Annotated in this window: 93 protein-coding genes, 1 other RNA gene and 1 riboswitch (1 of these 95 running past the window's edge); of the genes, 20 read left to right on the forward strand and 74 right to left on the reverse strand. The window is 41.3% G+C overall.

Annotated features, from left to right (window positions below; translation table 11 throughout):
• The 25 genes from tnpA to pseG form a co-directional block, all read right to left on the reverse strand.
• Positions 1-325 (reverse strand): IS200/IS605 family transposase (tnpA, locus tag G636_RS0101570; protein ID WP_026506589.1); only part of this gene is annotated, 325 nt, incomplete at its 3' end.
• A gap of 76 nt (positions 326-401) precedes the next feature.
• Entirely contained in the window at positions 402-1,793 is a 1,392-nt protein-coding gene (locus G636_RS0101575) for an MFS transporter (protein ID WP_035778505.1), read from the reverse strand.
• Positions 1,794-1,978: 185 nt separating this feature from the next.
• A complete protein-coding gene (locus G636_RS0101580) occupies positions 1,979-2,683 on the reverse strand; it encodes a hypothetical protein (protein WP_026506591.1) in 705 nt (234 codons plus the stop codon).
• A 90-nt stretch (positions 2,684-2,773) separates the two neighbouring features.
• Entirely contained in the window at positions 2,774-3,097 is a 324-nt protein-coding gene (locus G636_RS0101585) for a hypothetical protein (RefSeq protein WP_155832287.1), read from the reverse strand.
• Between the two features lie 35 nt (positions 3,098-3,132).
• On the reverse strand, positions 3,133-4,071 hold the full coding sequence (locus G636_RS0101590; protein ID WP_026506593.1) for a hypothetical protein: 939 nt from the start codon (positions 4,069-4,071) through the stop codon (positions 3,133-3,135).
• A gap of 387 nt (positions 4,072-4,458) precedes the next feature.
• Positions 4,459-4,914, reverse strand: a complete 456-nt coding sequence (locus G636_RS0101595; RefSeq protein WP_026506594.1) for a GNAT family N-acetyltransferase — start codon at positions 4,912-4,914, stop codon at positions 4,459-4,461.
• 34 nt (positions 4,915-4,948) lie between these two features.
• Entirely contained in the window at positions 4,949-5,326 is a 378-nt protein-coding gene (locus tag G636_RS0101600) for a hypothetical protein (RefSeq protein WP_026506595.1), read from the reverse strand.
• A gap of 68 nt (positions 5,327-5,394) precedes the next feature.
• The gene (locus G636_RS0101605; protein ID WP_026506596.1) at positions 5,395-5,883 is read right to left on the reverse strand and encodes a hypothetical protein; all 489 of its coding nucleotides are present in this window, start codon (positions 5,881-5,883) and stop codon (positions 5,395-5,397) included.
• Positions 5,884-5,998: 115 nt separating this feature from the next.
• Positions 5,999-6,400 (reverse strand): hypothetical protein, encoded by a 402-nt coding sequence (locus G636_RS0101610; RefSeq protein WP_196803004.1) that lies wholly within the window; start codon positions 6,398-6,400, stop codon positions 5,999-6,001.
• Positions 6,400-6,966, reverse strand: a complete 567-nt coding sequence (locus G636_RS0101615) for an imm11 family protein (protein WP_026506598.1) — start codon at positions 6,964-6,966, stop codon at positions 6,400-6,402. Before G636_RS0101615 ends, G636_RS0101610 begins: the two co-directional genes overlap by 1 nt.
• 11 nt (positions 6,967-6,977) lie before the next feature.
• Positions 6,978-7,775, reverse strand: a complete 798-nt coding sequence (locus G636_RS19205) for a polymorphic toxin-type HINT domain-containing protein (protein ID WP_051226385.1) — start codon at positions 7,773-7,775, stop codon at positions 6,978-6,980.
• A gap of 140 nt (positions 7,776-7,915) precedes the next feature.
• Positions 7,916-9,046, reverse strand: coding sequence for an immunity 26/phosphotriesterase HocA family protein (locus G636_RS0101625; protein WP_081668218.1), 1,131 nt, complete (start codon positions 9,044-9,046; stop codon positions 7,916-7,918).
• A gap of 83 nt (positions 9,047-9,129) precedes the next feature.
• Positions 9,130-17,721, reverse strand: a complete 8,592-nt coding sequence (locus G636_RS0101630) for a polymorphic toxin-type HINT domain-containing protein (RefSeq protein ID WP_026506600.1) — start codon at positions 17,719-17,721, stop codon at positions 9,130-9,132.
• Positions 17,722-17,743: 22 nt separating this feature from the next.
• Positions 17,744-19,384 carry an Ig-like domain-containing protein gene (locus tag G636_RS19210; RefSeq protein WP_026506601.1) on the reverse strand — a complete coding sequence of 547 codons (1,641 nt, stop codon included), beginning with the start codon at positions 19,382-19,384 and terminating at the stop codon, positions 17,744-17,746.
• 167 nt (positions 19,385-19,551) lie between these two features.
• A complete protein-coding gene (locus tag G636_RS20965; protein WP_256379601.1) occupies positions 19,552-19,680 on the reverse strand; it encodes a hypothetical protein in 129 nt (42 codons plus the stop codon).
• Between the two features lie 63 nt (positions 19,681-19,743).
• Positions 19,744-20,916, reverse strand: a complete 1,173-nt coding sequence (locus G636_RS0101640) for a SpoIIE family protein phosphatase (RefSeq protein WP_026506602.1) — start codon at positions 20,914-20,916, stop codon at positions 19,744-19,746.
• Positions 20,909-22,585 (reverse strand): [Fe-Fe] hydrogenase large subunit C-terminal domain-containing protein, encoded by a 1,677-nt coding sequence (locus tag G636_RS0101645; protein ID WP_026506603.1) that lies wholly within the window; start codon positions 22,583-22,585, stop codon positions 20,909-20,911. Before G636_RS0101645 ends, G636_RS0101640 begins: the two co-directional genes overlap by 8 nt.
• Before the next feature lie 8 nt (positions 22,586-22,593).
• Complete coding sequence (locus tag G636_RS0101650) at positions 22,594-22,833, reverse strand: (2Fe-2S) ferredoxin domain-containing protein (RefSeq protein WP_026506604.1); 240 nt, start codon at positions 22,831-22,833, stop codon at positions 22,594-22,596.
• A gap of 247 nt (positions 22,834-23,080) precedes the next feature.
• Positions 23,081-24,214, reverse strand: a complete 1,134-nt coding sequence (locus tag G636_RS0101655) for an aldo/keto reductase (protein ID WP_035778507.1) — start codon at positions 24,212-24,214, stop codon at positions 23,081-23,083.
• 97 nt (positions 24,215-24,311) lie between these two features.
• Positions 24,312-25,223: an ABC transporter ATP-binding protein gene (locus G636_RS0101660; RefSeq protein ID WP_330363876.1), complete on the reverse strand. Its 912-nt coding sequence runs from the start codon at positions 25,221-25,223 to the stop codon at positions 24,312-24,314.
• 60 nt (positions 25,224-25,283) lie between these two features.
• A complete protein-coding gene (locus G636_RS16840) occupies positions 25,284-26,327 on the reverse strand; it encodes a FecCD family ABC transporter permease (protein ID WP_035778509.1) in 1,044 nt (347 codons plus the stop codon).
• A 22-nt stretch (positions 26,328-26,349) separates the two neighbouring features.
• A complete protein-coding gene (locus G636_RS0101670; RefSeq protein WP_026506607.1) occupies positions 26,350-27,369 on the reverse strand; it encodes a FecCD family ABC transporter permease in 1,020 nt (339 codons plus the stop codon).
• 97 nt (positions 27,370-27,466) lie between these two features.
• Positions 27,467-28,606 carry an iron-siderophore ABC transporter substrate-binding protein gene (locus G636_RS0101675; protein WP_081668219.1) on the reverse strand — a complete coding sequence of 380 codons (1,140 nt, stop codon included), beginning with the start codon at positions 28,604-28,606 and terminating at the stop codon, positions 27,467-27,469.
• Positions 28,607-29,027: 421 nt separating this feature from the next.
• Positions 29,028-29,831 carry an HAD family hydrolase gene (locus G636_RS0101680; protein ID WP_026506609.1) on the reverse strand — a complete coding sequence of 268 codons (804 nt, stop codon included), beginning with the start codon at positions 29,829-29,831 and terminating at the stop codon, positions 29,028-29,030.
• The gene (gene pseG, locus G636_RS0101685; protein ID WP_026506610.1) at positions 29,828-30,847 is read right to left on the reverse strand and encodes a UDP-2,4-diacetamido-2,4,6-trideoxy-beta-L-altropyranose hydrolase; all 1,020 of its coding nucleotides are present in this window, start codon (positions 30,845-30,847) and stop codon (positions 29,828-29,830) included. The genes G636_RS0101680 and pseG overlap by 4 nt, the downstream gene beginning before the upstream one ends.
• Before the next feature lie 396 nt (positions 30,848-31,243).
• Here pseG and G636_RS16845 point away from each other — a divergent pair, with 396 nt between their 5' ends.
• Positions 31,244-32,638, forward strand: a complete 1,395-nt coding sequence (locus tag G636_RS16845) for an MFS transporter (RefSeq protein ID WP_081668220.1) — start codon at positions 31,244-31,246, stop codon at positions 32,636-32,638.
• A 14-nt stretch (positions 32,639-32,652) separates the two neighbouring features.
• On the opposite strand, the gene G636_RS0101695 is transcribed toward G636_RS16845, so the two are convergent.
• Positions 32,653-35,088, reverse strand: coding sequence for a hypothetical protein (locus G636_RS0101695; RefSeq protein WP_196803005.1), 2,436 nt, complete (start codon positions 35,086-35,088; stop codon positions 32,653-32,655).
• A 70-nt stretch (positions 35,089-35,158) separates the two neighbouring features.
• Complete coding sequence (pseI, locus tag G636_RS0101700; RefSeq protein ID WP_026506612.1) at positions 35,159-36,205, reverse strand: pseudaminic acid synthase; 1,047 nt, start codon at positions 36,203-36,205, stop codon at positions 35,159-35,161.
• A 134-nt stretch (positions 36,206-36,339) separates the two neighbouring features.
• Between pseI and G636_RS0101705 the strand changes: the two genes are divergently transcribed.
• The 4 genes from G636_RS0101705 to G636_RS0101720 all read left to right on the forward strand — a co-directional run bounded on the left by G636_RS0101705 (position 36,340) and on the right by G636_RS0101720 (position 40,395).
• Positions 36,340-37,296 (forward strand): AEC family transporter, encoded by a 957-nt coding sequence (locus G636_RS0101705; protein ID WP_026506613.1) that lies wholly within the window; start codon positions 36,340-36,342, stop codon positions 37,294-37,296.
• Positions 37,297-37,438: 142 nt separating this feature from the next.
• Complete coding sequence (locus G636_RS0101710) at positions 37,439-38,482, forward strand: ABC transporter substrate-binding protein (protein ID WP_026506614.1); 1,044 nt, start codon at positions 37,439-37,441, stop codon at positions 38,480-38,482.
• A gap of 137 nt (positions 38,483-38,619) precedes the next feature.
• A complete protein-coding gene (locus G636_RS0101715; protein ID WP_155832288.1) occupies positions 38,620-39,579 on the forward strand; it encodes an ABC transporter permease in 960 nt (319 codons plus the stop codon).
• Positions 39,580-39,594: 15 nt separating this feature from the next.
• Positions 39,595-40,395, forward strand: coding sequence for an ABC transporter ATP-binding protein (locus tag G636_RS0101720; RefSeq protein WP_026506616.1), 801 nt, complete (start codon positions 39,595-39,597; stop codon positions 40,393-40,395).
• 245 nt (positions 40,396-40,640) lie between these two features.
• Here G636_RS0101720 and G636_RS0101725 read toward each other — a convergent pair whose 3' ends face one another.
• The 3 genes from G636_RS0101725 to G636_RS0101735 all read right to left on the reverse strand — a co-directional run bounded on the left by G636_RS0101725 (position 40,641) and on the right by G636_RS0101735 (position 42,864).
• Complete coding sequence (locus G636_RS0101725; RefSeq protein ID WP_026506617.1) at positions 40,641-41,090, reverse strand: Hsp20/alpha crystallin family protein; 450 nt, start codon at positions 41,088-41,090, stop codon at positions 40,641-40,643.
• A 284-nt stretch (positions 41,091-41,374) separates the two neighbouring features.
• Complete coding sequence (locus G636_RS0101730; RefSeq protein ID WP_026506618.1) at positions 41,375-42,649, reverse strand: type II toxin-antitoxin system HipA family toxin; 1,275 nt, start codon at positions 42,647-42,649, stop codon at positions 41,375-41,377.
• Positions 42,646-42,864 (reverse strand): helix-turn-helix domain-containing protein, encoded by a 219-nt coding sequence (locus G636_RS0101735; RefSeq protein WP_026506619.1) that lies wholly within the window; start codon positions 42,862-42,864, stop codon positions 42,646-42,648. The genes G636_RS0101730 and G636_RS0101735 overlap by 4 nt, the downstream gene beginning before the upstream one ends.
• Before the next feature lie 269 nt (positions 42,865-43,133).
• On the opposite strand from G636_RS0101735, the gene dtd reads away from it, so the two are divergent.
• Positions 43,134-43,580 carry a D-aminoacyl-tRNA deacylase gene (dtd, locus tag G636_RS0101740; RefSeq protein WP_026506620.1) on the forward strand — a complete coding sequence of 149 codons (447 nt, stop codon included), beginning with the start codon at positions 43,134-43,136 and terminating at the stop codon, positions 43,578-43,580.
• 12 nt (positions 43,581-43,592) lie between these two features.
• On the opposite strand, the gene G636_RS16850 is transcribed toward dtd, so the two are convergent.
• The 5 genes from G636_RS16850 to G636_RS0101765 form a co-directional block, all read right to left on the reverse strand.
• On the reverse strand, positions 43,593-45,719 hold the full coding sequence (locus tag G636_RS16850) for a DEAD/DEAH box helicase (protein WP_196803006.1): 2,127 nt from the start codon (positions 45,717-45,719) through the stop codon (positions 43,593-43,595).
• A gap of 106 nt (positions 45,720-45,825) precedes the next feature.
• Complete coding sequence (locus G636_RS0101750) at positions 45,826-47,142, reverse strand: sugar phosphate nucleotidyltransferase (protein ID WP_026506621.1); 1,317 nt, start codon at positions 47,140-47,142, stop codon at positions 45,826-45,828.
• Between the two features lie 54 nt (positions 47,143-47,196).
• Positions 47,197-48,453 (reverse strand): nucleotide sugar dehydrogenase, encoded by a 1,257-nt coding sequence (locus tag G636_RS0101755; protein ID WP_026506622.1) that lies wholly within the window; start codon positions 48,451-48,453, stop codon positions 47,197-47,199.
• A complete protein-coding gene (locus G636_RS0101760) occupies positions 48,450-48,959 on the reverse strand; it encodes a VanZ family protein (protein WP_196803007.1) in 510 nt (169 codons plus the stop codon). Before G636_RS0101760 ends, G636_RS0101755 begins: the two co-directional genes overlap by 4 nt.
• 2 nt (positions 48,960-48,961) lie before the next feature.
• Complete coding sequence (locus G636_RS0101765) at positions 48,962-49,846, reverse strand: sensor histidine kinase (RefSeq protein WP_026506624.1); 885 nt, start codon at positions 49,844-49,846, stop codon at positions 48,962-48,964.
• A gap of 236 nt (positions 49,847-50,082) precedes the next feature.
• Between G636_RS0101765 and G636_RS20160 the strand changes: the two genes are divergently transcribed.
• Positions 50,083-50,241, forward strand: coding sequence for a hypothetical protein (locus tag G636_RS20160; RefSeq protein ID WP_155832289.1), 159 nt, complete (start codon positions 50,083-50,085; stop codon positions 50,239-50,241).
• Between the two features lie 228 nt (positions 50,242-50,469).
• Here G636_RS20160 and G636_RS0101775 read toward each other — a convergent pair whose 3' ends face one another.
• From G636_RS0101775 to G636_RS0101790, 4 genes are all read right to left on the reverse strand, one after another.
• Complete coding sequence (locus G636_RS0101775) at positions 50,470-54,381, reverse strand: InlB B-repeat-containing protein (RefSeq protein WP_026506625.1); 3,912 nt, start codon at positions 54,379-54,381, stop codon at positions 50,470-50,472.
• Between the two features lie 282 nt (positions 54,382-54,663).
• A complete protein-coding gene (locus G636_RS0101780) occupies positions 54,664-55,356 on the reverse strand; it encodes a response regulator transcription factor (protein WP_026506626.1) in 693 nt (230 codons plus the stop codon).
• A 17-nt stretch (positions 55,357-55,373) separates the two neighbouring features.
• Entirely contained in the window at positions 55,374-55,823 is a 450-nt protein-coding gene (locus tag G636_RS16855) for a lasso peptide biosynthesis B2 protein (RefSeq protein ID WP_081668221.1), read from the reverse strand.
• Positions 55,824-55,923: 100 nt separating this feature from the next.
• Positions 55,924-57,090 (reverse strand): nucleotidyltransferase domain-containing protein, encoded by a 1,167-nt coding sequence (locus tag G636_RS0101790; protein WP_026506627.1) that lies wholly within the window; start codon positions 57,088-57,090, stop codon positions 55,924-55,926.
• A gap of 161 nt (positions 57,091-57,251) precedes the next feature.
• Between G636_RS0101790 and G636_RS0101795 the strand changes: the two genes are divergently transcribed.
• From G636_RS0101795 to G636_RS16860, 4 genes are all read left to right on the forward strand, one after another.
• Positions 57,252-57,518: a lasso peptide biosynthesis PqqD family chaperone gene (locus G636_RS0101795; RefSeq protein WP_026506628.1), complete on the forward strand. Its 267-nt coding sequence runs from the start codon at positions 57,252-57,254 to the stop codon at positions 57,516-57,518.
• Between the two features lie 107 nt (positions 57,519-57,625).
• On the forward strand, positions 57,626-58,504 hold the full coding sequence (locus G636_RS0101800) for a hypothetical protein (RefSeq protein ID WP_026506629.1): 879 nt from the start codon (positions 57,626-57,628) through the stop codon (positions 58,502-58,504).
• A 125-nt stretch (positions 58,505-58,629) separates the two neighbouring features.
• Positions 58,630-58,815: a hypothetical protein gene (locus tag G636_RS0101805; RefSeq protein ID WP_026506630.1), complete on the forward strand. Its 186-nt coding sequence runs from the start codon at positions 58,630-58,632 to the stop codon at positions 58,813-58,815.
• A 203-nt stretch (positions 58,816-59,018) separates the two neighbouring features.
• The gene (locus tag G636_RS16860; protein WP_051226388.1) at positions 59,019-60,749 is read left to right on the forward strand and encodes an ABC transporter ATP-binding protein; all 1,731 of its coding nucleotides are present in this window, start codon (positions 59,019-59,021) and stop codon (positions 60,747-60,749) included.
• Positions 60,750-60,922: 173 nt separating this feature from the next.
• Here the strand turns inward: G636_RS16860 and G636_RS16865 are convergent, their stop codons facing one another.
• Complete coding sequence (locus G636_RS16865; RefSeq protein ID WP_051226389.1) at positions 60,923-61,930, reverse strand: glycosyltransferase family 2 protein; 1,008 nt, start codon at positions 61,928-61,930, stop codon at positions 60,923-60,925.
• Between the two features lie 187 nt (positions 61,931-62,117).
• Here G636_RS16865 and G636_RS19215 point away from each other — a divergent pair, with 187 nt between their 5' ends.
• Positions 62,118-65,873: an InlB B-repeat-containing protein gene (locus G636_RS19215; protein ID WP_026506631.1), complete on the forward strand. Its 3,756-nt coding sequence runs from the start codon at positions 62,118-62,120 to the stop codon at positions 65,871-65,873.
• An 87-nt stretch (positions 65,874-65,960) separates the two neighbouring features.
• On the opposite strand, the gene G636_RS0101825 is transcribed toward G636_RS19215, so the two are convergent.
• Together G636_RS0101825 and G636_RS0101830 are read right to left on the reverse strand one after the other, a co-directional pair.
• Positions 65,961-66,911, reverse strand: a complete 951-nt coding sequence (locus G636_RS0101825) for a glycosyltransferase family 2 protein (RefSeq protein ID WP_026506632.1) — start codon at positions 66,909-66,911, stop codon at positions 65,961-65,963.
• 55 nt (positions 66,912-66,966) lie between these two features.
• Complete coding sequence (locus G636_RS0101830) at positions 66,967-67,830, reverse strand: ChbG/HpnK family deacetylase (protein ID WP_026506633.1); 864 nt, start codon at positions 67,828-67,830, stop codon at positions 66,967-66,969.
• A 225-nt stretch (positions 67,831-68,055) separates the two neighbouring features.
• Here G636_RS0101830 and G636_RS16875 point away from each other — a divergent pair, with 225 nt between their 5' ends.
• A complete protein-coding gene (locus tag G636_RS16875) occupies positions 68,056-69,276 on the forward strand; it encodes a polysaccharide pyruvyl transferase family protein (protein WP_051226390.1) in 1,221 nt (406 codons plus the stop codon).
• 455 nt (positions 69,277-69,731) lie between these two features.
• On the opposite strand, the gene G636_RS0101840 is transcribed toward G636_RS16875, so the two are convergent.
• From G636_RS0101840 to G636_RS0101855, 4 genes are all read right to left on the reverse strand, one after another.
• Entirely contained in the window at positions 69,732-70,868 is a 1,137-nt protein-coding gene (locus G636_RS0101840) for a glycosyltransferase family 92 protein (RefSeq protein WP_026506634.1), read from the reverse strand.
• Between the two features lie 385 nt (positions 70,869-71,253).
• Positions 71,254-72,636, reverse strand: coding sequence for a hypothetical protein (locus G636_RS0101845; RefSeq protein WP_026506635.1), 1,383 nt, complete (start codon positions 72,634-72,636; stop codon positions 71,254-71,256).
• A 257-nt stretch (positions 72,637-72,893) separates the two neighbouring features.
• Positions 72,894-74,420, reverse strand: a complete 1,527-nt coding sequence (locus G636_RS0101850) for a lipopolysaccharide biosynthesis protein (RefSeq protein ID WP_026506636.1) — start codon at positions 74,418-74,420, stop codon at positions 72,894-72,896.
• Between the two features lie 565 nt (positions 74,421-74,985).
• Positions 74,986-76,425: an IS110 family transposase gene (locus tag G636_RS0101855; protein ID WP_081668222.1), complete on the reverse strand. Its 1,440-nt coding sequence runs from the start codon at positions 76,423-76,425 to the stop codon at positions 74,986-74,988.
• Between the two features lie 342 nt (positions 76,426-76,767).
• Here G636_RS0101855 and G636_RS21135 point away from each other — a divergent pair, with 342 nt between their 5' ends.
• The gene (locus G636_RS21135; protein ID WP_051226391.1) at positions 76,768-76,980 is read left to right on the forward strand and encodes an IS110 family transposase; all 213 of its coding nucleotides are present in this window, start codon (positions 76,768-76,770) and stop codon (positions 76,978-76,980) included.
• Positions 76,981-77,352: 372 nt separating this feature from the next.
• Positions 77,353-78,519 carry a Coenzyme F420 hydrogenase/dehydrogenase, beta subunit C-terminal domain gene (locus G636_RS0101865; protein ID WP_026506638.1) on the forward strand — a complete coding sequence of 389 codons (1,167 nt, stop codon included), beginning with the start codon at positions 77,353-77,355 and terminating at the stop codon, positions 78,517-78,519.
• Between the two features lie 122 nt (positions 78,520-78,641).
• Here G636_RS0101865 and pssE read toward each other — a convergent pair whose 3' ends face one another.
• The 6 genes from pssE to G636_RS0101895 form a co-directional block, all read right to left on the reverse strand.
• Positions 78,642-79,181: a PssE/Cps14G family polysaccharide biosynthesis glycosyltransferase gene (pssE, locus tag G636_RS16885; protein ID WP_081668223.1), complete on the reverse strand. Its 540-nt coding sequence runs from the start codon at positions 79,179-79,181 to the stop codon at positions 78,642-78,644.
• A gap of 24 nt (positions 79,182-79,205) precedes the next feature.
• Positions 79,206-79,709 carry a PssD/Cps14F family polysaccharide biosynthesis glycosyltransferase gene (gene pssD, locus G636_RS0101875; RefSeq protein ID WP_051226392.1) on the reverse strand — a complete coding sequence of 168 codons (504 nt, stop codon included), beginning with the start codon at positions 79,707-79,709 and terminating at the stop codon, positions 79,206-79,208.
• Between the two features lie 314 nt (positions 79,710-80,023).
• Complete coding sequence (locus G636_RS0101880; protein WP_026506640.1) at positions 80,024-80,962, reverse strand: glycosyltransferase; 939 nt, start codon at positions 80,960-80,962, stop codon at positions 80,024-80,026.
• Positions 80,952-83,471 carry a CotH kinase family protein gene (locus G636_RS0101885; RefSeq protein ID WP_026506641.1) on the reverse strand — a complete coding sequence of 840 codons (2,520 nt, stop codon included), beginning with the start codon at positions 83,469-83,471 and terminating at the stop codon, positions 80,952-80,954. Before G636_RS0101885 ends, G636_RS0101880 begins: the two co-directional genes overlap by 11 nt.
• Before the next feature lie 61 nt (positions 83,472-83,532).
• Complete coding sequence (locus tag G636_RS0101890) at positions 83,533-84,945, reverse strand: polysaccharide biosynthesis tyrosine autokinase (protein WP_026506642.1); 1,413 nt, start codon at positions 84,943-84,945, stop codon at positions 83,533-83,535.
• 62 nt (positions 84,946-85,007) lie between these two features.
• Positions 85,008-86,330: a hypothetical protein gene (locus tag G636_RS0101895; protein WP_026506643.1), complete on the reverse strand. Its 1,323-nt coding sequence runs from the start codon at positions 86,328-86,330 to the stop codon at positions 85,008-85,010.
• 369 nt (positions 86,331-86,699) lie between these two features.
• Positions 86,700-86,775: riboswitch (cyclic di-GMP riboswitch) on the forward strand.
• A gap of 132 nt (positions 86,776-86,907) precedes the next feature.
• On the opposite strand from G636_RS0101895, the gene G636_RS0101900 reads away from it, so the two are divergent.
• The gene (locus G636_RS0101900) at positions 86,908-87,267 is read left to right on the forward strand and encodes a hypothetical protein (RefSeq protein ID WP_026506644.1); all 360 of its coding nucleotides are present in this window, start codon (positions 86,908-86,910) and stop codon (positions 87,265-87,267) included.
• A 136-nt stretch (positions 87,268-87,403) separates the two neighbouring features.
• Here the strand turns inward: G636_RS0101900 and G636_RS20170 are convergent, their stop codons facing one another.
• The 9 genes from G636_RS20170 to G636_RS0101950 all read right to left on the reverse strand — a co-directional run bounded on the left by G636_RS20170 (position 87,404) and on the right by G636_RS0101950 (position 97,227).
• The gene (locus tag G636_RS20170; protein WP_155832292.1) at positions 87,404-87,580 is read right to left on the reverse strand and encodes a hypothetical protein; all 177 of its coding nucleotides are present in this window, start codon (positions 87,578-87,580) and stop codon (positions 87,404-87,406) included.
• Between the two features lie 71 nt (positions 87,581-87,651).
• A complete protein-coding gene (locus G636_RS0101910) occupies positions 87,652-88,569 on the reverse strand; it encodes a hypothetical protein (RefSeq protein ID WP_026506645.1) in 918 nt (305 codons plus the stop codon).
• Positions 88,559-90,361, reverse strand: coding sequence for an asparagine synthase-related protein (locus G636_RS0101915; RefSeq protein WP_026506646.1), 1,803 nt, complete (start codon positions 90,359-90,361; stop codon positions 88,559-88,561). The genes G636_RS0101910 and G636_RS0101915 overlap by 11 nt, the downstream gene beginning before the upstream one ends.
• A 165-nt stretch (positions 90,362-90,526) precedes the next feature.
• The gene (gene glgD, locus G636_RS0101920) at positions 90,527-91,645 is read right to left on the reverse strand and encodes a glucose-1-phosphate adenylyltransferase subunit GlgD (protein WP_026506647.1); all 1,119 of its coding nucleotides are present in this window, start codon (positions 91,643-91,645) and stop codon (positions 90,527-90,529) included.
• 5 nt (positions 91,646-91,650) lie between these two features.
• Complete coding sequence (locus G636_RS0101925) at positions 91,651-92,793, reverse strand: glucose-1-phosphate adenylyltransferase (protein WP_026506648.1); 1,143 nt, start codon at positions 92,791-92,793, stop codon at positions 91,651-91,653.
• A 409-nt stretch (positions 92,794-93,202) separates the two neighbouring features.
• Entirely contained in the window at positions 93,203-94,051 is an 849-nt protein-coding gene (locus G636_RS19220) for a glycosyltransferase family 32 protein (protein WP_051226393.1), read from the reverse strand.
• A gap of 69 nt (positions 94,052-94,120) precedes the next feature.
• Positions 94,121-95,083 (reverse strand): alpha-1,2-fucosyltransferase, encoded by a 963-nt coding sequence (locus G636_RS0101935; protein WP_026506649.1) that lies wholly within the window; start codon positions 95,081-95,083, stop codon positions 94,121-94,123.
• Positions 95,084-95,380: 297 nt separating this feature from the next.
• The gene (locus G636_RS16895) at positions 95,381-95,617 is read right to left on the reverse strand and encodes a hypothetical protein (protein WP_155832293.1); all 237 of its coding nucleotides are present in this window, start codon (positions 95,615-95,617) and stop codon (positions 95,381-95,383) included.
• Between the two features lie 491 nt (positions 95,618-96,108).
• The gene (locus G636_RS0101950; protein ID WP_026506650.1) at positions 96,109-97,227 is read right to left on the reverse strand and encodes a hypothetical protein; all 1,119 of its coding nucleotides are present in this window, start codon (positions 97,225-97,227) and stop codon (positions 96,109-96,111) included.
• 203 nt (positions 97,228-97,430) lie between these two features.
• Between G636_RS0101950 and G636_RS20445 the strand changes: the two genes are divergently transcribed.
• Positions 97,431-97,628 carry a hypothetical protein gene (locus G636_RS20445; protein ID WP_196803008.1) on the forward strand — a complete coding sequence of 66 codons (198 nt, stop codon included), beginning with the start codon at positions 97,431-97,433 and terminating at the stop codon, positions 97,626-97,628.
• A gap of 44 nt (positions 97,629-97,672) precedes the next feature.
• Here the strand turns inward: G636_RS20445 and G636_RS16910 are convergent, their stop codons facing one another.
• Positions 97,673-98,704, reverse strand: coding sequence for a hypothetical protein (locus G636_RS16910; RefSeq protein ID WP_051226394.1), 1,032 nt, complete (start codon positions 98,702-98,704; stop codon positions 97,673-97,675).
• A 109-nt stretch (positions 98,705-98,813) separates the two neighbouring features.
• Between G636_RS16910 and G636_RS0101965 the strand changes: the two genes are divergently transcribed.
• The 3 genes from G636_RS0101965 (at position 98,814) to G636_RS0101975 (ending at position 99,923) form a co-directional block, all read left to right on the forward strand.
• Positions 98,814-99,152 (forward strand): helix-turn-helix domain-containing protein, encoded by a 339-nt coding sequence (locus tag G636_RS0101965; RefSeq protein ID WP_026506651.1) that lies wholly within the window; start codon positions 98,814-98,816, stop codon positions 99,150-99,152.
• A gap of 106 nt (positions 99,153-99,258) precedes the next feature.
• Entirely contained in the window at positions 99,259-99,624 is a 366-nt protein-coding gene (locus tag G636_RS0101970) for a type II toxin-antitoxin system RelE/ParE family toxin (RefSeq protein WP_026506652.1), read from the forward strand.
• Positions 99,621-99,923 carry a helix-turn-helix domain-containing protein gene (locus tag G636_RS0101975; protein ID WP_026506653.1) on the forward strand — a complete coding sequence of 101 codons (303 nt, stop codon included), beginning with the start codon at positions 99,621-99,623 and terminating at the stop codon, positions 99,921-99,923. Before G636_RS0101970 ends, G636_RS0101975 begins: the two co-directional genes overlap by 4 nt.
• A 113-nt stretch (positions 99,924-100,036) precedes the next feature.
• Here G636_RS0101975 and G636_RS0101980 read toward each other — a convergent pair whose 3' ends face one another.
• The 12 genes from G636_RS0101980 to G636_RS0102035 all read right to left on the reverse strand — a co-directional run.
• A complete protein-coding gene (locus G636_RS0101980) occupies positions 100,037-101,689 on the reverse strand; it encodes an amylo-alpha-1,6-glucosidase (protein ID WP_026506654.1) in 1,653 nt (550 codons plus the stop codon).
• An 82-nt stretch (positions 101,690-101,771) separates the two neighbouring features.
• The gene (locus G636_RS0101985) at positions 101,772-102,920 is read right to left on the reverse strand and encodes a GntR family transcriptional regulator (RefSeq protein WP_026506655.1); all 1,149 of its coding nucleotides are present in this window, start codon (positions 102,918-102,920) and stop codon (positions 101,772-101,774) included.
• A 370-nt stretch (positions 102,921-103,290) separates the two neighbouring features.
• Positions 103,291-104,619, reverse strand: a complete 1,329-nt coding sequence (locus G636_RS0101995; protein WP_026506657.1) for an ABC transporter substrate-binding protein — start codon at positions 104,617-104,619, stop codon at positions 103,291-103,293.
• Positions 104,620-104,777: 158 nt separating this feature from the next.
• Positions 104,778-105,641, reverse strand: a complete 864-nt coding sequence (locus G636_RS16915; protein ID WP_051226395.1) for a carbohydrate ABC transporter permease — start codon at positions 105,639-105,641, stop codon at positions 104,778-104,780.
• A 13-nt stretch (positions 105,642-105,654) separates the two neighbouring features.
• Entirely contained in the window at positions 105,655-106,593 is a 939-nt protein-coding gene (locus G636_RS16920) for a carbohydrate ABC transporter permease (RefSeq protein WP_051226396.1), read from the reverse strand.
• Positions 106,594-107,117: 524 nt separating this feature from the next.
• Entirely contained in the window at positions 107,118-108,395 is a 1,278-nt protein-coding gene (locus G636_RS0102010) for a glycoside hydrolase family 125 protein (protein WP_155832295.1), read from the reverse strand.
• Between the two features lie 31 nt (positions 108,396-108,426).
• Positions 108,427-109,527 carry a glycoside hydrolase family 76 protein gene (locus G636_RS16925; protein WP_051226397.1) on the reverse strand — a complete coding sequence of 367 codons (1,101 nt, stop codon included), beginning with the start codon at positions 109,525-109,527 and terminating at the stop codon, positions 108,427-108,429.
• A 514-nt stretch (positions 109,528-110,041) separates the two neighbouring features.
• Positions 110,042-110,420, reverse strand: a transfer-messenger RNA (tmRNA) gene (gene ssrA / locus G636_RS19850).
• Between the two features lie 78 nt (positions 110,421-110,498).
• Entirely contained in the window at positions 110,499-110,963 is a 465-nt protein-coding gene (gene smpB, locus G636_RS0102020; RefSeq protein WP_026506659.1) for an SsrA-binding protein SmpB, read from the reverse strand.
• Positions 110,964-111,003: 40 nt separating this feature from the next.
• Entirely contained in the window at positions 111,004-113,154 is a 2,151-nt protein-coding gene (gene rnr / locus G636_RS0102025; RefSeq protein WP_051226420.1) for a ribonuclease R, read from the reverse strand.
• 369 nt (positions 113,155-113,523) lie between these two features.
• Complete coding sequence (secG, locus tag G636_RS0102030; RefSeq protein ID WP_026506661.1) at positions 113,524-113,781, reverse strand: preprotein translocase subunit SecG; 258 nt, start codon at positions 113,779-113,781, stop codon at positions 113,524-113,526.
• A 210-nt stretch (positions 113,782-113,991) separates the two neighbouring features.
• On the reverse strand, positions 113,992-115,343 hold the 3' portion of the coding sequence (locus G636_RS0102035) for a M3 family oligoendopeptidase (RefSeq protein WP_026506662.1). 325 nt of this gene lie beyond the right edge of the window; 1,352 of the gene's 1,677 nt are visible here — the last part of the coding sequence; its start codon lies off the right edge, out of view; its stop codon occupies positions 113,992-113,994.

Consider the following 115,343-nt stretch of genomic DNA (forward strand, 5'->3'; position numbering starts at 1 on the left):
TCCACAATTCCCCTTTCCATAGTTTGGATTTTATTTCAGGGAACTGTTCAAAAAGCTTTCTTCCTGTAATGCCCTTAAGGTACTTTACAATAGTTGTGACCGATAACTTTGGTGGTGCAGTAACAAAGCAGTGGACATGATCCATTTCGCCACATTCAAAAAGCTGAACAGTGAACCCCTTCTCATCAGCAATTTGATTGATAAGCTGTTTTAGATACGTTTCAACTTCATTATTGAGTATCTTACGCCGATATTTGACAGACCATACCACATGGTAGTTGATATTGCACACAGAAGTGCGGTAATGTATTAGATTTTCTTTCATACACATAGTATAGCACAAATACAAGAAAAAGCAAACATACATTCGTTGTATGCTTGTTTTTTCTTTTGACCTTTTTTTATAGCGCTTTCATCTCGGCAATTGAATTACCGAGGATTCCCGCTTGATGTCCTAAACCTGCTGATACTTTCTCATCTTTTATTCCAAGTGAACCTTCCTCAATCTCCATCTGTGGCTTTACAAAGACTAAGATTGCAAGAATAGCTATCGCAAAAATTACGCATAAAACAAGAATTACTTCTGTGCTGATCTTAGTTATGACTGCGCTTAAAAGAAGTGATCCCACAGGCATACATGCTGTTCCGCAAGCGCCCATTACTGCTGCTGCTCTTGCAATATATTTGGGATCAGCATTTTTCATAAACTGGATGTTGATCGTACCGCCTATAATTGAAGCTGCCACCATCATGATAAAAAATGATGCTGCTACGTCCACATAACAAGCAATATTATTTCCAACAAAGACTCCGCCGAGGGCAATACCAAGCATTCCTGCTCCGAGAAGTGATGTTCCAAGCATGATCATCTTAAGCGGAGATAGTTTCTGTGAAAGAATAGGTACAAGTGCGGATCCGGCAATACCTCCGATTGCAGCAAATACACCTGCAATACTAAGGATTTCTCCGCCCATCTTGAATATCTCTCCGGCAATTGGTGCCTGAAGTGCATTTATAGGAATGAGCATGAAGTTAAGGGCAACTGCAAGTAAGCCATAATTGCAGATAACTCGTGAACTTGCCACATATCTAAATCCATCCAGAAAGAATTCAATTTTACTCTGTTCTTTGTTCTCTGTTTCTCCAGCCTCGGATGTTGTCTTGGATGCTTCATTCCGTGCTACTTCGGTAACTTTTGCTCTCCCAGCCTTCATTGCACTGATAAGCACCGCTGCAACTGCAAAAGTTACTACATCAATCATCATTGCTGCAAAAACGCCTGCAGTTGCAATGATCACGCCGGCAGCACCTGTACCTGCCAGTGATGCCGCACCCCCAAGCATGGAATTAAGACTCATTCCGCAGGTCATATGCTCTTTCTTGACCACCTGGATTGTAAATGCTGAAGTTGCAGGAAGATTAAAGGATTCCACTGTCGTGATGACCAAAGTGAAGATTGCCATAACCAGTGCATTCACCAGGCCTGCTCTATATAGAAGTGCAAACAATGTAATAATTACTGCCCTAAGAAGATGTGTTGCTATAATCACATGCTTCTTGTTCATCTTCTCAACAATAGCTCCGGCAAAAGGCTGTACCACCACGTTTGGAAGTGTATTAAGTGCAAAAACTATTGCTGACCATGCTGCGCTGTGTGTGATCTGATAAACCAGCCATGTAAAAGCGATTGCATCTACAGAATCGCCAAATCGGTTGATAACCGTAGCAAAAATCAGCTTTCTATATTCACGTTCCTTAAAGATTTCCCCATACATTTTCTTGTTCTGTTCCATATCTGAAGCCTCCATACTTGTTTTCATGACTTCATTCTACATGGAACTTACACAAATCATAATACACTTATTGTACTAGTTATAAAAGAAAAACTTTCCATTACGGAAAGTTTTTCTTTTGCCCACTGGTATGAGGTAAGTGATATATTTAACTGTAAGTTAAAGTGTGTGATAGTACTATTGCATCATCCCAACAAACTTGAATTATCAACATGTTTTCTTATTATTTCTGTAATCTCCTTGGATAGCATAATTGTCTCTTCTTCAACGTCCTCTTTTACCGGAATAAAGTAATTACTATCTGGAATAACAAAATCAAATGCCTCCAAGAAATCTTCAGATGGAAGCTTGCCAGTAATTGTCTTTGTAAGGACCATTGAAACAAGGTAGTCGCCAACAGCTGAGGCATGTTCTCCGTCTCTAAAGTACAGATCTGATTCAAGGCATGCAAGGTCCTTCATAGTTGCACTCCACACTTCTCCGATTGGAGCAAGCAACACGTCCTGACTTTTTGCAAGATTCTGATATCTGCGGTTCATTTCAACTTGATTCTCTGGTTTTTTCTTCTCTGCCCAAGTTTCGAAGATGACTGGTTTAGTGCCGGCAATTTTACACAATTCTATGATCTTACTGGCGTTTGTTATAGTATCCTGCTCATCTCCCATTGGATGAGCCTGTTCCTGAATTACGCAATAGTCGTAACCGCCATGCAGTATATTAAATCGCTCAGAGAAGTACTCTTCTTCCATATGCCATTTTAGGGATCTCCCAGAATACGCCAACATAGTGACCAGGCAAGGCTGACCAGTGGCACTCTCAATCATCCGTCTTGTGAGCTCCGGCATGTCATTCATATATGTGTGGCTGTTTCCGATAAAAAGTACCTTCATTGTCTCCTCCGCTAGTAAATTATTCAGTAACCGTCCTTAAGATCAGTCTTTCCGTTTCTATCCTTCTTTCCATAATTTCTATCTCCCTGTCTACTTTTTTCTTACGCACCATATGACATTTTTAGCCGATCCATCGCCGGATTCTTTTCTGTATCCACCATACACATTTACGATCTCATAGCCCGTCAGTTCCAGCAGATACTTCATTTCCTGACGATATGTCTGGCGCATTTTCAGCGGACGTACTCTTTCATCTATGACATTGCCATAGTCGTCCAGCGTTTCAAACTTCCAGTTGCCGCTCATGATCTGCGTATAAGGATCATAGGAGATCGCATTATACAATTTCTCGCATTTTCCGTCCTTATTCACATATTCCAAGCGGAAGGAATAATCCGTATCCTTCGTGTTCATTTGCTGAGCCTGAAAAACAGGGTGCGGATCAAAGGTTAATTGCACCTGCTCAAAGATGAACCTCCTCTGTAGGTGTCACCATATTCTTCCTCTTTCCACGTCTCATAATATTCCAGCACATCTTTATCGCTTTCAGCGGTCTTTAATGTATATTGGATCCCGGCTGATGTTTCAGCCTGCACAATATATTTCCCGGGCGAAGTTTCCTCCAAGTAAGAAATTTCATCTGCATGGTCCACAATAAAGTCAGCATCTTTCATATGTCCGTAGTTTATCTGAAGACCCTCAAACTGAACATAGTATTCCGGCTGTAATTCCCCATCCATCTCATATCCTATGGAAGCTGTCTGCCATGTACCTGAAAGCACGTCTTTCTGATTCTCCGAAGCCATGTCTTTTCTTTCCATGTTAAATTCCATATGCCCGGTATCATATCCGCAGTCAATGGGAACGGTCTTGTTCTCAATACTATTATCTGACTGGACCGGATAAGTAAAGTAAAGTCTGTCACCTTCCCACTCAAACTCCGGCTTATCTTCTGCCTTTGCTGTATAAGCCCAGGCCTCATATGAATAATTGACATTATCCTGTGTTCCGTCTATGGTATCATTCAGGATTATTCCATAGCAACCTGCTTCTTTACTGATGATACCCAGTGCCTTATATCTTCCTGTTGGATCCAGCGCCAGGGAAACAACAGCATCTGTTTCTCCCATAAGGTCAATTGCAGTCCCCCATTCCTGATCATCTGATCCGCATTCTCCAAGTATCCTGTCAATCACCATATAGTATTCATCACCATCAATCGGATCCGAATATCTGAACCCTTCGCTGCCGGAAGAAGGTGCTAGATAAATTGAAGTCGGTCCATCTGCGCCACCTATTATCGTAATGTTATCATCTTTCTTTTCCCCACATCCTGATGCGCTCACCACAAGAGCTAACATCAAGACGGTAACTACTGCCTTTTTCATATACTTATTACTCCTCAATCTAGTCCTAATAAAAGCTTTTTTCTCCGTATTATATTTTTTGGTAACACAAAAAGGAGACTGGACCAATATCCAATCTCCTAATTCACAAATATATATTCAGAAATATAACTATTACATTATCTGTCTGATACATTACCTTCTGTCAACCCCCGGGAAGCTATATTACAAACACTATCGTATAATATACAAATAGTAATATCAAATGAGTTAAACTCGCAAACGCTTCGCTTTTTGCTCGTTATAAAATCACTGCTGACGCAGTTCTACGGGTACGGGGCTTATAACCCCGCACCCGTAATCAAGATATTCCCACCACCTAAAGGTGGTGGGTTATCTTGATTATTTTATATATTCCGATATAGCTTGCTATCCTTTTGTTAATACCATACACTCTGTCGAATTAGTAAATCCCATTTTTTCATATAGTGGTCTTCCCAATGTAGTAGCATCGAGACTAATCTCTGTAGCACCTTTTTCCCACGTCTTCTCAATCAGCAATTCAACCATTTTACGGGCAATCCCCTTACGACGATATTTGCTTTTTGTATAGACATTCATCAGATGAGCTCGCTTCCCCGTGGGATGTTCAAATGTAGGCATTATCCTAATAAAACTCATTGATGCACAACCGATAACCACATCATCATCCATAGCAAGAACAGTCAGATGGTCTCCATTTAAAAAGTAATCACGACTCTCATTTATTATTTCTTCAGAGTACTTGTAATCTTCAGGCAGATCATTGACGACCTTAAGCATTTCAAGACGACTGCTCATCAGTTCATTTATATTATCTTTTGTTGTAATTTTAATATCTATCATTTTTTCCTACTATTCATCTTCTTTTTGAATTAATTCACGCCGTCTTTTCAGCTCTAGCTCCAGCATATCTTTCTTTAATTGTCTTCACAAAATACCTGTTATATGCAAAGGCCTTAAAATGAAAGGATCCTCCCTGCCATTTAAATCTGAGATTCGCAAGGACAGGAATATCATTACCCTTAATCTCTTCCATCTCAGACATAGGAATATCATACAACAGATCCTTGATCCTGCCATTTATGCCCGCATATTCTGCATCCCATATAAGGAATCTATCCTTATTGATTCCGAAACATACAAGGCCATATGCTCCATCCGGAAGCCTCACAGCATCAGCATAGCTGAACTTCCTGTCATCGTCCAGCATTCCCTTACCATAAAGCTCTTCTACCTGTTCCTTAACACTACTCATTGTTTTCCTCCAGATTTCATAGATAATATATATCCTCATGATAAAAAGAATCTCTTATCATAAAAGAATCACTCTGTAACTGCCTCACAGTAAGTAAATGACTCCACAACTTTCCCTATTTCATAGACTTTGATATCAACAGTTTTCTCGCCGTTACTACTGTATCTTTTTTGGATATCATCTAAATATTTCGATAATGTAAAGAAGAATACAGACTCTGCCCCAGTCGCAGTTTTTGCTGCTTCTTTTTCATGAACAACAAGCTCATAAACAAGGTTGCCTTCCCGGCCTCTATATGTTGAAATCGGAATCATATCTATTCCCAATGACAAAGAAGGTAATGCAGATAAAAGCTCAGCTTTCTTGTCTTCAGCAGCCTGTTTTGATGCAAACATTCCTATTGTTTCCGTATGATCCCCAAGTTTGCTATACAGTCTTGAAAGTCTGAATTCATTTCCGTTAGAAAAATGTTTTTTTACCCTTCTGAACACGACTATTACCACAAATGCACTTATAAGCCATGTATTATTTGTGATTAACTCTGCTATAGTATTCATTTGATGTCTCTCCACTATGTCCTTATATTCAATCTTTCTAGATAAATCTATAGCCAATAATATGAGAGGCCTTTTATTCTGCCCCTCATATTATTGCCAAATTATCACAACAAATTTATTTCATATACAATATTTCGATATCACCATCTACAAAGCCTGTTCCAACGGCCGTTAATCCCTTTAAAGAACTGGCATATTTTCCTTTCTCGAGATATTCCTTGATAATTCCAATCACGTTCCCAAGAACAGCTTCCCATTCTTCATCTGACTCCATTGTAAACAGGTTCTCTCGAGAGCCAAAGTCGGTAATTTCATCACATGCCCAATCCTCATCTTCTTCATCAAATGATCCTGTGCCCACTATTTCGATCGACCAGTTATTTCCTGTTTCTTCGTAGATATTAAAGTTAACAGCAACAACCTCTTGCGGAATCCCTTTCTCTAAATAGCCATTTAACCATTCTTCAAATAGCATATACATCAAACCAAACCTCCTTTTGTTTCTTTGTGTTTTCATCAAATTACATCAATTTTTTTAAACGAAAAGCCTGTTAGTTTTTCTTGCTCTATAATACTTTTTATCTTTTCAGAACAAAACATTGCAACAGAATGTTCTTTTAGTCTAAATAAATCGTAATTCTGGATTATATTCTCATTTAGAACATATTTCCATATAGCATATATTTTTTTATCACCATCCTTTAATACACCATAACCAGATTTTTCAAAGTTAATTGCTCCCTCCAATACATGAAGAATATTAACAATATACCCCATTGTATTGGAACCATCTTTACCATTTCTTATAACAATCGGCAAAAACTGTACCCCTGTATATAACTCTTGCTTTAGCACGTGATAACACCTTGATGAAATAATAAACCAATCACGTTTATTATTAATAAAATCAGTAATAATGTTCCCCTCGCCAGGATCATATGTGTATATAAGTTTTCCTTTTTTCGGTATATACGTTCCTCTATGAAAATCATGCAAATCATATAATGACTGATCACTCAATTCCGTACAAAAAATAGCATCTTTACTTCTTGAATATGAATAATCCATATCATAATAAATCATAGCTGATCCCCTTATTTAGGTGTGTACATGATTCCAGGAGTATTTTTAACTATTGTCTTCAAATTTTCAAACAGCCTCAAAAACTCGTCTATATTTCCTGCAGCTTCTGCATCAATCAGTTTCAAATGCCTAAGCATAAAATTATGATAAAAATCTGTATGTCTTCCAATATGATTTGTCATCGCTTCAATATTCCATGATGCATCATTCAAATCCAAACCATATTTATCTGTAATCTCCATAAATTTTGATGTGAATTTTTTGCTCTTATTGCTAAGAAAATGATGATCCTGGGTATCTAATTTTGTCTTGGAAGCACACATATTATGCACCAGCACATTTGTGCTGCCCACAAAATACGTGTGGTAGTTATCAACAGCAAAGTTGTAGACGGGGACTGCATCTCTAAGGTGCTGCCAGCGCTTGTTTAGAAGGTGGATCTCATTACCTTCGTTGTCAACAAGTGTTGTGCCTACGGTAAGCTTTTCTGCAGTAACAAAGCCCGTGTCCTTTACATAGAAGGGATGAGCAGGAGTTGTTACTATCTCCTCTGTTTCAGCCTTCTTGCCATCTTTGCTGTCCTTGCTAATGGTCAGATGTATGAGGTCATTAGTATCATTCTCATAGGTCTCCCATACCATCTGGTAAGTAACATCACCTGTTTCTGGATCTTCTGACAGGACCAGGTCACCGGGACTGATGTCCTCTATGGGCACCATGCCGTCTATAGTCGCCACAAGGGTCTCTGCTACAAAGCAGTGCTTCGACGTCATGCCTCCCGTGATAAATCCTGTTATGGCTCCTGACATAAAGCCGTCACATGCACCGTCTACCGCTGCTTGCTTTGTCTTTTCAAGGTCACCTCCGCTGGTAACAAAGGTGATACCTGCATTAACTGCAGCTCCCGATACCGCACCTGTGACCGTACACGCTACACAGTATTAGATTATCAAGAACAGTTAAGTGCTATAATATCTTCCTTAGTCAATCCAAATGTATTCAAAACCTCATCCAAATCTTTTTGGTTTACAGGATCCCTAAGATCTATTTTATATGAATTCTTTCTTTTATTATCCCAAAAAGGTTCGTTGGAATCCATCCTGATACACGAAGCAATTACAGACATATTAACAGTAGGCTCAAACCCAATAGTATTATTAATATATTTGCTAGTATCTACCACCGCTTTTGACAGATCACATTCTCTGTATACTTTTCCACAGGAAAAACATATTTTATCTCTATCAATTGCCGATAGGTTTCTTCCGTACATTATAGGATATTCATTTGTGGACTGCGATGATAAGTTGCCAATAATATCAAAATCACCATAATACAGAACATTATCCATAATATATTCAGACGGACACTCTTTGTATTTTACAATTTGTTCCGGAGTAAGGAATGCATTTTCTGTTATAATACGAAAAATCGATACACAGAGAGGCTTACCCATCAATATATCCCAAAACTCACCTCCGCTCTTCTTCCACCTGAAAACATCTAATAATACCCTTCCATATCCATACATTCTTCTGTTATATCGAAAGCGAAAAAAATCTCCTTCTTTGTATCTATGATGACTTCTGGATTCGTTTCCCCAAACAGCTATTTCATCTAAATCGTGTTTAGTCGTTTCTGTGACCCATTTATCTACAAACTCTTCCGGAACGTATCTAATACCATCTCTTTCACTACTGTAATATGTTTTTTGCGAATCATAGTTTCCTATACAGATATCCGCAAGTCCGTTTTCGAGTATATTACATCGAAAATATATGCCTTTGGGTTTACACATGAATATATTATTATGATTTAGTTTTCTGATTTTTGCCTTGGATGAAGCGGGCTCTATCGTTGTATAAGTCTCGTTTGTACGCATGACGAGAGAACCTTCATAGTAATTGCCGTTATCATAAATTGAAATCACCTTTTTCAAAACATTCTTATCAAAAAACAGATAATCAATTCCCAAAGCTCCCTCTTTACGTGAAACAATAGGGATTTCTATTTTCGTCCAGGCATCATCTATTATCTCAAGTCCAAAATATTTTCTGTAATTATTTTTGATCATCATCATTTACACTCCACAAAATGTAGGTGTTTCTATACAAATGAAACATGTATATAACACCTACAATCAATGAAAATAAAGTAGTATTTTTATTTCGATTTAGCAATATATTTAGCAGCCCATTCCATTGCTTGATAATAGTATTTATTATCTGGCGAGATACTATTAATTATATTGCGTAAATTTGGCCCCTCTGGCATTTCTATAAAGAATTGTTCTATTGCTCTTGCTTGATTCCTTGTCAATTTAGGAAATCTTACTTTGAGTTCATTAAATGGTTTTCCACTTCGTAAGTGTTGATATAATCTGTTTTGTATAGGTTGTTTGGTTATTCCTGTATAAGTCGCGTTACCACCTTCCATCCCGTGATACACCGAATTATTTGCCTCACCTTTATTCAACCAAGTATTAAATTCTTCTTCGCTAGCACAAAAATTATGCACCAGCACATTTGTGCTGCCCACAAAATACGTGTGGTAGTTATCAACCGCAAAGTTGTAGACGGGAACTGCATCTCTAAGGTGCTGCCAGCGCTTATTCTGAAGGTGGATCTCATTACCTTCGTTATCTACAAGAGTCGTACCAACTTCCAGCTTTTCAGCTGTAACAAAGCCTGTATCCTTTACATAGAAGGGATGAGCAGGAGTTGTTACTATCTCCTCTGTTTCAGCCTTCTTGCCATCTTTGCTGTCCTTACTGATAGTCAGGTGTATGAGGTCATTTGTATCATTCTCATAGATCTCCCATACCATCTGGTAGGTGACATCACCTGTTTTGGGGTCTTCTGACAGGACCAGGTCACCTGGACTGATGTCCTCTATGGGCACCATGCCGTCTATGGTTGCCACCAGGGTGCCTGCTACAAAGCAGTGCTTCGACGTCATGCCTCCCGTGATAAATCCCGTTATAGCTCCTGACATAAAGCCGTCACATGCACCGTCTACCGCAGCTTGCTTAGTTTTTTCCAGGTCGCCTCCGCTGGTAACAAAGGTGATACCTGCATTAACTGCAGCTCCGGATACTGCACCTGATGCTGCTCCTGCAATAGAGCCTTCAAGAGCTCCCATTGCGAAGCATGCAAGGCCTCCCGTCGCACCTGCTGTAGCTACTGTCAGTACTGCAGCCACTCCGATCACAGCAAGTCCTACTGCTACCTTCTGTTTATTGGTAAGTGTAGGCCAGCATCCTGTAGCATCGATCTTATTTACAGGATCATTGTCACAGTATGCATAGAGATTGTAGCCTGTTACATCATCTGATACTCCTGCTATCTGACTATCAGCACTGATAAACCTATGGGTTTCAGGATCATAATACCTGGCATTCAGGTAATAGAAACCCGTCTCAGAATCATAGTAATAGCTTCTGTAACGGAGAGGATTCCTATTCAGGATATTGTCAGTATCTGTCACTTTAGAATTAGGAGTGATCGATACAATATTTCCCCAGAGGTCATACTCATAATTGCCTACAAGCTTAGAATCTGAGCAGCGGTATATTCCAATGATATCTCCCTGACCATTTCTGGTATAGAAGTATCTGTTCTCCTTGGAATATTTACCGTTTGCATCCTTGGTCTTATAGCCGATCTCTGTTACTATGCCGTCTGAATCATAGTAGAAGTTTATCCTGTCACTATCAGTCTCTTCAGCGATCAGCATACCATTATTGTAGAAGTATACTGTCCGCTTACCAGTTTCTGCGCCCTTATCCTTTACTTCCTTGCTCAGGCGGACACCGTCTGTGTAGTAGGAATAGCTGATATCCTTGTCGGTATCAGAGATACTGGTCAGGCTGTCGTTGACAGCATTCCAGGACATAGCCTTGCCCATATAATTTATGGGATTGCCACATACGTCATAGGTGATCTCTTTGCCGTTAAAGGACTTTAGCTGATCCTTCCATACGCTGTCGTATGTATAGCTGTTGGTTGTTTCTTCACCTTCAAAAATGTTATACTTGGTTTCTTTGAGAATATTTCCGCCTTCGTCATATTCATAGGAAAGTTCAATCCTTGTTCCATCAGCATAATGCTCTCTGGCTCTCCACACTTCGCCAAAAGCATTATACTCATAGACACGTCCTATTTCAGGATACAGGAAGTACCCATCCTCACGAGGATTTGCCTTTGGCTTCTTGGCAGACTGGTCAATGACACATATATTCCCTCTGTCATCATAATCATATACAAAGGTAGATTCAGTATTATAATTACCGCTTGTACCCGTCCCCAGCTTATTTACATAGCTGCGCACCTTAGTCTGAGTACCCTTATAGGACTTGCTGCTCGCCTTACCTCCGGTATAGGCTATTATGTTAAGGAGCTTTGCATCATCTTTCGCCGAAGATGTAGGAGCATATATTGTCTTGGTATTACGCCTTAGATCATCATACTTGTAGTCCTTAAAGCTGCCTGCCGGAAGCTGAGCCTTGGTGATATTTCCATCCTTGGCATAGCTATAATTATATTTCGCAAGCTTATCCGCATCACCTTCCTTATATTCAAGAGCTATCTGCTGAGCAAGGCCCATAGTATTGTAGGTATACTGCATACGGCTTGAGTAATCAAAGCCGTAGGTATTTCCTTCCACCCTGGTGCGGCTGATCTTGCCAGCCAGGTTGTAGTCATACTCAGTATCTATACCACATAATCCGTCAGTAAACGAAGCTACCCTGCCATCATTATAGTATTTATAGCTGTCTGTAAACTTCTCACCGTCAGCAGTCTCTATGATCTGATCTGTGATATTGCCATACTCATCATAATCCATATATGACCTTGTACCGTCAGCATAGCTTGTGGACTTCAGGCTGCCATTATTAGGATTATAATCACTCTTCTCTACCACAGTTCCGGCAACTGACTTAGTAATTATATTACCAAAATCATCATAAGTATAGCTGTATTCAAAGCCGTTATGATTTATACTCTTAAGGTCTTCCAGAGCACCATATTCATATGATACAGACCTTGATTCTTCATTTGACTTCCTTGTAACACCTGATATATTGTCTGATTCATCGTACTCATATACCAGCTCATTACTGGTCTGCAACGGTGCTTCCGGATTGGTGATTATATATTTTATAACATCATTCGCAATAGGGTATGTTTTTTCAGAGCCCAAAAACTCATATCTGTTTTTCGATTCTCTAACAAAGATAATGTGTCCCGCATTATATACAGGCTCTTTACTTTCCAGCATCAGTCCCGACTTTTCATCGTAACTATAGCTGGTTACACTGCCTGCAGTATCTATTGTGCTCTTTAGATAATTACCATTATCCGTATAGGTATTTCTGGTATATAACTGCAGTGGTGTATCTTTAGCATTGCCATTTTCGTCCTTAGTAATCTCCTTATTTATTCTCTGCGCCACCACATTTCCGTATTTATCATAGGTCAGATGAGTATTTGGGCCATAGTTTTTAGCCACCTTACTGTTTTTACCTGCCTTATTATACGAATATGTTTCAGTAACACCTCCGGGAGATGTAACAGTCTTTACCCTGTTATAGGAATCATATGTAGTAGATGTGCTATTCTCTATGCTCGCTTTGGAAATAGCATGACCTTCTTTATCATATTTCTTGGTACCTACATTCACCCTGGACAGCTGGAGGCCGTCAATATAGAGGTCTCCTGCATTCTTATTAAAGGATATTGTGAGCTTTGTATCTTTCCACTGGTGAGCCGGCATTATCATGGAGAAGTACTTCCAGCCGCTGCTATATTCATTTATTTTGAGCTTACTGGATAAAGTATCATGAACTGCACTTACCGACAGCTCACGTCCTTTTCTCACAGGTGTGCTGGTCGTCCTGATCCATCCGGAGAGGACATAAGAGCTTGTAGCATCTCCAAGCTGAAGTGTAGTAGTAAGAGTCTTATCTTTACCGGGAATGCCGTTTATATGGTAGCTCCTGCCGCCATCTATTCCTTCTCCTACTATTCCATCAGGAAGAGCCTGATCTCCTGTCCTCTTCCAGCTATAAGGAAGGCCTTCACTTGCAAGCTCGAAATCACCATCCTCCAGGATGTTATAATCATTTGCCACATCACCTTTTTCAAGCTGTACACAGTCATAGACGATATTATGGGAGACGTCAGTGCCGTCGGAAAATACTTCCAGAGCTACTGTCACATCCTGCTTTAGAGGATTATCAAAGGTAAGCTTTATCCTATCCCAGCCATCATTAAACTGGCTCAGTGTCTTATCCGTTATCTCTTCGCTCTTATACTCATTTCCAGCTGCATCTGTTACCTTGATATAAGCCTTGGTCCCTGTAGCCTTAGGATTATATACATAGGCTGAGAGGGTATAAGTCCCTGCTTCCAGATCCTTCTTTAGTTGTCTTACGCCTCCTGTCTTATTCTTTAGATTTTTGAGAGCAAATACTGCTGATCTTGCTCCAATATAGGGAGTTGTTTTGCCGTATTTACTTACAGCATTAGCAGTAGAGCTTCCGTCAGTGATATATGCTTCCCAGCTCTTGTCATCATTTTCAAAGCTGTGGTTCTGAAGAAGGTTAAATGTCTGCCTGCCGGTGACCGCATAATCTTTGATCTTATATCTAAGGCCGTTATCCTCTTCCGAAGTAGAATCAGCAGCAGGCGCAGATGATGCCACAGTTGTAGAGTGATCATGTGCCACTGTTCCCTTTTCCAGATGGATGGTATCAAAATAGCACTTGGTACCATTTTCCGCATACAGTCCCAGACTTATTTCCTGCTGAGTTTTCAGTTCAAAGCTGCCATATACCCTGACCCATTTACCGTCATCTGCGGAGGATTTGTACTCTATCTTTTTGGTGTCATAGTCATTATCATAGGCAAAGGCTGTAAACTTTGCATTTTTCTCATCACTTACAACCTTTATCCTAAAGGAAACGGCATAGGTGCCTGCATCCAGTTTTAGCTTCTGCCTCACCAGCACAAAGTCATCTTCAGGAGCGGACAATTTTAAGCTTTTAGAATAGAGATACTTATCCTGACCGGTGATCTCTGCTCTTGATTTATCTTCTGTTATGATCTCCCAAGAATCCATGTCTGATTCAAAATCAGGATTCTTTATAAGGTTTTCATATTTGGCTGTAGCCTGATCGTCATAGTCAGTCCTTGCAGTATTCACCACACCATTATCAGCGTAGGTCTGTGACTGTGCTCCAAGGACTTCCACAGAATCAGCACGTTTTGAATATTTGGTGATGAGTCTTCCCTTTTCATCAAAGACATAGGTATTTAGGATATCATCAGAATTCCCAAATATATCATCCTGTCCTGAGAAACGAAATACGTTACAATCATTATCACCGTATTCTATGGTATAAGTCTGACCCTTATTATCTCCTGACCATTCACTGACCTTTGACACTCTGTCATCAGCATAATCAAAGGAAAGCTTATAGCCGCTGTCATCCTGCATAGCTGTCAGGTTATCATCTTCATCATATGTATAAAGAGCACTCTTGCCATTTGCAAAGACTATACTTGTAAGTCTGCCTTTGTCATCATAGCTGTATGTATTTACAGCATCATCCCTTGTGGGATCAGATATAGTGCTTACTCTGCCTTCAGCATCATAGCTAACCACAGACTTAAGACCTACAGCATCCATCACAGATACAATTCGCTCATCATGCAGGTCTATACCGGATGCAGTACTACGAGCACTCTTAAGAACCTTAAGCTCTGAGCTGGTGGTTTTTGTAAGAGTATCCATGTCGTAGGAATTACTAAAGAGCTTATTTAGTTTTTCCCTAACCTGGTATACCTTTTGGCCAACCCTGTAATCAGACCTTGCATAAGGATCAGAGAGCAGTTCGTTCATCAGCTCCTGGATTCTGTTTACATTTTCAGTCTTTTTAGTTTCTATTTGCTCATTAGTACTCTTGATCTTTGTATAATCATATATTGCCTGTAGACAGCTGACTGCTTCGTTATATTTGTCTATAGGATACTTGTCCCCAGTGTTTTCATGTCCAATAGTCAGGTTATTAGCTACAGTAACGATTGTTTTGTCATTTTTGTCTTTGGCATTCTTACCATTTTCAAAATGATTAGAGTCAGAGATCCTGGCAAGACGACCTGCCTTATCAAAATACTTGACCTTGCTGGCGCTCTTATCTATAAGCTTTAGAGGATATTTGCTCTTTAGCTTCTTGTCAGTAACAGGAACTATATATAGCTTAAGGCCGTCTTCATCCGCTGCAGCAGGATAAAGTACAGAATCCTTAGGGGTTTTGCTTGCGGTCGTCTTTTCCCCGTTCTCTATATATGTTACACTTTTCGCCTTGAAATAATGCTTAGTGCCGTCTTCGTCTGTATAGAGATAAGGATAGGTATTAACATCTACAAGACCGGTTGGTATCTCTATACGCTCATCATAGCTCAAATGCCAGGCATCCTCCGGTGCAAAGCCTGCATTATATACATGCTGGATATTAAAGGGCATCCTTAGGCCGTTTGTACTCACGTCTGTATTAACTACAGTAAGTGCACCTGAATAGTCATTTATATAACCTATACCGGATGTTCCGGCAGCCACCTTATGATTTTCAAAATAGGATTCCAGACCTGTGAAGTTCTTAAAGCTTATCTTCAGATAAGGCTTACCCTTATCAGCAGAAAGTCTTACTGTTTCCTTGGATTTCCAGTTAGAATTTTCATCATAGGCCATGACGCCTATTCCGTAGTTAGGGCATTTGCCACTGTACCACTGCCTTGCCAGCCTGGTGATATTAAAGTATCCACCGGGAACATCATAATCTATAAGGTTCTTCTTGGCTTCATCAGGATCAAGAGGCATTGGCTGGCTATCCCAGCTATTGATAGTACAATTATCTCCATCCTTATATATCCAGTCCTCATCCAGTCTGACTATAGCCAGATATTTATCAGAACTAGAGCTGCCTGTTCCGCTGAGGTCAAGCTGAGCATCTGTTACTACACAGCCTTTCTCGATATCAGGAAGCTCAAATTTGATAAAGGATCTGTAGATAGCGCCATTTTCATTTCCCACATAAAGAGATTTATTTTTGGCGCCTTTGTTGTTTATACAGCCGCTATCGATAGCAAGATTATTTTTTACCCTTTTGATAATAGGATCGATTGATACCGGATAAGATGCGGCCGAGAGCCAGTTGTTATCTGCAGTAATGGTCAGATAGAAGTAGTCTCCATCAGCATTTTCTGTAACGCCGTCTATGGATGCACCTGAGGAAGTGCTATTTCTATCATCTATTTTATTGTCAGATACAGTCGATGAAGACTCTTCATTACTATCTTCCAGACTATTGTCCGAAACTGTACGGCTGCCACCGTTTATTTCACCTGTAATATCATCTGATTCGTCATACTTTCCAACGTCAGCTGCCTCTGCTATGCTATACCATACATCAACAGACTCTTTACCTTTTGCATCTGTCATAAACGGAGCGGGGAAATAATAGACCACTTCTCCAGATTCTTCATCATATAGCTCTACTTCATTAGAAGAAAGGAGCCTGGCCTTAAGGCCCTTAAGCGCTATCTTAAAAGAAAAGCTGTTACCACTTTCCTTATTGTCCAGGATAATGTTTTCTTTTACACCGGTGCCAGTTGGAGCATACTCAAGCTTTACTCCGTTTTCATATCCATCATAAGTAATAGTGGACCTCTTGATGATATGTCCGTATTCTTCTAAGGCTTCCTGATCATAGTCTTCATCCTCTACACTGACATCAAGGTCTGAAGGGATATAATCATCGTCATAGTAATAGTCATAATCATCATTATCGTCGTAGTCTGCATGATCTTCGTCGTCAGGATCGTTTTCAAATGATCCGTCTTCACTGTCATCCTCGTCAGGATCATAATCCTCATCAGAAGATCCGTATTCACTGTCATCATCATCGTTATACGATTCTTCTTCGCTGTCCGTATCTTCGTCTGATGATCCATCTTCACTGTCATTATCTTCGAGTAATCCGTCTTCATCATCAGATGCAGGATCATCGAAAGCTAGTTCATCATTACTTTGAAAAACTACTGCGCTATCAGCTTCAAACTTATGATCAAGCTCTGAATAATCTGATTCCAACACATCATCTTTTTCATCAATAGTATTGTCATCTTTATCAGTTTCTGCCCTATCTTCATCGTTATTAGCTTTTACCTCTTCTGATATCTTATCAAAATCATCAGAATCACGAGTTATCAATCCTCTTTCAAGGTACTCCCAACCAATCTCATATTCATCCTCTTCAAAGTGGACTTTTCCCTGGCTTTCCTCATTATCAGTAAATGTTACATGATAGCTGTTATCAGCGTTCTCATAGCCTTCGTCTGTTTCCACAAGAGAATTATCTATCTCTACGAAGCTGCCATCTTCACTTTCATAGTGGACAGGTTCGGAATAAACGACGATACTTTTTGAATCATCGCTCATCTGATATTCTTTGATATATTCATCCCTGCCCTCAACTATCTCACTGACTATGCTTGCTTTTTCGCTCTCACCTACTGAGAGGTTTTCTTCCTCATCTTCTGGAGCAGTCCCATTAGTTACAGCAGCTGCCTCATTATTACTAGCAGTAGCATCTCCACCGCTTCCTGCAGCATAGGCGTTTGTATGAACTGCCCCTGTTAAAACAACGAGAGTCAGTATCATACTTAAGATTCTGTTTGCTCTTTTTCCCATTATCTTGTCCTCATTCTGATAATCAGTTATAAACCTTCAGATTCCATTTTCTGGTAAAACCTGAGCCATCCTTTGCCTTTACAGTTAAATACAGATTTTTGTCCGTACATTTAGCTTTTGGGATTATTGTGATATATCCGTTTTCATAGCTTACATCAAGGTACTTAGTCAGACTGGATGTAACCTTCAGATCCGGTGTAACACATTTATTTAATGCATTACCACCATCCGGCTCGTTATAAATGACAGGTAAAACTTGAGGGCCATTTGATAAATAGAATTTAAAACTGTATGAGTTTTTTTCAGACTCATACGCCTTGGAGTACGGCATAAAGCCAACTGAGATGTTCTTGATGCTGCACACACCTATAAGTTCTATAGATGCACTTGCTCCGCTCCCATCTATTGCCTTAGCAGTTATCGTTACAGGTGTATAGGAATCTGCTTTCATTGTTACTACGCCATTTTTCACTGTCGCAACTGTACTATTACTGGAAGACCAGCTAACTTTTTTAGCAGAGTCCGTAACCTTCCCGAACGCCTGAAGAACTGTCTTTGACAGTTCGAGTGTCTTTCCCTTGGCGACATATTTTGTCCTGCCTGATGGAATAGATATTTTAATTCCAGATACAGGATTTACCACATTTACATAAAAAGATGTACTATAATCTGCCTTATTATCTGAATTACGTGCGCCATCTATTGCTTTTACAGTTATCTTTACTTTACCATCGCCATTTCCTGTAGTTCGAATATTACCGTCCTCGTCTACTGTCACAATTTTTGTATTTGCACTTGTGATCACGTAGGGCCGTTTATTATAATCTCCTTTATTATCTAAAACTGCCTTCACATCCACTTTTGCTGTTGTTCTCGCGTTAAAATTACCTTCACATTTAAAAAGCTTGATTGTATTGCCATTAATTTTGGATCCACCCTTATATATCTCTAAAGAAGATACATATGAAGGATTAATTGTTACAATCATATCCGCCTTAATACTACTATCAGTTTTCGAAACCGCAGTAACTGTGCATTCAGTCAAAGTGCAATTTGATTTAACTGACAATACCCCGCCTGAACTAATGGTAAGATACTTATTCGACGGTGATACAGACCAATTAACATTTTTAGTCTTATTCCCGTTTGCATAGTATGCCTCGTAAGTTCTGCTCTTACCTTTACCAATAACATCGCTTCCTTTAACAGAGATTGTGTTTTGTGTTTCAACAGCAGTACCCTGTCCGCCGAAGAGATCAGTCCTATTTCCGTAATCATAAAAGTCGTATAAACTTTCATTATCATCTAGAGAATATTCATCGCTCACATCGAATTCATCCGTTTCTTCCGAATCTTCTTCCTCTTCGTAATCTTCACTATCTTCGACTTCTTCCATGTCATCTTCTTCGCTGGATTCTCCTTCTTCCAACTCCTCTGTTTCTTCCAGGTCTTCTGTTTCTTCGATAGCTTCGGTATCTTCTAATTCATCATCATCTATCGATTCATTTGTATCCTCTAAATCCTCGGCTTCATCCTCTACATATTCATCTGACGGGACCGATAAAGCACTTGTCGCCCCCTGTACCTCACTCGCTAACGCTCCGTTTGCCAATGTCGCAAATATCGACACTGCAAGCATTAGTCCCAATAATTTTCTTTTCATACTCTGTCCTCCTAGTAGAATTGTTTGTAGTCCTGAAGGCCCGATAGAATCAGCTCAATCTACATTTCCAGACATGCCCCGTTAATGCTTCTTATTTCCCCTCAAAAATAAGCACGCAAAAAAGAGACCTAAAACACACCCCATCAAATACTGATGAGATCAGTGTATTAAGTCTCTTCTAAATCCCAATAATATAAGACAGAAAGAATTACAAGAATATGCTGTCTGTCTGTCTGTCTGTCTGTCTGTCTGTCTGTCTGTCTGTCAACGATGTCTGAAGCATTACTATCTGTCAACCCCCAAAATATGTTACATCAATTATCGTATAGTATCAAAATAGTAATGTCAAATATAAATACTTAGAAATAAATAGTCTGTACCCTCTTTCCCATTTCTTTGAGGTACTTTGACAGCTCCTCTACCAGGTTCATCTTGATAGAGAAATTAATGGGCAGATCAGGGTTCTGATGAGCAGGATTGATGGCTCTTCCAACGAAGAAGTTGATATCAGTGGCTTCTTCAAAGAGGATCCTGCATATCAGAGAAGCGCCGTCAGTGCTACAGGCCCAGTCCTCGTATTTCTCATTAAGATTCACATAATCCCCAGCATATTCCACCACCCTGTTCATGGTGATGACGCCTTCGGTTACCAGGTCTACGCCGTCTATCTCGGCAATGGGCGGGATATCGCTGTTGCCATAGTCAAGCTTTGGCACCAGGGGCCTTTTTAAAAAGCCGGCAACAATAGACGCAGTGGTACCGCCGCTTACTATATGTTTGCCCTTCTTTGAGAAAAAGAGATTCATCATCCTGTTACAATCGTCCTTGTTGCTGGGAGGACCAAAGAGGATGTTAACCGGCTCGCGCTTTATGACCTTGACCACACAGGCAGTTGCATCATCACCCGGTTCTTCGCCGTATAGCTTATTCACCTCATCTATGAGCATGGTGGCCAGAGTCTTGGCAGTGAATTTGCCATTTGACATCATCTTCATATAATCAGCTATATCATCCATCTGCCAGCCAAAGTTGTATTTATTGCCAATCCCCGCATGAGGGCAGCCATCACTGACAGCCAGGATCAGATCTCCCTCCTCTATACGGATATTGGTCTTGTATACCCTCTTACCCTCCATGTTCATCTCGATCCTGGGATAATCCATGATCTCGCCATCTCTGATATATATTACCATAGGATTATCATATTGCATGATCTCAACATTTCTATTTTCGATGATCCTGATAATGGTAAAAGTGGAATAAGCCACATCCCTCTCTGAACAGACAGGAAGTGTGGCAGTAATGGTGGAGACGCAGTCCTCTATGGACATACCTTCAGCCATCATAGTGGATATGATCCTGGAAGTGAGGGTAGAGAGGATGCTGGCTTTGACACCGCTCCCAAGTCCATCTGCCAGTACTATTACTCTGGACTCATCACCCTGTTCCACGATCTCCACATGATCACCGCAGAGGGTCTCACCTACATGATTGATACTTCTGTAACCGATATCTGCATACAGATCATTCATCCGATATTGACTCCTTTAGCTTGGACAGTGCTATCTTGGTCTCTGCCGCAGTTTCACCCAGCAGATATGCTATCTCCTGTACGATACGCATCTGCTTGTCTACCACTTTATCAGCTACTTCTACAGTCTCGCGGCTGATCTCCTCTTTCCTTAGATGCTCTTTTTCTTCCTTGGTCACATCAGTAATAATACAGATCAGCATCTTGCTGTCCTGATCCTGAACTATGGTCTCCTCAACATATTTGCCGTATTCAGCCAGATATGTCCTTTCAGAGAAATGTATCTTGTCATCTGTCTGCACCTTAAAGAAAGGCGTAGGATCCAGAACCCTGACAATAGGTTCGCCTATGATATCGCTGGCATAGGGTATATTCAGGATCTTGCAGGCAGACTGGTTGATCTGCTGCACTTCCAATGTGTCATTTAGTACTATCAGGCCGTTTGGCGTATTCTTTACTATGGTATCAGAGAAGCTCTCTGCCTTGTCCTTGAGGAATGGCAGGCACATGGAAATATCAGCTTTACCCTGATATATGGCAATAGCCTTTTCGCGGCAGGTATTATATCCGCAGGAGCCGCAATTGAGCTCGTCCGAAGGCTTGTTCTTGCCCATCTTCTTTAGGATATCCGCTATCTCAAAGTCATTTGGCATTTCTGCTGTCTGTCTGATAGGCAGCATCTCTTTTCTCACTTCACTGATAGCTGTATGAGGTACGTCAAAATCATCTCTGCCTGCATACATGGTCACTGCGCGATAATCACTGATGGGATTCCTGCGGTTCTTCTCCATCACAGGTCCGTTGATACAGCTTCCTGCGCAGGAAGACATTTCAATAAAGCACTTGTGAACTTTGCCCTCCTGGATATCCTTAAGAGCAGCGATACAGTTCTCTACTCCGTCGATAGCAAGATATGTATAATCAGGAGCAGTCTTTTCCATGGTGTTTAGGATACCGCCTGATGTAGGAAACAGCCTTGCACGGCTCTCCTTCTCGCTATCCATCTCAGGCTCAAGTTCTATCCCTTCAGCCTTCAGCCAGCCTGTCAGCTCCTCAAAGGTCAGCACCACATCCACATATCCGCCATAGCTGGCAGCCTCGTCCTTTTTGGATACGCAAGGTCCAATAAAGACAGTCTTGACAGACGGGTCTTCTTTTTTGATCAGCATGGAATGAGCCTGCATGGGAGACAGTACATCAGCCAGATATGGCAGGCAATCAGGATAATACTTCTGTATCAGGAGATTTACAGAGTGACAGCAGGAGGATATCACTATATCCCTATCCTCTTCCACGAGGATCCTGTCATACTCTTTCTTGACAACAGTTGCTCCAACGGAGGTCTCTGATGCATCAGCAAAGCCCAGCTTCATCAGAGCCTTTCTCAGGGATGCAATACCGCAGCCCGGATAGTTGGCTATAAAGGAAGGTGCCACACTGGCGATCACGCGCTCGCCGCCCCTTATCAGAGTCTGGACCTTTTCTGTGTCATCCACTATCCTCTTGGCATTCTGAGGACATACCACAAAGCATGTACCGCAGAGGATACATTCATTGTCAATGATATGTGCTTGATTGGCTGAGAACCTGATGGATTTCACAGGACAGCTTCTGATACATTTATAGCAGTTCTTACAATTGGACTTCTTAAGCGTCAGACAACTGGACATATTCCCTCCTAACATTTGGCCCTGATCTCTTTTTCAAAGAATAGCGCTGCATTTTCAGGTGATACCGAATGGAAGACATCATCAACCATTACGCTCACGCCCTCCTTGCAGTGTCCCAGACACAGAGTGCCACTAAGCTCCACTTTATTCTCCAGACCGTTATCCTTTATAAGCTGCTGAAGGCTCTCCACCACAGCCTTTGAACCCTTGATATGACAAGAGGATCCTATACATATTGTTACTTTCATATTAAATTGCCCCCGATCAGACTGTTAAAGTTTTGACATGCCTGACCATTCTAACATATTTTGGTGTACAGGGGTACACTTCTGCTGTGAGCGCATAAATGGATTACTGTGAAAAATAACCGCTTCTATGAACTATATCGTCAAAAAGATTATTATTGCTTACTCCAAAGGTGCCCACGCACTCACCATAAAAAATCGCCCCCAGCCATGCCGGAAGCGATTTTTTAATATGCACTTCTATGTCGTATTAGAACATAACTTCCGCGATTTCCTGAAGCTTCTCGATAATGCCTATCCTCTGAGGACATGCGCCTTCGCACTGACCACAGCTTATGCAATCTGAAGCCTTGCCTGCTCCGGATACAGCTTCAGCATAGGCAGCCTTGGCTTCATCCAGCTTGTTCCTATCAGAGAGATATCTGTTATATGCCTTAAAGATATCAGGGATCGGGATCTGCATGGGACAACCCTTGGTGCAGTAGCGGCATGCTGTACAAGGTACAAAATCTGTTGCACCCAGTATCTTTCTGACCTTCTCAATGATTTCCATCTCAGCATCATCAAGGGGCTTGAATCCCTTCATGTATGAGAGGTTATCCTGCATCTGTTCCAAATTGGACATACCAGAGAGTACAGTAAGGGTACCCTTCTGTGAAGCTGCGAATCTTACAGCCCAGGAGGCAATAGAGCTCTCCGGAGCATGATCCTTCATGAGCTTCTGAGCATCAGAGGGAAGATTTACCAGGTTGCCGCCCTTTACAGGCTCCATGATGGTAAAAGGTACGCCATGGGCATTGGCTATCTCAATATTCTTCCTTGCTGCTACGCTGGGATTATCCATATCAGCATAGTTGATCTGCAGCTGGATAAAATCCACGTCAGGATGCTCTGTGAGAAGCTTTTCAAGGAGCTCAGGTGAACCATGGAAAGAGAAGCCGTAGTGTCTGATCTTGCCCTCGGCCTTCAGCTCTTTGACATATTCCCAGATATGATACTCTTCATATTTCTGATAGTTATTATCCTGAAGAGCATGAAGCAGATAGAAATCAAAATATCCTGCTCCTGTCCTTGCAAGAGAGGTATTGAACTGCTCTTTGGCCGAAGCTTCATCATGAGCTACCATAGCATTGAGCTTGGTTGTCAAATAAAAGGAATCTCTGGGATGTCTCTTAACCAGAGCCTCCCCGGCAGCCAGCTCGCTTCTGCCATCGTCATATACATATGCTGTGTCAAAATATTTCATTCCTGCTTCCAAAAACAGATCTACCATCTTGGAAGTCTGCTCAATATCAATTGTCTTGCCATCTTCAAGCTTTGGAAGCCTCATGAGACCAAAGCCCAGCTTTGGCATTGCATCTACAAAACTATTATCCAGCGCCATACTCATCCTCCTTCAGAGCATTAATTAGCTGATCACATATATGATAACTATAATTTCCTACACTGGATAATTGTAACACAAAAAAGGCTGCTAATGCTTAGAACCTGCTCACAGGTACTATGAAAGGAGAACCGGATACCGGGTCGCTTGTGACCACGCAGTCCAGCTTAAATACCTCTTTTATAAGCTCAGCATTTATCACTTCCTCTGGAGATCCCTCAGAAATAAGCTTTCCTTCTTTAAGGGCAAAGAGATGATCTGCATAACGCGCTGAAAGATTGATATCATGAAGGACCATTACGATAGTAGTGCCCTTTTTGATATTAAGCTCTTTTAACAGGTCCAGGATCTGGATCTGATAAGTGATATCAAGATAAGTAGTAGGCTCATCCAAAAAGAGGATATCCGTCCTCTGGGCAAGAGCCATAGCTATCCATACTCTCTGCCTCTGACCGCCGGAGAGCTCATCCACATTTCTGTCTGCAAACTCCGTAACACCCATGAGCTCCATGGCTTCGTCCACGGCCTCATAGTCTTCCTTTTGCATCCCCTTAAAGGCTTCAAGATAAGGATACCTTCCTCTGGCTACAAGGTCAGCTACCTTGATGCCTTCGGGAACTGTAGGTGACTGAGGAAGCAGTCCTATAACTCTTGCCAGTTCCTTGCCCGGCATGCATTTATAGTTTTTGCCATCCAGATATACTCCGCCGTCCATAGGAGATATGAGCCTGCAAAAGGACTTTAGAAGCGTACTCTTGCCGCAGCCATTGGGGCCAAGGATCACACTGATCTTATGAGCAGGGATCTGAAGGTTCATATTCTCCAGGATCGCCTTATGATCATAGCCTGCTTTCAGGCTTCTGGCATCAAGATAATGATCTCTTCCATAGGAAGATGACTTATCTGCTGCAGGCTCTTTGCCCGGCATTCCTTTAGCGGTCATATTCTTTTCTATATCAGTATTTATATCTCTTTTAACATCCATTCTCATAACCAATCCGATATCCATATTTTTAGCTCTGTTGCCGCAAGGCTCTATCAGCTCACCGGCAGAATACATATCATTTGATCAGCGTCCTTTGCTCATCTTCACCAGAAGATATATGAGATAAGGCGCTCCTATGATGCCTGTGATCACCCCCGCAGGATACCTGGTCTCAAAGGCAAACTGACCTATCAGGTCGCTGACCAGTACCAGTACTACACCCACAAGACCTGACGGGATGATGCCAACGCCTCCTGTCTTTAACAGCCTGCTGCTGATAGGACCTGCCATAAATGCAACAAAGGACAGGGGGCCTGTCACCGCAGTAGCAGCTGCGCAGAGCATTACAGCAGACATGATAAGGAGGAACCTGGATATGCCCGGATCAGCTCCCAGGGTAACAGGAAGCTCCTCTCCCAGCTCCAGTATCTGCAGCCTTCTGGACATGCACAATATGACAATCATGAAGAAGAAGACCAGGGCTGCCAGGACTGCTGCGTCCTTCATCTTGCTGCCATTAAGGCTTCCGGACAGCCACCTGAGAGCTTCAGCAACGTCATAATCCGAGGACTTTAATATAATATAATTGATCATGGCCTGGAGCATAGCCTGAGCGCCTATTCCTGTAAGGATCATCCTCTTAACTGCCGCTCTTCCCCTGCCGGATATAAATATGATCCCAAGGGCTGTGAACACTGCACCTGCCATTGCTATAACTGATACCAATGGCCCGTCAAGGCCCAGCATCATGATAGAGAATACCGCACCGGCTCCTGCTCCTGAACTGATCCCCATTACATCAGGACTGGCAAGGGGATTACGCATTATCTTCTGGAAGGTATTGCCGGCCACTCCAAAAGCCAGACCTGCAAGGCTGCCTGTGATCAGCCTGGGAAGGCGCAATGTCCTGATAGCATAGCTGGCACCTTTGACTTTATCCCCTGAGAGCACCTTGATTACTGTAAACGGCGAATAGTTCCTGTCTCCTATCATAAGAAGAAGTGCCCATAATAGCATTACCAGGATAGCGAGTATAGCTATGACCAGATATTCTTTTTGTTTATTTTTGCAGCGGCATCTATATGCATAACCGCCTGTATCCGTTGTTTTTTCTCTAACTCTATGCATCTTTGTTACCAAAATATGATGATCAATTGCTCATTCTGCTGTGCCTTATGATCATGATGAATACAGGTGCTCCTATAAAGGCTGTTACAATGCCCACCTCCATCTCGGAGGGCCTTGCTATCACTCGTCCTACAATATCTGCAATGAGCAGCAGGCAGGCGCCATATACAGCAGACAGCGGGATCAGCTTTTTCATATCACTTCCGCAAAAAATCCTGACCATATGAGGTACCATGAGACCCACAAATCCAATAGGCCCTGTCACTGATGTGACAGCTCCGCATAATAAGACTGCGCAGAGGGAGGCAAGGATCCTGGTCCTTTTGACATTTACCCCAAGTCCTGTTGCCAGTTCATCTCCAAGAGCAAGTACATTTAAAGATGGTATGAGCAGCAGAGCCATGCATAGTCCTATAAAAAGCAAAGGAGCCACAAGCCCCACACTCTGCCAGGACCCGCCGCCTATACTGCCTGTCTGCCAGAATCTGAATACCTGCATAACATTGGTCCTGGGCAGCATCACAGTACTGATCAGACTGGAGCAGGCTATGCTCACACATGCTCCCGCAAGAGCAAGCCGTATAGGATCAGATGAAGACGACACCCCTGCAGATGCTATCTCAGTTATGCCAAATACTATAAATGCAGCTATCATGGCACCCAGCAGGGCAAAAAAGATATATTGACCGGGCCTTGATATACCAAGAAAGGCAATGGCAGATACCACAGCAAGGGAAGCTCCGGTATTTACTCCCAGTATGGAAGGGTCTGCTATGGGATTACGTGTCACAGACTGCATAAGACTGCCTGAGATTCCAAGCGCAGCTCCTGAGAGGAGGCCTATCACTGTCCTTAATAACCTCTTTTGAAGGATAGGCATATATAAGGGATCTGCATCTCCTCCGGATATCACCGTTATGAGATCCCGAAGGGGTATATATCTGGAGCCTACCATAATAGAGAAAATTAGCGCTATGACCAGAATAACAGCCCCGAGGGCTGTTATTAATGGTGTTTCTATATTTCTTTTTTTAGACTTCACTTACGTTCTTTATCCTCAAAGTTATGACAAATACCAGATATTATCGCATACAGCTATTAATCATCCTGATCAAGACAACTTTTGAACCAAAAGCATATTATTCAGCTGCAGCTACAGCTGTGTTTATCTTCTCCAGATACTCGTCAATAGTAGCAGGAATGGAAAGAGGTGTAGGTGTGCAGGAAGCTGCGATAAGCTCTGAATTATTGGAGAGGAATACTACTGAGCCTCTCTCAACAGCAGGGATCCTGCTCATAAGTGGGTCTGCCCTGAGCACATCAAGTGTATCCTCTTCGCCCCACGCAACCAGTACGTCCAGATCATCCAATACGTCAATATTCTCAGCACTTACAGTCATAAAGAAGAAGGAGCCATCATCCAGATCTCTGATATTATCAGGGAGCTCAAGCCCCAAATCCTCAAGATAAGCAGCTCTGGGATCCTTGGGCATATATACATAGAACGAACCAAGGTTACTGGTGTCAAAATAGCAATATGCTCCGGTCTTGCCCTCTATGTCAGGATAAGCAGCTTTCTTGCTGTCGATCATAGCTTCAAGATCTTCTACCAGCTTATCAGCTTCTGCTTCCAGGCCAAGGGCTCTGCCGCCCTCTCTGGTCATATCCTGCCAGCTTGTAGCCCATGCCTCCTTGCTGTAAGGAACTGTTGGAGCTATCTCTGACAATGCCTCATAATCCTCCTGGCTGATACCTGAGTATACTGCAAGGATCAGATCAGGCTCTGCATTGTTGATAGCTTCCAGATCAAGACCGTCTGTATCATCCATTACATTAGCTTCTGTAACGCCAAGCTCTGCAAAAGCATTGTTGGTCCAGCTAAAGAGTCCATTATCTTCAGTAAGACCGTAAGTAGCCTTGGACACACCCACAGGTGCAACTCCAAGAGCAAGAGGCACATCAAGATTGCCCCAACCAATGGTCACTACCTTACGAGGCTCCTCTTCTATTACTGTCTCGCCAAGGGCATGAGACACAGTTATAGGAAACGTTCCCTGCTCATCAGCACTATCATCCCCTGCTGCAGTTTCTTCTGAACCAGTCTCACCATCATCACTTGCAAGCTCTTCTACGCTATCAGATGTTCTTTCTTCTATTACAGCTGAAGATGATTCCATATCTTCTGCCGGCTCAGCTGCTGAAGAACACGCAGTCAGGGCCGCAGCCAGGATAGTTGTTATCACCGCCAGGGATAAAGTCTTGTTTGTAAATCTTCTCATTATGATCCTCCACCAAATAAAAGCAAATAATTAATTAATGTGAACGTTAGTTGTTAATATCTATTCTACATTAGTTATACCTAACTCACATTAAAAGAATCTATCACAGCAAATCTTTTCAGTCAAGTGTAAATATATAAAATAATCAAGATAACCCACCACCTTTAGGTGGTGGGAGTATCTTGATTACGGGTGCGGGGTTATAATCCCCGTACCCGTAGAACTGCGTCAGCAGTGATTTTATAACGAGCAAAAAGCGAAGCGTTTGCGAGTTTACCTAAAAAAACAGCCAACATGGCTGTTTTTTTAGGTAGGGATATATGCAGAAGCCATCAAATGAGGTAGGTGTCAAAAGTTCCTTTTGACACCTTATGACTAACGGATTGTTCCGTTTCTTCGAAACTCTCACAATCCTACGTCATCAAATGCTTATTTGATCAAAATCCTGTATATATGGAATCTCCTTCACTGAATCAGCTGATTTCTCACCAGGATCAGGATTCCATCCTGTTATTTGGTCAAGATCAAACATGCTTCCTCTAAACTCAGTTAAACGATATCCTTTATTTTCTGCCAGTTTCGCTGCTGCATTTAATTTATCAGAAGACAGGTTACCTGTATAGAACAGGGCTCTCATACCGCATTCCATGGAAGCAAGAACGTCAAGACGCAGATTATCGCCGATCATAAGACTAGTTGATGCATCTGCAGCATCAAAGCCCAGGATGTACTCAAAGAACTGCCTCTGAGGCTTCTCAAATACCGCCTCTTCACTGGTGACCAGAGAATCAAAATAGTCTGAAAGTCCCAGGACCCTTATCTTCTCAAACTGCACATAAGAGGTCATATTGGTGGCAAGGCCTATATGGTAGCCATTTTCATGAAGAGATTTTAGAAGGGTATCTATACCATGGCCTGGACTTATGCTGTCTATCAGTGTCTTCCAGTAAAGATGGCCCAGTTCCCCCGCTCCGGGTATCACCTTCTGCCCCAGCTCTTCTAATATCAGCTTATACCTGATAGTCCTGGAATGCATGCCTGAATTGGGATAGGGAGCTTCCTTCTCCTGCCTGTACATGTATTCATTATATTTATCTACCCAGTACTCTTTTGATGCTCCATATTTCTCAGAAGCATATCCGGCTACTGTATTCACCGCCAGGTCAGAAGCAGTATCAAAATCATATAGTGTATTATCAAGATCAAAATAAATATTCTTTATCATAATATCGCTCTTGCTATCCTCTCACTACCCTTGCCGTCCACATACTTTTGCATTTTCATGCTCAGCTTTTTTCTAAGTAAGACATCCTCGGACAGGCCCCGGATCATCTTGAGGAGACCTTCGGCAAAAGCCCCCGGATCATTCCTGCAGTCTCCTGCATAGAGCATGATATCCTTCTTTTGAAACTCCATGGCATTGATCTTCTGATTGTCAGCAAGGATATATGTAATAGTGGGAGTACCACAGCTGCAGAGTTCGTACAGGGTGCTGCCTGCTGCAGATACTGCTATATCTGCCTTTTTCATAAGAGACGGCATATCACTGACCCCTGTTAGGATCTCTATATTATCACAGCTGCGGCTGTATTCCTCCAATAGCTCCAGATCGGGATTATAAGCTCCTGCCAGTATCATGAACTTAGTCCCCGGCATATAGTCTTTTTTCTCACTGATAGCCTTTACCAGGAGACCTGCAGTTCCCAAAGGGTCTCCGCCTCCTGTAGATATCAGCACTTTACCCGCTCTAAAGCTTATCTCCTTTGGCGGCATCCCTGCAAACTCACTTCTAAGAGGGGCATAAGTCGGTCCCAGAAGGGCAGAGCCATTTGGCTTTAAGAGGAAAGTCACATCCTTCTTTTCAGCACCAACAGCATAATCCACCAGCATGTCACAGGCTTCCCTGAAGGGATAGTTGTATTCCATTACGCAGAGCCTGACTATAGAAGCCATTTTCTTCACATATTCTTTGTCTGCATAATAATGGTCCAGTATCAGCATATCAGGCGAGTCCTTTACCAGCAGCTCCTTCATTCGATCTTCCTCTATGCTCAGATCATCCCATTTACTATCAAGGCAGATCATTTCGTACTTGCCTGCTACGAGCCTTTCGCTGTCATGATCAGCAGTGACAAACTTAACTTTCTCTCCTTTTGCAGATAGTGCTCCTGCAATGGACAGACATCTCATGATGTGACCACTCCCGAGAGTCTTATTGGCATCTGCTCTGATATATATCATCTCAACCTCCGTGACAGCATTATTAACAGGCTATCAATAACTAATGATCAAGAAAGTATGATAGTATGATATCATAATGAGGTAGATGTCAAAAGTTCCTTTTGACACCTTATGACTAACGGATTGTTCCGTTTCTTCGAAACTCTCACAATCCTAAAACATTCGCAAATCCGCACTACGTGCTACTTTGCTCATGTTTTGCGGGTCATAAATTCATATTCGATTTCGAGCAAGCTCGAATCGAAATGACTTTTGACCCTTACGTCATCATAATATCATATTAATAGATTATCGTCTTAATGATATTGTAGCTGATAAAGGCATAAACTACTGCAGCTGCGCCTGATGAATACTTGATAACCAGCCGGCAATGACTGTTATGGGGGGGAGAAAATCATGCAGGGAACTGATGAAAGACTGAAATTCAGAAGCGGTCAGACTGTCAGGATCGGCTTCGCCTTTTTATCTATATGCGCCTTCTGGCAATTGTACAATACTGTAATACCACTTATCCTGACCAATACTTTCCATATCAATGAGACCTTCAGCGGTGTGATCATGGCCATGGATAATATCCTGGGTATCTTTCTGCTCCCCTTCTTTGGTTCACTATCTGATAAGACAAAGACTGCCATCGGACGCAGAAAACCCTATATTCTGTTTGGCACCATCTCTGCGGTGATACTGATGCTCCTGATACCTGTACTTGATGATCGTTATGCCGCATCTCCCTCAAGGAGTACCCTGATCGCATTTATAGCCCTTCTGGGCGTCCTGCTTTTGGTCATGGGCGTATATCGTTCACCCGCAGTAGCTCTGATGCCTGATTGCACCCCAAAGAGTCTCAGGAGTCAGGGTAATGCAGTGATCAATCTCATGGGCGCCATTGGCGGCATCATATATCTGATCATCTCTTCTGTCCTCTATTCCAAATCAAGGACAGAAGGCCTTAGCCATGTAGACTACGGCCTGATATTTGTGATAGTGGCTGTGATCATGGTACTATCACTTCTTATCATCATGCTCACTGTAGATGAGATCAGGCTGAGTAAGGAAGCAGAGGAGATAGAACAATTATTTGAAGAGAAGCTGTTAAATCCGGAAAATACTAATGCTATCAGCGATAATTCATCCGGAAGCATTGCATCTTCTGACACAGCAAAGGCTGGCTCAGCTGTTCCGGATGATAACGCAGGTAATGACAACTCCGACAGTGTTAGAAAATCCCTTGTTTTCTTATTGATCTCTGTATCACTTTGGTTCATCTCCTACAACGGCATCGAGACATGGTTTACCACCTATGCCAATCATATGTGGAAAATGAGCCTTGGCCAGGCAAATCTCTGCCTCACCATAGCCACTGCGGGAGCTATAGTATCCTACATTCCCATTGGCAATCTGGCAGCCAGATTCGGCAGAAAAGCCGTTATTAATTTTGGAATACTGGATATGACGGGATGCTTTCTCTTTTGCTTTGTATATACCTATCTGGTAGGCAGCTTTAGCCCCGTCCTCTTTGCCCTCTTTGTACTCATAGGCGTAGGATGGGCATCCATCAATGTCAATTCTCTGCCCATGGTGGTAGAGATGTGCAGCGAGCAGGATATCGGTAAGTTCACAGGCTACTACTACACCTTCTCTATGGCCGCGCAGATAGCCACTCCTATAGCCGCAGGCTTTCTCATGAATAGACTGGGCTATAACACACTCTTCCCCTACTGCACCATCTTTATGTTTGCTGCTTACATCACCATGAAAATGGTCAGACACGGAGACGTGAAGCTGGGATAAACAGATATTTCATTTCAATATACATATTCACTGATACCATCAAAAATATCTGCTGCAGGCACGCCTCCTATGCTATCCGGAGCTGAATAGGAATCGGGGTAGACTCTCACAATATCCCCGTCATCAAATAAGAGATCCAGGTAAGCTCCAAGATCAGGCACTATCCTGTATACATAGCAGATATCCCCCTTCACAGCCGTCTTTGTATTACCGGTAAAATAGTCTCCGTTTTCATCCAGAAGGTCCGCTTCCAGATCCCTTTTTAATGTCAGTCTGTTGACCGCCGTCGGGATGTAATAGGGCGTATCTGCTATAGGTTCATAAGCCGAATAAGCACTATAGGTCCTGTATGCATAGACAGCATCAATGCAATAGGGAGTGCTGCCAAGGATCATATAATAGGGATCACACAAGAGGCTGTTCTTGCCGCTGTTCTCACCCTCAAAAGGGAAGAAAGCCATATCACTGACATTGGAATAAGAATCACCAAAAGCCACTACCTCATTGACCTCAGCTCCCGTCAGGTCAAAAATAGCAAGTCTGTCCTCTCCTGCGCCATAGTTTCCAAATAGGTATAGCTTATAGGAAGAGTCAGCTGCTATAAGATAAGCCTGTCTCAAGAAATAATCATTGCCTTCTTCAAAGGTCTGTATCTTTCTGCTGCGGCCATCTATATTAACGGCGATTTCCCTGCAGCAGCCATCCTCTCTTTGGACCAGAGACAAGGATATGAGCTCTGAGTCACTGTCGTTGTCAAGATCAGCCAGTATACCCTCCCCTGCTTCTATCGGGCTGATATAATCAGCCGCGCTTCTACTGTACTGAGGCTTTATAGCAGACCCTGCTTCATCAAATGACAGCATTATAGGATAACTATTCTGCACTCCCCTTAGATAAAGTGTCACACCGCCATTATCCAGTGACCAGGGAATACCTGTGAGATCCGTAAGCGAAGTATCTATCAGAGACGATATCTGCTTTGCTGAAGGTGACGATCCGTAATGAGTATCCACGCTATTTTTTACAGCTTTGATAAACTCATCTTCATCAGCAATGATATCTGTCAGTGCCAGTTGCTGCCCACTTGCCGCATCAAAGGTCACGCCATATTCCATCATTGATGTCAGCTCATAATACTCGCTGTACTTTTGGATCATCTTGATAGAAAAGGCCAGTTCATCTCCCCTTGTCACCACAGCTTCAGTAGTCCTGTCAGCAAGCTTGTAAGCCTTGTTGCCAAGCTCCTCATACTCGCGCTCTTTTGTCTTAAAAAATTTGTCCTTCTGATAATCATGGCTGGCACTATAATCCCTAAAATACTCATCCAGAGCCTCGCTAAGCTTTGGAAATGAATCATAGTCCTTGTCAGATAATGTTACTACGGGGTAAGAATAATAGGCCAGAAAATCCTCATCTTTGGAAAAGAGTCTGTCCTCTTTGACCTCCAGATAAGGATGAAGATACAGATTGGAGCCGCCATAATAACCGGCATCTGTAAATTCCACTACGTCACCGGAAGGATACAATCCTCCTGTAAGAAGGTCATAATCTTCCTCGCTGATATACTCAGCTCCCCGTCCCTGCATCTCCTTTATAAAGGCGTCTTCCATGGCAGCCACATCACCATCTTCTGCCCTCTGACCGGCGCAAAAGCTGGTCTTACCATTTATAGTCACCGTGCTGACCATGATCTCTGAATCGTCAGTGATAGTATGCTCCACTTCTGATGTATCAGCCCCGGGAATATAATAAGGCATAGAGTTTGCAAAGCTTCCCCAGAAGGTATTCATATCAGCAGTTTCCACAACAGTTCCATCAGCCTGCACCTGATATATACTGCTGCCATGCGCTCCCGCGCCATTACTGCCGCTTATAACAATAGAGCCGTCCTTGTAAAGCGCAGCATCAGATCTGTAGCCATATTCATAGCTGTAATTAATACTAAGCGGAGCACCACCGCTCTTATTCTCGTAGTTAATAAAAAAGACGCTGGATAAAAATGAAGGATCATTGCTTTCAAATAGCAGTACCAGAGTGCTATTCCCGTCCGAGTCAAAATCCTCTATAGAATACTTTACAGTGCTGCCGGTCATATTGTACTCAGCAGCTGCTGCTCTTAATCTGTCAAGATTGTAGATACCCTCCGGAAAGCCCCCATAACCGTCCTCATCAGGAATAAAGAAAGCTCCGGTCTCAGCTTCAAGCCTTCCTTCAAGGAAAGCCATATAAGCAGACTCTGCATCCGCAAAGGACACAGGAGCTATTTCATCAGCTTCATCATTTTCAGACTCATTTATTATCATCTCTTCTTCTGATGAGTCTTCATTTGACGAAAGCTCTTCTGATGATGATTTGTCATCTACATCATTGACTTTTGTTTCGTTATCATCGAAAACTTTGTCAGATTGGTCTGTGACTTTTTTACATCCATCAAGATTTATAATAATCATCAATCCTAGCAATGTAAGTGACAAAAAACGCTTCTTCATCCTAGTCCTTTCATTCAAACAAAAAAACAATTCATGAGTTGTTTGCGAACATCCCAAAATCCAGTGGTGTTCCCCTCTTGATATCCACCAGAGCCTTACTTCCAAGCAGTATATCATAATACTTTGGAGGCAGGCCATAACCGGGACGGATACTCCTGACATTTTCCCTGGTCAGGGTCTCGCCCGCCTTGATATCCTTTACTGCAAACAGGGACCTTCTAAAGGCAAGGCTCTCCATTTCCTGCTTGCTTGGGCCATAGCTTACTCTGCCCAGTGCCTTCTCAGCCTGTCGCACATCACTTACCATCTGGGCAAACTCTGTAGGATTCATGGAAAAGGCACTATCAGGAGTCTCAATCTCCCTTCCCAGGCAGAAATGCTTCTCTATTATACTGCCGCCCAATGCCACAGCTGTCACAGGTCCTATGGAACCCATGGAATGATCGGACAATCCCACAGGCACCGAGAACACTTCCGCCATATTGGCCATAGTCCTGAGATTCATCTCGTCGGTAATAGCAGGATATGCGCTGGCACAGCGAAGGAGGGCTATATTGTCATTGCCCTGGCTCCTTACAGCATTCACTGCCTCCTCTATCTCGCCTATAGTAGCCATGCCGGTACTCATGATCATGGGCTTACCTGTTCTGGCCACATACTTGAGGAGGGGTATATCCACCAGTTCAAAGGAAGCTATCTTATAAAAGGTCACTCCCAGGTCTTCCAAAAAGTCTACCGAGCTAAAATCAAAGGGTGTGGAAAAGAAATCTATTCCCACTTTGGCAGCTTCGTCCATTATAGCCTTGTGCCACTCCCAAGGGGTAGTAGCTTTTTCATACAAATGATATAGATTCTCGCCGTTCCAGCTCTTCCCTTTTATATAAAAATAATCATTATCACAATCAATGGTCAGCGTATCGGGGGTATATGTCTGGATCTTGATACAATCGGCTCCTGCACGTGCTGCTTCATCCACTATCTTAAGAGCCAGATCAAGCCTGCCGGCATGATTGCCGGACATCTCTGCTATGATATAAGCACTGTTTCCGGGGCCTATCTCCCTGTTATTTATCTTCATGCAAACTCCTTCCCATTTATCTATCTGCAGTTTTTTTGATTTTAAACCTATACTACATCTTATCACACTAAAGTCTTAAAAAGTGATATCATATTCGCGAATGAAATACTTACTCAAATAAAGGATAGCAGACCATGAATTCACATTTACTCTTCGCACTTAATACCACGCTCCCTATGTTCTTTCTCATGATGCTTGGATATCACCTCAAGCACAAAGGCAAGATTTCTGATTCATTCTTAAAGGATGCCAATAAACTGGTCTTTAAAGTAGCGCTCCCCGTACAACTCTTTAACAGCATGTCCACCTGTAATATCAGAGCCAATTTCGATGGCAGATATATACTCTTCTGCGCTATTTTCACACTGATCAGTATAATAGTTCTCTGGGTATCTGCAAGGATCTTTCTTAAGGACAAGACTCTCGTAGGAGAATTCGTCCAGGCTTCCTACAGGTCATCTGCAGCAATCCTAGGCGCAGCATATATAGAACTGATCTACGGACATGCTACGGCAGCAGGTCTTATGATCATAGGCGCAGTGCCTATTTATAATATCTTTGCAGTGACCATACTCATGTTGGAATCTCCCGCTCGTACAGGCCAGATGGATTATAAGAATACTATCAAAACTACTATTATTAATATAGCAAAGAATCCTATAATAATAGGCATCTTTCTTGGTAGTATATGGGACCTGTCAGGCCTGTCCATGCCTGATGTATTCGCATCCACTCTTTCCTATGTGGCCAAGCTCACCACACCCCTTGCTCTTATATGTATAGGTGGAGGACTTAATCTGCAGCTTCGTGGCAGCAACCTAAGGACAGCTCTGTCTGCCACCTTTGTAAAGCTCATGCTCCTGCCAATGCTGGGCATGCCCATGGCTATCCTTATGGGATTTAGAGAAGAAAAGCTCCTGTCCGTACTTATCATGCTGGGTAGTATCACTACGCCCACAGCTTATATCATGGCCAAGGAGACAGGTCATGAAGGTTCCCTTACCGCAGCTATCTGCGCACTTACCACCCTGATCTGCTCATTCACACTTACCTTCTGGCTCTTTGTGATAAAGAGCATGGGGTATATATAAGACATTCTTGACTTTTTTTCACATTAAAACCTTGCGTTTTTATCCTTCGAAGTATAAAATAAAAAAATGATTTTAACAACCAAAAGCGTTAAAGCGTTGAAGTGCAAAAAATGATATTGTATCTTCAACTAAGGAGGAGAATATGAAAAAGATATCACTTATGAAGAAGCTGGCTGCTGTCAGCATGTCAGCTGCCCTTGCTGCGTCACTTGCAGCATGTACCCCCACTCCTGCTGCACAGCAGCAGAGCTCCAATGAAACTGCTAACGAGGCTACTGATGATGCTGCTACGCCTTCTACAGATAAGAAATATACCGTAGGTATCTGCCAGCTGGTTCAGCATGAGGCTCTGGACGCTGCTACCACTGGTTTTAAGGATGTACTCCTTGATGAATTCGGAGAGAATGTATCCTTTGATGAACAGAATGCAGCAGGCGACAGCGCACAGTGCGTTACTATCTGCACAGGCTTTGCAGCTAATGGCGTAGACCTGATCCTGGGCAATGCCACACCCGCTCTTCAGGCTGCTGCATCTTCCACTTCTGAGATCCCTGTACTTGGTACTTCCATCACAGAGTACGGCGTTGCCCTTTCAATTGATGATTTCTCAGGCACAGTAGGCGGCAATATTTCCGGTACATCAGACCTTGCTCCTCTTGATCAGCAGGCTGATATGATCACTGAGCTTGTCCCTGATGCACAGAATGTGGGCATACTCTACTGCTCAGCTGAGGCCAATTCTGTATATCAGTCCAATACAGTACAGTCCGCTCTTGAAGCTAAAGGCCTGAATGTTACTGTATATACCTTCTCTGATTCCAATGACGTAGCTTCCGTTACAGAGAGCGCATGCTCAGAGAATGATGTTCTCTATATCCCTACTGATAACACCGCTGCTTCATGTACTGAAGCCATCAACAATGTAGCACTTCCTGCAGGCGTGCCCATCGTATGCGGCGAGGAAGGCCTGTGCAAAGGCTGCGGTATCGCTACTCTGTCCATCGACTATTACGAACTGGGACGTACTACAGGAGCTATGGCTGTTAAGATCCTGAAGGGAGAGTCAAATATCTCCGACATGCCTGTTGAGTATTACACAAATCCTGTAAAGAAATACAATGCAGACATCTGTTCTCAGCTGGGCATCAAAGTTCCTGAAGGCTATGAAGCTATCAGCAACGACTGATCAATTGATCCCCGGATTATTAAATCATTGGGTCATTTGAACTTTATCCATTAGCAATTGATCTTTTGACTTTTATAGATGATCGAAGTTTTTTCGATCATCTATATGTTTTTTATTCTATCGTTTAGAGGTTTTATATGGCACTGATATCTTACTTTGAATCATTGACTTTATCAGGATTCCTTAACTGTTTCCCCAGCGGAGCCGCTCAGGGTCTTATCTGGGGCATAATGGCTCTTGGTGTTTATATCACCTTCAGGATCCTCAATATCGCAGACCTTTCTGTTGACGGTACTTTTACAACAGGAGGCGCTATAGCTGTCATGATGATCATGGCTGGCTTCAATCCTTTCGTTGCTTGTATTTCAGCAACTCTTGCAGGTATGCTGGCAGGCTTTGTAACAGGTCTCTTGCATACCATGTTTGGTATCCCCGCTATTCTTGCAGGAATCCTCACCCAGTATGCTCTCTGGTCCATCAATCTGGCCATCATGGGCATGAAGGCAAATCAGGCTATCAGCGTAGACAGATTCCAGCTGATACTCTCTTCCAGGTATGTCAATCTGGCACTTGGAACAGGCCTTGTGATCACTATGATACTTATCGCACTGCTCTATCTCTACTTTGGTACTGAGCAGGGTTCGGCTATCAGAGCTACAGGCTGCAATGCCCAGATGGCCAAAGCCAATGGCATCAGCATTAACAAAATGACAGTACTGGGCCTTTCTCTTTCCAATGGTATAGTAGCCTTCTCCGGCAGCCTTATGGCTCAGTTCCAGGGCTACGCTGATATCAATATGGGCAGAGGCTCCATCGTCATCGGTCTGGCCGCTGTTATCATCGGTGAAGTCCTTGGTGATGCCTTATTTGGCAAAAAGATGAACTTTGCACTCAGACTCACCTTTATTGCATCCGGCGGCGTTATCTATTACATCCTTGTTAAACTGGTATTGTGGCTCAAGCTTGATACTAACTATCTCAAGCTCCTTACAGCTGTAATTGTAGCTATCTTCCTTGCTGTGCCCTATATACAGAACCAGCGCAGAGCTTCCTTCAAAAAAGCAGGCAAAAACGCGCAGAAAGTCAGGGAGGGCTGAGAAATGGCAGAGAAAATGCTTGAATTACAGAATGTATGCAAAACTTTTAATCCCGGAACCATCAATGAAAAGGTAGCCTTAAACGGCCTGAACCTCACTCTTAATGCCGGAGATTTCGTGACAGTGATCGGAGGCAACGGTGCAGGTAAATCAACCATGCTCAATGCCGTAGCCGGTGTATGGCCCATAGATGAGGGCAAAATCACTATAGGAGGAGTCGATGTAACAGGACTTCCTGATTATAAGAGAGCCAGCCTTATAGGCAGAGTCTTTCAGGACCCTATGACCGGAACAGCTGCAACCATGCAGATAGAGGAAAATCTCGCACTTGCTTACAGAAGAGGCAAGCCCCGTCTTCCCTTCAAGACACAGATCTCCAAAGCTGAGCGAGAGATGTACAAAGAAAGACTCTCTATCCTGGACCTGGGTCTGGAAGACAGACTTACTGCCAAGGTAGGTCTCCTCTCCGGTGGCCAGAGACAGGCTCTGACCCTTCTCATGGCCACGCTCCAGACTCCCAAGATACTGCTCCTTGATGAGCATACTGCAGCTCTTGATCCCAAGACTGCCGAAAAGGTATTAAATGCAACCGAAAAGGTCGTATCAAAGGCAGGGCTCACCACCATGATGATCACTCACAACATGCGCGATGCAATAGCTCATGGCAACAGACTCATCATGATGAGCGAAGGCCGTATCATCCTGGATATCAGCGGCGAAGAAAAAAAGAACCTGACCGTTGAGACTCTTCTTCACAAGTTTGAGGAAGTATCCGGCGAAGAGTTCGACAACGACCAGGCGCTATTATCAAAATAATAGCAGATGATTCAAAAAGCTATTGTACCAAAAAGTGACTGGTACAATAGCTTTTTTATTACTATTTGTTAAAACAAGTTAAACTCGCAAACGCTTCGCTTTTTGCTCGTTATAAAATCACTGCTGACGCAGTTCTACGGGTACGGGGCTTATAACCCCGCACCCGTAATCAAGATATTCCCACCACCTAAAGGTGGTGGGTTATCTTGATTATTTTATATATTCAATCAGTTCCCTGATAACAGTCAATGAACTTCAATCTTAAGTGGCTCCTGACTCTTCTCTTCGATCTCTTTCTTAGGGATGGTAACAGTCAATACGCCGTTATCATAGCTTGCATTAATATCTTCAGGTCTCATATCATCACCAACAGTGAAGCTCCTCTGATAAGACATCTCTCTGCGCTCACGGCGTACATATTTGCCTTCCTTATTTTTCTCATCCTTGTTTTCCTTGTGGCTAGCACTGATTGTCAGTACTCCGTTTTTCAGATCCACACCGATGTCTTCCTTGTTAAAGCCGGGCAGATCAGCTTCAAGAGTATAATCGTGCTCGTTCTCTATAACATCAGTCTTCATACCGCTGCTTTGAGTAAGATCATTGGTCAGGAATCTCTCAGCAGCCCTATTCCAGTTTTCAAATGGATCCCAAAAATCACTATCACAATCATTTGACCAAAGCATAGGCATCAACATAACAAACACTTCCTTTCATTGTTTCTTACCTTGCAGATGCTTTTATAAGGCAGCTGCAGCTACTATTGTTGTTTTGTTACCGCTTTAGAGATTTATTTCTTCTTTTCTCATCTCTTGTATATGTTATAGCACAGCTATAACAGTCATTCAATTATCTAACGGTTAAGAAACAATGATATAAGTATTATCTGATTATAAAGAAATTAATAAGAATCCCCCGTGTAACAGTAATCAAACAAATATCTTTAGCACATATTTTTACCCAATATAATCTAACGCATATTCTATAGAATTTTTTTTCTGGCCAACAGTATCCTATCTCCAATTACCATAGCATTCTCAAAACCAATGGAAGCCAGTTCTCTCGATGATTCCAATATAGCCTTCTCAAAATTGCCTAATACTTCTTCATACACCCGTATAGCAATCCTCTGACCTATTCCTACTTGTGAAGCCAATATTTTAAAATCATCTATCTGTATGTCATCCAAAAATCTCTTTCCACCAATTCCAAAAGCCATTTCTCTTGTTGTAGCTTCATATATTACGGTACTGATCATATCATATGCTGGAGCCAACCTCTTTTTCATAAGATCTTCACTATATAATAAAGAATAGTTCTTTATATGAGCGTCAGTATTCCCCAGAACAAAATTGAACACAATCCGTCTCCATAACTTTATCTGGTCTTCCAAAGGTATTGCTGAATACTTACGGATAATATCAAACATCTTAACGGCATAGTCATCTCCAATTTTTTCATATTTATTTGTTGATGAAATGCCCATAGCCTGGGCAAAATCCTCCTGATGAAGCCTAAAAGGACGTTTTAGTCCGTTAATAGTTTCCGAGTTTTCCCTAATTATTCTGTCATATCTCTTCGTTGCAAATAGAACTTCAGAGTCTATTCCTTTTCCAAGATTAATGATAAAACTCTCCGGTATTTCTATACCGCTTTTAGCAGCAGCCATCATTGATATTTGCTCATTTGTCACAATCCCATCAAGGCGAATATGACTCTGTTTTACAATATGTGTACTCGGAGCAATTCCTCTTGGAAGGAACCATTTATTGTTCTGCTCATCGTAGTATAAACCAACTTTTCCTGATGCGCCTGTTAACGACAGGTGCGTCTTTATCACCAACTCTGAAGATTTGCTTGCTCCTTCGGATGCCAGTTCTTTGACCTGTTTAGATGATATAGCATCGTAGCCATGTGTTTCTTTGCTTCCTTTTTCATCGATCCTAATTGCGCCAAGGCATTCTTTTCCCAAATGATGTAATATAGACAAATAATCACCTTCGTCAAAATGCATGTTACTTGCAATGGCTTTTCTCATAAAACCTTCAGGAAGTAATCCATCAAAATAAGCTTTTGTTCTTTGAGGAGAAAAAGATATTTCTCGAAGTGGCATAGAAACCGATATTGCCTGTGAACTGCTTTGTGATAAATATTCCGGTGCATAACAAAAACTTGCATCCTCAAATGAATTTCCTTCAATATTCCCTACAAGCACCTGCTCACCACTTATTTCCAAAAATACATCATACTTCTTCATTTGCCACCTCTTACATTGATTTCAATATCTAGGCCAAGCATATTTGCAAGATATATTGCTTTCCCAAGCTCAGCCGTACTTTTGCCATTCTCGAGGTCGGAAATAAAACTCACACTAAAACCGGTGTACTCTGAAATATAGCTCTGAGTATACCCAAGTTCTTTTCTGCGCCTTTTTATAGCATCACCAAATAAATATGTATCTGTTATAAACATATATACTCTCTCCTTATTATGGATTTGTATAGTATAGCAAATGTATCGCTTAGCCGTACGGCTTCGAACCATAAATATACAATAGTTTTAGCCGTACGGCTAAACTCTTATAAGAATAATATAAACTTAGCCGTACGGCTAAGTCAATCATTTACCAAAAATAAATAGTCTTGTGGTCACGGAATTATTTATGTATTATTGCTATTAGCGGCTTTATTTCACATATTCTTTGTTCTTCCATGAACACTGACAATTAGGGAGGGTGCAATATGCGTTTTGTGATACAGCTTGTAGATAATGCAGATGTAAAAATAGAAGGTAAGACAGTGGGCGAGATCAGCAAGGGCTACATGGTGCTCATAGGTATAGGACATGAGGATAATGAGCAGATTGCTGACAAGATGGTAAAGAAGATGCTGGGCCTGCGTATATTCCCTGATGAAAACGGCAAGACCAATCTCTCCCTTAAGGACGTGGGAGGTTCACTTCTTCTCATATCCCAGTTTACTTTATATGCTGATTGCAGACATGGGAACAGGCCCGGCTTTACTGATGCAGCCGGACCTGAGCTTGCTAATGATCTCTATGAATATATAATCTCCAAATGCAAAGAGTCAGTTCCATGCGTGGAAAAGGGAATCTTTGGCGCTGATATGAAGGTGGGGCTTGTTAACAGCGGCCCCTTTACTATAATTCTTGATTCTGATGCATTATAAAATATCATTCTGTCAGTCAGTCAGGGGCGCAGGAAGGTACTTTTGCCTCTCCCGCTCTATGATCTCGCTGATCAGTCTGTTATTCTCCAGCTTCATATTCTCATGTCCCATAGCCGACTGATCTGCATAGTTATCAAAGATAGTCTCCTTCTCCTCAAGAAGTGAGAGTATCTCATCGTCAATGGTATTCTCACATAGGAGATGATGTACAAATACGCTCCTGACCTGGCCCATGCGATAGGCCCTTGATAGGGCCTGCTGTTCCAGTGAAGGCTTGATCTGAGGTTCGCAAAATATGACTATACTGGCAGCCTGTATATTAAGACCTGTACCTCCTGCCTGTATCTGATCTGGCAGTACGGCGCCATCTTCTGCTTCGTTAAACTTATCCACTATTTCCTGACGCCTCATAGGACTGATACTCCCATTTATCATAGGCAGGCATATGTCTCCAAGAGCCCTCATCACCTTATCCAGAGTATCCAGATAATAGGAGAACACTATAATCTTTCTGTGATCAGCCCTGGCCTGCTCGCAGATCTCAAGGAGCCTTCTGATCTTGGATGAAGTCAGGGGATCATCCTGGAGATATGCTACCCTTCTAAGGGTCATAAAAGCTCCGCCTTGAAGTGCCTGCTGGTATGCCAATCTGTCTTCATCAGTCATCTCACACCACTCTGCCTTGTCATTTAGCTCAGGAAGTTCCTTTAAGACATCCTCTCTGTTACGGCGAAGATACGCAGGAGAGAGCATCTCACGAAACTGTGGTATATCATTCATAAAGCTGTTCTGCCTGGCTTTCGCAGCTATTTCAGGCTGAAGGATCTCCAGCAGATTACAGAACTCCGCCACATTATTTTCCAGAGGAGTACCTGTCATAAAGAGTATCCTTTCTGCATATCCGCATATCTTCTTTAGATATATGGTCCTCTTAGCCTCAGGATTCTTTACATAATGGGCTTCATCAGCCACCAGCATGTCTATGTAAAAGTCGCGGGGCGTCTTCTCCAGAATCTCATCCACGCTTTCATAATTGGTGACAGCCACACCTCCACTTGCCACCCATTCCTCAGCTGCAGGGTATTTTTGGCTACCGTGGATCATAATGCTCTTTAATTCACTGTGCTTTCTGATCTCCCTCTCCCAGTTGATCAGTACGCTGGCAGGACATACTACCAGGAAATGACCCCTTTCAAGCCCTGCTGCCAGAGAGCTGATAGCTGCTATAGCCTGAATAGTCTTACCCAGACCCATTTCATCTCCAAGTAGCACCCTCTTCTGATGCAGGATATATTTGCAGCCAAAATCCTGATAAGGCCTGAGGGTTACATTCAGCATTGACAGGTCCGGTTCTTCCTTCATGATCTCATCGGCCAGTCTGGCAGGGAAAGAGCCGCTAAGGGGCGCAGGACTAAAGGACTGATCTATGGTCTCAAGTACAGCATAATAAGCAGCAGAGCTGCGCATAAAGCCCTGCCAGGAAGTGTCTGTGCCATAATTCATCAGATCTGTACTAAGACCCTGAAGCCTGTACACTTTATCCCCCAGCCCTCCTGCCAATATGGAGAGAAGGGATGTAAAGGCTTCCTGCACTTTATATTTATTATCTGATGATGTAAATATCCATTTAATATAATTCCTGCAGCTAAGACCATTTATTGCAGCTACTATCCCTTCGTGCTCTGCCTTGTATATCTTATCTGCTTCTCGGGATATCTCTCTTTGATTCAGATATCTAAAGAGCATATGTACCAGCTCTATATCAGCTTCTGAGGGCCGATCTGCATTAATATGAATATAGGCAGTCTTTGCCATAGACTCCAGAAATCCATCTGCAGCCGCCTTGATATTGGCAGCTCCCTGCTCACCTATTCCGGATATCAAAAGGAGCTGTCTGTGACTTGCATCCAATACCTGCCTGATATTCGTAATGCCGGCCTTTTTAAGAGGCGCCACTCTTATAGAGCTGTCAGCTTCTGAGAGCTTATCCACAGACATATCTCCCAGCAGCTCATAAGCCTTCTGATAATGAAGCTTATTTATTACAAGGAGCAGCTCTTCTTTTCTCTTATCTTCTTCCTCGATTAATTGAAGAAGAAGAGCATCCAGACTCTCTGCCTCATGAATGCTCTTCTTCATTTGTTTAAAATCAGGTGTATATGACATGTAAGATCCTCTTTATATCTTGATAAAAGTCACTTTTCAATCCACCATCAAGGCTTTATTCCATTATTTATAATACTGCTCAGAAATCCTCTTCGCACTTTATTTTGTCTTCAACACTGATATCCTTGCCCATTTGAACCTCAATAGCTACTATCTTGGTATCAGCTATAAGTGTATGGCGCTGGCCCTTTTTCATCTCTATCACATCTCCTGGCCCCACAGGGGTCTTGACACCGTCCACCACTGCAGTACCCTTGCCGGATACTATTGTCCATACTTCATCCCTGTGCTCATGGGCATGATAGTTCATCCTGTGTCCGGGGCGAAGTGTCACCTTGATGGTCAGGCTGGTATCCTCTACATCCACAGCCTTAAAGGATCCCCAGGATTTCTCAGAGAACATGATCTGCTGATTGATACTGTCCACTATAGGCTTGATATAGGATGACTGCTCCTTGTCAGAAACAAGGACACCTTCAGGAGATGCAGCCACAACCATATCCTTAAGGCCCATGCATACCACAGGTACATCCATCTCATTGATCACATGGACATTGGAGCATTTATCATTGAGGACCACCTTGCCGATAGAGGAATCCTCCATAGCCTCGGTCAGTGTATTCCAGGTACCCAGATCCTTCCAGACACCGGAGAATCTCACCACTCTGATATCAGACTCCTTCTCTACAACAGCATAATCAAAGCTGATCTTTTCCAGAGATTTATACTTATTGTATAGCTCCTTGTAATCTGTAAAGTCTATAAGCTCATGTGCCCTGCCCAGTATATAGGACAGCCTGCAGGCAAAGACGCCTCCATTCCAAAGCGCACCTTTCTGAATATATCCCTTGGCAGTCTCAGCATCAGGCTTTTCCTTGAAAGTAGATACCCTGCTGATCTTATCCTTGGACTCAGGGATGATATAGCCGTATTTCTCACTGGGATAAGTGGGCTCTATTCCCATCAGGGTAAGTCCTCCCTCTCTCTCCTCAGCAATACCAAACATCTCATTTAATACTCTGAAGTAGTCATCATCCACGTAAGGATCCACAGGGCAAATGACTACGCCTTCATCCTCTCCCACCTGCTGTACATCCTTAAGATATGCTGCAGCAAGGGCGATAGCGGGAAAAGTGTCCCTCCTGGCAGGTTCTACAGATATACCTACCCTCTCGCCTATCTGGTTGTGGATGGCAGATACCTGGCTCTTGGATGTAGCCACAGTTATGGCTGCATCGGGATCTATAGCCAGGATCCGGTTATACATGCGCTGGACCATAGATTCATAGGAGCCGTCATCTTTCTTGAATATCTTGATGAACTGCTTGGAGCGCACATCATTACTCAGGGGCCAGAGTCTTTTACCTGAACCTCCTGATAGTAAAATTATGTTCATGAACAGAACCTTTCGTTAAACTCGCAAACGCTTCGCTTTTTGCTCGTTATAAAATCAGTTATCGTGGAAGAGATCCTTGGTATATACCTTATCCTTCCATGCATCCAGATCCTCTGAGTATCTGTTAGCAATGATAACATCAGCTTTTTCAGCAAAATCCTTCAGATCATTAACTACAGTGCTGCCAAAGAATGTGGAGCCATCTGTAAGAGTGGGTTCATATACAATACAGGATACGCCCTTAGCCTTTACCCTCTTCATGATGCCCTGGATAGAGGACTGGCGGAAGTTATCGGAATTGGCCTTCATGGTAAGGCGGTATACACCGATGGTAACGCTCTTCTCGTGGTCAGGCTCATAGCCTGTCTCGTCAGAATAGGTATAGTAGCCTGCTTTCTTCAGCACCTGATCAGCAATGAAATCTTTTCTGGTACGGTTGGACTCTACAATAGCCTCAATAAGATTCTCGGGCACATCCTGATAATTGGCCAGGAGCTGCTTGGTATCCTTGGGCAGGCAGTATCCGCCATAGCCAAAGGAAGGATTATTATAGAATCTGCCAATTCTGGGATCCAGACATACACCCTTGATGATATCCTGGGTATTCAGTCCCTTCATCTCAGCATAGGTATCCAGCTCGTTGAAATATGATACTCTGAGAGCAAGGTAGGTATTGGCAAAAAGCTTAACAGCCTCAGCTTCTGTAAAGCCCATGAACAATACGTCTATATCTTCCTTTTCAGCACCCTCCTTAAGAAGCTCTGCAAATGTATGAGCTGCTGCTGTGAGCTTATCATCCTCAGGATCAGTGCTGACAATGATACGGCTGGGATAGAGATTGTCATAGAGTGCCTTGGACTCTCTCAGAAACTCAGGGCTAAAGATCAGATTACGTACATTCTTGGCTTCTCTGATATGTCCAGTATATCCTACAGGGATAGTAGACTTGATGACCATAACTGCTTCGGGATTGACCATGCTTACCAGATCGATAACAGCTTCAACTGCTGATGTGTCAAAGAAGTTCTTGGCAGCATCATAATTAGTGGGAGTTGCGATAATGACAATATCAGCCTCTTTATATGCAGCCTCCCCGTCTGTAGTTGCAGTGAGCCTAAGCTCTTTTTCTTTAAAAAACTTCTCAATATACTCATCCTGGATAGGGGAGATCCTGTTATTGATCTTCTCTACCTTCTCAGGGATAATATCCACCGCTGTAACATCGTGATTTTGGGATAACAGAGTTGCCAGGGATAATCCCACATATCCCGTACCCGCAACAGCTATTTTCAGATCCTTAAACTCTCTCATTCCTCAACACTCCTCCTAAGAAATATTATTGAACAAAGCTTATATATACCTTTTATGATAAGTGCAATAATAAGCACAATGGTGATAGAAACAAAATACCCCATAGCATCTCTTATGATATCAGCAAAATCAAATTCTCTCCCGGGCACAAAGCGCTTATGGAGCTGATCCAAAAAAGAGATGTAGAAACATATAAGAACAGCCAGATAGGACCTGAGAAAGATCCTGACTTTTTTGCCCGGCGCAGTGAGCACCAAAGTCTCTACGATGACGCCAAAGGCAAAACCCTGATATACATGTATGAGCTTTCTGGGATTATTGAGCTTGAGCATCACCCAGTATTGATTCTCATGCCAGGGAAAAAACTCTGAAAAAGCTCTCGCACCGGCGTTACTAAGCCACAATGTCTGCTCCCTGGTCTGCCTGGTCAGATAAATGATGATCAATATCCCAAGAAAGAGCAAAAATATTGAAAAATAAAAAATAAACTTTCTTAACTTACGCAATTCTACTTCTCCATAGCAGGAAGGCATACATAAAAGCTGCTACCTTCTCCAACCTTGCTTTCACACCATATAGTTCCGTTATGCATGGAGACTATTTCTCTGGCAATGGCAAGACCAAGACCGCTCCCTTTAGTGCCTGTAGGAGTCCTGGCATCAGAGACCATATAGGTTCTCTCAAATATGTCCTCCAAGGCGCCTTCCGGTATACCTATGCCGCTGTCAGTCACAGCAAAAATCACAGCATTCTTGCCTATTATACCATCATTAAAGCCATAGGTACACGATTTATTATCGGCAGCGCCAAGGAGCGAGAGCCTGATCATGGCATCATCTTCGGAATATTTACCGGCATTTGTAAATAGATTGTCCAGAACTCTGGTCATAAGTCCGGGATCGATATTCACATATGCAGCGTAGCCCTCATCTATATCCAGCTCCAACTTTTTATGAGCATACTTGGAATCGGATTCAATGCTGTAATAATACTCCTCAAGAAACTGGTCAATTGGCACCTTCTGAAGTTTTGGCTCATATCGTCCATTTTCAAGGCCGGCCAGATAATAGAGATTATCCACAAGAGATTCCATAGCCAGGGTCCTGGAATCCATAATATGGAGCAGACGCTCCATTTCTTCCCACAAGCCATACTGTTCCGAACCAGATGAAGCTTTACCCTTAGCTATTCCACGCTTCATAAACTCACTCTCCATCAGCTCCACACAGCTCCTGATAGCTGTAAGGGGAGCCCTGAGGTCATGAGATATGTTCTCTATCATCATGGTCCTGTGACTTTCTTCTTCCACCAGCTTCTTATTAGCTTCTATAAGTCTGGCAGAAAGTTCTTCTATAGTACTCTTACTAACATCAGGACTTGTAAACTTCTTCATAGCTTTAGCCTTTCCAATGAAGGTTATTTTAGACTAGGACAAGTAATCACCAAATCACAACACCATCATACATTATAGCGCAATACTCTTCCTTCCGACCTATAAATATTCACAGATTATATATTGTTTTTACAAATAAAATCTAACAATCTTGTTATATTTATTCACTTTCAACAACAACTTGCTATAATCAGAATATGAGAAAAAACACTCGATACCAAGAGGAGGAAAATGAAATGAAGAAATGGGAAACACCTGAAGTACAGTTCTGCACAATTGAGAGCACAAGCTGCCATAGAGAGCGTCCTGTAGAGGATCAGCCTGTAGAAGTAGAGCCTATCATCCCTGCATGCAATCCCACAGATTATGCATCAGGAATCGGTGCAGAAGTTTAATCTTCTGAAGTAAGGTTGACTTAAGCCGTGAAAACAAATTCGTTTTCACGGCTTATTTTTTTATATGATGAAAAGGTTAAACTCGCAAACGCTTCGCTTTTTGCCAGCTTCTTGGAGTTGATAAGAGGCCCAATGATGGCTTATGTGCATTCCATATGTAAAAGCTGCAGAAAACTTTATGATTTTCTGCAGCTTATTATCTAAATAAATATCTATTAGGTTCTTAAATTATTTAGTTTTCTTCCTGATGAGAAGAAAAGCTATTCCTAACGCAGCAATAACTATTACCGTAAGGCTTGCCAGCAGGCTGAAATTATCACCTGTATTCCTGCCTCTTACTCCAAGAACCTCTCCGTCTTCTGCACTTCTGAATATTCCAAGAACTGCAGGTCCATCAGTGGCACCAAGAACTGTGATGCCGGGCCTCTCTGAAGGGATAGTCGGAGGTGTTACAGGCGGATCAACAGGAGGATTGACAGGGGGATTTACAGGCACTGTCTTCTTCACCCAGATAGCATAGAGATCATTCTCTGTCAGATTATCCAGGAGGATATCACCCTTATATGCTATACCTGATCTGTCGGGCTTTGTATTCCACTCTACAAATGTATATCCGGGATACTTGAAGCCAAGCTTACCTACTGTGCTAATGGTAACTGTCTTATTATTGGCCAGGTCAACCGTATGAGTCTTACCGCTGCCATTATTTGCATGATAGGTCAGAGATGTGGGAAGGCCAGCATCTGCATACATAGCATAGAGCCTGATATTGCTTCCGTCATTGTAATTCTCTTTTACAAATTCAACCTTATCATTTGCAAAGTAACTCTTGCCGCTTCCATCAGCAGCTGTATTCCATCCTGTGAAGCCGACTTTGCCTGCAGGAGGAGTGAGCACGCTTCCATCCTTTACATCTGCAGCGGAACCTTCAGCATAAAGAACAGTATCCGATACGTTACCCATACCACCATTGGGATCATAGATCACCATATGGTTCTCTTTATTGATGTAATAAGGGAAAAGCTCCTTATCCTCATAAAGCCTGGTATTAAAGTTATAGATGATATAGTTACCGTCTGCATCCTTCTCGGTCCAGCCCACAAAGCTGTATCCTGAAGGAATAGTTATAGCTTCCTGTGCAGATTCTTCTAATGCTGAGAAACTCTTTTCACCGTTATTTACCGAAGGAAGCCTTCCGCTTTCAAATGCTTCACCATAAGGTACATCATAGCTGTAATAATCAGAGTCATCTTCCATAGCTACATGAGCTATCAGCTTACATTGTTTCAGACCTTCCCACTTTGCAAATGCCAGAACATTATTGGCAGGCATATTATAATCAAAGTCAAAGGGCACTTTACAAGTCTTGTCCTTATACCATCCTGTGAATTCATAGTGAACAGGTACCTCAGCAGGATGGGATACTTCAAAGTCATATGCATCAGCTGCTTTAAGAGCACTCAGGATATTATCCTCATACTTTACAGGTACTACCAGCTCCTCGCCATTGTAATTGTAGTATACAAAGTCGTAAGAGAGTCTCTTATAACGAACTGCAAGGACCTGACCTGTCTTGCCATGATTAAGTCTGGTATTTGCTGTAGCAGATTTCCAATCAGCATTTTCAAACTTATCATCAAAGCCATTCTTATCTATGAATGCATAATCATATAGAGCAAATCCAGTAAACTTATCAGTGAGATCAAAAGTATTCTTTTTACCAATGTTGAAGGTCTGGAATACATCCCAGTCTCCATCAAGGTTCTCTGTGTAGAATCTAACTTCGCACTCAGCAGCTCTCTGATTCCAATATACAGGAAGCAGCTGCTGACCATCTCCCTTACTGTATTCCTGATCCAATATGAAATCATCGAAAAGGAATGCATCCAGATAATTCAGAATCCTACCAACTTTATAACTATTAGGCTTCGCTTCTGTAAAAGTACAGAACTGGAATGCTGTGGATCCCGGCCAGTTATAGCCATACTTAGAGAGCTTTTGTCCATAGAGACCAGTGAAATAGCCGTTCTCACCTATTGTGTAATAATCTTTATATACATACTTAGTATCTGTACCATAGTCTACATATTTGAATGCTACCGTCATGTAATCTCTGTCGTAGCATACATTTATAACAGATGTTCCGTCTGCCTTAGCAGTGGTATCACTTGCCATATCACCCTGGATACCCACATGTCCAAAATGGAAGCCGTGATAATCCAACTCTTTGTCAGCTTCTTCAATACTGATCTCAGAACCGGTAAGCGCATACCTTGTAACAGACTCCTTGTAATCATAAGTCCTGTCAGTCTCTTCCAGATCCTTATCATCATCTATATTCTGCTGCCAATATACAACTGTATACTTCACCAGAACCGGCTTCCACTTAGCATATACAGTGGTATCAGCTGTCAGTGCCTTGCCAAACTCAAAGGCAGCTCCGCCTTCAGTAACAGTCCACTCTACAAACTCATAGCCCTGGCGAACAGGAGTTTTTCCGGGCTTAACTGTCACATCTCCAACAGCTACAAACATAGGCTCTGTATAGCTGCCCTCTTCTCCGGCATCAAAATACAGATAATGTCCCATACCTACATTAGGATAAAGTCTGATATCTCTATCAGCAATAGTTACTTCATTTACCTTCTTGGTAAGATCTGTATCAAGGCACCAGCCTACCAGGCCCTCAACAGAGCTCATGATCACGTTCACATCTGACGTACTGATCACATCACCCTTCTTACCTTCTTTGGTAACAAGTACTCTGTTGTACTCGCCGTTATCATCTGCTCTGTCCATGAAGAACACATAATGAACTTCTGCATATACGGCATATACATTTACTGTGCCTCCTGCTGTTACTCCTGTGATCTGCTGATCAAAGGTAAAGCTCTCAGTTGCAGTATCAGCCTTTGCAGTTCCGGCCCATCCAAGGAACTTGTATCCTTCAATCTCATCTACTACTGGCTCATATAGCATTTCAAGAGTAGTTCCTGCTCCCTCACCTTCTACAGGAGCTTTCAGTGTCTGTGAAGACAGAAGCTTACTGCCTTCTGCGTTATAGAAATTGTATGTAAGAAGATAGTACTCATTGCCCTCCTCATCAGTCACGATATCGGGAGCGGCAATAACATATATGGAGAAGTCTGTGGCATTATTTACTTCAATATATCCGTCATTGGATGACTCTGCAAGCTTGGTAGCCTCAGAATTCTCATCCTTCATGTGATATATTTCCAGGCTGTCACCTGAAAGATCAACATTGGAGAACTCCACGCTGATGGGAAGTCTGGGCTGAAGATCCTCAGTGATATCATTTACATAGAAGCTGATATCAAAAGCAAGGATATCAGACTGCGCTACTTCTGTTCCTGTCATAGCATCGTTGACATTGTCTACAACGCAGGCTGCGCTTACAGGATTGATCACCACCTTGACTCCTGCAGGAAAAGCGCCCTGGGGTGCCTTGATGGAGATACCAGTGCTGCCCACAGTCTGAGTGCCAAAATCCACAGCAGGGAAAGAAGCTGTATCTGCAGCCATAGGAGCAAAATTTGCAGTAAATACAATATTATCGCTAACATTTGCATAATCTGCAGGATTCAGATAAGGCTCAGTGGAAACACACTCTTCATTAACCGTCCAGTTGCTAAAGCTGTATCCCTCGCCTGCAACAGCAGTGCTTCCCTGATATGAAGCATTGCTACTATCTGTACATTCACTTGTAAGAGATACGCTTCCGCCCTCTCCTGCCAGATATGTAACAGTGATCAGATTGCTGACGCTATCATCTGCGGTCTCTGTAGCAGCTTCTCCGGAAGGCTCACCTGCAAGGACTTCTACTGCTTCATCTGCAGCTATAGAAGAATCTCCGACAGTATCCTCATAAGCTATGTTCTCAGTCATCAACTCTGCCTGGGCCTCTGCTGAAACTTCTGATTCAGCTTCGCTTTCAGTAGCAGGATCTACTGCTGCTTCAAGCTCCTGATCTATTGTCTGAACCTCATCTGACGCCTGTGCATAATCGGCAAGATCGCTGATCTCATCAGCCGTAGCCACAAGAAAACTATGGCTGAATGTGGCAAATGCAATAAGCACTGCCATGCACGCAGCAAGGAATCCCCAGATTCTTTTTTTCATTGTAACGCCTCCAATAAAACTTTGTTTAATGCCTACAAACCTATAATTCTAATAACTTCAACATAATATGATAAATATCATCATAAAAACAATCAGATTTATAAGTCCACATGAGTTTTGTCATAATCTTGCATTTTTTTGGCATATTTTGGCATCTATATATTAATAGAAGATTCTCATCCAAAACCAAGTATAAAAAAACCGCCTTGACCCTTATAAACAAAGGGCCAAACGGTTTCATGATATAAAAATAATAAATTATCGTTATTTAGTTAAAACAGATCACCTGCTAACAAATCTATAGCCGTATCCCCATACAGTCTCAATAAGATTGTCCATCCCGGTATATTCCGTAAGCTTCTTCCTAAGGCGGGATACATTAACAGTGACAGACCTGCGATCAGCTTCACTATAGCTCCCCCAGATACTAATACCGATATCCTCAAAGGTCACTTCGCGGCCGGCATTATCAACCAGATATCTCAGCACCTCATACTCCTTACCGGAGAGAGGTATCTCCTCTCCAAAAGCTGTAACTGTATGAGTCACTGTCTGGATGGTAAGGGGCGATATCTCAATAGTATTGGACTCATGTCTGACCTGGCCTGCCACAGCACGGTTACGCCTGATGTTGGCTACTATCCTCATATATACTTCCCTGATATTATAGGGTTTTTCTATATAATCATCACAGCCTGCCATAAAGCCCTCTTCCTTGGCCTCTTCAGAAACTTTGCCTGACAGGAAGAGTATGGGAGCATTGGTAAAGCCCCTAAGATCCCTGCAAAGCTCGTATCCATCCATCCCCGGCATCATAACATCCAGCAGGATACAATCCGGATTAAAATTACGAGCAGTCCTGCTTGCAGTAAGGGGGTCGCTGCAGATCATAACCGAGCAGTCATTATTCTCAAAGAACTTCTTGTTGATGCTCAGGACTTCTTTATCGTCATCCACCATAAGTATTTTGTACATATGCAGCCTCACACGTATCAAGCTATCCTGGATCTGAACCTGTCAACAATGGCATAGCCTTCGCCATTGCCTCCTGTCACATATACTTTGCCGCATCTAACCCATGCATGGGCCACCATTTTACCATGTTCATCAAGCTTACAGCCCAGATACATGGTGGATTCCACGCCTTTTTCTGCAAGGAGCCTCTGTGCAGTAAGCGCCCTGACAAGACACTTACTCTCCCACCTGGTACGGTTACATACATGCTCAACAACGAGAGCCACATTTCTGCACAGACGATAAGCTGATATATCAGCATCTTCAGGAGATTCCTCTCCTTCGATGCCCCATTCCTTATATATCTTCTTTGGATCTATAAATAATATCTTGAACCTGAACTCAGCAGAATACAAAAATGCCTTGATAGACATCCTTCTGTGTCTGTTAAAACGAAGAAAACGTATACCTCTTCCTATAACACTCATTAAATAACTCCAAACGAATAATAGATCACCCTAAAACCAAAATATATACAAATGCCATCTTACCCACAGGCAGCATTTGTAATACAAATCCTCGACTCCATCACTGGCTGTTAAAATCCAGCTTTAATTTCTTATATATGGAGATCATGTCAGTAGCGCGGCTCTCACTGCTTTCCACCAGCTTCTTTCTCCTGTCCATCTTACTCTTATCTGACACACCTGTGATACCCCTGTGTATCCAAGTGGCAGGCAGAAGAAAGGGAGCCTTCTCCAGTACAGGATAATGCTCTTTCATACGATCGATCGAAGGGAAATAATACCTCAGCACAGCATCCTTACCAGATGCTCCGCCCTTGTCCTTGGCCAGCTGGCCCCAGACACCGTTCTCACCCTTGCCGTAAATGCCGCAATCAAGCATATAAGCAAAGAGATCATTGTAAAACTTATTGCTCTTTCTCTTATCAAGCCAGATATAAGCCAGATTCTTCATGTGCTCTTCGAAATCTACAAGGCCGCACCTTGAAAGCTCTGCCTTAAGGATTTCCTGATTCATGACAGCGCCATATTTATTCCAATATACATAAATGTCCAGGAGGTTCCTGACACCGCACCCCTGCTCATAGAAGTGCTTGGCCATATGGGAGATCATGTATACATAAAAGTCTTCATTGGTAAACTCATAGGTATACTCTGCTCCCTCTTTCTTTACAGATCTAAAATTATCCTTGAAATAGAGGTACTGCCCCTTATCCACATGCTTGTCATAGAGGGACCAGTGCATCTCTACCATCAGGAAAGGCTTCTTATGAAAAATAATATGATGGGATATAGCCTTATCCATCTCATAGCCCAGAGCCTTCACAACCTCTGTACTATGATCCATGGTCTCATCATAAACCATGAAGTCTATATCGCTCATCTCTCTCATCTCAGGTCTGGGATAGATCTGCTTCAGCACAGTACCCTTCAGCACCTGATTACGTACTCCGTTTGCTTCAAGAGCTTCTTCCAGCTCTCTGGCTGCAGTAACCTGAGCCAGTGTCTTTAATGTACTCCTGACCAGCACAGGTCTTATATGCTCTTTAACCTCTTCCGGAATATCCGTCTGTATAACACCGGACAAGACCATGTAGAGAATCTGACCTCTTCCTGCAACATCAAATAATTCGTCAAAGCTGATCCCTTCAGGAATAGCAGGAATATCGGTCTTGTCGAACTCTGCCTTAATAAGATCGGCAAGATAGTCCATCATCAGTAAATAGTTCATGTTAATATCATCCCCGTCGTATTTCTTTCATATAGTTAAATATTTAACCAAACCCATATTATAAATTCTAACATACTTGAAATAATTCTTAAATCATTTTATTATAAGCATGCACATTAATTTTCAAGAATATATCTGTGCATGATTACGGAGGATTTTTTATGGACATGTCATCAAGCATCAAGCTAAAGCCCGGCATCAATGTGACTGACCTCTCAGGGGAAAAGGTGATGATCGACTTTGAGACCGGCAAGTATTATATGATCAAGGGTGTCGGCAACGATATCTGGGATAGGATCCAGACAGAGACTACAGTTTCCGACCTTGTTGCTTCTCTGCTTGCAGAATACGAAGTGAGTGAGGAAGAATGCAAGACATCTGTCATCGCATTTCTAGAAAAGCTTGAAGAGCTTAATTTCCTGGCTTGATACAAAGATCACCGGGCCGTTTCCTTTTGGGATACGGTCTTTTTCTTTTTGAGCAACAAGACTCCAATTGATAAAAGTTATCATACATAGTGAAAGGAAATAATATTATGTATCATTATCAAATGTATGGTCTGACTATCTCATCTGATATCGATATCCCTTATCTGATAGAGGGAGCTTCCAATGACGCAGATGTGATCATAAGAAGAGGCGATATTCCGGATTTCCTGCGCGGGGCCGACTCTGCCCCATATTACTCTGTGGCCAAGGACGAAGCCTGGTTTCACAATAGTACAGGCTTCTTCTACATGAGAGAAGGCAAATACATTAACTATCTGGAGAGAGAAAACTCATCCACACATTACGATATCAGAGCCTTCCTCACAGGCTATGCGATCAGCATCATCCTCATGCAGAGGGGCTATCTGGCTATCCACTGCAGCGCAGTATACGGCCTCGAAGGAGCCGTGATCATATCAGGCGGATCAGGAGCAGGCAAATCCACTCTCACTTCCCGTTTCCTGGAAAGAGGCTATAAGCTCATGGCAGACGATATTGCTGCGGTTCGCTTTGAAAATGGCGGCGCTTATCTTTATCCGGCCTTCCCTTATCAGAAGCTCTGCAGAAATGTGCTGGATGACAGCGACAGGGATATGGAAGACCTCATATATATAGATGAAGAGAAGGACAAATACCTGGTACCCGCAGAGCATTTCCACAATGAGCGCGCCAAGGTAAGCCGCATGCTGGTGATCAGCAAAAAGGACATTGAAGAGCTGAATATATATGAGCTCTCCGGCATGGATAAATTAACCGGTTTACAGAATAACATGTTCCTCCATGAGCTCACAGGCCCCTGGCAGTCTTCTCCTGAATTTCTCACCAGCTGCCTTGTATGCGCAGGGGCTTTTCCCATTACCCGCATCGAAAGGCCAAAGGGCAAGGACACTCTAAGCGAGATTGAAAGCCACGTTATCCCAAAATAAAAGGGCTTTAAGGACACTGAATATAAATACAATTACAACAATTCTGTTGCAATTGTTTACATAATATCCTTCCAAGTGATATTGTATCAATGGTGCATATATCATTTTAAGGGAGGATATACAAAATGAAGATTTGGAACACACCTGAAGTAGAAACACTTAAGATCGAGAACACAGCATGTCACGATGAGACACCTGTTTGTGAGCAGGCCAGCGGCGCTGTAGAGTGCGAGCCCACTCCTTGCCAGCCTGTAACTCCTGTTTGTGGTCCTCAGAGACCTCATAGACCTGGCAGATGGGGCAGACACTAATTAGTCGGTGATCATTTAGGGTTTTTACTAAAAAAGGCCGATGCCGTTTGGCATCGGCCTCTTTTAATGATAGAATGTTTAAATGATATATGTTCTTAGATGATTCTTCAGAAACACGCATTTTACTGCGTGTTTCGTGAGAACATGAATCATACAGTATATATAAGCTTCAAAATACTTAATATCAAAGGGGTTAGTAAGGTATGAAGAGTGACAGGGAGAAACTAAAAGAGTTCCTGAACAATAAAGAAAACAACAAGAAATATGTATCGTGGCTCATACATTATTCCAAGCCATATATTCCCAGAATAGTTCTGCTGATGCTCATCAGCATGGCCGGAACCTTCTTTTCCATAGAGCTGGCTGTCATATCCAAAAAAATACTGGATAACGCTGCTAAAGGAGGGGCCATATTCAGCGTAATAGGCCTATATATCCTGGTACTGGCTGCATCTCAGATACTGACTATTGTATCAAGGCTGGTATCAACCATGCTCAACGAGCGCTTCTCATTTGGTATCAGGAAGCAGGTCTACGACAAGATCCTCAATTCCGTATGGAAGGATGTGAGTAAGTATCACACTGGTGACCTGATGACCAGGATGACCAGTGATGCCGGATACATAGCAGACGGTATCGTCAATGTCATCCCTCAGATCATGGTGCTCTTATTTGAGCTGGTAGCAGTCTTTATCACTCTCTTTATGTATTCTAAATTCCTGGCTATATTTGCCCTGGCCATGGCACCCTTTGCAGCACTTGTTGCACTGGTCCTTGGCAGGAAGCTCAAGCCTCTTCAGGTCAAGGTCCAGGAATCCGAGACCAATTACAGATCCTTTATACAGGAATCACTCTCCCATCTTCTGGTTGTAAAGGCGTTTGATAATGAGACATTCTTTTCAAAGAAGCTGGTCCAGCTCAGAGAAGAAAGATTCCACTGGGTATGGAAGAGAACCCTCCTGAGCACAGGCACATCAGCTGCCATGTCAGTACTCTTCGAGCTGGGTTATGTCATCGCCTTCTCCTACGGAGTACTCCAGATAGCTTCCGGCGAGATCACCTTTGGTACTCTGACAGTATTCCTGCAGCTGGTCAACCGTGTATCTGCGCCTGTTCTTGAGATAGCCAGCAAGCTCCCTTCCATCGTATCTATCATAGCCAGCGCAGGCCGTGTTATGGAGATCCAGAATATGACTCCTGACGAGAGACTGGGCATAAAGGAAGTACCTGCTGTCAACGTAGGTGTCAAGGTGTCAGATGTATCCTTTGGTTACTCCAATGATACAGTACTAAACGGCATCTCCTTTAATCTGAATCCCGGAGATTTCGTAGCACTGGTAGGCGAATCAGGAATCGGTAAGACCACACTTATCAACCTTTTAAACGCCTTCTTCCTCCCCGGAAGCGGCTCCATTGAATACTATGATTCCAAGGGCAATGTGATCCCTCTCAATGCTGATGTACGTAAGTTTATCTCCTACGTTCCTCAGGGCAACTCACTCTTCTCCGGTACCATCAGATCCAATATCCTCCATGGTAAACCGGATGCCACAGAGGAAGAGATTGCAGAAGCTGTTAGATTATCGTCTGTTGGAATGTTTATAGATGACCTGAAGGACGGCCTGGATACCAAGCTTGGTGAAAAAGGCACAGGTATCTCCGAAGGTCAGGCTCAGCGTGTAGCCATTGCCAGAGCCCTGATCAGAAAGTCTCCCTTCCTGATCCTGGATGAAGCAACCAGCGCTCTGGATGAAAAGACAGAGCTTGCTGTACTGGGCGGCCTCTCACAGCTTAATCCCCGCCCCACATGCCTCATGATCACTCACAGAAGGAGCGTTCTCAAATACTGCAACAGAGAGCTCAGGATCGTGGACGGTGTGCTCACAGAGATTGATATGGATAACGATCCTCTTCAGAGGGATGTGTTTATCTGATAATATCTTTTCCAAAATGCGTGTTTAGTTAAATAACATCTGATAACACATAGTAAGATTAGTTTTACATCGACACAAATGTAAAAGCCGCAAACTGTATCCATACGGATTCTGCTTGCGGCTTTAATTATGTATGTCAGAAGTGCATGGATGCACTTCTATGTCATCTGTTCTCAAGTATTATAATCCTTCTTCACTTTAAATCTTATGTGGAGTATTTCTACCATTAAATTCATCAAAAGCTTACTGTAGTGCTTCATGATGTATCCTTTAACGCCGCCTTTTATATAAGGATTGGCGCTCAGATCAGATATATTATGGCGAATATAGTCATAAGACCTGGATACCAGTTCTCTTCTGTCACGCCTCTTATCAACAAAACTTACTCTGTTTAGATTACTAAAAAGCATCACCTTGCCTATAAGATAGTCCAGCTCGCTCTTATAATCTTCATAGAGGCCTTTTCCCTTATAGAAGGATAATAATGCATCAAATACAGGCATGATATTGGCTACCTTCTCAGGCCTGACACTGGTCATAGTAGAGCCCTCATGAAGAGTCCTGACACTGAGAGCCTCTGTGATATAGACAGGCTTACTGATCCAGGGCAAGAGTTCTGCAAAAAAAGCAGTATCTTCATAGATAAAGCCCTCAGGATAAAATGCACCGGAATCAACAAGAATCTCTCTCTTAAAAAGAGTTGTAAACATACTGACATTGGCATCTATAAACATCTCTCTGTTAGTGGAGCATATAGGCCTCATGTCAAGATCTCGGACAACAATCTCCTTGTCGCCATCATATCTTACAGCCTTATAACCACAGCCCACAAAATCCGCATTATTATCTTTGGCAGCTTTATACATTTTCTCAGCCCAGGCGGGATCATATTGATCATCCGAATCCAGACAGGATATATATTCACCTGTGCAATATTTAAAACCCATATTCCTGGCACTGCCCTGACCACCGTTAGCCTTACTATAGCACTTAAATGAATCAGGGTATCTGCTCTCATATTCCTTCATTATAGCGGGGGATATACCATCTGTAGAGCCATCATCCACTACTACCGCCTCTATATTATCCAGCCCTATAGTCTGTGACACTATACTGTCAAAACATTTATACAGAAGCTCACCTGTATTATATACAGGGATCACTATACTTATCATTTTCATAAATTATCTCCTTCAATAAGCCTCAATGACAGATTATATCAAATAAGTGTTTTTTGGTAAATCATCACAATTATCTGTATCTATTCTGACCATTATTCCATATCAATTTTTTAATGGATCTTCCGAAATATCTAAGTGTGATCGGCCAAAATAATAGTTCTACAAAGCATTCAGCAAGGAGGCTTCTATGAAGCGAAGGTTATGGGCACTAGTATTTTCGGTAGCTATTACAGCCAGCACTATATTTGGACATACATCTCCCACCGTCATATCAGCATATGCAGCAGGACAGTCTTATGACAGCTCCTGGTATTTGGACTGGCTATATAGCATAGAGGGATCAGATATTATCCTGGATGAGTATAGAGGAAGCTCTACAACCGTCACAGTTCCCGGTAGCGCTTATATAGATGGAGCCTCTTATAATGTTGTCATTGATGACCCGGATAGCCTCTGGGGCATGATGCAGGATGATATCGAGGAGATAAGCTTTTCTTCTTATTCAGGCTATGTAAGAGCTCTTAGCTGCAAGAAGCTCTTTAATGGTTGCACAAGTCTTAGGAGCGTGGACCTAGCAGGTCTTAATACATCCGGAGCCAGCAGTATGGACCGTATGTTCCGGGACTGCAGCAGCCTAAGGAGCCTTGATCTCACCGATCTCAATACTTCTTCTGTAACTGATATGTTTGGTATGTTTGAAGGATGCAGCCAGCTATCATCTCTTGACCTTACAAACTTTAACACCTCATCAGTCACCAATATGGACGGCATGTTTAACGGCTGCCGGGCCCTGACTGATATCAACCTTTCTTCTTTTGATACTTCCGCTGTAACTAATACAGCATATATGTTTAAGGACTGCTCATCCCTGAGCAGACTGGATCTGTCATCTTTTACTCTCAATAACGCTGATGACATGTGGAATATGTTCAAAGGTGACTATGCATTGACCTCCCTGACACTTCCATCTTCCATGTCCTCTTCCGTAAAATATTACGCGCTTCTTCCTGTAGAGCTATACAGCTATAATGACGGCGTACTGTCAGGCAGCTACGATATGGGAAGCAGAATTGGCTCTGAGCATTCCAGCCTCACTTTGACCAAGGCTATCAATACGGTCAATTTCTATACAGACAGCTCAGTTGAAATTGCTTCTCAGACCTTAGAACCCGGTTCCCTTATCACAAGACCCGATGATCCGGAGAAAGAAGGCTACTCTTTTACCGGCTGGTACTCTGATCCCGATCTTGAAACACTATATGACTTTAACAGCCCTGTATTATCATCAATTACTCTCTATGCAGGCTGGACACATATTAAATGCAGCGTAAGCTATAATAGTCTCGGCGGCTCGGAAGTAGAAGAGGGAGAAGTATGGTATGGTTCCTCAGCAGAAAGGCCTGCTGATCCATACAGAGAAGGCTATGATTTTGCAGGCTGGTATACAGATGAAGCCTTGACAGAGCTCTACGAATTCTCAAGCACCATTACAACTGATATAAACCTCTATGCCAGCTGGCTGATCCAGAGCCGCAGTATCAGCTTTGATCCTCGCGGAGGCAGCGCAGTAGAGACCAGAGTAGTCTCTTATGGTGAGGCCGCAGAAGAGCCCGGTGCCCCCACGAGAGAAGGCTATGATTTTACAGGCTGGTATACAGATGAAGATCTATCCACCAGGTATGATTTCTCATCCTCTGTAACTGAGGATATTACCCTCTATGCCGGATGGTCGCAGAAGGTGCTCAAAGCCCGCTTCTACACATCAAGCGGTAATGAATGGACTGTAAAGGATGTATTATGGGGCGAAAAGGTAGATAAGCCTGAAGATCCGTCAATGGACGATTACAGCTTTGGCGGATGGTATTATGATCTCAGCACAGACAGCCCTTATGACTTTAATAATCCGCTGCTTAATGATCTGGAGCTCCATGCGAAGTGGATAGAGATACCAAAGCCTGTAATCATCGATGTAGAATCTATCACAATTGATAGAGACAGTATAGAGATCAAAGAAGGGGAAAGTATGCCCCTTAGCGTGACCATCAATCCCGCAAACGCTACAGATACATCCTTTGTCTGGAGCAGTGATAACGAATCAGTAGCAAAAGTAAGCAAGGGTATGCTCAGAGCTCTGTCCTGCGGCACAGCTACTATCACTGCAAGCTCTCCTTCAGGACCATCAGCAAGTTGCCTGGTTACAGTCATCACCAGCAAGGTAACCAATGTGGAAGCCGTCACTCTAAATGAGAGAAGCCTGAACATGGTAGTAGGCGATACCCAGCAGCTGACTGCAACTATCTCCCCTGCAGATGCAGATAATAAGAGTGTATTCTGGACAAGCTCAGAAGAAACAGTTGCCACTGTATCAGAATCAGGCCTTGTCACTGCTACAGGTCTGGGTGAAGCAGTGATCACAGCCAGCTCCGCTGATGGACTTTGCAGAGCTAGCTGCAGCATAAAGGTCGGCAAAAATGGAGAACTATTAGAAGGCGGCGATGCTCCTGAAGAGCCTGCACCTAGCGAAGACCAGGAAGTAGGAAGTCCAGAACCAGAGCCTGAACCGGAGCCTGCTCCCGGAGCTACGCCTGCGCCTACTCCTACTCCGTCTCCGACTCCTACGCCTAGTCCCACACCTACTCCTTCGCCCAGTCCTACACCGGATGAGCCTGTAGAAGACCTTTCAGATAGTCCGGTACTGGATGCAGACAGCGACATGGTACTGGAAGTAGGTGAAAGCGACAGGATCAATATCACTTATGGAAATAAATATGTAGAAGGCATCGTATGGAAGGTAGACAGCTCCAGCAAGAAGATAATCAGCGTCAATAACGGCGTAGTCAAAGCACTTAAAGTAGGTAAAGGCAAAGTGATAGCCAGCTACGAAGGAAGTACTAAGATAATCACTGTATCTGTAGTAAATACTACCCCTAAGGTTAGCAGTGATAAGAACTGTTCTGTAAGTGCTCTAAGTAGTCTGTCTCTGAAATATACAGGAACAGAGACCAAGAATAGCTATTATGTACTGAGCGTATCCGGCAGCGGCAAGGTAAAAGGCGGCGAGATCACAGGCAAGTCCAGCAATGATGATGTATGCACTGTTGAGACATATGGTAAGCGCTTCAAGCTGGTAGCCAGAGGTAGAGGCGTAGCCTATATTACCTGGACCGTGTCCAAGAACGGATTAAAGGCACAAAAGAATACCAAGGTAGTAGTAACCAAGCCTCTGCAGCAAGGCGAGCTCAAGATAAGTGCAGCTGATGCCCTATATAATTTCTGGTCTTCGCTATTTGCCAAGGTAAATGGAAGCTATGATTTTGATCAGCCTGTAGCACTTGCTTCCGCTGCTGACAGCAAGGATATCCTCATGGCCCAGGGATATGACCAGTCAACCATCACTCCCATACCTGATCTCTTCTCAGGCCAGGAGGTGACCACAGATCAACAGACTGAGATCGAGCTGGAAGTAGGTCAGGGCGTGGATCTGTCAGCACTGGTACCTGAAGATTATACAGATACAGCCATTGTCAAATGGAAGAGTTCCAACTCTGCAGTCAAGGTCAGCAGTACCGGATATGCCATGGCCACAAGACCTGTCAGCAAGAAGGTCAAGATCACAGCATCCATAGGCAAAGTAAAGGATAACATTTATATTACTGTGAAACCCGCAAAGAAGTATGTAGCATTTTCCAAGGCTTCCATAACTGTCAAAAGAAGCAGCAAAGCAAAGAAGGCTACTATCTCCATGAACGGAAAGCCCGGCAGTCTAAAGAAGCAGGCAGTATTTAGCATAGTCGGTGAAAACGGAGCTGCAAACGGAATCTCATTTAGCTCCAAGAACGGCAAGGTAACTATAACAGTATCACCTAGCGCTGCCCCGGGCACCTACTATGTAGTAGGATGTACCACAGAAGGAGCTGCATCGGCAGAGCTGATAGTGAAGTAATTTCATGATGAATTAACAATAAAAAGGTGATCACTTCCTGATATGTCCCAGAACACTGGACACATATCAGTTAAGTGATCACCTATTTTATTTGATTGTATTCTCCTCAATGATATACCTGGGCCTTCGCTTGGACTCCATGTAGATCCTGCCCACATATTCGCCGATGATCCCTATGCTCACAAGCTGTACACCACCAAAGAACCAGATGGAAAGTTCTAGAGATGCCCATCCATCTACAGTATTGCCGTTATACCAGTCAAAAAAATCATGGATCATAACACAAATGCTGACTAAAAGGACCATAAGTCCCAGATATAATACGCATCTGATCGGAAATATACTAAATGACGTGATACCATCCAGAGCAAGCTTAAGCATCTTGTGAATAGTATACTTACTACTCCCCTGCTCTCTTTCATGGACATCAAAATATACCTTATCAGTTTTAAAACCAAGCGTGGTGATAAGACCTCTGATAAAGAGATTGGACTCCTTGTACTGAAGAAGAGCTCTGGCACTACGCCTGGACATCAACCTGTAATCGGCGCTATTTGGAACAATACCGGCTCCGACCATTCTCATCAGTTTGTAATAGATAAGAGCTGTATGTTTCTTAAAAAAACCATCAGTCTGTCTGTCATTCCTGATGCCAAATACTATGTCGCTGCCCTTCTCATAGGATGCCATAAACCTGGGGATTGCATTAATATCCTGCTGCAAGTCCACATCTATAGTGATAATAGCATCAGCCTTTTCCACAGCCGCCTCAATACCTGCATAGAGCGCAACCTGATGTCCCCTGTTCTGAGCCAGTTTTACCCCTTCTACCATATCATCAGTCCGGTGAAGCTTATCTATGATAGACCAGGTCTTGTCTGAAGATCCATCGTCAACAAAGAGCATCTTGCTTTCGCTGGATATGATTTTTCGATCAACCAGAGAATCCATAAGTGATCTTAATTTCCTGTGACTTATCTCAATGGTCTCTTCCTCGTTGTAACAAGGCAGGACCAAATATAAAACATCTTTCTCCATAGCTCTCCTCCAGGCCTTGCTATGTCCGGCAAAGTAATAGCACAAGGCACAATTATTATATCATACTGCTGGTCTTTAAGCGCAGCAGTGCCGTGGCCTCACCCTTTCTGTTGTAAGATGCAAACCAGTCTTTAAAGGTATCATCAAGGAGATACTCCCCATCATATATAGCTCCCGGATGAAACTGTATCTCTACGTCTCGGCCCTGATAGCTCTTAGTCCTCTTGATCCGCCTAATAAGAGGTGCAATATTGCTGTAGAACATCCTGTCTGTGAAGATCACGCCAATATATTTAAGCGACTTATCATATAGTCCCTTACGCTTTAAGAGAGGCTTGTCAATGATCAGGCACGCCTTTAGGATCATAGCTTTGACCACGCTAAGAGGGCTGATATTTTTCCATAGACGCGGCTCTTTGATATAGAGCCCAAAATCCTCTATGGGAAGGCGATAATATTCAACAGGAACTCCTATCCTGTCTATAGCTCTGACAATTCCCTTAGTAACTCCTGGAATCATATGATAATGCCTGTGGCTATCTATCCTGAGCTTATATCCCTCAGGCATGAAAGAGAGGATCCTCCTCATCTGGAGGTAACACTCTTCTGCCACCTGTGCTTCCAATTCCTTTGGATGGGTAAAGGAGCAGATAAGCAGATTAACAAAGGATCTGTTAAATACCCCCTTCTCATCTGTCAAAAGAGGAACAGAGCCAGGCTCAGACAAAGCCTTACCTTCACAGAAATTAAGATGGATACCCTTGAGGCATCCATCATCTAATAGCTCCATAGTCTCCGGGAGCTGCTCACCATTAGGGATAATGCTGACACTGTTAAGGCAGCCGTCCTCCCGGCAGGCAAGTATTCTTTTGGATTGTTGAATGTTAATGCCGTAATCATCGGCGTGGAAGATGAACATATATATTTACCTAGCACTTAACAAAGAAACAAATAATAATTTTAAAACATTCACAGAATAGCACAAAGACTCCTATATATCAATATACCCATCTTACACATCTACTACCAATCAAGTAATAGCAATGCATAACCAATCATTCTTGACACATTTTTGACGGATACTATATACTTTTTATAATCGTGTTGTAAAAAGGTATAATCAATTTAGAATGGGAACAAAAGAATGACAATCAAATCTAAAAATCTAACACAGGAAAAAAAGACTATTAACGTTGCTTTACTAGGTTTACAAATACAAAATGATAACAAAGGTTGTGAGGCATTAACTTATTCATTCATATATGAACTAGATAAGATCGCATCAAAAGTCGATTTAATGATAAATTACAAAGTTATAGGTTTTTCAGATAATAAATTTGTTACAATTTCAACTCATCCTGCTCCTATACAATCAATCAAAATTCAATATCGAAGCCCTCGCTTTTGGCATACACTAATAACAATATTCAATTCAAGTGATTTAGTTATTGATTTTACTGGTGGAGATAGTTTTTCAGATATATATGGAAAAAAACGCTTTTTTATGGGTTCTCTCATAAAACTTTTGGCTATAAAAAACGCCCCTCTGTTTATTCTTGGGCCTCAAACGTATGGTCCTTTTAATTCAAAAATAGTTAAAAAACTCGCCAAATATATAATCATGAAAAGTGATTATGTGTTTGCTCGTGATGTCATTTCTAAGAAGGTAGCTGAAAACATTTCTGGAAGAGAAATTAAACTAACCACGGACGTAGCATTTAATCTGCCATATGATGATTCTATCAAATCTTCATCAAATAGTATTAAGGTAGGCATCAATCCATCAGGATTGCTGTGGGAAAGCATATACGCAGAACAGAATAAATTCGGATTAAAGTTTGATTACAAAGAATATTGCAAATCTATCATTAAAATTTTGCTCGATGAAAATTATACAGTATATCTTATACCACACGTCGGAAACCACCTATCCCCTCCTGGCGAAAGTGATTACACATGTTGTAAAGAACTAGGTGCGATTGATGAAAGAATTATCATTGCAGAAAACATAACTACGCCAATCGAAGCTAAAAATATCATATCTCAGATGGATGTATTCATTGGCGCAAGAATGCATGCAACAATTGCCGCATTCTCAAGTTCAGTTGCAACAATACCTTTTTCCTATAGCAGAAAGTTTGAAGGTTTATACGATGGTATTGGTTATACCTATCTGATATCTGGACAAAAGATGTCCCTAGACGAAGCAATAGACAAAACAATTATGTGGGTTCACAATTATCAAGAACTATTATCACATTCCAAAGAATCCATGAAAAAAATCAGATTATCACAGATGTCATTCCAAAAAGAATTAACCTCAATTCTTTCCGAATTACAATATAATTTCTCAAAATCGAAATAAAGAACACTTAACATCGTAAGAGCTAAATTTTCGTGCAATACAACATGAAAATTTAGCTCTTTCATTCTTCGTGATAATTATACCAAGATAATCTGTCATTACTTTTCCATAATACTTTACTAGAATAAAAAACTAGTTGCTTTGAATGCACCATTCTCGGATAGTTAGTCCACTTACATTCTGTTGATTGATCAGATGTAACCGGCAAGTACTTTTCCCGAAATATTAGGGGGGGGGTGCGGACAGAATCTTGGACCGTCACCCCTATTTATTAACCGTTTACATCAGAGTAGCCCAGTTGATAATCTCATCCAGATATAGCTGTTGTTTCCCATCCATGCGTTACGTGCATTGTATTATTACGAATCGCTTAAATACACAAAACGTACGTTTCGGGGGCAATAATCTCATGAGTCTGATAGAATTACATGAATATCGGTAGCTGATAATAATCGTTAATCATTTATTTGATTCATGTAATTTGAAATATCTTCTACATATCTCAAAGCAATATCATCTTTGGTTTGCGGATAATTGAGCCTAGCTAATATTTTTTCGTAATCAGGAGAAAATGACGCAGAGTATCCACGATTACATTTATTACGTAATTCTTCTTTTGATTTAGTCCAATAATGATTAATCCTAATATAAGATGAATTATTTTTTCCAGTAAAAGCAGGTCCACTATTTGAAAGATACATCCACTTAGTATCAATACTATGCCCATTTTCATCAACAGCATATTTACTATTTTTTAGAATGCAAAAATGAGGAGAGGTAATATCATAAACCATAGAAGGATCTGCAACTGTTTTAATTCTGAGATTCAAAATATTATTCCTATCTTCAAAAGTACTTAAATAATTACTTATAACAAGTCCTTCCGGAATAACTTCATGACAATCCGGCCCGTAAACAACCCAATTGACACCAATAGCCGGATATTGCTCTTTTTTTTGGAAAAATCGTTTTAAATCTTCGGAAGGATTTACCGGAATCATAAATTCATCAATATCAATAAATGCAACCCATCTATATTTTGTTTTTAGGCATTTGGCCGCAAGTCTATATGCTGGTAATTGGGCAAGCTTGCCAGGAAACCTTATTACTGTTACAAATCCATTTTCAATCCATTTATTCAAAACACTAGGTGTATCATCTTCTGATCCGTTATCAAAAATATAAATATGATCCATCCCCACTATTTTATAAAAACAACACCATTCATCTATATATCTACATTCATTCTTAATTATACAGACTGCGGAGACATAACCATCAGGGCTATTCGAAAACTGTAAATTGATTAATCGACGACTGATACGATTCTTCATAAAAAAGCAGTAATCCTTAATAATATTCGAGAGACGATTAATAAACCTATATATTTTGTTACTATCAACACCGTTTGTAATATAATACAATTTTTCAAATTGCTCTTTTGAATCGGGATTATTACAAATTCTCACATATGTTTTTTTTAATTGTCTATAACTATATGAAGAAGCCAAGAGAAATAAGCGTTTTTTATCTTCAAAAAAAGACTTGTTTAGAAATTTTTTTTGTTCAAATATCAACTTAGAATAATCCATCACACCATTTTCTTTCTTATTTTATCGTAAAACATAATACAATATTGTAATCATTAGGTCAAACTACAAATAAAAAAACATTGTAATTATAATAAATTTATAATTCAATATCCATAAAGATATAACTTCACAAACTACATTTTTGCTTTGTAAAAATAACTTAAGTAGAGTAAGAACCAATTAAGAGCTTACATCCGAACAATATACAACAAATGAGAGATATGTATGTCTGAAAAAGGAGATGAACGCACATTTGGGGCCCTTGACACATATCTCTCAATATATTTATATGTATAATAGATTGATATTATCTTACTATTTTCAAATCAGATTCAACTGTTATGTTCAGCTTATTTCAAGAGAAAGAAAAAATCAAGAAACATATTCAAAAATCCACGAATCTAATCTGATTCATTTGGCCATCGGTATCATCAAAACACACGACATACGGGCTACCTGATTTAATTACGTGATGAACATCTATCGGAAGATCATCAAAAACAATCCCTTCAACGAGTTGAGAATATAAAGGAAATGCAGGAACATTTATCCTAGTGTCTCCATCCTCAGTTCGCACTAAAAGAATTCGATCTTGATTTGTATCATTTGTCACTGAAAGATGAATACCGTCACTATCTCTCCATACGGATCCAACATATAATTGATCCGTGTCTTCTACATTGTTTATTGTCAAAACACTTGATGTATCTCGATCAATGCAATAATGCTTTCCCCACTTTTTAGCGCAACCCAGTCTAACATTACTCATCGTAGTATGAATCCCAGGTTTACCTGCAGCAGTAGTAACATAAAGAGTATATCCACCTCCGTTAAAAAAACAATCCTCAATCGTAAAATTCGGGCACTCAGTCTTATTTGTTGCAATTATACATGAATTTACAGCATTTTCTGTCACTTCTACAGGGTAAATCAAATTAGGAACTTCAATACGAACATTTTTTAAATGAATATTATCACACTCTTCAGTACCACTAATAATCTGAATACCGTCTGTATGGCCTAAAGGATTTCCTAGAACATAACTAGGATTAGGATGTATCAAATCCGAAATATATGAATCATATACAGATACATGTCTACTAATATCCAGCGCATCCTTGTTGGCACCACCAAAATAGCAATTACGAAAAGTAGCATGCGAAGCAGTAACCTTATTAAAACTACAATTATTGAAAATAGCAACCACGCCACCATCATTATCTGTAGTTGAAAATTCTTTAAACCTACAATTGTTAAAAACAACAGTTTTTGAAGTTCCTACATCTTTCAAATCAGCGTAGAAAAATGAAGTTTTATTAAACTGAAAATCTGTATCCGAAAAAACTATTTCATCAGGATAATTTACACTATATTTAGGCTGAAAAGTGATAACTCCGTCAGTTCTTATCTTAACAGGCAAATTTAATGAATCAACATTATCGGGCGAAACAACCAAAGACATGTTTTTTTCATTACACCCTGTATTGTATTTATCAGGAATGACCATCAAATCACGTTCCATTTTTGAATATACAGAACTATAATCCTCTGTATATGTCCCTTGACTATCCGTTTCTGATGTACCAGCATTTGATGTTGTTTCATCAGTCAAAGGCACTATTGGGTTCACAATCAGCTGTTCACCAAACTCACTCTTTTGAAAAGAGGAAACAAATGACATAGTGAAAACGACACCAGCAAAAAGAATGACTATAAGAAATGCGGATAGCACTGCCTTTTTTCCGGTAAACACATATTTCTCACCCATAGCAAGTCTCCTTCTAAATTTTAATATTACTACTCTTAAGACCATACTATATATCGGATAATAATTTCATTTTTCAAAGCAGAATTAACGCAAACAAGGTGAATTTAAGATTATAACGCTATGCATTCCATTACAAAATTACTTTCAATGTATTCCGCCTCAGCAAATAAATAACAACCATAATATTAACATTGTATATATCTTATAAACAATCATAATACATAGCACTTTTGTAATCCAGGCGCAATTATATAATATTATGATTTTGACACGATTTTAATTATCTTTTCGGTTATCATTCTGAATTCTTTTGTTCTGCAAAACACAGCAATAATAACTCCATTAACAGTAACCGTACATATAATCCCCTTTAATATCATCACCGCAAAACCAGCTCCTGTAATCAATGATGTCAACCTAACAGATAGAGCACATATCACCAAAGCGACAATATAATATTTAAACAGTTTGAAATAGTATCCAAAAACATTAGCATTAAAATAATACTTATATAAAACAAATCCTTCAATCCATATAGCGACCGATAACATACTAACAATTGTACCTAGCTTTACGCCCATGATACCAAACTTAATTGTTAATGGAATCGATACCACAAGATTCACAAATGCCTCTAACAAAGCCTTATACCTGTCATTATAAAATGTTCCAGTTGCATTTCTCATAATAAGTGCAGGGTTCCTCATTCCTCCTAAGAAGAAGTATGCAGCAAAAACATAAACCGTGGATACATCAAGGAGATAATGTTTTCCAAGCCATACTGCAATAAAAGGCTGAATCAGACACACAAATCCAGTGGCTATAAACGTATATATCCAAAAGGAAAAAAATATCATTCCATCAAAAACTTCCAGACTTCTTTTCCTATCTGCAGATGCAACAAGATTACCAAAGCTAGCTGTAAACGATGTAAATACACGATTGATCAATGATGATGCTGTGGTAATGATCAGATTATAATTTGAGAAAGACCCAAGCGCCACAAGTCCAATTAGTTTAGATATTATTATGCTGTCAGTACCGCTAACAATAACGCTACCAATTTTATGCATCAGCATTGCTTTTATATTCTTTTTTATTTCATCATACTTTACTTTAGCAAGTGGAGTAATATCTTTCTCTTTGATATATGGATATTTATTATCAGCAATATAAGAATTAAGAACATTTTCTCCAAGTGAAAACAGGATTTGCACACTAAGATATAACAAAAAGCTACGAGAAATGAGTAAAACAACCACTTGAAACAAACGAGACAACACTGAGAAAATCGATGAAACAATAGTGGGAATATATTCTTCCTGATTACAGGTAATCAATGTCTTTTTGTAAACAAGGAAATACGATACCCCCGAGTTTAACACATACATAACATAATAAAGTCTTATAAGTGGAATATCAGGCATTTCCTTGATAAAAACCTGAAGGAAAGGTGTGATACTGCATCCAACAACAATGATAACCGTGCCAATTGTTGTATACATCTTCTTGTAAAGATGCATCAAACTCTTAATCTCTTCTGTATTTCTGTCAGCTATAGGCTTATACATAGCATAAGACATAGCTGTTCCAATACCTAACTCAGAAAGAGAAAGCATATTCAATATATCCGAAAATAGACCATTTAGTCCAAGATATTCATTTGAAAGCATCCTTACAAACACGCCTCTGCAAATAAACTGTAGAAGCATTCCAAATATTGCACCTATAAATGATATTGATGCATTTCTAGCACTATTAACTGTCCTACTCTTTACTGCCATTTCTTCCTTGTATGATCCATTTAGAAGCTAAGGATCACACTTTCCTTCCTATAATTTCAAGCCCAAATTTCAGTATTTATGAGCTTTTTGTTTATTGATATACCTCTTTAACAGGAGCTAGTGGTGATGAATAGTCATATATCATGTACTAAATAGCTGATTGAAGGTAACACTAATAAAGCATCCCTTTGTTTGCTCTATAAAGGCTATAATTCCTTTGATCAACTATGATGGTGAACCTTCCGTGTCTAAAGGGATCGTGTCCCAACTTCCTTCGTCCCACCTACTCATACACCAAGTGCCAGCAAAGCTTTCTTGCAGGGTCTAGGCCCTATGGAGAGAACTCCCGCCAGCTACAGCTCTTGTTTGTCTTTGGTACTTACTAACTGACCTATATGTCTTGAATGGTACCGACAAGCGGTGGACGCAATCCATTAAAGGCATATGTTGGTAGTTGTTCTGTAGGAGATGTCCCCCTACTGTTAACGGGTTACCATCCGGAACCCTGCTCAGCTGTCGCACTGCATTCAACAGCTCGGCAGGATTCCGGATATGTGATACTTATTTATGCAGCTACTGTCTCAGCGTTATCAAATCTCTTGATATCATCAAGCATCTTTTGAGGGTCATAAATGACGCCTTTCTTGAGGATCGCAAATATAATCCTCAGAAGCTTGCATGCTATAACTATCAGCGACTGCATCTTCTTTAGCGGATTCTTCGGCCGTGTAGTGTAGTACTCATGTATCAACTGGAATTCTTCAGCATGAGCCACAACTGATTTAGCTCCTTGGAACAGCCAGGTTCGCAGTTCTTTGCGTCCTCTGTGGCTTATCTTTGTTTCGCCATTATGCTTGCCCGAACTGCATGCAACAAGGTTTAATCCACTTAGTTTCTGTATTTCCTTAACATCGTCAAATCTATCAATATCCCCCATTGAAGATATGATCCCTGCAACTATGTTCTGACCCAACCCAGATATTTCAAGGATGTTTTCAGCGTGTGGTATTTCCATGCATTTCGCATTGATAGCGGCCTCCACTTCCGAAAGTTTATCACCCAGAGAGAGCATTTCTTCCACAAACCATCTGACAGCTTCTCTGTCGTATTCTGCACCTTCATTTCTTCCCACGCTTGTACTGGCGTATCTGAATAGTTCAGTTGCCCTGCTATAGCCGCGTCCTCTTAGCTTAGCATTGTGCCAAATCTCTCTTATGCCATCTTCACCCAATGCAACTATGTCCTCTGGAAATGGCGCAACCTTGAGCACTTCTAAAGCAAAACTTCCATCCACTTTTCCAAATGCGTCCTTATATTCAGGAAAGTGAATCTTCATTAGCCTGTGCATCCTGTTTGCACAACGGATCCTGTTCTCGGTAAGCTGACTCCTTAGAAGCGAGAGACTACGCAGATCTGCGTATATGCCCTCTGGAAGATATGGCATACCATAGTTTCCGTTCATTACCAGATTTGCTATTACTTTGGGATCTTTTCTGTCATCCTTTAACTGGCTGTTGTCTTCAACCTCCTTTGTCTGCTTGACTGCATATGGATTTACCTGTACAACACTGATACCATTGCTTATAAGCCATGTCGCTATACAGAACCAGTAATGACCTGTAGGCTCAAGTCCTAATACTATCTGCTTTTTGCCATTTACTGCAGCAAGCTCAACCATCCATGCCTTTGCAGCTTCAAATCCTTCTTCATTATTCGTGAATGAAAATGGTTTTTTGCTGAGTTCTCTGCCTCGTATATCTATAGCTCTCAGATAATGAGTTTCACTGCCTATATCGCATCCTACTATAAGCATGTCCTCCGATATAAAAGAGAGCTTGGCATTCTTATCAAACTTTCCTGATGCTTCCAGATCATGCCAGGTCTTAGCCTGCATTGTCTTGAGAAGATCATCGATTCTTGACTGTCTTTCTTCGGCTGATAAAGTGTTTATCACCGAGAAAGCTTTGTTTACTTGATTTTTGTTTTCATTTGCTTTAGCATTCATGTAAGATACCTCTTGTAGTCTTGGATTATTACCAACTGCCAGGTCAGTAACAATCCAACTTTACTCGAGGTATTCTTTTTAGGTCAATCCCTGTTTAAATCATACAGGAAGCTTTCTTTTTCATATAGTGGTTCAATACAACTCAGATACTGTGGACTTTTGATTTTTCTTTGTAGCTATGACTACTCTACGGGAGTGTATTGCCGCTACCTTTATCTGAATTGTTTATAACTGGATGTTGCCATAAGCATTGCTTATGCGTACTTATTTCTATCAAGTCTACAATGATAATCGTTAGTGGATATCACGGTATCAGACTTTTTGAAAGAGAGGTACAACCTCATGATCTATGTTGGCGTTGATATTGCCAAACTCAACCACTTCGCCTCTGCGGTTTCTTCCGAGGGTGACATACTCATCGAGCCGTTTAAAATCACAAATGACAATGATGGCTTCCGACTGCTGATCTCCAAGCTCGAATCACTCGTTTTCATAGCTGGTCTCACTTTACATTTTTACCATAATATTGTAAGATATCCTTCGATATGCCTGTAAAAGTATATCATAATAGTGTATCAATCCACAATCAATGATTCTCTTTGACTTCAAAAAAACAGTAATATATTTAATTGATATAATATAGACTCAACAAACACAAAATATAAGCATCGAGATATGTCGCCGATTATTTGAAAGACCTTTTCAAAACATGCAATATGACTTTTTCATTTCATATGAACATTAAACACAGATATTGCCATTAGCAAAATACCATTGATTGAATAAATAATTATATTGCATTCAAAAAATAGCATAGTAAAATCGGAATCAAATAACCAAAAAACATAAACTCATTTGAGAACAAAAATTCACAAATCTTAATGGATATTAATTCAAAGAACTCTCTATCTACCAAAAAGGAATAATATGTCTAAGAAAAAAACAATAATCAAATATTGTTCAGGTTGCGGATTATGCAAATCAGAAAACAAAGCTTCATTATCAGTTAATAATAAAGGTTTCCTCACTCCTTCGTCTGAAAGTATTAATATGGAGTTTTGTCTTAATATTTGTCCTTCCGCAGGTCAAAATCTCCAATCCAATAAAATTTGGGGAAGCGAATCCGATTCCATATACTATGCGTGGTCATCAAACAGCAAGATTCGCAAATCCGCATCTTCCGGTGGAGTATTATCCTCACTATGTATATACCTGCTTGAAAACAAGCTTGTAGACGGAATAATTCAAACAACAGTTTCAGAAGACTGTGTTTATGGAACCAAAACCATTATCAGCCGAAGCGCATCTGAAGTATTAAAATGCTCAGGTAGCAGATACTCTATATCATCTCCGCTTTCTGAACTTAGTTATTTAATTAATCCCAATGAAAAATATGCTTTTGTAGGAAAGCCTTGTGATGTAGCAGCTTTACGATCATATAAAGATAAGTATCAGCAATATGATAATATAGTTTATCTGTTTTCATTTTTCTGCGCTGGTTTACCCAGCAATGACGCCCAAAATAAACTACTGAACCGTTTAAATACAAATAATGTAAAGTGCAAAAGCCTTCAATATAGAGGAAATGGTTGGCCAGGAAGCGCCACTGCTGTAAATAATGACAACACTATATCGACAATGTCTTACAGCGAATCATGGGGCGGTATATTAGGACGTGATGTTAATCTTTTATGCCGATTTTGCTACGACGGAATAGGAATCAGTGCTGATATTTCGTGCGGAGACGCATGGTATGTTAATAGTGACAACACTCCTGACTTCACCGAAAAAGAAGGTAGAAATGTAGTATTCCTGAGAACAGAAAATGGGAAAGTATTATTTGAAAACTGTATAAAATCCGGAACAATAAGCGGAATCATTAATACCGGATCCGAACTAAAATATATACAAAATTATCAATATAAACGTAGAGCAACAATGCTTTCTTCTATCATAGCTCTTAAACTAATGGGACGTCCTGTTCCGTTTTACAGTTTTAAGCTAATGCTCGCAACAGCCAAGCATGCATCTATCGCTTCGCATTTCAAACAATTTGTCGGTATAATAAAGAGATGTATTTACAAAAAAATATAACACATATAAATATATGCAGTGATTCCCACTAGCAAAAGCCCTCCAAACAGTATTAACTTGAAAATACTGTTTGGAGGGCTTTATATAATAAAATTATGATGTCGATAAATCCGTCGATCAAATTACAATATACTTATATTACTTAATTTGCCATGTTTTTTCCCAGAATATCCGTCACTATAATCTCTTGTTATAAAACCACTTATAGCATCAATAATCCTGTCTGTATTAGATTGATACTCTGAAAATTCCATATTTCCAATATGGCTATAAATATCTCCCAGCTTACTAATATCATAACAAGCGCATATTAAATGTTGGGATTCATCAAACTGCCTTAATATTTGAAGCTGATGATCATCAACATACTCTCCATATTTGGCCAACCTAGGAACAGCTATTACCTTCTTACCTGCTTTTACAGCAGTAATTATAGCACCTGTACCAGCGTGGGTAATAACTATCTTACTTCTATTCATCAAGCTGCAGAACTCATCACGCTCAATGAACTTACTATATTTATAATGAAGTGGTTTATAATCACTCTCACCTACCTGAGCAAACACTTCATCTTTGATTACGCCAGAAGCTACTAGATCATCAACTGCTTTAAGGAGTCTATTAAACTGAAATTTCTGGGATCCAAGTGTAACAAAAACCATCATTTCCTCCTTATAAGCATTTAGTTAGTATATTCCTCCATAGTACTTAGCATTAGGATATACTTTTAACATTTCTTTCCACTGAACAATAAACATGTCGGCAAATTTATACATAACTCTCCCACTAAGTGTTCCACTATTAACCTTAGCAAAAGATTCAATATATATAACTTTAATACCAACAAGTTTTGAGATAAAGCAGATAGGCAAAGTCGCCAATACTCCAGTACTGATCAAATAATTAGGCTTCTCTTTAATGAGAATCCTTATAGATCTAACCGCATTGGTAATTGTATTAAGAACAAATGTCTTCTCATGCCTATTAGTCTGCTTTAAATAATAGGTATTCAGATCCGGATCCGGAGTAGAATATGCAGTTTTTTCTGTAACAAGAAATCCGTCATACTTAAGTGCAAGAGGCTTTAACATCATTATCTGCTCAAGATGACCACCCGAAGATGCAGCAAGACAAATCTTAATTTTCCTTTCGTCGTCAAAAGAAAAACCTTCAAAACTATTATTCCCCATCACTTTAACTCCTAAACCAATCCCTAAAAGGATCAGCTATCTCAAATAAACAAGCGTTCACCCAAAGAACTGTTTATCTGATAAAAACCCTTAACCTCGATCATTTGGCTAACCACAGCTCTCAAATATGATGCACCTAATCCACCACGATCAAGTACATTATATTCTTACTATAAAGACACCCCATCTTTTAGCAATAAAACGAAAAAGCCAGCTGTCATAGCCATTGAAATTACTTATTCATGTTAACATAAAAAACATCTTAAAAATTATCATATTTCAGAGTATTTTTGAATGGCATCTTATAGTTCTAATCATTTGCTATTTTTTATCATAATCAGCGGTTCTGTAATATATGCCCTTTTTGAATGGTAACAATCTAGGTAGAATACCAGCCTTAACATATTGGAAATTTTATGGTCTTTAACAAGGTCCAATCTTAATTGTGCTGCCCTGATATTCTTTTTTATTCTAGATATAGCCATCTCATTCATGTTATTGGATATAGCGCACCTCAATATATTTTCATCACTTTTCAAAAGGTCTTGTAGATATTTTATACGAACATCTATTTTGTGTTTGGGTCTCATCGATACATTCGACGAGTGCAGCCTCCTCTTCACAAGGCGTCTATGCAAAATATACAATCCGTCAAAGCAGAGCGCTGTCCTCCACAAATACTCATCATGAGCCCATCCAGAGTACCAGAATTTATCTGCTTCATGCAGAAAACTTCTCCTAACACACATAAGGCATCCTAATCTACTGAGATACATAGTCCTTTTGTTAAGATGATACTGCTCAACACTACCATCATTTCTCATTGATCTGGACACCTCTCTCTTGATAGAGGGAGCATCAGAAGATGATACGAGAGGTGTAAAGTCGGAGCATAAAAGCTTAACACCATTATCTTTCTGCATCACACCCAGCATTGCTTCGACTTTATCAGGCTCCCATACATCGTCCTGATCGCACACGAATATGTACTCGCCACTACATAACATCATAGCCTTATGAAAATTATCAGCATAGCCAAGATTATTATCATTTACGACAAGTTTCCAACTGTCAGATAATCCCTTTTGTTCAATGAATCTCTTCACTATCTCACAAGTATCATCAGATGATCCATCATCGCATATGATGACTTCTTCAACTTGCACAGTCTGTTCATATATAGACTGAAGCTGCTCTTGAATATAGTCACTACCATTATAAGATGCAATTGCAACCGAACTCTTAATTTCCATTTTCAGCCTCATTTTCAGTCGCTACCACATCTTCCACATTCTGAGCTTCTTCACCTACCTTTTTATTACTAGATGACACATTGTTCTTTTTACTATTCAAAGTAGATGTTTTCACAAAATTTGCTTTGATATCAGCATTAGAGCTAACAGTTACAACCTGATAGTTTTCATCGCGATCGATTACTTTTACGCCCTTTCCATTAGTCCAACCTGTAAAAGTATATCCCTGCTCGGGTACAGCTATAAGTGTAAACTGTTCATCTCTGACCTTAACAACTTTCATATAACCATTATCAGAGTTTGTCGCATCTCCGGACTCTGCAACAGACACCGATCCTGTAGCCTTATCAGCCGTATGAACCTTAATCTCATATACTCCGGTATACGTATCTTTAAAATCAGCAAGATAATCATCGATATATGTCTGCCTGTTTTCAAAGAATTCGTATATATCTGTCATTACAAAATCATAATACTTGTCATTATTATTATTAACAAACCTACTATAAAAACCACGCATAATAGGAGCTTGAGATAAAAATGAATCGATTATTTCCCCTGTTGAATCAGAACTAAAGAAATCATCTTCCATTTCTTTAAAACGCTTTACAAACTTATCCCTAAAAGTGTCATTGCACATAAGTGATGCAAACATGTCATTACAAGAAACAAGTTTACTTGCAAACGTATTAATCTTCCAATCTGTATCGTCTGACGCTCCGCTGGAAGCGTTACTATCTCCAAGGATCATCCTCCATTTACCGTCGCCGTATTTAGAGTCTTTATCTTTGGAAGCAGATCTCCACATTGATGCATTTCCTTCAGTGAAAGAATTAGCATCTCCTATATACAGCTTAAGAGCATAGTATTCTATAAAATTATCAATATCTACCATATCACAAAGCTTTTTATACTCTTCATCCTTCGAGATATAGTTGTGTGCAATGTAATCAACGAGTTTTCGATACTCTTCCTGCGCATCTTCAGAATTAGCTTTACCATTATTAACAATATATGAATCTGATACCTTATATGTCTGTGAGATATAATCAGAGTCTATAGTATTGTTCATAGTATAGACCCCCCAATACTCGCCGTCCAAAAATACAGCACACAGTTGGGATTCGGCTACAGTAATGGAAGTATTGGAAGCAAGTGAACTAATGACTCTGTTTCTGCTCTTTGTAAGATAGTCCTTCCCACCATTGCTAAGCAATAAACTATATCCATCTTCATTCTTTGCCAGAAATCTGCTTATTCCCGAAGTTGCTCTGCCACCTAGATCAATAGAGTCAAGTTGCAAACTCTTCTGGCCCTGATAGATTCCATCATCAATGCCGATACTAAGTTTCGTTTTTTCTATGAAACTAACAGATCTGTCTTTCTCTATATAAGTAATCTCAGCATCACAACTATCGCCATTATAGAAATTAGCTGATCTGGAACTTACTTCTCCATTGATAAGAGCATTTCCATACTCCTCGCCGAGGACATAAATACCGGTTCTATAATCAAATAGATCTGCAGGATCAGTATTAATTGCAATAATAGGTATTCCCTGGTACTCAGATCTTTTACCATAATTTATAAAATAGGTCTCACTAACAGTATCACTCCTGGTACCATCCTCAAAAACAGACATAGCCTTAAGAACAGTCGCCTTGTCAATATCATCTGCAGGAGGATTATAGCCTGCATACATTGTTATTTCTTTTTCATTTGCATAAATATTATCATCTCCCGAACGGTCAGTGATAGTAATAGCATCTGTATAAAGTGATGACTCAGTAGTAGGTTCAGTTCCATCAAGGGTATAGTAAGTCTTACTGTGTTCCGGAGTATATATTTGAACAGTCATCTCAGAATCATACATGCCGGATCTAAGGGATATTACAGGTTTATTCTTTGCGCTGACAGGCGAATCATTATTACTTGATCCTTCTGTAGGATTGAAATAACCAAATGAGTACTCACCGTCTTTGGTCCTTCCAAATGCCTCATTAACATTGCAAGTAGGTACAATAAGACTATCGATCAACTCACCTTGAGAATCTCTGACTGTTATATAGTCAGTATTATCAAACTTAAGCCTCTGAGTTATATCGCAATCTTTTGTGCCAAGTCTTATAGTTTTATACTGCCCCTTTGATAATACAGTCCCTGATGAAAATGAAAATGAGTAATCACCGACATTAAGGCTCACATTATAGGCACTTATATCTACGTTTTCTTTGCTGGAATTAATTAGCTCAATATAATCATAATCGCTCATGTGGCCAATTTCATTGATCACAATCTGCTTTTGAGCAAGTTTCTTGCTTTTTTCCTGCTTATTTACATCATTTTGGGTAATACTGGAATCAACCACATTTGCTATCTCACGTTGCTGTAATCTGTTAACAGCCATGATAAATATTCCCAGCATCATCATTGACAAAACAGCTATAGCTATAATGATCTTCCCTGAACTGTTAGACTCATCTCCATCTTTTCTAAACATCTTTTTCATCTATATCCTTTCATCGAATCAGTGAATCTTTGTAAAAGCTGATCCAATCGAATAATGAATATTACTTTTTCTTTTTCTTCTTACCTTTGCCATCTATCCTATTACCATTGGCATCATAAGAATGAATATATTTATAACGATAATCCTCACTGTCAGGAGCCACACCGTTATAGATAAATCCGCAAATCTTAGCTCCGATATTTCCCAGCATCTCAACAGCCTGTTTAGTAAGGCCAAGCTTGGAATAGTTAGCTCTTACTACGAAGGCATAACTATCTACATCATTAATGATCATACTTGCATCACTAACAACACCAATTGGAGGAAGGTCAATGAATATATAATCATAATTTGCTTTCTGATCAATCAGCATATCAGAAAACTTCTTATTTGCTAAAAGCTCAGACGGATTGGGAGGAACAGTTCCTGCTTTAACTACGTATAAGCCTTCATATTGAGTATCCACCACAGGAAGCTCTTTAGTAAGGCCTCCCAGATAGTCGCTAAGTCCCTTCTCATCATTATCTACGGCAATTATTCTCTCTACAGAAGGATATCTCATATCCGCATCGATCAGCAGTATCTTCTTGCCAAGCTCTGCAAAAGAGATAGCTACATTTACAGAAGACAAGGTCTTACCCTCGCCTCTAAAAGCACTAGTAAACGCTACTACAGGGCATTCAGAACCCTGATTAGTGAACAGCATATTGGTTCTGAGAAGATTGTATGACTCTCTGATAACAAAGGAACTGTCTGTAGACAGGATGTCACCAACACCGCTTTTATTCTGCGGAACATCTCCAAGTATAGGTATATTAAAAGTATTAGTAACCTCATATTTCCTACGAATGGTTGGATCCAAAAGTCCACTAATAAGAAAGATCACCAAAATAAGTCCGCCAAGTCCTACAGCACCTAACAATGTATACTTGATCATGCTCACTGACTGATATGGAGCAGTAGGAAGCACCGCATTGTCAATCACTTCAATACCACCGGATTTGACAATCCTGGTAATAGCTTCAGGCGCCACTTCTGCTATACCATTAGCTATCTCCATAGCTTCATAAGGATTAAGATCAGTCACATACACATAAAATACAGCAGTGCCTTCAACTGCACGTGAACTGATCATGCCATTTAGCTGCCTTGAACTCATGTTTAATTCAAGATTATCAATGATAGTATTTAGTACAGAGTCACTCTTAAGTACCATCATATAGCTATCAATAAGATTCTTAGCTGCGTTAACATCACTACTGGAAATATTGACAGATGTATCATTAATGTAATCAGGATTGGAATAAACATAAAAGGACACTGATGCAAGATATGTAGGAGTACCGGTGAGAGCGGCATATGTGCCTCCGGCTATTCCACCCAGGCAAAAAGCGATTATAATAACCGCCAAATGTCTCTTCAAAATATCAATTATCCTGGCAAAATTCAGATTGTAAACTATAGTCTCAAACATAACATCCCTTCCTTGTCCAGCTTTTAAGCTAAAATATTCACCTAATAAGAATGATCGCTTTATTATTTTAAATAAATTGATTTCTTCTTATCATTTACAAGTTCCTCACATTCCACACAAAATATTGCCAATAGTACATATGTGTATTTAATGGTCATTAAATGATCCATATACCACAGATTGATATAAAATGCAGAAAGAGCTATTATAATAACTACGGAAATTTTATAACCTTTCTTTATGGCGACAACCTGCTTTTGAAGCGTCTGTATCATGAATAAGATATAAGCGATCATTCCCGGATAAGCATATTTTATAAATAAGCAAATATAAAAATTATCCACAGAATGAATAAATGCACCATTAATCTCAGCTGCAAACCCACGTTTTACTCCACGCCCAATAAAAGGATTCAAAAAACTCACATGAAATATATTTAATAGTTGCTTTCTATATTCAGCACTTTGAGCTAATCTCTCGCTTTCAGCGCCATATCTTACAGCATATTCAGTACCCAAGACCGTATCAACAAGCGTTGCGAAAGAACGCAGTATATATTGTGCCGGTCCACTCTTAGTAAAAAATATAACCATAACAAGAATAACAAAGACAACGCACATAATGAGCAAGCCATTACGTTTCTGATATTTCTTTTCACTGAAAATCATCAGCAGAAACAATTCAATAAGTACAAGTCCCAAAGATGATCTTGATCCATTAAGTATTACATTAATGAAGAGCATTATTATAAGAAAGGGTCTTGCAAATAAGTTAATTTCTTTTTCTTTATACTTATAGCATGCAAGTGGAACAATGACCAAAAGCAGCAAACCATACGACAAAGAATGATTACATGGTCCCATTACCCTATAAGAACCATTTCTTATAAATGCTCCGCTATACATTCCTTTTAACGTTTCCAAATAAGAAAACAAAGATCGTTTCATAAGGAACTCAATAATACCCTGAAAGCACAACAGATACCCATATAAATAGATCAAATCCAGCGTCTTCTCAACACCAAGAGAATTCTTTATGATGTACACAAGAAGATAAAAGCACACCAGATCTATGAAGGGCCTGAGAAAAGCATTGACATCTCCTCTCAATCCACCGGTATATAAAGTAATAAATGAATAGATTGCAATAGCCGGAGTAAAATAATTATTTTTAATTATATCCAGAAACTCTCTACTCCTTATCCTCTTTTCAAAAATAAACACAAGCAAAGCCAGCATGAAAATTCTCTGAACAGACAGATCAAACACCTTAATGTCTATGCCAAAATAAGCTGGCATAACAAACAAAGCAAAGAAAAAAGCGACTGACAATCGATAAAATGAAGTTTTCCACCTAGTATCTTTAAAATAATTTATATGTTCCATATTCCTTATATTTATACTCAATATATATTTATCATAATTTAATCAAAAACTTTTCACATGTTATCATGAAGCGGCTCATATAAACCATCATATTGACAAAGATTTTTGTCCTTAAAAAACAACATATATGTTTCCTCTAAACAAACCCAGAAACTAAGTATATCACAGATTGGTTCAGAAATAAAAAAAGCGTATCGATGTTTTTCATCAAATAGATTATGTCAACAAATGTTACGCGCCTATTAATTGCATAAAAATACAGAAAGCACAAAGCAAAGCCAACAATACCAACTAAATATAAACGTTCAAACTAGTATATCAAAAAAGTTCTTGCAATTAATGTTACAAACATGTTAACATATATACATAATAAATATCAGGCAAAATATACGAAAGTATATCACGCAAAACTATAGGGACTTTAAAATGTCAGCCAGCTACGGATATTAAACTGAAGATCTGGCGGCATTATGGTTTTCCATGATGCCGTTTTTTATGAAAAGGAAGGAATCCAAGTTCACATCTTCAGAATATTCTTAGCCTACGTTAACGTAAAGGAAGGGTTAGTGTAGACGAGATGAGAGAAAAGATTATGACTTACAGATACGATGGAATTGTTGTAGACCTATATTGCTGTACCGAAGAAGACAACTACAAGCTGGGATTTTTAAGACGCAATTTACAAAGCAGAGAATTCACAATGGAAGACCTTTTCCATTGGCTTCATGTTCAGGATATTTACTTCCGTATTCGTTATGAATATAATCGATGTCTTTCGATTTGTACAAACATCAACAGCTACATCAAGTATCTGAAAGCTCATCGCAGCTACAGGGCAACAGGTAAAGCCAAGCAGAAGCATGACAGCAATGATCTCATTGTAAGAGAGGTCATTTCACTTCTTGATGATACATCCTACAGTGTATATAAGATTTGATATTATTCCATTCTTCATTTTTTAAGCCATCGCTATTACAGCAATGACTTGATTTTGGTTACGCTCTATATATAACTTAATCACTGTATTAATATGAAAAGAGGAGGATCATTTAATCCTCCTCCTACCGTTTCAATTAGTCATTAACGATAACTTCAGGTGTTCCGCTGTTGCTTGAAGGACCGTAAGTAGGCTTATAATACTTACCGTCATCGGACTCATAGTGTCCATCTTCTCTTGTTCCACTAAGGGGTGAGTAAGCTGTAGCCTGAACGCCAAGTTCCTCAACAACAGGTGTATTCCATGTCTTCATCTTTTTTCCTCCTCTAACGAAATAATAACTACATTTTTAGTATAACCAAGATTTTTATTTTTTGTATAATTCTAACACAATTGTAATAATTTTATCTGTTTTATTATTTCCTCAACCGTATCCCCTTCAGTAGGCCTGTCAATATAATATATAGCGACCTTATCATACATTTTGCCTATCATCTGGATCATAGACATGGGCACTCCCAAATCTCTCTTATAGTTCACTGACAGATAGAGATTGTTCACCACAGCATCTATATAATCCTTGCCGGTCAGCCTTTGGTACTGCACCTTATCTATATCATCACGTACTCTGAGGATGTATATTGCATTAACTAGCATTTCCTCGGATATATATTTCTCTCTTCTGGGAACAGCAAATTTATCCCTCTCTTCATCGATATAGATCATTCCCTCTATACCCAGCTTCTCAGCTACGTCTCTGCATACCTTCTGCTGAGGATATGTGGGCTGCGCGTAGACTCCCTCATCTCTTGTCAATATCCTGACAGTATCATCTGCCAGGAAATAGTTATCATCCTCCGCCAGCAGCTCCATGGTTATGGTTGATTTGCCGGCTCCACTCTCTCCGCTCACAACAAATGCATGACCGTCTCTAACGATCACTCCTCCATGTAATACCATTTCATTTCTTTGAAGGATTATCAGACATAGTCCGGCGCTTAACAGCATAGAATACAGCAGCTTGTCATCTCCGTTTGGCACAGGCTTGACTACGATCCGTCTTCCATCATGCACATAATACTGACCGGTACCGGGAGTATTAAACCATGCCTCGCCAAATCCATTTATCCAGGAATTATATCCCTTTGAAACAGCATCTTCCAGCTTCGATGGAATATCTCCAAGAACTATCTCGACATCTACCGTTCCTTCATCCTCAGCATCAAGAACCTCTGCAGGAGGTATCTCAATATCTGAAGCCACTTTCAATCCATATATTTTATACATATACTTATGATTCATACATCTTCTCCATATATTCACACAAGAATCCCATATATATTGCCTTGGTGAATCTGAAATTATACTGATCCTCTTTTGTCGTAAGTTCATCCAGACTCTTTTTCAGCTTATCCGTATCCAAGTATCTCTCCGCTCCCGGAAGACTATACATTCTGATAAGTTCCTCTTTAATAATGTCCCACGACTTTAGGACCTGCCTGCCTATCCCTACACCTTGCCTGCCTCTATGTCTTACATCCAGAGCAATCTCCTTAGGGATAATATCAGACATATAACTTCTTACCAGTCTTCTGTCACAGCCAACATCTACAAAACGTTCTATAGGGAGAGACATCACCAGCTCAATCAATCTTCTGTCTCTAGTAGGATCTCTATGAATAACTCCAGTCATCAGAGATTGATGCAATTCTGCTTCCCCTATCTGCCTGAGGGCACCCTTATCATACATAAACCTTCTCGAAGGACTAATAGAGTATTCCTTATTCTTGTCAGCCAGAATCTGCAATAATGTATCCTTTCTGCTTCTTTTGTAGATCTTGGAATATCTATTCACTGCTATCAACAACTCAATTATTCGCCCCTGATACTTAAGCGTAGCAAAGAGATTATCAAGTATGCCATATGATATAGTAATATTCCCGTATTGACCTGATAGGAGGATCCTGCACCCATCTTTCGCCGCATCACAGTATGCCTGATAAAGCCAGGGAATATTAGCAATTGATTTAATAGGGCTTTCCATGACTTTCAAGAAATCCCTGTTACTTTTCATCACATCAATTTGAGAAGTATCTATATATCCAGGCTCTAGATTATCATGATATTTCTGTAATATCTCTATATAAACTCTCTCGTTTTCCACATCATATCTGTCCGCAGGAATGGCTTCAGTCTCATTCTTGGGAATTGATGTATAGGAATAAAGCTTTTTGCCTTTTTTAGCCAGATATGGTGCAGCATACGCAGCTACGGCATTGGAATCCAATCCTCCGCTTAGAAGTATGCCTGTTTCACCGCCATCTCTGATCACAGACTCCACACATTTTTTAAAAGTCTTATTTACAAGTTCCTTCACATCCTCATCGGACAATTTTCCCAGGGATTTTCTATGCTTCATAGGTTCCCAATAGGCTTTATGCTTCAAGCCCTCTCTTGAAAAAGTCAATAATTCTCCAGGTTCCAGGCGATATATACCTTTGCATGGTGTTTCCGAAGCAGAATCAACTATCTTGAGACTATCATTGTCAACGTACTCAGATAGCCATTTCTCATTTATTTCCACCCTGTCCAGAAAAGGAATAAGAGACTCCATAAGTGAAGAAAAGCAAAGCCTTTCTCCCTTAACTGTGTAGTATACAGACCTGTTTCCTACTGCATCATTGCCTATCTGCAGAACTTTATCTTCTTCATCATATCTTGCAAAAACAAATGCTCCGCATGCTTTATCAAGGGTTCTGTGGATATCCTGATCTATGCATTCATTTAATATACTACCATCCACTCCTTGAAGACTAAGATTACCTGAAAGTGAAAAGCTATCAAGAAGTTCCTCCCTATTATCAATGATGGCATCAGCCACGAAATACCTTGATTCCGAATTAATGTAGGGATACTTCTCCATAGCCGCCTCTTTAACTACGTATTGAAGGCCCACTGCCATGTACATAGAGTCTCTTCGAATATCTTTTATCCCATCTATGTTCTTAATCTTATAAGGATCTTGCAGAGCCTTGATATAATCATCAGTTACAGGCTTATTATTCAGATCAACGATGCCCCATATTGCCGACATTACATACACTCCCATTTTGTAATTCTACGAAACAAAACACATTGGATTATAACATATAGACACGAAAAGAGGGAAGCCATGCTTCCCTCTTGTTCACTCATGGATAGGATCCAATGATCATCTATACATGTTGAATGACAATAACATTAGACACCATTCATTATTTCAGATGATATCCATCCTCTTGATATATCCCGGCTTATCCTCCGAGAATACAATCTTATTATTATCCTTTACCTTGGCCCATTTATCCACAACCACATTTTCAAGGCGTACATTCTCTCCTATTTCTGAATGTCCCATGATCACGCAGTTCTTGACTACCGAGCCCTTCTTGATCTCTACGCCTCTTCCTATTACAGAATTCTCAACGCTTCCTTCGATCACGCAGCCGTTAGCCACCATAGTCTTCTTCACAGAGGCACCGGGACGATATCTAACTGGACAGGAGTCTGTAGTATGGGTATAGATTGGCCAATCGTCAGTAAAAAGGCTATTGGCTATATTCATATCCAACAGGTGCATATTAGCATCAAAGTAAGCCTTGAAATCTGTTATTGCCGCAAAGAAGCCCTTATGCTGTATTCCTCTGATATCCAGTTCTTCCGACTCAGCATCAATGATATTGGTCAGCCTGGAAATAGATGAAAGCTTCTTAGCCTTCACAATCAGTTCCATAAAGAGCTCTCTGGTCATTATATAGGTATCCATGAAGATATTCTTCTCAGCTTCGATACCAGTATTGATTCTCATGGATTTGAAGCCCTTCTGCCTGTTAAGCTCCAGTGTATAGCAGTTCCTATAGCAGGTATCTGCATGACTGGTCTTGTGATATAGAAGGGATATATCAGCGCCAGAATCAATATGAGCTTTTAGTAGCTGATCAAAATTCTGTTTAAAGACCATATATCCGGGAGTGATTATCACATACTTCTGAGGACACCTCTCGATGATCGGAAGATTATCCAAATAAGCCTTAACATCAGTATTATATATATCACTCAGAACACTTTCTCTTGAAAACATCATTTCCAGGCGTCCGCGCTTGGAATTGATATTATAGATTCTGCCGTTTCCCACGTGCTCTGCCAGAGACCTGGGATTCTCGCTGGTCACATAGACCTGCACTCTCTCGATTCCGCTGTTGGACAGGTTGGATACAGGAAAATCAATGAGCCTGTATCTGCCCAGGAAAGAAAAAGCGTTAATGGATCTGAATTCCTGCATGCCCTCGACCTTGATATATCCTCCGGCGGGAGCTACAATTCCCAATGCATCTTCCATTACTATCATTCTCCTTTCCCCTTTACATCATGTGCTACCAGCAGGATGCTGTCGCTCCCTGCCTTACCCACTACTGCTCCCTTGCCGATACGAACACCATCTGCCACAAGTGCTCTGGTAACCTTAGCTCCCTCCTCGACTATGGCACCTGTCATCAGTACTGTATCCTTCACCACAGCTTTCTCCTCAACACAGCTGTTTGTAAAAAGGACTGCATTCTCAACAGTTCCTTCTACATTTACTCCCTGGGTAATGTAGGCATTGCTGACCTTGGCATTCTCTCCAATATACTGAGGAAGCTCTGTAGCATCCTCTGTATATATCTTCCATCTGGGATCTGCCAGATCCAGTTCACTAGCTTCATCCAGAAGGTCCATATTTGCTTCCCAAAGAGAATCAATAGTTCCTACATCCTTCCAGTAGCCTTTAAATCTGTACGCATAGAGCATCTTATTATCAGCCAGCATTACAGGGATAATATCTTTACCAAAGTCGTGATTGGAATCCTTCTTCTTGATATCAGCCACAAGGAGCTTTCTAAGGAGCTTCCAGTTAAAGATGTATATACCCATAGAAGCCAGGTTATTCTTGGGTTTGGCAGGTTTTTCTTCAAATTCCACTATCCTGTCATTATCGCTGGTGTTCATGATACCGAAGCGGCTTGCTTCCTTGATCGGCACTTCTATTACACCTATGGTAGCATCAGCCTTATTCTCAATATGATATCTCAGCATTTCTTCATAGTTCATCTTATATATATGATCACCTGACAATATCAGCAGGTATTCAGGATCATAGGAATCTATGAAATCAATATTCTGAGAGATAGCATCGGCTGTACCTCTGTACACATTCAGTCCTGAGTCAGCCTTTTCTCTTGGAGGTAACACGAACACACCGCTGTCCTTACTATCCAGTCCCCATATTCTGGAGGCAGCAGCATATGAATTAAGGAGTACAGACTCATACTGAGTCAGAACACCCACAATATCAATACCACTATTTGCGCAATTACTTAAAGGGAAATCAATGATCTTGTACTTGCCACCGAAAGCTACCGCAGGCTTGGCCACCTTATTGGTCAGATCAAGCAAACGGCTACCTCGTCCCCCCGCCAGCACCATAGCCAGCATATTGTTCTTAGCCATAACTTAATGCTCCCTTCTAAAACTTTTGCTCGGAATGAGCCTTGATATTTGTGCAAATTTTCTGATAGTTACATTATATAACCTCTATAATTCTTGCACAATGCCTAGAAGAGATAAAGTTTTTGAATCAAGCGTTATAATATTGCACCATTTCAGCAAGCATCTAATAAGGATACATACAAGGTATACAAAAGATTTCCTAATATAGCACCAGTTGTGTCTTATCCATTACATCGCAGGAATCGTTTTACAGGAAGACGAAGCACTATTATCCAGCAGCAGAGCAATAAGGGAAAATGTTACACAAAACGCGTGGCAGCCATATAGCTGCCACGCTATAAAAATCTATCTTCTTGAGATCACATCATACTATACATTACACCGCAACAAAAATTCAATCATTAGATTATCAAAGCTTTGGTAATTCAAGACCATGTAGCTGTGCTTGCGAATATGCATAAAATGGAATATACTTATTCTTTTTTTTATATCTAATAGATCTAACAGCTATACGTACTTTATCATATACCCAAGGAAAGCTTATCAAAAAAGCCTTTACGAAATCTTTGAAAGAACGAGTTGTTGACTTATTGTTTCTCCAAACACCATCACAAAGATGAATAGCATAATGCTTGCCATCCAGCCTTCCTATTTCAAACATCTCCTTGGGATAGATAACGAAATCTCCCATATCCTGAAATTTATTATTTAATATGAACTTTGGATAATGATTTAAAATATAATAAGTAAAATAATAATTACTAGTAGGTGCAAAGCCATTGGTATGCAGCATCCCATCTTCTTTCCACTCTATAGGCTTTCCGCTTTCATTATGGCTTATAAGGGTCTTGTCATACATATCCATAAGGCCCTTAATAAACGGATTTCCCTTGCGAGATCCTATAATAGCTGTTCCCACAGAACACTCATATATAAAATTCAGAAAACAATTATGCTTCAAAAGATCGTCAAAAGATTTATTAACCATAACATCCGTATCCAAATAAATACCGCCATATTCATATACAGCCTTAAGCCTGTAATAATCACCAATAAAGCCTAATCTGTGCTCAGCATATGCTGTTCTGACAAAATCATTTTCATCAAAACTACAATTACTCTCATCCCACCTTTTAATCTCGTAGCCTTTTAGCTTTGACCATGAATCCAGACATGATTGTAAGTGATCTGGAATAGGCTTCCCCCCAAACCAGCAATAATGAATTATCTTTGGAATACTATTCTGCACTATAGACATACTTACCTCACTCACATTCTTAAAAAACTATTTTTGTTTTATTACAGTATTGGTTATATAAAAAAGCCATCAATTTATTGGTATTTGAATAAATGATTTTTCTAACAAAGGCCACTTTACATTTGGACGATACCAAATATCTGGACTAACAACTATTTTCTCTTCATTTCGAGACAACCACTGAGCCCACCAACTAAAAGTTGAGTTGGATATAATAAAATGCTTACAACCAGACATCAATCGTAATTTCTCCCATACAGGATCAATTCCCGTCTCATATAATACTACTCCCTCAATATCAATGTTTTTTTTCACCCATTCAATATCGTCAGAAAACATTATAAAAACAGGATTTTCAACTCTGTTACGAATCTCTGCTATAGACCTTTCGAAATATGTCTTATCGCAAATGCTAAAAGTTTTTCGAGCTTTAGCATTTGATTCATAATCTCCTCGTCTGATTGAAATGCATACAGAGTTTGTATTACAAATAGTATTATACAATTCCCTATTTGCTAGCACTTCTTTTTTTGAACTCAATTCTTCCAATAATTGTTGTCTAATATCATTAAATAAACTACTTTTTTCAAATGGTCCTGCAACATAATAATTTTTTTTCTTCATTTGGTCCGGTAGTCGAAAATTCTTCAACGCCTCTGTATGAAATGGATGCATTATAAACAACCCATGTTTCCAAAGGATACTATTAAAATGCATAAAAAATCCACTTCTTTTATCCTTCATCACATGAAAAGCGATGCTATAAACTCCATATAAAAGCTTTTGAGATAAGTCACCTGTTTTTAGAATAACCTTTAATAGACTCTCATCAACAGTTAAATACTTCTTCGTGCTAAAATAATTTAAAGAATCTTCAAAACCATCTCCATCTTTTGTGTGTAGAATATTAACTTGACGTTCATCAAAAACAAGTTCAGAACAACCGCCTGTATATTTCTCATCAATGGCGCGGGAAATAGCATAGTAAAATAGCTGATTTCCGCACCTACCATTCACATAAGTAAAAACCATTTATGTACCTTTCTCCAAAGAGCCATTTTTAATATCTATAAAAAGTATCTCTACGCCAATATATCAATAAACCCATGAACGCTCCTACGATTATACTATAAAAGCTCTCGTTTTCATAATGTTTTTTATTTTCACAATAAAGCACCGGACAGGCCCAAGCCCATCTGACGCCATACTATACATCTATTCCAAGCTCTCGGCACTCAATCTCCCGTGCTTGTAATATAAAAAACGCGGGACAATACCAACACGCTGTGATATTGTCCCGTACACATAAGCTTTTGCGACTTATACAATTCAATCAACAATCCCATACTTTTTGTACAGCTTCATTCTCTCCCTGGCTGAAGCTCTTAGCGCTTTGTTAAATTCCTTACCGCCGGGTTCTAGTGACATAAGGAGTCTAGCAAGCATGTCTGCGCCTTCTTCGCGACCCTCTTGGCGGCCCTCTTGGCGGCCCTCTTCGAGGCCCACTTTGCGTGCTTCAGCTCTCTCGTCTTCCATTATTTCCTGCAAAGCCTTACACACCTTCACTTGTCCTCCTTCTGCCTCACTTACAGATAAACTGGGGCCAACGTAAGTATTGATCATATCAACAGATATCCATTGTTTTCCCTTCTATGTGATTAATTAAATCACGAAACATATCTTTGTCATCAGATGCACGGATAAACTCCATAACTATTCCCAGCTCAGAAGAAAAGCCTCAACTTGCAGATGACCTTCTGTATGAAGTTGTCTGCCCTTAAGTTTGTCCTCGGTTACATTCATTTCCTAACATCTCCTAAAGTTCAGCACTTCGCCGATGTTTGCAGCCATCGGTTTACTATGGCTTCTGCTGACTTCTCGCCATTCGTTGTTACTACGGCTTCTTACTCTGTTTTCACCGCTCACAAGATTCTATATTCATAACAAGTCTTCGTGAATATCTGGGCACATTTACCTGAGAAATATTATATGAAACTTTTGAAAAAATTTTTTCCCACGAATCAAAATTATCATCCTAAGATTCACGTAGACTACAGCTAGTAATTGCACCATATTTCTATGAACTTATCAAATCTTGGCAACTTTGCTTGAAGATATCCTCTTTTTTCATCAGAAAAGAAGTGTTTATCAATAAGTCGATCTCTATACATATTATATGCGTCAGGATTAGACATGTGAGCTTTGGTATCTTTGGCCTTCCCAGTCTTTCCTTTGTAGAAGCTTCGAATAAAATCCTGTTCCCTATCAGTCAGTTCAGGCCAATCCAAATTATAAGACTTGAACAAGGTCCTTTCATAGTCAGGAATCAGATCTTCAAGTTCCTCTGAACTTTTCTTGTTGAAGTATAATGAGCCTAGTACTTGGTATGCATATGCATATCCAAGGGTCAAATCATATAATCTCTTTGCTTCTGCTGCATCCACACCTAAATATTTTTCGTAATTACTTGCAATATCAAATTTATCAAGCGGTTTAACTTCTCTTGTATCTCCGCGCCTAAAAAAAGACAGGCTCTTGGATATAGTCTCACTCCTAGGATCTTTCTTATTTACTGTAAAAAACTCTTCAATATTCTTTGAAAGTCCACTCACGACAAGATATACCCTTCTCCCCCTATTAAACATAGTTCCTAATATAGACAAGAGTTCTACTGTGCTTTCAGTCTTTGAAATATCATCTATCATGACAAGAACATTTAGTTTTTTCTTATTTGCTTTAGCAATCATGCTAGCTAATACAGCCTCTTTATCAAAATAATTATTATTTTCAGCATAGGTATTGATTACTTCTATGCTTCCTTTTCCTGATATTATCGGTATACCAGCCTCAGCAATTGCATTTGTTTTGACAGATATTTCCTTCTTTTTATCATTAATAAATTCTTCCTGGCTAAGATATGATATAAGCGCTGTGACACAACTACCCTCAGCAGCAAGCGGGTATACCAGCCAGTTTTTGTCTTTTTCAAGTGTCTGCAGCACCTTGCCATATTCTACGGACTTCCCGGAACCTCTAAGTCCCGTTATTTTATACACATATTTTGAAGAATCCTCACTTTTGAAATTTGCAATGATTTCATCTGCAATACCGCAATCAATATAAGGTTTCCCTGCAACTCCAGGTGTAAGAGTGAATGGATCAATTTTAACAGCCATAAGCTCTCCATATCTGTTTTACTATTGAATAGCAAATTTTACTATTATTTACTTATTTTTACGCTTTTTTACTATTTTAGTATCGTTTTTACTATTAATCAATATATTTTACGCAATCAAAAAATGAGAAGGGAGAGCGCGAACCATCTTTTCAGACAGTCAGCTACATTGCAGACACCTTCAACACCTCCGTCGACTATCTATTGGGGATAAGCGATGACCCTACATGTAAAAGCATTACTATAAGCTCTGAAGAAAAGCCTCAATTATATGCGCTTATCGAATCCATCAAAGATGATGATTCACAGATTAAAAGATTGATGGCTTATTACAACAAAATCCGAAATGAAGGATTGGAAATCAAGAAAGGGGCAATAAAATACGGAACAATACCATTATAATTTGATATTGTCCCGTACACATAAGTTTTTGCGGCTTATACAATTCAATCAACAATCCCATACTTTTTGTACAGTTTCATTCTCTCCCTGGCTGAAGCCCTTAAAGCTTTGTTAAATTCCTTACCGCCGGGTTCTAGTGACATAAGGAGTCTAGCAAGCATGTCTGCGCCTTCTTGGCGACCTTCTTCACGGCCTTCCTCACGGCCTTCCTCGCGCCCCTCTTGGCGGCCTTCTTCGCGACCCTCTTGGCGACCCTCTTCGAGGCCCACTTTGCGTGCTTCAGCTCTCTCGTCTTCCATCATTTCCTGCAAAGCCTTACACACCTTCACTTGTCCTCCTTCTGCCTCACTTACAGATAAACTGGGGCCAACGTAAGTATTGATCATATCAACAGTAGTCATATCCATTGTTTTCCCTTCTATGTGATTAATTATATCACGAAACATATCTTTGTCATCAGATGCACGGATAAACTCCATAACTATTCCCAGCTCAGAAGAAAATTTTGTAAAATTCTCGATTTCATCTGGAGTGATGAGATTTAGCTTATAATCATCAACATACTTAGCCACTCTTGGATCAACTTCACCAAACATATCAAATAAAGATCTTGGTCCATCCCATTTCTTTTTGTCAAAGCAAATACACAATGTTATTACAGGTAATATATGATCTGTCTTGGCAAAACCTGACAGCTTCTCCGCGCCTTTCAGATCCCCATTTTCTTCATGCCTCTTCCTTATATCCTCAACTTGAGCAGAATAATTGAGAGCATCATAGAGATAATCCCTTACAGGCATAGCATAATGAATATTGGCTTGACCTTCTATACCCAGCAGAATCAGTGTAGCAAACTTGCTATGCTTAATGTTACATAGTTTAAGCACATCTCTCATTTTCTGATTCGCAAATACTTTATTCATATTCTTTATAACTGCAAGCTCTGTAGGGTCCTGTTCCTTCAAATCCTCAGGCTTTATCACATTATCTCCGCCAAAGAGATAGTAATTAAACGCATCAGCAAATATATCATTCTGCGAAAGGTATTGTTTTGTGAGAACATCCTTTTTCCCCATTTTCTCCCTCTTTTTGAAATTTTATCTTGTATAATATTTTAACCAACGGTTATAATATACATATCCAATGGTTATATGTCAACATCATTTTTCTTTCAGGAGGTACAGCATGGAATTCAAACCGGACAGACTTATAAAAATCAGGGAAGAAATGGGAATAAACAAGGCAGAAGCCGCAAGGAGGCTGAATATGTCAGCTATGGGCTACGGGAGATATGAGAAGGGTGAGCGCGAGCCGTCTTTTCAGACAGTAAGCTTTATAGCCGACACGTTCAATACCACAGTCGACTATTTATGTGGAATCAATGACGATCCTACAAGCAAAAGCATTACTATAAGTTCAGAAGAAAAGCCGCAATTATATGCACTTATTGAATCAATCAAAGATGATGATTCACAGATCAAAAGGTTGATGGCCTACTACAACAAAATAACAAAGCAGAAATAATAAGTTCCATCAATATCCAACATTTCAATAAGCATCATATGTAAATATTGATTTTTGGACGCATTTTTGCTATCATAATATCAAACTAATAACTAGGAGTATATCAGTGTTTGAAATTGATTTCTATCGTACCACAGACGGATACTGTGACATTGAAAGTTTCCTCGAAGATCTAGAACAGCGTTCATTAACGAATAAAGACGCAAGAATACAGTTCAAACAAGTTGCGCAATACATTCAGTTCCTTGCTGATCACGGGACCAGGCTTGGTGAGAATATCACAAAACACCTTGATGGTGATATTTGGGAATTACGTCCAGGAAATAACCGAGTTTTATTTTTTTATTTCAAAAACAATACTTTTGTGCTATTACACCATTTCCGTAAAAAAACACAAAAGACACCCAAACGGGAAATAGAGCGCGCAAAATCCGAAATGAACGATTGGAAATCAAGAAAGGGGCAAAAATGAGTGATTGGACAAATTATAAAAATAAAGTACGTATGAACAATCCTGAGATTGGAAAAGATCTCGATGAGGTAGAGGAAATTTCCGCTATAGTCGGCGCCATGATAGAACAGCGCCACAATCTTGAACTATCCCAGCGTGATCTTGCTGATCTATGCGGCATTCCGCACTCTTCCGTTGCAAGAATAGAGTCAGGAAAAAGCACCCCAAACCTCTCCACCCTGCTTAAGATTTTCAAGCAATTAGGCTTAAGCTTCACCGTACAACCTATAATGAAAGCTGCAAGCCCCTCAAAATCATAACCGAAAAGGCTAGAGTCAAACTATTTTATTTAATAACCATACTAGTATTTGCACAAAATACGGGTTAGATTCCCCTCGGAATCTAACCCATAATTTTTCTCAATGCCAACTTATCAGCATATCTCACCTTTTACCTTGCCATCTTCGCGCCATATCCTGACGTTCACAAGCTTATCTCCCATAGGAAGACCTGTGATCGTAGCTTCATTCATACCTTCAGGCAGGTAGGGATCTATAGTAAACTCTCCATCTTGATACTTTAGCCCGGCGATCCCGTAGAAGATCATAGACCAAAAGGCTGTGCCGCTCCAGGTCTGCTTATCGCAGGATTTCCAGAGGATCATATTGTATTCCAGCTCCTGCAGGCCGCCGTATATCTCTCCTGTTACAGGATGATATATCTCTGCAAATTGCATATCACGCACCGCCCTTAAAGCCATGGTTTTAAGCTCTGTATCGAATTTATCGCCATACCCTGCCTTCCTCATAGCCAAAGCCCAGAAGCCCTGAGCATGAGGCCATACAGTGCCGCTATGACGTCCGTAGTGCATAATGGGAGTATCATCAGCCTCATCAGCGCATGCATGATCATCAATCTTCAATGAGCTGTCAATGGTATCCCCGGGCTTAAGCTCACCGCTCATATTATATCTATACCTGGGGAATGCCGGCCATACAACAGGTATACCCTCAGGACTGATATAGGTATTCTCAGCGATACTGCGGATTTGATCATCATCAGCTATGTCAAATAATATTGCAAAGCTCTGACCTATAGCTTCCGTATAATCACAGCGCAGCTTATCATCAAATATGTAATCATAGCGGCCGGTCTTCTCATTCCAGAAATGAGCATTGATGCTATCCTTTAAAGCCAGGGCCTTATGATTCCACAAATTATATTTAACTCTCCAAAGCTCTGTATCAAATTCACCCCTCTTACCAAAACCATTATATAAGCCAGCATCAAGAATCATGTCCTTGGTTATAATAAACATATCAGCTGGGTCTAGCTCCTTAACAGGCGCTTGGCTTATGCACTTCTCCCACATCCTGGCAGCTGCCCTGTATGCCTCGCAATATGCAATGTTGGTAGACAGCGCCTTCATGGGCACGCCGCAGCCCGAAGAAGCCAGTTCACCTTTATTTGCTCCCGGCCAGTCCAGGATGCCTGATCTGCCGCCTTCTGTATGAGCGTATCTGTCAGGATAAGCCGATATGCCATCGCCGTATACAGCTGCCCCGCGAAAGAGTCCGTCTGCAGGGTCATACTCCTCTTCTTCCATCTGGATAAAAGTATTATCAGCTACCTCAAGGGCAAAAGAGCGAAAGTCATCATCTCCAGTGATATCACAGTATCTGTCAGCAGCAATGATCCATAATATCTTGTCCCAATACTGGCCGCCTACGCGCACCCTGCCGTCACATACCTCCAGAACTGACAGCATGGTATTCTTTGCAACATCAGGATCAAGCAAAGCAACCGCATTACCAGTATTGATAGCAGTATCCCTGGTCCATGGCGTATCATAATCAAGGCCCGCCATGACGCACATCTTTTTTTCTGTCATATAGGGCGTACTAGCGCTCACAGTATCAGCCGCCTTATCATCTGATAATGCGGATTCTGAGACGCCCACGTCGCAAGTTTTATCCGCATCCCCCGATACCTTTTCACAATAAGGCAAATAGTTTGCTCTTATATCTCCCAGTGCTATTCGGGCAGCGCGGTTTATTAGTTCATTATCACTATAAAAGCTAATCATCTTTCTCAACCTCAAATAAAAAAGGGGCTGCCGATTTGGCTGCATACAGCAATACTGCAGCAAACCGGCACCCCACCCAAGTTTACTGATTATTCTTGATAAGTGTATAAGGTATATTCTCCCTGCCCGTTACGTCTTCACCCCTCATCCTGTGCGCCAAAAGCCTCATAGCTGTCACGCCCATCTGGAACTGGTTCTGTATGATGTGGTCGTACTTTTGCATAGGATCCAGGATTCCATCGAAGCCGTCGAAATAGACGATGCTCTTTTTCTTTTCCAGTCCCTTATCCAGAAGCACACGGTAGAGATCTGCAGCCACGCTGTATTCAGCAGCATAGTAGGCAGTCACATCCTTGTGGCTGTCGATATATTCAGAGAGCCTGGTCAGGACGTTCACTTCCTCTTCGCTCTGACTATCATCCTCATCAGTTGGGAGATAGACATCCAGATCCCTGATCCAGAGGGACTGGTCTGTAACCAGACCGTTCTGACTCATTCCCTGCAGGTATCCTCTGAAGCGCTCGTTGATAGTAGAGGTTTCAAAAGATGAATGGGACAAAAAGCATATCTTCTCATGTCCCTGGTCGATAAGATGCTGGGTCAGCTCGCAGCTGGCGCTGAAGTTATCCGTAGTGACCACAGGCACGGGGATGCCCTTTAATTCTCTGTCGATGAGCATAATGGGAAATTTGGTAAAGCAGAGCTTTATTATATCCTCGTTATAGACTTCGCCCTGGGCACACATGAGGATCAGGCCCTTCACCCCAGTAGAGAGCATATCCTGCAGAGCCTTCTTCTCATTTTCCATAGAGCCGTAGGTCAGACGAATCTGCATGACAAAGCCTCTCCTGGTGCATTCGTACTCAAGCCCCCTAAGGAGATCGCAGCCAAAGGTCGCGCCAAAAGAGTCCATTATGACACCAATAGTAGTTGGTATACTATTATCATTTTCAAAGGCTCTGTCTCTCTCATCTTCATCCACAGAGTCCATTTGATCCAGATGGGTACTGCCCTTTACATTCAGGACAAAGGTCCCTTTGCCGGGTTTACGCATGACATATCCTCTGTCAGCAAGTATTTCCAATGCCTTTTTACTGGTTATACGACTGACGCCATAGCTGTCAGAGAGTTCTTTTTCCGAGGGGAGCCTGCTCTCCGGAGGATACTGCCCATTTTGTATACCATTATATAGATCCATATAGATTTTCTTGTACATAGGTTCATATGCCATGTTTTCCCCCTCCGAGATCAGTTATATATCAAACACACCCAATTCGGTAAGCTCAGAAGTGCAGGGATGCACTTCTATGTCTTATACATGGATGTATTTTGACATGTTCAGAAGTGCAGGGATGCACTTCTATGTCTTATATACATGGATGTATTTTGACATGTTCAGAAGTGCAAGGATGCACTTCTATGTCTTATATAACATATCATATCAGGTATACAATGTCTAATGTCTTCATGCTCAAATCCAGTAACTGTAAGGTTTTTGCTCATAACCTCATTACACAATAACTCCGTATCCGGCCATATTACACCTCCGGATACGGAGTCATTTATAGGGATTAAAGTTTTTTAATCCATTGTGTTAAGCTTTACTGTGCAGCAGCTATAACTGCATTGACCTGATCAGCCAGATCCTTCAGTACGTTGAAGTCTCCGCTTCCTTCGCCATCGATGAGCTCATTATAAGCTACATCCCAGAGCTTGCTGGCATCAGAGCCCCACTCAGCTGCGTAACGAACTGCACACTTGTCGCTTCTCTCCATCATGTTGGTAACAGCGTCAGCAGCTTCGCCGTGGCCTTTTTCTCTAACTGTGTCAAAGAATACCTGAGCAGATGCCTCATGAGCACATGCAGCAACAGGAGAAACCTTCAGAACATCCTTATATACATCAGAAGACAGGAATTTAAGGAGCTCCCATGTCTCTTCAGGATGAGCCAGATCCTTCTTTGCAGACCAGCCTACGAAGTCATAAGGAACTGTAGCCTTTACGCTGCCCTGAGGAAGAGGAGCATATCCCCAGTTCAGATCGGGACAGTTGTTCAGCAGAGAGTTGATCTCCCACTGACCATAATACATAAGCGGGATAGCACCTGACTCAAACATAGACTGTACATCTGATCCGTCATAGCTTCTGGAAGGGATAGTGCCATCTGCAATAAGTCCGCTGATCCTCTCAGCAGCTTCTATCATCTTGTCATCAACTGTTACCTTCTGAGTATTGGTAATATCATCTACAAACTGAGATCCACCCTCAGCAACTGCCAGATTGGTTATACCAAATATATCAGTATTCAGACTGTAGAGACCGTATGTACCGGCGGATGTATCTTTGAGCTGCTCAGCCATGTCAAAGAGGTCATCCCATGTCCAGTCTGTAGCAGGCTCGGACAGGCCCTTTGCAGCCAGGAGATCCTTGTTGTAGAAGATACCATATACGTTAGCCAGTCCGGGCAGGCCATAGCACTTGCCATCATACTGCCAACCATCCATAGCTCCCTTGTAGAAGCCGTTTATAAAATCAGGCTCCTTCTCTACATATTCTGTCCAGTCATAGAGCATGCCCTTTTTGAAGTTAGCATTTGCACCGTCATAGCCCTGCTGGAAGATATCCAGATCATCTCCTGCCTGGATCATAGCTGTGATCTGCTGGCCATAATCGCTATAGGAGCCGGACAGCACCTTAACCTTGATATTGGGATGCTGTACGGAAAAGACTTCATCGCAGGCCTTCTGGATAGCTGCATTCATAGTGTCATCTTCCCAGTCGGTAACATAGAGAGTGATCACACCATCATCTGATGCATCATCGCTTCTGGATTCCCCTTTTACTGCAGAAGCTTCTCCTGAACCGCATCCGGCCAGCATCGCTGTTGTAGTAGCACAGACAAGTAAAAGTGACAGTAGTTTCTTTTTCATTTGTAACCCTCCTTCAATAATTCTGTTTTTCTCTTCTTTTTCTCATGTATTTATATCTCCCCAGAAAGCCCTGTAATATGCATTTTGGTAGAGAACATGATTCGCCGTCTTGTTTCTGATATAGATCTAACCTTAATAAAACTTCCCAAATCGTAGGATCACTTAACACCTGATGCAGTCATAGATCCCAGGCCTTCCATAAAGTAATCCTGGAATACAAAGAACAGGACCAGAATAGGAAGGAAATACACAATATCCGCCGCCATAAAGAGGTTCCACTCAGCACCGTAGCTGCCTGCGCTAAGCCTTGCCACTGCCAGTGACAGTGTCCACTTTTCAGGTTTGGAGATGACATACAAGAGGGGCGTCATGTAGTCATTCCAAGCTCCCTGAAAAGAGGATATTGCCATATATGCAATGAGGGGTTTGCACAAAGGTGCGATAACCTGCGAGAGGATCTGCAGATTGGAAGCACCGTCGATCTTGGCTGCTTCGTCATAAGATTTTGGAACAGTGCTTAGGAACTGCCTTGTAAGGAATGTGTTAAAAGGGCTTGCCAGAAATGCCGGGATTATCATGGGAAGCCAGGTGCCATAAGCGCCAATCCTTGACCAGAAGCGGAACATAGGCATCACAGTTACCATACCGGGGATCATCATACTTCCGATGATCAGGTAGAACCATACTTTTCTTCCCTTAAAACGAAATCTGGACAACGCATAACCTACGCTCAGGCTACTGATGATAGAACCTATCATGACAAGCACTGCCACAAAGAGTGTATTGAGAAACCTTCTCCAAAAGTCTACCTTCACAAGTCCCTGAGTGAAATTCTCAAAATGGAAACTATCCGGTATCCACTGTGGCGGCATCTTAAATACCGCTACATTATCCTTAAGCGCTGTTGTGAGCATCCACAGCACAGGCATTACCATGGGTATGCCAAAGACTATGATCAGACAATATCTTATGAGGATATTCCTCATTTCATTAGCTTTTTTATTTTGTAACCTCTCTCCCATTAGACCCCCCCGCTTATTCGTTGTCATAATATACATATGTTTCTGATTTCCTGAATACCACTACTGTCAGTACCATAATGATGATAAAGAGTATCCAGGCTTCAGCACAGGCTCTGCCGTATTTCGCATCACCAAATGCCGTTCTGTATATATCAAAATTTACAAAGTGAGATGCATAACTTGGTCCGCCGCCTGTAATAACAGATGCCTCTGTAAAGGCCTGAAGTCCGCCGATGAGACCTGTGATCAGCTGCATGAATAAGATAGGAGTGATCATAGGAATGGTGATATGTCTGAACTTGGCCCATCCTCCTGCTCCGTCCAGCTCGCAGGCTTCATAGAGCTCTGCAGGTACTGACTGTAGTCCACTGAGGAAGATCATCATCATTCCGCCTACTGTCCACCACTTGATGATACTAAGTGCTACCAGTACCGCATTCTCATCAGTAAGCCAGCCTACTGTGGGAAGGCCTATCTGCCTGAGTGCGCCGTTTAACAGTCCCGTATCGCTCTTAAAGATAAACTGCCAGAGGATAAGTGCAGCTACTGCAGGTACAATTGTGGGCAGATAATATATCACGCGGAAGATCTTGATGCCCGGCAGCTTCTTATTCAGAAGTACCGCCAGTGCCAGTCCCAGGATCAGCATGATTGGCACATTGATCAGTGCGTATTCAAATGTTACCAGGAGTGATTTCTTGAAAATGGGATCTAACGTAAGAATATATTTATAATTCTTGATCCCCGCCCACGCAGGTGGATTATATCCGTCCCAATCACAAAAAGAACAATACAGAGAATAGATAAGTGGATATACGCAAAATAGCGGAAATCCTATAAGAGTAGGGATCATGAATGTATATCCCTGAAATGTCTCTGTTTTCCAAAAGGGCTTCTTCCCCGCTTTCGCATCTGCCCTGTCACTGTGTTTCTTTTCCAAACTAATATCCATAAGCCCCCCTCCCTAGAAATAAAAAATTTTTGACTAACAGATCACTTCCAAGACTAAAAGCTCTGGATCGCTGATCTGATCGAAGAAAACCCACATAATTGATATATCATTTGATATATGGTATGTATACATCATATCCATTGATATATCATTTGTCAATATCATGATATCATTTTTATATATTTTTATTCCTATTTAGTTAATTTTTGCATGGAAGCTTTTTGTAACCGGATATTATTAGTGAATATTTACAGCAAAAATGTTGATAGGCGAGATATGCCCAAGCAATATGGCATCTGTTAGATATCTGATCTTATGTAATAAAAAAAGTGCAGATGTCAGAGAGTCAAGACTCGCTCGCGAGTCTTGCGCGCCGGATTCGGGGCTGCTTCAGCAGACAAATTCCTGTCCGAATCCGTGCGCATCCTCGCGGAGCGTTTAACTCAGTCGGAGCTTGTACTCCGACTGAGTTAAACACTCTCTAACAACTACACTTTATATGTACTAAAAAGCACTTACCTATATCAATAAAAGAATTCCTCTTCCATCAGCTTATCCAGCAGCTCCCCAAAGAGTGAATTGGCCCAGGCAAACCACTCTCTTGTAAACTTTGTGGGATCATCAGGATCAAAGGATTCATGCATGAAGTTGCAGCCCGCATGGCTATCCGCGATCATGGACAGGCAGTCTCTTATCTCAACAGGATCATCAGAGGTCAGCGCCTGCATTACTATGCCTATATGCCATACGTAGCCTGCAGGCGTATGGGGGCTACCCATACCTGCAGCAGCCTTACCGCTAAAGTAATAGGGATTATCTTCTGAGAGGACAAAATTCCTGGTATTCTTATACAACTCAGAGTCCCTATCACAACAGCCCAGGTACGGCAATGCCAAAAGGCTTGGCGAATTTGCATCATCCATCAGATTATAATTGCCATATCCATCTGTCTCATAAGCATATATATCCCCATACTTTGGATGCTTTACAATGGCGTAGTCCCTGATGCCATCCTCTATTTCTTCCTTAAGGGCTTTGCACCTATCAGCCAGCTCTTCATCCTTGTAAGAGCTGCTGCATATCTCTGCAGCATAGCCAAGAGCAGTAGCTGCCATGAGATTAGAAGGCACCAGATATCCAAATCTGCAGCAGTCATCCGAAGGCCTAAAACCAGACCAGGTCATGCCGGTCACATTCACAGGTCTACCCTTACCCTTTCCCGGGAGTGTATCTGACTTGACGCAGTCATACCTTCTAAAAAAGTAATCAGACTGTGAATGATCCTGCTCTGTCTCAAATACAGTCAGGATTTTCCCTATCATCTGCTTGTAGCTGTCTGTAAAAATCTCATCAATTCCCGTAGTCTTCCAATAATTATATGACAGATACAAAGGTGCGCAGAGGGAATCCACCTCATACTTACGCTCCCATACATGGTCATTGAGCTCAGTATCATCCTGGTGTCCCAGGCCATTTGCTGATTCGTTAAATGCATTGGCATAAGGGTCTATGCATACCAGCTCTGCCTGCTTGGCTATGACTCCCTCCAGTATCCTCTGCAGATCCTCGTCCTGACTTGCATATCGCACATAGGGCCTTACCTGAGCCGCAGAATCTCTCAGCCACATAGCTGCTATGTCTCCGGTTATCACAAAATAGCTGCCATCCTGAAGCTCTTTAACAGTAGTCTCAATGGTATTAAGAAAGCACTGCTTTACAAGTGGAGCCAGTGGCTTATATTTCTCATTGTAGTATTCTTCCAGCTTCCTTGCTCTTTCTTCCAGTACTTTAGGTATCCTCATCAGTCTTCACCTTTCCTTTAATTTTTATATCTTACATTCCGATCACAGCAAAAAACTGTGCGATGGCTGCAGAGCAGCCCCAGGGCATATAAAAAGTCTCTTCTGACTTCTCCCCCCACAAGGTCCAGATCATGCCCTTGCTGTTTTGATTGCTCCATGCGGTATCAGCATTTAGTTTCATCCAGTCTTTGTACTGCTCCTGACCTTCTTCTATTACCAGTTTGCCAAGCCACCTGGCCAGTATCCCCTTAAAGCCCGGCAGATCCCCGCCTTCATCCTCATTATTGATCACACCCTTTTGATACATATCATTCATGGTATAATCAGCAGCTGCTATGGCATTATCCAGGTATTTCTCATCTCCTGTCAGCTCATGAAGGAGCTGTGATGCTCCTATAAATGTTCCCTGATTATATGTTGAGCACCAGGTATTAAATGTTCCGTCAGCCTCGATATTGTCGTATACTGCGCCGTTTTCCTGATATAGCGTATCGACTTCCCACTGATATATCTTCAATGCTTTTTCCAGATATACCTCTTCACCTGTTATACGATTAAGCAGGCACGCGGCTATAGTCGCAGGGCCATTAATGCAGGCATTCTTGCAGGTCCTATCCGTCTTCCAGAGAAGTCCTCCGCCCAGATCATCAGTCCATGCTCTGTCATATACCAGGTTAAAATTAGTAACTGCCCTGTCCAGGTATTCCTGCTCTCCTGTGAGCTCATATGCCCTGGCGCAGCCTATTGTCATCCACATGATGTCATCGTTAAATGTGTTGTAGGCCCAGTCATCTCCATAATTATCAATGAATCCATGATAGAGCTGATCCATAAGAGTATGATATTTCTCATCCCCGGTCTTCTCATAGGCATCAACTACTATCTCGAACATCTCAGCCTCTGTCCAGAATGCGCCTCCCACTATCTGGCCGCGCTGGCCATCCTCTTCTAGCTTATAAAATCTGTCCGTGAATTTTTGCAACGCTTCTTCTGCCCTTTGAACCACGGCCCCCTCCTCCTTTTTACTCTTTATCTTCACTGTCGCATAAGCTGTAAGACAAGTGCACAACAATAATACTGCGGCTGCTATTATAGATACTGCCAGTCTCCTCTTCCCCCATAAGTCCTTCATTACCTTCTCCTTTCAGCGTCATAGTAGTCTTGCAAAAGCAAAGTAAATCATGAAGTTATTCACAGATATTTTCTTTAGTTAGAAAACAGTACACATATGATTTTCTATATTAGACACCCACATCTTGATATCCATAATATATATCATTAATTGATATGTCAATATGTCATTTGCGCTATTTTTATTTATAATATGACGTAAGGGTCAAAAGTCATTTCGATTCGAGCTTGCTCGAAATCGAATATGAATTTATGACCCGCAAAACATGAGCAAAGTAGCACGTAGTGCGGAATGCATGGATGCATTTCGACATGTCCAGAAGTGCAGGGAGGCACTTCTATGTCGTAATTATGCGAATGTTTTAGGATTGTGAGAGTTTCGAAGAAACGGAACAATCCGTTAGTCATAAGGTGTCAAAAGGAACTTTTGACACCTACCTCATAATATGATATGGCAAGCAGAATACAAAAACCGCCGAACTTGTCTACGAGACAAGTTCGGCGGCAAAAAATTTAAGTGGAGTAGACGGGAGTCGAACCCGTGTCTTACCCAGACTCATCGGCCCTTCTACGTGCTTAGTTTACCTTTATACAGATACGCTGGAGAGCAAACCAACCTTTCCGCATCCGGCTGATGATGGTCTTAGAGGCACTTCTCAACAGCTTACTTTATACCTCGCAGCCGACTAGTTTGAACCCACAAGGATACAGCGGCGATACCTTGTCGGGCTTACACCGGCATTTCAGCCGATGGCGCGTCTGAGACTATGCTCAGGCAGCGGCTAATGCATAATCGTTGTCGATTATTCTTTGGTGACATTTTTAAAGCAGATCATCACCGACTGCTGCACGCTTCTTCCGACCCATCTGACCAATCGAAACCGTGACTACCCCTTATTCAGTTATGCTGATCATATACAGCTTTATCATTATATACAATCAGCACTATCTTTTCAATATACTGAAAATTTATCATTTTAGCCTGAGCTTATACTCTTTTTCTACCTGCCTTTGCTGATCACGCTTAGCAGCGGTCTCCCTCTTGTCATAGAGCTTCTTACCTCTGCCAAGGCCTATCTCCACCTTGACGCGGCCCTTCTTGAAATATACCTGGAGAGGCACGATGCTATAGCCCTGTTCCTTGACTTCCTGCTCCAGCTTCCTGATCTCCTTCTTGTGAAGGAGGAGCCTTCTGACTCTCAGCGGTTCACGATTAAAGATATTGCCATGCTCATAAGGGCTGACATTCATGCCGCAAAGCTGGGCTTCCCCCGCCGTGATCACCACAAAAGCCTCATTAAGGCTGCACTTGCCTGCACGGATGGACTTTACCTCCGTACCAAACAGCTCTATACCGGCTTCATATTTATCTTCAATAAAGTATTCATGGTATGCTTTCTTGTTATTGCATACCAGCTTGATCTTCTCTTCTGCCATACCTGTATGCTATCCTCTTTATCTATATTATTCTCTGCTGTTAATCCAGCATCTCAAAGTCTATCGTCTTCTCCACCCTGTCAGCAGCTCTTACCCTGATCCTGACCTTTTCACCCAGGCTGTACACCTTGCCAAAGTCTGTACCTGTCAGCGTATAATTATCCGGATCAAATTCATAGTAATCATCTGTCATATCAGAGAGCCTGATCAGACCCTCGCAGGTATTCTCCAGCTCTACGAATATGCCAAAGCCTGTAACACCCGAAATAGTACCCTCGTACTCTTCTCCGATATGCTCTTCCATGTACTGAGCCTTCTTGAGCTTATCTGTCTCGCGCTCTGCTTCATCAGCCCTGCGCTCAGTTTCAGAAGAGTGATTAGCCACTTCAGGCAGTATCTCAGCATAATGAGCCATCTTCTTGTCATCCATCCTGCCACGCAGGAAGTCCTTGATGATCCTATGTATCTGCAGATCAGGATATCTTCTGATGGGAGATGTAAAATGGCAATAGTACTGAAGCGCCAATCCGAAATGTCCGCTGCATTCTGTAGTATACTTGGCCTGCATCATACTGCGAAGAGCCACCCTGGATATGATGGCCTGCTCCGCACTTCCGGATACCTTGGACAGGAGCTTCTGGATCTCCATGGGCCTGATCTCATCAGACTTGAAATTCAGATGATATCCAAAGCCTCTGACAAAAGAGGCCAGTGCATCTATCTTCTCAGGTCCAGGCTGCTCATGGGTCCTGTATACAAAGGGCATCTGCAGCCAGTAGAAATGCTGTGCCACAGTCTCGTTGGCAGAAAGCATAAAGTCCTCTATGAGCTCATGTGCTGCATTTCTGATCTCAGGCTTTATGCTCACAGGCTTGCCCTCGCTGTCAAGGACAATCTTACTTTCTACAGAGTCAAATTCCACTGCTCCGCGCTTTGTCCTCTTAGCCTTGAGGATCCTTGCAAGCTCATACATATCCTTGAACATAGGCACAAGCTCTGCATATTTCTCACAATCTTCAGGATCTTCATCCAGGATGATACGAGCCACTGAGTCGTATGTCATCCTCTTATCCACATTGATGACAGACTCCACTATGTCATGGTCTATTATATCGCCGTTTCTGTTGATGGTCATCAGGCAGCTTAGCGCCAGCCTGTCTTCTCCCTGATTCAATGAGCATATTCCGTTGGAAAGCTTGTGAGGCAGCATGGGGATCACCCTGTCCACCAGATATACGCTGGTGCCTCTCTTCTTGGCTTCCCTATCCAGTGCAGAATTCTCCTGCACATAATTGGCCACATCTGCAATATGCACGCCCAGATGAAAGAGTCCCTTGTCATCCACAGTAACATTAACAGCGTCATCCAGGTCCTTGCTGTCAGCGCCGTCTATGGTCACCATCTGCACATCTCTCAGGTCTCTTCTGCCTGCCATATCAGCTTCACTGACGCTGTCAGCAGTGCGCTCAGCCTGGTTCATCACCCTCTCAGGGAATTCAAAGGGTATATCATAAGCTTTAACAATAGATATGATATCCACACCGGGATCATTGATGTTACCGATGATCTCCTTGACCCTGCCCTCAGGGCTCTTGCCATTATCCATATCGCCGTAGTCTGTTATCTCTACAACGACTTTATCTCCATCCACAGCACCTCTGCTCTTCTCCTTCAGGACAAAGATATCGCTGGGGATCTTCTTGTTATCAGGCCTTACAAAGCCGTATGTTTTGGAAGCTTCATATGTTCCTACAAGCTCTGTTATGCCGCGGACCAGTATCCTACCAACCCTGCCTTCCTTCCTGGGACCGGATGAGGGCACCAAAACCACTGACACAGTATCCCCCGGAAAAGCTCCCTTTGTCTCACCCTGAGGGATATAGATGTCTTCGTCCTTTCCCTCTACTGTGACAAAGCCAAAGCCCTTGCTATTACTTGTAAAAATGCCTACGATGCCCCCATCTGAAGGAGCATATCTTCCGCGCTTTGTTCTCTCTATCATGCCGCAGCTCATAAGATCATCAAGAATAGCTGTCAGCTCATCTCTGTCCTCACTGGCCACCTGAAAAAAGACTGCCAATTCCTTTTCCTTCATAGGCACATAAGAAGCCTCGTGGATAAAGTCATTGACTTTGGCTCTTCTCTCTTCGTAGCTGTCAGATTTTATAAAGCCTTCGTCAGTATCATTCATATGGCCATTACGGCCCGAGCTTTTACTGTTTATACTACGTATACTGTTTTTATTTATTTTATTAGTTTTCGTATTTCTTTTCTTATCTGTCATTTCTTCCTTTATCTGTATTTTCTTCTCTTTTCCGTATTTTCTTCTCTTGTCAGTTTTTTCTTCTCTTGTCAGTTTTTTCTTATTTTATCTGGATCTTCTTCTCTTATCTGTGATATCGCTCTCTATTATTATCTATTATATGACGTAAGGGTCAAAAGTCATTTCGATTCGAGCTTGCTCGAAATCGAATGATTTAGGATTGTGAGAGTTTTCCCTTATGAGAATAAAAAAATACGGCCCCCGCAGTAACACGGGTGCCGCATAATCAAGTCTTTCTCAGTCAACAATTCCTGTATTCAGGAAGATAGCCAGCACAAAGAAGAGAACTGAAAGAATGATAGTAGCTCTCAGCATCCTGCCTTCCTTGGAACGGCCCTTATTCTTAACGTAGTAAGTTTCAGAAGAAGCCTGGCCTGTAAGAGCTCCAAGTCCCTGTGACTTACCCTGCTGCATTGTGATGATAACAACAAGTGCAACACAAACACCCACATATATTAAATTGCAAAGCAGTTTAACTATAAAACCAACAGTCATTTCAACCTCCGCTGCCATCAATTTGGCAATAGATTAGTATGTCTGTGACACAGACCTTGTTAAGAATAACACAGAAAGTGCTACATTTCAAGCCATTTATACCCTAATATTGCAAAAACATATTAAAACTATCATTACAGCGCTACTGCGTAAAACAACTTCTGCAGCAGCACGGGTCATCACTGATAGCAAGCGATCATTTAAGCCATATCAAAGTCCATACTTCTGCTCCAGCTGGCTTACCATATACTTAAGACTGCCATCCTCAAAGGGATTGTTCAGTCCTACCTTTACAGCCAGGCCGCTGAAGAAGTCTGAAGCTGAGAGTCTGCACAGTTCCAGATATGACTTCCAGGCTGCCTTGTAGTCCTTGTCCATCCATACCTTGTACTGCAGAGCGTTGGTGCCTGCTATGCAATAATCGATGTAATAAAGCGGGCTGTCGTAGATATGGTGCTTATTCTGCCAGAAGGCACCGCCTTCATAGAGAGCATTGCCTGAATAATCAAGGTGAGGCTTGTACTGACGCTCCAGATCGTGCCATACGCCGTTCCTGTCCTTGGGTGAGAGCCCCGGATTCTCATAAGCGATATGCTGGAACTCATCTACCATGGTACCGTAAGGGATGAAGATCACAGAATCCTCAAAGTGCATCTTCACATAATCATCTGCCCTCTCGCCAAAGAAGAGCTTCATCCAGGGCTCGGTGAAATATTCCATGGACATGGAGTGAGTCTCTGCTGTCTCCATTGTGATATCCATATGCTCTCTTACCAGCTCATTTCTCACTACAAATCCCTGGAATGCATGTCCGCACTCATGGGTGATCACGTCCACGTCAGAGCTGCTTCCGTTGAAATTAGCAAAGATAAATGGTGACTTGTAATCCGGGATAAAGGTCATGTATCCGCCGGATTTCTTGGTCTTTCTTCCCAGCACGTCAAAGAGATCATTGTCGCACATAAAGTTCATGAACTCAGCTGTCTCGGGAGAAAGCTCATTGTACATCTTTCTTCCGGCTTCCAGGATCTCTTCAGGGCTGCCTGTAGGAGCGGGATTGCCATTTGTAAAATACACGCCCTCATCTTCAAAGTGGAGCTTATTAAGTCCCAGGCGCTGTCTCCTGATCTCGTGAAGTTTCTCAGCCAGAGGCACGATATCCTTCTTGACCTGCTCGCGGAAGGACTTTATCTCATCATACCCGTAGTCATTGCGCTGCATACGGGCATAGCCCAGGGGCAGGTAGTTGTCATAACCCAGTTCCTCTGCCTGCTTAGTCCTGTTCTTTACCAGCTTGTCATAAATATCATCCAGTTCTTCTGCATTTGCTGCAAAAAAGTCTGAATACTTCTTCCATGCTTCCTTTCTGACTTCAATATCAGATGAATTCAGATAAGGAGTCATAAGTGAGAGGTTGAGCTCCTCGCCCTTCCAGTCAATCTTTGCTGTAGCAAGGAGATTATTATAATCATCGGTGAGCTTATTCTCCTCTTCCATAAGAGGCAGGATCTTCTCGTCAATGGATTTCTCAGCCAGCTCCATATTTTTGAAAGCAACTTTGC

This window comes from Butyrivibrio sp. MC2013 (assembly GCF_000424585.1).
Taxonomy (GTDB): Bacteria; Bacillota; Clostridia; order Lachnospirales; family Lachnospiraceae; genus Butyrivibrio.

Coding starts and splice junctions, on each gene's coding strand:
- G636_RS0101575 (WP_035778505.1), bottom strand. CDS start 1,793: ATGGAACAGAACAAGAAAATGTATGGGGAAATCTTTAAGGAACGTGAA.
- G636_RS0101580 (WP_026506591.1), bottom strand. CDS start 2,683: ATGAAGGTACTTTTTATCGGAAACAGCCACACATATATGAATGACATG.
- G636_RS0101585 (WP_155832287.1), bottom strand. CDS start 3,097: ATGAACACGAAGGATACGGATTATTCCTTCCGCTTGGAATATGTGAAT.
- G636_RS0101590 (WP_026506593.1), bottom strand. CDS start 4,071: ATGAAAAAGGCAGTAGTTACCGTCTTGATGTTAGCTCTTGTGGTGAGC.
- G636_RS0101595 (WP_026506594.1), bottom strand. CDS start 4,914: ATGATAGATATTAAAATTACAACAAAAGATAATATAAATGAACTGATG.
- G636_RS0101600 (WP_026506595.1), bottom strand. CDS start 5,326: ATGAGTAGTGTTAAGGAACAGGTAGAAGAGCTTTATGGTAAGGGAATG.
- G636_RS0101605 (WP_026506596.1), bottom strand. CDS start 5,883: ATGAATACTATAGCAGAGTTAATCACAAATAATACATGGCTTATAAGT.
- G636_RS0101610 (WP_196803004.1), bottom strand. CDS start 6,400: ATGAAAACACAAAGAAACAAAAGGAGGTTTGGTTTGATGTATATGCTA.
- G636_RS0101615 (WP_026506598.1), bottom strand. CDS start 6,966: ATGATTTATTATGATATGGATTATTCATATTCAAGAAGTAAAGATGCT.
- G636_RS19205 (WP_051226385.1), bottom strand. CDS start 7,775: ATGTCAGGAGCCATAACAGGATTTATCACGGGAGGCATGACGTCGAAG.
- G636_RS0101625 (WP_081668218.1), bottom strand. CDS start 9,046: ATGATGATGATCAAAAATAATTACAGAAAATATTTTGGACTTGAGATA.
- G636_RS0101630 (WP_026506600.1), bottom strand. CDS start 17,721: ATGGGAAAAAGAGCAAACAGAATCTTAAGTATGATACTGACTCTCGTT.
- G636_RS19210 (WP_026506601.1), bottom strand. CDS start 19,384: ATGAAAAGAAAATTATTGGGACTAATGCTTGCAGTGTCGATATTTGCG.
- G636_RS0101640 (WP_026506602.1), bottom strand. CDS start 20,916: ATGAATGATCTGTATGCAGATATCGGTTACAGAAGTATCAATCATGTA.
- G636_RS0101645 (WP_026506603.1), bottom strand. CDS start 22,585: ATGTCCAGTTGTCTGACGCTTAAGAAGTCCAATTGTAAGAACTGCTAT.
- G636_RS0101650 (WP_026506604.1), bottom strand. CDS start 22,833: ATGAAAGTAACAATATGTATAGGATCCTCTTGTCATATCAAGGGTTCA.
- G636_RS0101655 (WP_035778507.1), bottom strand. CDS start 24,214: ATGGCGCTGGATAATAGTTTTGTAGATGCAATGCCAAAGCTGGGCTTT.
- G636_RS0101660 (WP_330363876.1), bottom strand. CDS start 25,223: ATGGATATCGGATTGGTTATGAGAATGGATGTTAAAAGAGATATAAAT.
- G636_RS16840 (WP_035778509.1), bottom strand. CDS start 26,327: ATGCATAGAGTTAGAGAAAAAACAACGGATACAGGCGGTTATGCATAT.
- G636_RS0101675 (WP_081668219.1), bottom strand. CDS start 28,606: ATGAGAAGATTTACAAACAAGACTTTATCCCTGGCGGTGATAACAACT.
- G636_RS0101680 (WP_026506609.1), bottom strand. CDS start 29,831: ATGATAAAGAATATTTATTTTGATCTTGATAATACACTATATGATTTT.
- pseG (WP_026506610.1), bottom strand. CDS start 30,847: ATGATATATATCAGAGCAGATGCCAATAAGACTCTCGGGAGTGGTCAC.
- G636_RS16845 (WP_081668220.1), top strand. CDS start 31,244: ATGCAGGGAACTGATGAAAGACTGAAATTCAGAAGCGGTCAGACTGTC.
- G636_RS0101695 (WP_196803005.1), bottom strand. CDS start 35,088: ATGATTATTATAAATCTTGATGGATGTAAAAAAGTCACAGACCAATCT.
- pseI (WP_026506612.1), bottom strand. CDS start 36,205: ATGAAGATAAATAACAGGGAGATAGGCCCCGGAAACAGTGCTTATATC.
- G636_RS0101705 (WP_026506613.1), top strand. CDS start 36,340: ATGAATTCACATTTACTCTTCGCACTTAATACCACGCTCCCTATGTTC.
- G636_RS0101710 (WP_026506614.1), top strand. CDS start 37,439: ATGAAAAAGATATCACTTATGAAGAAGCTGGCTGCTGTCAGCATGTCA.
- G636_RS0101715 (WP_155832288.1), top strand. CDS start 38,620: ATGGCACTGATATCTTACTTTGAATCATTGACTTTATCAGGATTCCTT.
- G636_RS0101720 (WP_026506616.1), top strand. CDS start 39,595: ATGCTTGAATTACAGAATGTATGCAAAACTTTTAATCCCGGAACCATC.
- G636_RS0101725 (WP_026506617.1), bottom strand. CDS start 41,090: ATGTTGATGCCTATGCTTTGGTCAAATGATTGTGATAGTGATTTTTGG.
- G636_RS0101730 (WP_026506618.1), bottom strand. CDS start 42,649: ATGAAGAAGTATGATGTATTTTTGGAAATAAGTGGTGAGCAGGTGCTT.
- G636_RS0101735 (WP_026506619.1), bottom strand. CDS start 42,864: ATGTTTATAACAGATACATATTTATTTGGTGATGCTATAAAAAGGCGC.
- dtd (WP_026506620.1), top strand. CDS start 43,134: ATGCGTTTTGTGATACAGCTTGTAGATAATGCAGATGTAAAAATAGAA.
- G636_RS16850 (WP_196803006.1), bottom strand. CDS start 45,719: ATGAAGAAGAGCATTCATGAGGCAGAGAGTCTGGATGCTCTTCTTCTT.
- G636_RS0101750 (WP_026506621.1), bottom strand. CDS start 47,142: ATGAACATAATTTTACTATCAGGAGGTTCAGGTAAAAGACTCTGGCCC.
- G636_RS0101755 (WP_026506622.1), bottom strand. CDS start 48,453: ATGAGAGAGTTTAAGGATCTGAAAATAGCTGTTGCGGGTACGGGATAT.
- G636_RS0101765 (WP_026506624.1), bottom strand. CDS start 49,846: ATGAAGAAGTTTACAAGTCCTGATGTTAGTAAGAGTACTATAGAAGAA.
- G636_RS20160 (WP_155832289.1), top strand. CDS start 50,083: ATGAAGAAATGGGAAACACCTGAAGTACAGTTCTGCACAATTGAGAGC.
- G636_RS0101775 (WP_026506625.1), bottom strand. CDS start 54,381: ATGAAAAAAAGAATCTGGGGATTCCTTGCTGCGTGCATGGCAGTGCTT.
- G636_RS0101780 (WP_026506626.1), bottom strand. CDS start 55,356: ATGTACAAAATACTTATGGTGGATGACGATAAAGAAGTCCTGAGCATC.
- G636_RS16855 (WP_081668221.1), bottom strand. CDS start 55,823: ATGAGTGTTATAGGAAGAGGTATACGTTTTCTTCGTTTTAACAGACAC.
- G636_RS0101790 (WP_026506627.1), bottom strand. CDS start 57,090: ATGAACTATTTACTGATGATGGACTATCTTGCCGATCTTATTAAGGCA.
- G636_RS0101795 (WP_026506628.1), top strand. CDS start 57,252: ATGGACATGTCATCAAGCATCAAGCTAAAGCCCGGCATCAATGTGACT.
- G636_RS0101800 (WP_026506629.1), top strand. CDS start 57,626: ATGTATCATTATCAAATGTATGGTCTGACTATCTCATCTGATATCGAT.
- G636_RS0101805 (WP_026506630.1), top strand. CDS start 58,630: ATGAAGATTTGGAACACACCTGAAGTAGAAACACTTAAGATCGAGAAC.
- G636_RS16860 (WP_051226388.1), top strand. CDS start 59,019: ATGAAGAGTGACAGGGAGAAACTAAAAGAGTTCCTGAACAATAAAGAA.
- G636_RS16865 (WP_051226389.1), bottom strand. CDS start 61,930: ATGAAAATGATAAGTATAGTGATCCCTGTATATAATACAGGTGAGCTT.
- G636_RS19215 (WP_026506631.1), top strand. CDS start 62,118: ATGAAGCGAAGGTTATGGGCACTAGTATTTTCGGTAGCTATTACAGCC.
- G636_RS0101825 (WP_026506632.1), bottom strand. CDS start 66,911: ATGGAGAAAGATGTTTTATATTTGGTCCTGCCTTGTTACAACGAGGAA.
- G636_RS0101830 (WP_026506633.1), bottom strand. CDS start 67,830: ATGTTCATCTTCCACGCCGATGATTACGGCATTAACATTCAACAATCC.
- G636_RS16875 (WP_051226390.1), top strand. CDS start 68,056: ATGACAATCAAATCTAAAAATCTAACACAGGAAAAAAAGACTATTAAC.
- G636_RS0101840 (WP_026506634.1), bottom strand. CDS start 70,868: ATGGATTATTCTAAGTTGATATTTGAACAAAAAAAATTTCTAAACAAG.
- G636_RS0101845 (WP_026506635.1), bottom strand. CDS start 72,636: ATGGGTGAGAAATATGTGTTTACCGGAAAAAAGGCAGTGCTATCCGCA.
- G636_RS0101850 (WP_026506636.1), bottom strand. CDS start 74,420: ATGGCAGTAAAGAGTAGGACAGTTAATAGTGCTAGAAATGCATCAATA.
- G636_RS0101855 (WP_081668222.1), bottom strand. CDS start 76,425: ATGAATGCTAAAGCAAATGAAAACAAAAATCAAGTAAACAAAGCTTTC.
- G636_RS21135 (WP_051226391.1), top strand. CDS start 76,768: ATGATCTATGTTGGCGTTGATATTGCCAAACTCAACCACTTCGCCTCT.
- G636_RS0101865 (WP_026506638.1), top strand. CDS start 77,353: ATGTCTAAGAAAAAAACAATAATCAAATATTGTTCAGGTTGCGGATTA.
- pssE (WP_081668223.1), bottom strand. CDS start 79,181: ATGGTTTTTGTTACACTTGGATCCCAGAAATTTCAGTTTAATAGACTC.
- pssD (WP_051226392.1), bottom strand. CDS start 79,709: ATGGGGAATAATAGTTTTGAAGGTTTTTCTTTTGACGACGAAAGGAAA.
- G636_RS0101880 (WP_026506640.1), bottom strand. CDS start 80,962: ATGGAAATTAAGAGTTCGGTTGCAATTGCATCTTATAATGGTAGTGAC.
- G636_RS0101885 (WP_026506641.1), bottom strand. CDS start 83,471: ATGAAAAAGATGTTTAGAAAAGATGGAGATGAGTCTAACAGTTCAGGG.
- G636_RS0101890 (WP_026506642.1), bottom strand. CDS start 84,945: ATGTTTGAGACTATAGTTTACAATCTGAATTTTGCCAGGATAATTGAT.
- G636_RS0101895 (WP_026506643.1), bottom strand. CDS start 86,330: ATGGAACATATAAATTATTTTAAAGATACTAGGTGGAAAACTTCATTT.
- G636_RS0101900 (WP_026506644.1), top strand. CDS start 86,908: ATGAGAGAAAAGATTATGACTTACAGATACGATGGAATTGTTGTAGAC.
- G636_RS20170 (WP_155832292.1), bottom strand. CDS start 87,580: ATGAAGACATGGAATACACCTGTTGTTGAGGAACTTGGCGTTCAGGCT.
- G636_RS0101910 (WP_026506645.1), bottom strand. CDS start 88,569: ATGAATCATAAGTATATGTATAAAATATATGGATTGAAAGTGGCTTCA.
- G636_RS0101915 (WP_026506646.1), bottom strand. CDS start 90,361: ATGTCGGCAATATGGGGCATCGTTGATCTGAATAATAAGCCTGTAACT.
- glgD (WP_026506647.1), bottom strand. CDS start 91,645: ATGGAAGATGCATTGGGAATTGTAGCTCCCGCCGGAGGATATATCAAG.
- G636_RS0101925 (WP_026506648.1), bottom strand. CDS start 92,793: ATGGCTAAGAACAATATGCTGGCTATGGTGCTGGCGGGGGGACGAGGT.
- G636_RS19220 (WP_051226393.1), bottom strand. CDS start 94,051: ATGTCTATAGTGCAGAATAGTATTCCAAAGATAATTCATTATTGCTGG.
- G636_RS0101935 (WP_026506649.1), bottom strand. CDS start 95,083: ATGGTTTTTACTTATGTGAATGGTAGGTGCGGAAATCAGCTATTTTAC.
- G636_RS0101950 (WP_026506650.1), bottom strand. CDS start 97,227: ATGGCTGTTAAAATTGATCCATTCACTCTTACACCTGGAGTTGCAGGG.
- G636_RS16910 (WP_051226394.1), bottom strand. CDS start 98,704: ATGGGGAAAAAGGATGTTCTCACAAAACAATACCTTTCGCAGAATGAT.
- G636_RS0101965 (WP_026506651.1), top strand. CDS start 98,814: ATGGAATTCAAACCGGACAGACTTATAAAAATCAGGGAAGAAATGGGA.
- G636_RS0101975 (WP_026506653.1), top strand. CDS start 99,621: ATGAGTGATTGGACAAATTATAAAAATAAAGTACGTATGAACAATCCT.
- G636_RS0101980 (WP_026506654.1), bottom strand. CDS start 101,689: ATGATTAGCTTTTATAGTGATAATGAACTAATAAACCGCGCTGCCCGA.
- G636_RS0101985 (WP_026506655.1), bottom strand. CDS start 102,920: ATGGCATATGAACCTATGTACAAGAAAATCTATATGGATCTATATAAT.
- G636_RS0101995 (WP_026506657.1), bottom strand. CDS start 104,619: ATGAAAAAGAAACTACTGTCACTTTTACTTGTCTGTGCTACTACAACA.
- G636_RS16915 (WP_051226395.1), bottom strand. CDS start 105,641: ATGGGAGAGAGGTTACAAAATAAAAAAGCTAATGAAATGAGGAATATC.
- G636_RS16920 (WP_051226396.1), bottom strand. CDS start 106,593: ATGGATATTAGTTTGGAAAAGAAACACAGTGACAGGGCAGATGCGAAA.
- G636_RS0102010 (WP_155832295.1), bottom strand. CDS start 108,395: ATGAGGATACCTAAAGTACTGGAAGAAAGAGCAAGGAAGCTGGAAGAA.
- G636_RS16925 (WP_051226397.1), bottom strand. CDS start 109,527: ATGAAGGACTTATGGGGGAAGAGGAGACTGGCAGTATCTATAATAGCA.
- smpB (WP_026506659.1), bottom strand. CDS start 110,963: ATGGCAGAAGAGAAGATCAAGCTGGTATGCAATAACAAGAAAGCATAC.
- rnr (WP_051226420.1), bottom strand. CDS start 113,154: ATGAATGATACTGACGAAGGCTTTATAAAATCTGACAGCTACGAAGAG.
- secG (WP_026506661.1), bottom strand. CDS start 113,781: ATGACTGTTGGTTTTATAGTTAAACTGCTTTGCAATTTAATATATGTG.